The organism is Treponema pallidum subsp. pallidum str. Nichols (genome assembly GCF_000410535.2).
Taxonomy (GTDB): Bacteria; Spirochaetota; Spirochaetia; order Treponematales; family Treponemataceae; genus Treponema; species Treponema pallidum.
This window is the reverse complement of the sequence record NC_021490.2, coordinates 977,218-1,092,560: the sequence shown is the minus strand read 5'-3', so window position 1 is coordinate 1,092,560 and position 115,343 is coordinate 977,218. Positions and strand designations below refer to the sequence as shown.

General features: G+C 53.8%; 101 protein-coding genes, 5 tRNA genes and 2 pseudogenes (1 of these 108 running past the window's edge). 57 read left to right on the top strand and 51 right to left on the bottom strand.

Annotated features, from left to right (window positions below):
* A protein-coding gene (locus TPANIC_RS04945; protein ID WP_014342691.1) for a DUF2259 domain-containing protein crosses the window boundary here: on the top strand, nt 1-311 show its 3' portion. It extends 445 nt beyond the left edge of the window; 311 of the gene's 756 nt are visible here — the last part of the coding sequence; the start codon falls outside the window, past its left edge; the stop codon is at nt 309-311.
* A gap of 13 nt (nt 312-324) precedes the next feature.
* Nucleotides 325-1,506 carry a hypothetical protein gene (locus tag TPANIC_RS04940; protein WP_010882445.1) on the top strand — a complete coding sequence of 394 codons (1,182 nt, stop codon included), beginning with the start codon at nt 325-327 and terminating at the stop codon, nt 1,504-1,506.
* A 139-nt stretch (nt 1,507-1,645) separates the two neighbouring features.
* Here the strand turns inward: TPANIC_RS04940 and TPANIC_RS04935 are convergent, their stop codons facing one another.
* Together TPANIC_RS04935 and TPANIC_RS04930 are read right to left on the bottom strand one after the other, a co-directional pair.
* Entirely contained in the window at nt 1,646-2,317 is a 672-nt protein-coding gene (locus TPANIC_RS04935) for a hypothetical protein (protein ID WP_010882444.1), read from the bottom strand.
* A 177-nt stretch (nt 2,318-2,494) separates the two neighbouring features.
* On the bottom strand, nt 2,495-4,894 hold the full coding sequence (locus TPANIC_RS04930; RefSeq protein ID WP_010882443.1) for a DNA translocase FtsK: 2,400 nt from the start codon (nt 4,892-4,894) through the stop codon (nt 2,495-2,497).
* Nucleotides 4,895-5,079: 185 nt separating this feature from the next.
* Between TPANIC_RS04930 and TPANIC_RS04925 the strand changes: the two genes are divergently transcribed.
* From TPANIC_RS04925 to TPANIC_RS04910, 4 genes are all read left to right on the top strand, one after another.
* Complete coding sequence (locus TPANIC_RS04925) at nt 5,080-6,468, top strand: alanine/glycine:cation symporter family protein (RefSeq protein ID WP_014342854.1); 1,389 nt, start codon at nt 5,080-5,082, stop codon at nt 6,466-6,468.
* 33 nt (nt 6,469-6,501) lie between these two features.
* The gene (gene sppA / locus TPANIC_RS04920) at nt 6,502-8,298 is read left to right on the top strand and encodes a signal peptide peptidase SppA (RefSeq protein ID WP_014505674.1); all 1,797 of its coding nucleotides are present in this window, start codon (nt 6,502-6,504) and stop codon (nt 8,296-8,298) included.
* Between the two features lie 59 nt (nt 8,299-8,357).
* Nucleotides 8,358-8,431: transfer RNA gene (locus TPANIC_RS04915), tRNA-Ala, on the top strand.
* 23 nt (nt 8,432-8,454) lie between these two features.
* Entirely contained in the window at nt 8,455-10,071 is a 1,617-nt protein-coding gene (locus tag TPANIC_RS04910) for a hypothetical protein (RefSeq protein ID WP_010882440.1), read from the top strand.
* A gap of 29 nt (nt 10,072-10,100) precedes the next feature.
* Here the strand turns inward: TPANIC_RS04910 and TPANIC_RS04905 are convergent, their stop codons facing one another.
* Together TPANIC_RS04905 and TPANIC_RS04900 are read right to left on the bottom strand one after the other, a co-directional pair.
* Nucleotides 10,101-11,435 carry a cyclic nucleotide-binding domain-containing protein gene (locus TPANIC_RS04905; protein ID WP_014342687.1) on the bottom strand — a complete coding sequence of 445 codons (1,335 nt, stop codon included), beginning with the start codon at nt 11,433-11,435 and terminating at the stop codon, nt 10,101-10,103.
* An 81-nt stretch (nt 11,436-11,516) separates the two neighbouring features.
* Entirely contained in the window at nt 11,517-12,398 is an 882-nt protein-coding gene (locus TPANIC_RS04900; protein ID WP_235214132.1) for a TatD family hydrolase, read from the bottom strand.
* A gap of 80 nt (nt 12,399-12,478) precedes the next feature.
* On the opposite strand from TPANIC_RS04900, the gene TPANIC_RS04895 reads away from it, so the two are divergent.
* Both TPANIC_RS04895 and TPANIC_RS04890 read left to right on the top strand, forming a co-directional pair.
* A tRNA-Leu gene (locus tag TPANIC_RS04895) sits at nt 12,479-12,564 on the top strand.
* Nucleotides 12,565-12,681: 117 nt separating this feature from the next.
* Nucleotides 12,682-13,707, top strand: coding sequence for a septal ring lytic transglycosylase RlpA family protein (locus TPANIC_RS04890; protein ID WP_014342852.1), 1,026 nt, complete (start codon nt 12,682-12,684; stop codon nt 13,705-13,707).
* Between the two features lie 68 nt (nt 13,708-13,775).
* Here the strand turns inward: TPANIC_RS04890 and TPANIC_RS04885 are convergent, their stop codons facing one another.
* From TPANIC_RS04885 to flcA, 3 genes are all read right to left on the bottom strand, one after another.
* A complete protein-coding gene (locus TPANIC_RS04885) occupies nt 13,776-14,063 on the bottom strand; it encodes a hypothetical protein (protein ID WP_010882436.1) in 288 nt (95 codons plus the stop codon).
* A gap of 32 nt (nt 14,064-14,095) precedes the next feature.
* The gene (locus TPANIC_RS04880) at nt 14,096-14,254 is read right to left on the bottom strand and encodes a rubredoxin (RefSeq protein ID WP_010882435.1); all 159 of its coding nucleotides are present in this window, start codon (nt 14,252-14,254) and stop codon (nt 14,096-14,098) included.
* 63 nt (nt 14,255-14,317) lie between these two features.
* On the bottom strand, nt 14,318-17,419 hold the full coding sequence (flcA, locus tag TPANIC_RS04875) for a periplasmic flagellar collar protein FlcA (protein ID WP_010882434.1): 3,102 nt from the start codon (nt 17,417-17,419) through the stop codon (nt 14,318-14,320).
* A gap of 214 nt (nt 17,420-17,633) precedes the next feature.
* Between flcA and TPANIC_RS04870 the strand changes: the two genes are divergently transcribed.
* Nucleotides 17,634-18,338, top strand: a complete 705-nt coding sequence (locus TPANIC_RS04870; RefSeq protein ID WP_235214055.1) for a glycogen-binding domain-containing protein — start codon at nt 17,634-17,636, stop codon at nt 18,336-18,338.
* Between the two features lie 35 nt (nt 18,339-18,373).
* Here TPANIC_RS04870 and TPANIC_RS04865 read toward each other — a convergent pair whose 3' ends face one another.
* A complete protein-coding gene (locus TPANIC_RS04865) occupies nt 18,374-18,973 on the bottom strand; it encodes a MarC family protein (RefSeq protein ID WP_014342681.1) in 600 nt (199 codons plus the stop codon).
* A 90-nt stretch (nt 18,974-19,063) separates the two neighbouring features.
* On the opposite strand from TPANIC_RS04865, the gene TPANIC_RS04860 reads away from it, so the two are divergent.
* A complete protein-coding gene (locus tag TPANIC_RS04860; RefSeq protein WP_175393422.1) occupies nt 19,064-19,447 on the top strand; it encodes a hypothetical protein in 384 nt (127 codons plus the stop codon).
* 45 nt (nt 19,448-19,492) lie between these two features.
* Here the strand turns inward: TPANIC_RS04860 and TPANIC_RS04855 are convergent, their stop codons facing one another.
* Nucleotides 19,493-20,377, bottom strand: coding sequence for a DMT family transporter (locus tag TPANIC_RS04855; RefSeq protein ID WP_010882430.1), 885 nt, complete (start codon nt 20,375-20,377; stop codon nt 19,493-19,495).
* 55 nt (nt 20,378-20,432) lie between these two features.
* Nucleotides 20,433-22,241 (bottom strand): aspartate--tRNA ligase, encoded by a 1,809-nt coding sequence (aspS, locus tag TPANIC_RS04850; protein ID WP_010882429.1) that lies wholly within the window; start codon nt 22,239-22,241, stop codon nt 20,433-20,435.
* 143 nt (nt 22,242-22,384) lie between these two features.
* Between aspS and htpG the strand changes: the two genes are divergently transcribed.
* Nucleotides 22,385-24,304 carry a molecular chaperone HtpG gene (gene htpG, locus TPANIC_RS04845; protein ID WP_010882428.1) on the top strand — a complete coding sequence of 640 codons (1,920 nt, stop codon included), beginning with the start codon at nt 22,385-22,387 and terminating at the stop codon, nt 24,302-24,304.
* Nucleotides 24,305-24,327: 23 nt separating this feature from the next.
* On the opposite strand, the gene TPANIC_RS05635 is transcribed toward htpG, so the two are convergent.
* The 8 genes from TPANIC_RS05635 to TPANIC_RS04805 all read right to left on the bottom strand — a co-directional run bounded on the left by TPANIC_RS05635 (nt 24,328) and on the right by TPANIC_RS04805 (nt 31,688).
* Nucleotides 24,328-24,606, bottom strand: a complete 279-nt coding sequence (locus TPANIC_RS05635; RefSeq protein WP_235214054.1) for a hypothetical protein — start codon at nt 24,604-24,606, stop codon at nt 24,328-24,330.
* Between the two features lie 427 nt (nt 24,607-25,033).
* Entirely contained in the window at nt 25,034-25,660 is a 627-nt protein-coding gene (locus TPANIC_RS04835) for a rhomboid family intramembrane serine protease (RefSeq protein WP_010882426.1), read from the bottom strand.
* Nucleotides 25,661-25,675: 15 nt separating this feature from the next.
* Nucleotides 25,676-26,719, bottom strand: a complete 1,044-nt coding sequence (gene dgcA / locus TPANIC_RS04830; RefSeq protein ID WP_014505666.1) for a diguanylate cyclase DgcA — start codon at nt 26,717-26,719, stop codon at nt 25,676-25,678.
* 179 nt (nt 26,720-26,898) lie between these two features.
* On the bottom strand, nt 26,899-27,921 hold the full coding sequence (dusB, locus tag TPANIC_RS04825) for a tRNA dihydrouridine synthase DusB (protein ID WP_010882424.1): 1,023 nt from the start codon (nt 27,919-27,921) through the stop codon (nt 26,899-26,901).
* Nucleotides 27,922-27,928: 7 nt separating this feature from the next.
* The gene (locus TPANIC_RS04820) at nt 27,929-28,702 is read right to left on the bottom strand and encodes a TatD family hydrolase (protein ID WP_010882423.1); all 774 of its coding nucleotides are present in this window, start codon (nt 28,700-28,702) and stop codon (nt 27,929-27,931) included.
* Between the two features lie 169 nt (nt 28,703-28,871).
* Nucleotides 28,872-29,465 (bottom strand): signal peptidase II, encoded by a 594-nt coding sequence (gene lspA, locus TPANIC_RS04815; RefSeq protein WP_010882422.1) that lies wholly within the window; start codon nt 29,463-29,465, stop codon nt 28,872-28,874.
* Nucleotides 29,462-30,322, bottom strand: a complete 861-nt coding sequence (locus tag TPANIC_RS04810; protein WP_010882421.1) for a Nif3-like dinuclear metal center hexameric protein — start codon at nt 30,320-30,322, stop codon at nt 29,462-29,464. Before TPANIC_RS04810 ends, lspA begins: the two co-directional genes overlap by 4 nt.
* Nucleotides 30,309-31,688: a hypothetical protein gene (locus TPANIC_RS04805; protein WP_010882420.1), complete on the bottom strand. Its 1,380-nt coding sequence runs from the start codon at nt 31,686-31,688 to the stop codon at nt 30,309-30,311. Before TPANIC_RS04805 ends, TPANIC_RS04810 begins: the two co-directional genes overlap by 14 nt.
* Before the next feature lie 46 nt (nt 31,689-31,734).
* Between TPANIC_RS04805 and rsmI the strand changes: the two genes are divergently transcribed.
* Entirely contained in the window at nt 31,735-32,559 is an 825-nt protein-coding gene (rsmI, locus tag TPANIC_RS04800; protein ID WP_010882419.1) for a 16S rRNA (cytidine(1402)-2'-O)-methyltransferase, read from the top strand.
* A 51-nt stretch (nt 32,560-32,610) separates the two neighbouring features.
* Nucleotides 32,611-32,892 carry a flagellar biosynthesis anti-sigma factor FlgM gene (locus tag TPANIC_RS04795; RefSeq protein ID WP_010882418.1) on the top strand — a complete coding sequence of 94 codons (282 nt, stop codon included), beginning with the start codon at nt 32,611-32,613 and terminating at the stop codon, nt 32,890-32,892.
* A 51-nt stretch (nt 32,893-32,943) separates the two neighbouring features.
* Here the strand turns inward: TPANIC_RS04795 and pheS are convergent, their stop codons facing one another.
* The gene (pheS, locus tag TPANIC_RS04790) at nt 32,944-34,605 is read right to left on the bottom strand and encodes a phenylalanine--tRNA ligase subunit alpha (RefSeq protein ID WP_010882417.1); all 1,662 of its coding nucleotides are present in this window, start codon (nt 34,603-34,605) and stop codon (nt 32,944-32,946) included.
* Between the two features lie 87 nt (nt 34,606-34,692).
* Here pheS and TPANIC_RS04785 point away from each other — a divergent pair, with 87 nt between their 5' ends.
* From TPANIC_RS04785 to TPANIC_RS04725, 13 genes are all read left to right on the top strand, one after another.
* Nucleotides 34,693-36,039 carry an FTR1 family iron permease gene (locus TPANIC_RS04785; protein ID WP_010882416.1) on the top strand — a complete coding sequence of 449 codons (1,347 nt, stop codon included), beginning with the start codon at nt 34,693-34,695 and terminating at the stop codon, nt 36,037-36,039.
* Between the two features lie 155 nt (nt 36,040-36,194).
* Nucleotides 36,195-36,809, top strand: a complete 615-nt coding sequence (locus tag TPANIC_RS04780; protein ID WP_010882415.1) for an iron transporter — start codon at nt 36,195-36,197, stop codon at nt 36,807-36,809.
* A 134-nt stretch (nt 36,810-36,943) separates the two neighbouring features.
* Nucleotides 36,944-38,563 carry a hypothetical protein gene (locus TPANIC_RS04775; protein WP_010882413.1) on the top strand — a complete coding sequence of 540 codons (1,620 nt, stop codon included), beginning with the start codon at nt 36,944-36,946 and terminating at the stop codon, nt 38,561-38,563.
* Nucleotides 38,560-40,182 (top strand): hypothetical protein, encoded by a 1,623-nt coding sequence (locus TPANIC_RS04770; protein ID WP_010882412.1) that lies wholly within the window; start codon nt 38,560-38,562, stop codon nt 40,180-40,182. The genes TPANIC_RS04775 and TPANIC_RS04770 overlap by 4 nt, the downstream gene beginning before the upstream one ends.
* Entirely contained in the window at nt 40,179-41,732 is a 1,554-nt protein-coding gene (locus TPANIC_RS04765; protein ID WP_010882411.1) for a hypothetical protein, read from the top strand. The genes TPANIC_RS04770 and TPANIC_RS04765 overlap by 4 nt, the downstream gene beginning before the upstream one ends.
* A gap of 46 nt (nt 41,733-41,778) precedes the next feature.
* Entirely contained in the window at nt 41,779-43,413 is a 1,635-nt protein-coding gene (locus tag TPANIC_RS04760) for a hypothetical protein (protein WP_010882410.1), read from the top strand.
* A 24-nt stretch (nt 43,414-43,437) separates the two neighbouring features.
* Nucleotides 43,438-44,400, top strand: coding sequence for an efflux RND transporter periplasmic adaptor subunit (locus tag TPANIC_RS04755; RefSeq protein WP_010882409.1), 963 nt, complete (start codon nt 43,438-43,440; stop codon nt 44,398-44,400).
* A complete protein-coding gene (locus tag TPANIC_RS04750) occupies nt 44,400-45,107 on the top strand; it encodes an ABC transporter ATP-binding protein (RefSeq protein WP_010882408.1) in 708 nt (235 codons plus the stop codon). The genes TPANIC_RS04755 and TPANIC_RS04750 overlap by 1 nt, the downstream gene beginning before the upstream one ends.
* Nucleotides 45,097-46,326 carry an ABC transporter permease gene (locus tag TPANIC_RS04745; protein WP_010882407.1) on the top strand — a complete coding sequence of 410 codons (1,230 nt, stop codon included), beginning with the start codon at nt 45,097-45,099 and terminating at the stop codon, nt 46,324-46,326. The genes TPANIC_RS04750 and TPANIC_RS04745 overlap by 11 nt, the downstream gene beginning before the upstream one ends.
* A gap of 110 nt (nt 46,327-46,436) precedes the next feature.
* Nucleotides 46,437-47,669, top strand: a complete 1,233-nt coding sequence (locus TPANIC_RS04740) for an ABC transporter permease (RefSeq protein WP_010882406.1) — start codon at nt 46,437-46,439, stop codon at nt 47,667-47,669.
* Nucleotides 47,670-47,754: 85 nt separating this feature from the next.
* Nucleotides 47,755-48,570, top strand: a complete 816-nt coding sequence (gene flgF / locus TPANIC_RS04735; RefSeq protein ID WP_010882405.1) for a flagellar basal-body rod protein FlgF — start codon at nt 47,755-47,757, stop codon at nt 48,568-48,570.
* 75 nt (nt 48,571-48,645) lie between these two features.
* Nucleotides 48,646-49,440: a flagellar basal-body rod protein FlgG gene (gene flgG, locus TPANIC_RS04730; RefSeq protein WP_010882404.1), complete on the top strand. Its 795-nt coding sequence runs from the start codon at nt 48,646-48,648 to the stop codon at nt 49,438-49,440.
* Nucleotides 49,441-49,451: 11 nt separating this feature from the next.
* Nucleotides 49,452-49,841 carry a rod-binding protein gene (locus tag TPANIC_RS04725; RefSeq protein WP_010882403.1) on the top strand — a complete coding sequence of 130 codons (390 nt, stop codon included), beginning with the start codon at nt 49,452-49,454 and terminating at the stop codon, nt 49,839-49,841.
* Between the two features lie 68 nt (nt 49,842-49,909).
* Here TPANIC_RS04725 and TPANIC_RS04720 read toward each other — a convergent pair whose 3' ends face one another.
* The 4 genes from TPANIC_RS04720 to TPANIC_RS05630 form a co-directional block, all read right to left on the bottom strand.
* Complete coding sequence (locus tag TPANIC_RS04720; RefSeq protein ID WP_010882402.1) at nt 49,910-51,808, bottom strand: TRAP transporter large permease subunit; 1,899 nt, start codon at nt 51,806-51,808, stop codon at nt 49,910-49,912.
* A gap of 31 nt (nt 51,809-51,839) precedes the next feature.
* The gene (dctP, locus tag TPANIC_RS04715) at nt 51,840-52,868 is read right to left on the bottom strand and encodes a TRAP transporter substrate-binding protein DctP (protein ID WP_010882401.1); all 1,029 of its coding nucleotides are present in this window, start codon (nt 52,866-52,868) and stop codon (nt 51,840-51,842) included.
* A gap of 90 nt (nt 52,869-52,958) precedes the next feature.
* Nucleotides 52,959-53,930 carry a TRAP transporter TatT component family protein gene (locus TPANIC_RS04710; RefSeq protein WP_010882400.1) on the bottom strand — a complete coding sequence of 324 codons (972 nt, stop codon included), beginning with the start codon at nt 53,928-53,930 and terminating at the stop codon, nt 52,959-52,961.
* A complete protein-coding gene (locus TPANIC_RS05630; RefSeq protein ID WP_235214131.1) occupies nt 53,927-54,151 on the bottom strand; it encodes a hypothetical protein in 225 nt (74 codons plus the stop codon). The genes TPANIC_RS04710 and TPANIC_RS05630 overlap by 4 nt, the downstream gene beginning before the upstream one ends.
* Here TPANIC_RS05630 and TPANIC_RS05515 point away from each other — a divergent pair.
* From TPANIC_RS05515 to TPANIC_RS04660, 10 genes are all read left to right on the top strand, one after another.
* On the top strand, nt 54,047-54,298 hold the full coding sequence (locus tag TPANIC_RS05515) for a hypothetical protein (protein WP_235214130.1): 252 nt from the start codon (nt 54,047-54,049) through the stop codon (nt 54,296-54,298). The genes TPANIC_RS05630 and TPANIC_RS05515 overlap by 105 nt on opposite strands.
* A gap of 71 nt (nt 54,299-54,369) precedes the next feature.
* Complete coding sequence (locus TPANIC_RS04700; protein ID WP_010882398.1) at nt 54,370-55,806, top strand: tetratricopeptide repeat protein; 1,437 nt, start codon at nt 54,370-54,372, stop codon at nt 55,804-55,806.
* A 98-nt stretch (nt 55,807-55,904) separates the two neighbouring features.
* Nucleotides 55,905-57,083: a TraB/GumN family protein gene (locus tag TPANIC_RS04695; RefSeq protein ID WP_014342849.1), complete on the top strand. Its 1,179-nt coding sequence runs from the start codon at nt 55,905-55,907 to the stop codon at nt 57,081-57,083.
* 81 nt (nt 57,084-57,164) lie between these two features.
* The gene (locus TPANIC_RS04690; protein ID WP_010882396.1) at nt 57,165-58,202 is read left to right on the top strand and encodes a dienelactone hydrolase family protein; all 1,038 of its coding nucleotides are present in this window, start codon (nt 57,165-57,167) and stop codon (nt 58,200-58,202) included.
* Nucleotides 58,203-58,321: 119 nt separating this feature from the next.
* A complete protein-coding gene (rpmH, locus tag TPANIC_RS05380) occupies nt 58,322-58,477 on the top strand; it encodes a 50S ribosomal protein L34 (RefSeq protein ID WP_010882395.1) in 156 nt (51 codons plus the stop codon).
* Nucleotides 58,478-58,482: 5 nt separating this feature from the next.
* Nucleotides 58,483-58,884: a ribonuclease P protein component gene (gene rnpA / locus TPANIC_RS04680; protein WP_014342848.1), complete on the top strand. Its 402-nt coding sequence runs from the start codon at nt 58,483-58,485 to the stop codon at nt 58,882-58,884.
* Between the two features lie 3 nt (nt 58,885-58,887).
* On the top strand, nt 58,888-59,172 hold the full coding sequence (gene yidD, locus TPANIC_RS04675) for a membrane protein insertion efficiency factor YidD (RefSeq protein ID WP_010882393.1): 285 nt from the start codon (nt 58,888-58,890) through the stop codon (nt 59,170-59,172).
* The gene (gene yidC / locus TPANIC_RS04670; RefSeq protein ID WP_014342847.1) at nt 59,172-61,040 is read left to right on the top strand and encodes a membrane protein insertase YidC; all 1,869 of its coding nucleotides are present in this window, start codon (nt 59,172-59,174) and stop codon (nt 61,038-61,040) included. The genes yidD and yidC overlap by 1 nt, the downstream gene beginning before the upstream one ends.
* Nucleotides 61,041-61,055: 15 nt before the next feature.
* Nucleotides 61,056-61,751, top strand: coding sequence for an RNA-binding cell elongation regulator Jag/EloR (gene jag / locus TPANIC_RS04665; RefSeq protein WP_010882391.1), 696 nt, complete (start codon nt 61,056-61,058; stop codon nt 61,749-61,751).
* Nucleotides 61,748-62,395, top strand: coding sequence for a peptidylprolyl isomerase (locus TPANIC_RS04660; RefSeq protein ID WP_010882390.1), 648 nt, complete (start codon nt 61,748-61,750; stop codon nt 62,393-62,395). Before jag ends, TPANIC_RS04660 begins: the two co-directional genes overlap by 4 nt.
* 44 nt (nt 62,396-62,439) lie before the next feature.
* On the opposite strand, the gene rsmG is transcribed toward TPANIC_RS04660, so the two are convergent.
* Nucleotides 62,440-63,108, bottom strand: a complete 669-nt coding sequence (gene rsmG / locus TPANIC_RS04655; protein WP_010882389.1) for a 16S rRNA (guanine(527)-N(7))-methyltransferase RsmG — start codon at nt 63,106-63,108, stop codon at nt 62,440-62,442.
* Nucleotides 63,109-63,259: 151 nt separating this feature from the next.
* Between rsmG and rpe the strand changes: the two genes are divergently transcribed.
* The 9 genes from rpe to TPANIC_RS04610 all read left to right on the top strand — a co-directional run bounded on the left by rpe (nt 63,260) and on the right by TPANIC_RS04610 (nt 73,340).
* Nucleotides 63,260-63,916: a ribulose-phosphate 3-epimerase gene (rpe, locus tag TPANIC_RS04650; RefSeq protein ID WP_010882388.1), complete on the top strand. Its 657-nt coding sequence runs from the start codon at nt 63,260-63,262 to the stop codon at nt 63,914-63,916.
* Between the two features lie 170 nt (nt 63,917-64,086).
* Nucleotides 64,087-65,259, top strand: a complete 1,173-nt coding sequence (locus TPANIC_RS04645) for a hypothetical protein (protein ID WP_010882387.1) — start codon at nt 64,087-64,089, stop codon at nt 65,257-65,259.
* Nucleotides 65,260-65,307: 48 nt separating this feature from the next.
* Nucleotides 65,308-65,754 (top strand): flagellar export chaperone FliS, encoded by a 447-nt coding sequence (gene fliS / locus TPANIC_RS04640; RefSeq protein WP_010882386.1) that lies wholly within the window; start codon nt 65,308-65,310, stop codon nt 65,752-65,754.
* A 5-nt stretch (nt 65,755-65,759) separates the two neighbouring features.
* Nucleotides 65,760-66,224: a hypothetical protein gene (locus TPANIC_RS04635; protein WP_010882385.1), complete on the top strand. Its 465-nt coding sequence runs from the start codon at nt 65,760-65,762 to the stop codon at nt 66,222-66,224.
* 76 nt (nt 66,225-66,300) lie between these two features.
* On the top strand, nt 66,301-66,819 hold the full coding sequence (locus TPANIC_RS04630) for a hypothetical protein (RefSeq protein ID WP_010882384.1): 519 nt from the start codon (nt 66,301-66,303) through the stop codon (nt 66,817-66,819).
* A 194-nt stretch (nt 66,820-67,013) separates the two neighbouring features.
* Complete coding sequence (gene nifJ / locus TPANIC_RS04625) at nt 67,014-70,568, top strand: pyruvate:ferredoxin (flavodoxin) oxidoreductase (RefSeq protein WP_010882382.1); 3,555 nt, start codon at nt 67,014-67,016, stop codon at nt 70,566-70,568.
* 184 nt (nt 70,569-70,752) lie between these two features.
* On the top strand, nt 70,753-71,463 hold the full coding sequence (locus TPANIC_RS04620) for a hypothetical protein (protein WP_014505655.1): 711 nt from the start codon (nt 70,753-70,755) through the stop codon (nt 71,461-71,463).
* Complete coding sequence (locus tag TPANIC_RS04615) at nt 71,460-72,095, top strand: metallophosphoesterase family protein (RefSeq protein WP_010882380.1); 636 nt, start codon at nt 71,460-71,462, stop codon at nt 72,093-72,095. Before TPANIC_RS04620 ends, TPANIC_RS04615 begins: the two co-directional genes overlap by 4 nt.
* Before the next feature lie 171 nt (nt 72,096-72,266).
* Nucleotides 72,267-73,340: a transporter associated domain-containing protein gene (locus TPANIC_RS04610; RefSeq protein ID WP_010882379.1), complete on the top strand. Its 1,074-nt coding sequence runs from the start codon at nt 72,267-72,269 to the stop codon at nt 73,338-73,340.
* Nucleotides 73,341-73,349: 9 nt separating this feature from the next.
* Here TPANIC_RS04610 and TPANIC_RS04605 read toward each other — a convergent pair.
* Nucleotides 73,350-73,423 (bottom strand) — tRNA-Val (locus TPANIC_RS04605).
* Nucleotides 73,424-73,533: 110 nt separating this feature from the next.
* Between TPANIC_RS04605 and TPANIC_RS04600 the strand changes: the two genes are divergently transcribed.
* The gene (locus tag TPANIC_RS04600; protein ID WP_010882378.1) at nt 73,534-74,472 is read left to right on the top strand and encodes an alpha/beta hydrolase; all 939 of its coding nucleotides are present in this window, start codon (nt 73,534-73,536) and stop codon (nt 74,470-74,472) included.
* On the opposite strand, the gene TPANIC_RS04595 is transcribed toward TPANIC_RS04600, so the two are convergent.
* Nucleotides 74,465-75,688, bottom strand: a complete 1,224-nt coding sequence (locus TPANIC_RS04595) for a dicarboxylate/amino acid:cation symporter (RefSeq protein WP_010882377.1) — start codon at nt 75,686-75,688, stop codon at nt 74,465-74,467. The two genes, TPANIC_RS04600 and TPANIC_RS04595, sit on opposite strands and share 8 nt — an antisense overlap.
* A 135-nt stretch (nt 75,689-75,823) precedes the next feature.
* Between TPANIC_RS04595 and TPANIC_RS04590 the strand changes: the two genes are divergently transcribed.
* Nucleotides 75,824-77,446: a UDP-N-acetylmuramoyl-L-alanyl-D-glutamate--2,6-diaminopimelate ligase gene (locus tag TPANIC_RS04590; RefSeq protein WP_010882376.1), complete on the top strand. Its 1,623-nt coding sequence runs from the start codon at nt 75,824-75,826 to the stop codon at nt 77,444-77,446.
* A 111-nt stretch (nt 77,447-77,557) separates the two neighbouring features.
* Nucleotides 77,558-78,988 carry an MGH1-like glycoside hydrolase domain-containing protein gene (locus TPANIC_RS04585; RefSeq protein WP_010882374.1) on the top strand — a complete coding sequence of 477 codons (1,431 nt, stop codon included), beginning with the start codon at nt 77,558-77,560 and terminating at the stop codon, nt 78,986-78,988.
* An 83-nt stretch (nt 78,989-79,071) separates the two neighbouring features.
* Here TPANIC_RS04585 and TPANIC_RS04580 read toward each other — a convergent pair whose 3' ends face one another.
* From TPANIC_RS04580 to TPANIC_RS05620, 3 genes are all read right to left on the bottom strand, one after another.
* Entirely contained in the window at nt 79,072-80,778 is a 1,707-nt protein-coding gene (locus TPANIC_RS04580) for a 6-hydroxymethylpterin diphosphokinase MptE-like protein (protein ID WP_235214048.1), read from the bottom strand.
* A gap of 38 nt (nt 80,779-80,816) precedes the next feature.
* A complete protein-coding gene (locus TPANIC_RS05660) occupies nt 80,817-81,587 on the bottom strand; it encodes a hypothetical protein (RefSeq protein ID WP_010882372.1) in 771 nt (256 codons plus the stop codon).
* Between the two features lie 847 nt (nt 81,588-82,434).
* Complete coding sequence (locus TPANIC_RS05620) at nt 82,435-83,025, bottom strand: hypothetical protein (RefSeq protein ID WP_010882370.1); 591 nt, start codon at nt 83,023-83,025, stop codon at nt 82,435-82,437.
* 92 nt (nt 83,026-83,117) lie between these two features.
* Here TPANIC_RS05620 and lepB point away from each other — a divergent pair, with 92 nt between their 5' ends.
* Nucleotides 83,118-84,656: a signal peptidase I gene (gene lepB, locus TPANIC_RS04565; RefSeq protein ID WP_010882369.1), complete on the top strand. Its 1,539-nt coding sequence runs from the start codon at nt 83,118-83,120 to the stop codon at nt 84,654-84,656.
* 150 nt (nt 84,657-84,806) lie between these two features.
* On the opposite strand, the gene TPANIC_RS04560 is transcribed toward lepB, so the two are convergent.
* Nucleotides 84,807-85,247, bottom strand: a complete 441-nt coding sequence (locus TPANIC_RS04560; protein ID WP_010882368.1) for a flavodoxin — start codon at nt 85,245-85,247, stop codon at nt 84,807-84,809.
* A 192-nt stretch (nt 85,248-85,439) separates the two neighbouring features.
* On the opposite strand from TPANIC_RS04560, the gene TPANIC_RS04555 reads away from it, so the two are divergent.
* Nucleotides 85,440-85,512: transfer RNA gene (locus TPANIC_RS04555), tRNA-Thr, on the top strand.
* Between the two features lie 101 nt (nt 85,513-85,613).
* Here the strand turns inward: TPANIC_RS04555 and TPANIC_RS04550 are convergent.
* Nucleotides 85,614-87,950: a helix-hairpin-helix domain-containing protein gene (locus TPANIC_RS04550; protein WP_010882367.1), complete on the bottom strand. Its 2,337-nt coding sequence runs from the start codon at nt 87,948-87,950 to the stop codon at nt 85,614-85,616.
* Nucleotides 87,951-88,049: 99 nt separating this feature from the next.
* Nucleotides 88,050-88,122 (bottom strand) — tRNA-Ala (locus TPANIC_RS04545).
* Between the two features lie 151 nt (nt 88,123-88,273).
* Between TPANIC_RS04545 and TPANIC_RS04540 the strand changes: the two genes are divergently transcribed.
* Nucleotides 88,274-89,296, top strand: a complete 1,023-nt coding sequence (locus TPANIC_RS04540; RefSeq protein WP_014342645.1) for a PEGA domain-containing protein — start codon at nt 88,274-88,276, stop codon at nt 89,294-89,296.
* On the opposite strand, the gene TPANIC_RS04535 is transcribed toward TPANIC_RS04540, so the two are convergent.
* From TPANIC_RS04535 to TPANIC_RS04525, 3 genes are all read right to left on the bottom strand, one after another.
* On the bottom strand, nt 89,240-90,292 hold the full coding sequence (locus TPANIC_RS04535; RefSeq protein WP_014342644.1) for a nucleotidyltransferase family protein: 1,053 nt from the start codon (nt 90,290-90,292) through the stop codon (nt 89,240-89,242). The genes TPANIC_RS04540 and TPANIC_RS04535 overlap by 57 nt on opposite strands.
* Nucleotides 90,293-90,364: 72 nt before the next feature.
* On the bottom strand, nt 90,365-91,702 hold the full coding sequence (gene nox / locus TPANIC_RS04530; protein WP_010882364.1) for a H2O-forming NADH oxidase: 1,338 nt from the start codon (nt 91,700-91,702) through the stop codon (nt 90,365-90,367).
* 107 nt (nt 91,703-91,809) lie between these two features.
* A complete protein-coding gene (locus tag TPANIC_RS04525; RefSeq protein WP_010882363.1) occupies nt 91,810-94,239 on the bottom strand; it encodes a tetratricopeptide repeat protein in 2,430 nt (809 codons plus the stop codon).
* 222 nt (nt 94,240-94,461) lie between these two features.
* On the opposite strand from TPANIC_RS04525, the gene trxA reads away from it, so the two are divergent.
* Nucleotides 94,462-94,779, top strand: coding sequence for a thioredoxin (gene trxA, locus TPANIC_RS04520; protein ID WP_010882362.1), 318 nt, complete (start codon nt 94,462-94,464; stop codon nt 94,777-94,779).
* Between the two features lie 25 nt (nt 94,780-94,804).
* On the opposite strand, the gene TPANIC_RS04515 is transcribed toward trxA, so the two are convergent.
* From TPANIC_RS04515 to murD, 16 genes and pseudogenes are all read right to left on the bottom strand, one after another.
* Nucleotides 94,805-95,440, bottom strand: coding sequence for a diacylglycerol/polyprenol kinase family protein (locus tag TPANIC_RS04515; RefSeq protein ID WP_014505650.1), 636 nt, complete (start codon nt 95,438-95,440; stop codon nt 94,805-94,807).
* A gap of 152 nt (nt 95,441-95,592) precedes the next feature.
* The gene (gene mgtE / locus TPANIC_RS04510; protein WP_010882360.1) at nt 95,593-96,942 is read right to left on the bottom strand and encodes a magnesium transporter; all 1,350 of its coding nucleotides are present in this window, start codon (nt 96,940-96,942) and stop codon (nt 95,593-95,595) included.
* Between the two features lie 168 nt (nt 96,943-97,110).
* Entirely contained in the window at nt 97,111-98,445 is a 1,335-nt protein-coding gene (locus TPANIC_RS04505; protein ID WP_010882358.1) for a tetratricopeptide repeat protein, read from the bottom strand.
* Between the two features lie 73 nt (nt 98,446-98,518).
* Complete coding sequence (locus TPANIC_RS04500; protein ID WP_010882357.1) at nt 98,519-98,905, bottom strand: hypothetical protein; 387 nt, start codon at nt 98,903-98,905, stop codon at nt 98,519-98,521.
* On the bottom strand, nt 98,898-99,080 hold the full coding sequence (locus TPANIC_RS04495; protein ID WP_013945483.1) for a hypothetical protein: 183 nt from the start codon (nt 99,078-99,080) through the stop codon (nt 98,898-98,900). The genes TPANIC_RS04500 and TPANIC_RS04495 overlap by 8 nt, the downstream gene beginning before the upstream one ends.
* On the bottom strand, nt 99,077-99,457 hold the full coding sequence (locus tag TPANIC_RS04490) for a YraN family protein (RefSeq protein WP_010882356.1): 381 nt from the start codon (nt 99,455-99,457) through the stop codon (nt 99,077-99,079). The genes TPANIC_RS04495 and TPANIC_RS04490 overlap by 4 nt, the downstream gene beginning before the upstream one ends.
* Nucleotides 99,441-100,691, bottom strand: coding sequence for an HD-GYP domain-containing protein (locus TPANIC_RS04485; protein WP_014342841.1), 1,251 nt, complete (start codon nt 100,689-100,691; stop codon nt 99,441-99,443). Before TPANIC_RS04485 ends, TPANIC_RS04490 begins: the two co-directional genes overlap by 17 nt.
* Before the next feature lie 84 nt (nt 100,692-100,775).
* Nucleotides 100,776-101,027: a FlhB-like flagellar biosynthesis protein gene (locus TPANIC_RS04480; RefSeq protein ID WP_010882354.1), complete on the bottom strand. Its 252-nt coding sequence runs from the start codon at nt 101,025-101,027 to the stop codon at nt 100,776-100,778.
* A gap of 21 nt (nt 101,028-101,048) precedes the next feature.
* Complete coding sequence (locus tag TPANIC_RS04475) at nt 101,049-101,969, bottom strand: hypothetical protein (RefSeq protein WP_010882353.1); 921 nt, start codon at nt 101,967-101,969, stop codon at nt 101,049-101,051.
* Nucleotides 101,966-102,337 (bottom strand): 50S ribosomal protein L19, encoded by a 372-nt coding sequence (gene rplS / locus TPANIC_RS04470; protein ID WP_010882352.1) that lies wholly within the window; start codon nt 102,335-102,337, stop codon nt 101,966-101,968. Before rplS ends, TPANIC_RS04475 begins: the two co-directional genes overlap by 4 nt.
* Nucleotides 102,309-103,061, bottom strand: a complete 753-nt coding sequence (gene trmD / locus TPANIC_RS04465; RefSeq protein WP_010882351.1) for a tRNA (guanosine(37)-N1)-methyltransferase TrmD — start codon at nt 103,059-103,061, stop codon at nt 102,309-102,311. Before trmD ends, rplS begins: the two co-directional genes overlap by 29 nt.
* Nucleotides 103,058-103,582: a ribosome maturation factor RimM gene (rimM, locus tag TPANIC_RS04460; RefSeq protein ID WP_010882350.1), complete on the bottom strand. Its 525-nt coding sequence runs from the start codon at nt 103,580-103,582 to the stop codon at nt 103,058-103,060. The genes trmD and rimM overlap by 4 nt, the downstream gene beginning before the upstream one ends.
* A gap of 62 nt (nt 103,583-103,644) precedes the next feature.
* A complete protein-coding gene (locus tag TPANIC_RS04455; protein ID WP_010882349.1) occupies nt 103,645-103,887 on the bottom strand; it encodes a KH domain-containing protein in 243 nt (80 codons plus the stop codon).
* A 146-nt stretch (nt 103,888-104,033) separates the two neighbouring features.
* Nucleotides 104,034-104,267 (bottom strand): annotated as a pseudogene (gene rpsP / locus TPANIC_RS05655) (30S ribosomal protein S16); the annotation flags it as partial.
* Nucleotides 104,230-104,481: a hypothetical protein gene (locus TPANIC_RS05370; RefSeq protein WP_010882347.1), complete on the bottom strand. Its 252-nt coding sequence runs from the start codon at nt 104,479-104,481 to the stop codon at nt 104,230-104,232. The gene TPANIC_RS05370 and the pseudogene rpsP, both read right to left, overlap by 38 nt.
* Nucleotides 104,474-106,072 carry a UDP-N-acetylmuramoyl-L-alanine--D-glutamate ligase gene (gene murD, locus TPANIC_RS04445; RefSeq protein WP_010882346.1) on the bottom strand — a complete coding sequence of 533 codons (1,599 nt, stop codon included), beginning with the start codon at nt 106,070-106,072 and terminating at the stop codon, nt 104,474-104,476. The genes TPANIC_RS05370 and murD overlap by 8 nt, the downstream gene beginning before the upstream one ends.
* 1 nt (nt 106,073) lies before the next feature.
* Here murD and TPANIC_RS04440 point away from each other — a divergent pair, with 1 nt between their 5' ends.
* The 5 genes and pseudogenes from TPANIC_RS04440 to TPANIC_RS05690 form a co-directional block, all read left to right on the top strand.
* On the top strand, nt 106,074-106,955 hold the full coding sequence (locus TPANIC_RS04440; protein WP_010882345.1) for an alpha/beta hydrolase: 882 nt from the start codon (nt 106,074-106,076) through the stop codon (nt 106,953-106,955).
* Nucleotides 106,956-106,995: 40 nt separating this feature from the next.
* A complete protein-coding gene (locus TPANIC_RS04435; RefSeq protein ID WP_010882344.1) occupies nt 106,996-108,408 on the top strand; it encodes an MATE family efflux transporter in 1,413 nt (470 codons plus the stop codon).
* Between the two features lie 38 nt (nt 108,409-108,446).
* Complete coding sequence (locus TPANIC_RS04430) at nt 108,447-111,407, top strand: PD-(D/E)XK nuclease family protein (RefSeq protein WP_014342840.1); 2,961 nt, start codon at nt 108,447-108,449, stop codon at nt 111,405-111,407.
* A complete protein-coding gene (locus TPANIC_RS04425; RefSeq protein WP_010882341.1) occupies nt 111,404-115,123 on the top strand; it encodes a UvrD-helicase domain-containing protein in 3,720 nt (1,239 codons plus the stop codon). Before TPANIC_RS04430 ends, TPANIC_RS04425 begins: the two co-directional genes overlap by 4 nt.
* Nucleotides 115,120-115,343: pseudogene (locus TPANIC_RS05690) on the top strand (hypothetical protein); the annotation flags it as partial. The gene TPANIC_RS04425 and the pseudogene TPANIC_RS05690, both read left to right, overlap by 4 nt.

The window sequence follows — 115,343 nt, the reverse complement described above, 5'->3', positions numbered from 1 at the left end:
TGGGGGAAGAGACGCTACTGTTTCGAGATTTTAAAACGAATGTAGAATATGTGGTGGTTATGCATGTAGAACGGACAACAGAGCTGGGTGTGTCGTTCTATTTGACGGTTGAAATGACAAGACCGAATGGAAGCAAAGTTTCGCGTGTGGTGGGGCAGCGCGGCTATGTGCGACCGGGGGTGAAAAATTACGCCTTAAAAAAAGTACTTATTAATGAGCAGCAGGACGCTTTGATTTTTGTTGTTGAAAAGCACGGATATGCCCCTGATGGAGCATCAGTTCGGTACATGGTAGAGGCGTGTCGTCTGTAACGGTTATGGGTTCTTGCAATCGTACGAGGGTGGGGTATGGCTTACGTGTGATATAATGGGCGTTAGCCTATTTTTGGTGAGGGAGCATGTCGTCATGTGGGATCTGCATCGTGCTTTATGCGCAGGGTTGTTGAGTGTGCTGCTCTACGGCGGCTGTTCTTCTGCGCGGGACTTTGTACACGTTATGAAAACTGCGGGCAATGAAGTGGCGCTTGTGCATTACGCGTTGCAAGGTGATTGCATTGTGTTTGGTTTTCGCGGTGAGGTATCTGATGTAGTTGCGCGCGTATATCGCGCAGAGGGTGTTGTTTCAGAGGAAATGAGCGATGAGCTGTTGCAGTCCTTTACAGACGAAATCCCCTCTGCACTTTCACGCATTGCGGTGCCTGCAGCGTATCAGGAGTCTGTGGATGCAGCCCGTGAGCGCCTTTCGTTTTTCGCAGTGCGCTTTTTACAAAAGCCGCACGTGGGGCAGCAGGTGGTATTGCGTGGTAGTGCGCAGGACGTGGCGCACCAGAAGCATGATTTTGTGCTTCCTTTTGAGGGGATAAATACACAGCCTGCGCGTTTAGAAATCAGCGAAGTCCGTCCCCTTTATGGGAATAAACGCTCGGAATTTGTGGAATTGCTTGTCGTGGAATCCGGTAATTTGCTGGGAATTACTATCACAAATGTAGGTGGCAAGGGGAATCGCTGCGACTATCATTTTCCTGCAGCCCAGGTGCGGGTAGGAGAGCGTGTGGTATTACATTGGCGTAAGCAGGATCCTGCTTCGTGTGATGAACTGTCTGCTGAAACGGTATCGGCAGGTTCGCAGGCCTGTGCGCGTGCACGCGATTTTTGGGGGCAGGAACGCTCAATCCCAGGGCGTAACCCAAACGCAATCGTAGTGAAAGAATCTGCCAACGGAAAGATACAGGATGCGCTGCTATTCTTTAATACCCACGTAAAAAAGGGAAAGGCGCCGACGTTTCGCTGGGCTTTTCCAGAAATTGAAGCTGCCTCGCGGCTTGCATTGGAGCAAGGGGCGTGGCTGAGCACGCACGAGCACTTCCCTCTAAGAGAGAGTCACTTTTTTCAGTGCGATTTGACGCCAGCGAAGAGTATCGCGTTAAAGCGCAAACGGGGCGCAGGCCGATCTGCGGCAGATTGTTTTGTGCTAAAAAAAGCAACGATGGGGTTGCCAAATCAATAGCTCTTCAGGGTGCTGCTAACTTCAGCAAATTGATCGTGTCGGCACCCTGCTTAGGTCTTGGCGCTTGCTCTGAAACCAAAAGCTTGTCGGGTTCTACAGCGGCCGCTTTTGCGTGTCCACATCCCTTCTCCTACGCTGATCATTCGAGTTCCTCAAGAATTCCTGCCATTTCTTGCCCACAGGATACTCCCCATCTGTCCAACACCTCGTTCATCCGTCGCAGATCCTCACTTGAAAGCACGAAGCACCCTGCACTCCACGCATAATTCGTGTCGCGCCCTAACTTTTCTGACCACCGGTCGTGTATTAACCACCGACCGGTCTGATATCCTTCTGTAGATATTTGCATCGCTTCCCGATCAATCCACTCTCCATCCATATCCCATGTGCGTGTGATTGCGTGTATCCGTCCATGAAACGCGCGGGCAGGCACAAAGCAACGCACTACAAATGCCCCCGGCGCAACCGATTCCCCATGTGCCACCCCAGACCCCGGTGCCATCCGCCCGAAACAATAATTCGCCACGGTTTGTACCATCGCGCCATACAGCACCCGTCCCGCTTTATCCTGTAGTTGCATTGTATCACAACTGTTGTTTGCCCAGTTGTTCTCGAAACTATCGCCTTTGAGTGGATCTACGCGGTAATGGAAACTTATCCTTCTTCTCAATACGTGCATCCGTACGTCCTCTCTCATCATTGTCTCTCCCCGCTGTACATCCGCGCGGTGCGCCGCACTGCAGACACCCTTCCTCCTGTGAGGCTGGTAATCGGCGTTGGAATAAAAGGGCAGGGTATCGCCTGCTTGCATTCTGCCGCCCTTCCTGAGAAGAAGGCGCGCATCGCGCAGTCACTGACTACCCTTCCGGCAGCCTCCGGTGCATCGTGCCTCACCTTTTTTACCCGTGGACACATACCCCAATTGCGCAGTTTCAAAAAGTCCGTTGAACAATCGTTCGTCGTTTTCTTACACGCAGATGTGCAACAACTACGAACGCAAAACATCACGTGGCTTGGATCCATTCGGCGGACCGACCACCCCCCTTGCTTCCATTTCTTCGATTAGGCGCGCGGCGCGATTGTAGCCTATCTTCAATTTACGTTGCACATACGATGTGGACGCTTTACCCGCGTATTGCACTACCTGCACTGCCTGCTCGTATAAAGGATCGCTTTCATCCACAAAATTTCCAGATATACTCGCGTCGTCATCGTCAAAGAAAATTTCTTCATCAAGATACTCAGGCGTTCCCCACGCGCGTACATGGGCGATCACGCGCGCTAATTCTCGCTCGGAAACATACGCACCTTGAATCCGCGTAGGAAAAGACTGACTCGGGTTCATGTACAGCATATCCCCTCGTCCCAGCAATTTTTCTGCGCCCATCTCATCCAAAATAATACGGCTATCCATTTTAGATGAAACCATAAAGGCAATTCTGCTTGGAATATTTGCCTTAATAAGGCCGGTGATGACATCGATTGACGGTCGCTGGGTGGCAAGTACCAAATGGATGCCTACTGCACGGCTCATCGCGCACAAACGCGCAACACTCGTTTCTAATTCTTTGCCAGAGGCAACCATTAAGTCTGCAAATTCATCAATGATAATAACGATGAATGGGAGAGGCTGCGTGGCGATGCTTTTTTCCTGTATTTTTTTGTTGTAGGTCTTAATGTCGCGGCATTCTAATTGCTCAAGAAGCGCATAGCGTCGCTCCATTTCGCACAGGATGTACTGTAGTGCTTGGAGTGCTCTTTTGGGCTCAGTGATGACAGGAGTGAGAAGGTGGGCGATATCGTTGTAGAGCTTTAACTCTACGATTTTTGGATCAATGAGCAGAAGTTTGGTTTCGTCAGGACACTTGTGGTACAGGATAGAGAGAATGAGCGCGTTTACGCATACTGATTTACCCGACCCAGTTGCGCCTGCAATGAGCAGGTGAGGTGTTTGGGCAAGGTCGATAACCTGTGGTTCGCCGGTAACGTCTTTGCCAAGGATGACAGGGATGGCCATACGGTTGCTGCCAGCTGTGCGCGTATGGAGCAGTTCTTTGAATGTAACGAGGGATCGTTTTTTGTTAGGGACTTCCACGCCTATGGCGTGTTTTCCAGGAATGGGAGCGACGATGCGCACGCTTGAAGCAGCAAGCTTGAGCGCAACGTTGTCCTGCAGATTTGTAATTTTTGACAGTTTGATGCCGGGTGGAGGGAGAAGCTCGAACATTGTGACTACAGGACCCTTCTTGATACCGGTGATTTCTACTCGAATGTTGAATTCAGAGAATGTTTCCTCAAGCAGGAGTGCAAGATTCTTGGTGAGCTCGTCAATTCCTTCATATGTGTCCTCTGAGTACTGGTCAAGCAAGTCGTACGGTACTTGGTAGCCGCGGCAAGGGTGCCGAAGCGGAGCTGCTGAGGCAGGAATAGGACGCGGTGGTCCCTGTTCATCGTCTTGCGCAGGAATAAGGGTTTCAGCGGGGGCGACTGAGGGAGCAGAGATAGGAGAGAGGGCCATGACACACGGTGCCTGTGCAGGGATGACAGACGGCAAAGACCCGGGTGACGCGGGGGCGTGAACGTCTGAGGGAAGGTTACTCTGAATGAGCCCGGGCGCTGGGAGCAGGGGGAATGGAGCCTGAGAAGGCACCGATGGCGCCAAAGCAGTTGGCGTGGACACACCGCCACACGCTGCCACCTGCGTGGCAGGCTGCACCTCTGCCTCAGAAATCAAAAATTCTCCCCCCTGGAGGGGAACTTCCGTGGAGAATTGCCCCTCTGGGGGCGCGCTTGCTTCGGGCGTCTGCACATCTGCGGTGGCGCAGGAGGGAGCGGGGGGAGGGGAAACGGTGTCAGGATGATCGGCGGTGGAGGGAGGGAAGGAGGGGTCTTGGAATCCATCAGCGATGAAATCGCGAGGGATACGTGCATGAAACCATACGTAACACCTTTCCCCGTAAATGAGTGCAGCATAGAGCTCTGCTCCCAGCAATGCGAGGAGGCAAAGGACGCATACGATGTCTATCCCTCCCCGCGTTGACGGTGAAATTGACCGTGCAGCGAGTGCGCGTCGTAGCGCGTAGAGACCGTGTTCTCCACACACTGCAGTAATGAACAAGAGTGGGAAGGCAACAAGTGCGCTTTCTGCCCGTAACGAACGTCCGCCGACAAACAAGAGGAGCGCTGTGTGCAAGAGTAACAGCGGCACGAGCAAGGAGGAGAAAGCGTACGTTTCGTAAAGGAGAGTGCCAGGTACGAAGAACCAGTGTGATGCTCGGTGCAAGGTAAAAAGGGGAAGAAACGTGGACAGGGTCAGGAGCACTGCACTGACGAATAGCAGTGTGCCGAAGGTAAGAGCGATAATTCTAGGTAAAGGGGATCGTTCCATGCATTGTCCTGAACAGTTAATCTGTTAGCTTGCACGCCCTGCAGGCTACCGACCCCGACAGAAGGAGCCGAGTGAGGGGAGGAAACAGGCGCGACCCAATATCTTGTAACGGTAAGATGCTTTGCGTTACACTGGACGGGCGTGCTTTGCGCCTATTTTACCCATTGAAGTTGGAAGGAATTTCCATGACCGCGTTTCAGGCGCTGCTTATCCGCCTTGTCGATGCTTTGCACTCCTATATCCTCGTCGGGTGGCTTGTCGTCTGCGGTGTCTTTTTTACCATAAAGACTGGCTGTGTTCAACTTAGTCTTCTGAAGCCTGCGTTTGCAGCGCTGGCTGAAAAGAGGGGGAAAGGAGTTTCATCATTTCAAGCGCTTATGATTTCCACTGCGAGCCGTGTGGGGGCTGGGAACATTGTCGGCGTTGCTACGGCTATCGCCTTTGGAGGAAAAGGGGCAGTGTTTTGGATGTGGGTGAGTGCCTTTTTTGGCGCTGCAAGTGCCTTTGTCGAAAGTACGCTCGCCCAAGCATACAAAACGCGTACTGCGTGTGGTTTTCGAGGTGGTCCCGCCTATTACATCGAAATGGGTCTGAAAAGTCGCTCCATGGGGGTGCTTTTTGCGCTGTGTCTTGTCTTTGCATACGCGTACGGGTTCAATGCACTACAGGCTTATAATATTGTCTCTACTCTCTCTTACTACGGAAAGGATTCTTCTCTGTGGGTCCAGATCCTAGCGGTGTTGCTGTCTTTTCTCCTTGCGTTTGTTATCTTTGGGGGGGTCGCGCGCATTAGTGTTGTCAGTTCGGTGATAGTACCAGTGATGGCTGTGGGTTATGTTTTCCTCGGGCTGTGGGTGTTGGCACTCAATGTGTACAGGCTCCCTGCGCTCTTTTTTGAAATTTGCCGGGAAGGACTGAGCCTCACGGCGTTTGCTGGTGGTACGTTCGGTTCGGTGGTGGTCATTGGAATAAAGCGTGGCTTGCTGTCTCACGAGGCAGGAATGGGTTCGGCGCCTAACGCTGCAGCTTCTGCAGAAGTGAGTCACCCGGTTGTGCAGGGCCTGGTGCAGGCACTCTCGGTGTTTATAGACACGATGCTAATTTGTAGTGTGACTGCTTTTGTGTTGCTGCTCTCTGATGTTGCAGGATCAGTGGATGTGAGCGGAATGCAGTTCGTGCAGCAAGCGCTGTCCAAGCAAGTTGGCCCCGTGGGGGTGCACTTGGTGACGCTTGCGATCTTTCTGTTTGCATTCAGTTCACTGATGGGTAACTATTACTACGCGGAGTCAAACGTACGTTTCATTAAGGACCATAAAATGGTTTTGAGTGTTTTCAGAGTTACCTGTGTCAGTGCGGTATTTGTCGGTGCGCATGCGAGTTTTCATTTTGTTTGGGGTGTTGCGGATCTTTTTATGGTATTTATGACGGTCATCAACCTGATTGCTATCGTGACACTGCATCCGGTGGCGTTGTATCTACTGCGTGACTATCGCAAGCAATATCGTGCTGGGAATGTGCCAGTCTTCTTTCAGGAACATTTGGTATTTCCTGAAAAGATGGCCTGCCGGGAGTAGACGAGGCATAACACACATGAGGTGGAGGTTACAATGTACTCATTGAGAGTTCTCTTTAGGAGGCTGCTTCGTGGGTTAAATGCCGTTCGGTTGGTCAGTTTGAACGTCATTTTCTTTCTTTTGTTGTTCTTGTTTTTCAAAGTGCTAGTTGGTGACCGTAGCCGAAGGCCGTCTCAGAAGGTGGTACAATCTGGGACCGTGTTGCTGATGAGACCGGTTGGCGTTGTTACTGAGCAACGGCCGCGTGTTAATTTGGGCACCGTGTTCTTGAACCCAAAGGGATCGGCGATCCTTCTTTCTGATATTACCCAGGCGCTGCGCAACGCAGCCACCGATCGACGCATTGAGTCCGTTTTTTTCGATCTGTCCAATATGAGTGGTTGGACGAGCGGACATTTTGTGGAAATGGAATCCGCTCTGTCTGAGTATAAAAAGTCAAAAAAGCCGCTCTACGTTTTTTCTACCTCTTACAGTTTGGCTGACTATTACATCGCCTCTTTTGCTGATGAAATTATCCTTGATCCGATGGGGTCTGTGGATCTGTCGGGCTTTTACACGGAAACTCTCTTTTACGGAGGTATGGAGGAAAAGATTGGGGTGCGTTGGAACGTCGTGCATGCTGGGGTGTACAAGGGCATGGCTGAGATCTTTTCTAGGAAGGATTTTTCTCCTGAGGTTCGCAGAAATTATCAGTCTGTATTTGCGCGTCTGTGGCAGCAGTATCTCAGTGATGTTTCGCGTAATCGAGCACTAGAGGTGCAGCATCTTGCCCGTTACGCGGATCGTCGCCTTGAGCTCCTGCAGAAGTATAACGGAGACGGTGCGCGCACCGCATTGGCGGAAAAGTTAGTAACGCGCGTATGTTCCTACGATGAAGCTGGCGTTGCGCTCAAATTTTTAAAAGAAGACGACTACGAATCTGCAAAAAATTTCGTTGGTCTAGACGATTATAATCGTGACCGTGCACAGCGGCAGGTGCAGGATCAGGTGGGGATTATTCATCTTGCAGGACCGATTGCTGCACACAGGGATACGGAACTCGGCGGAACGATCAGCGACGAGGTTAGTGCTTTGTTGGATGTCGCGATGAGTGATCCGGATATTAAGGCAGTAGTGTTGCGTATTGATTCCGGTGGGGGAGAGGTGTTTGCTTCTGAACGTATCCGCCGCGCGCTTGCGCGGGCAAAGCGTCGAGGCAAGAAGCCAGTGATAGTATCGATGGGTGCGATTGCTGCGTCTGGTGCGTACTGGGTTGCTTCTGCAGCCGATTACATCTTCGCATCCCCCTATACCATCACTGGTTCCATAGGGGTGCTTTCGGTACTACCGACATTCGAAACGTTTTTAGAGCGATATGCGGGGATCACTGTCGATAGCGTACAGGTGCACGGCGTTCGCCAACCTTCTTTGCTCAGGAGTGGAACGGCTGAAGACACCGCGCGCATGCAGCTTGATGTGATGGCGACGTATCGTACTTTTCTTTCGGTTGTTTCTGCCGGGCGTAACCTTACCCTTGATCGGGTGGCGGCGGTTGCAGAGGGTAGGATTTACGCGGGGGAGGACGCAGTTTCCCTAGGCTTGGTTGATGCGCTAGGCGGACTAGATGAAGCGGTAGCACATGCAGCGAAAGAATCACATTGCAGGCAGTATTCGGTGAGAGTTTTGAAGCGGAGCGCCACGTACGGTGAAGAATTTCTGCAGTCCCTGTGGGATGTCCTGCAGAAACGAAGTCTTGCTTTTGGAGAGCGTGTGATCATTGGAGAGTTACTCCAGCTTGACCTAAGCAAGGGCACCTACGTATATGAGCCGCTGCGCTTGCATTGGCGTTGACGGGCACTGCTACGCTTGATCGAGCGCAGCGTTGTTTGCTACGGTTGGCGCCGGTTTTTGGGGATGTAGCTCAGTTGGTTAGAGCGCTTGCATGGCATGCAAGAGGTCAGGGGTTCGATTCCCCTCATCTCCATCGCCGTGTGTGAGGGAGGGGGTGTGTCTGATTTAGGTTTAGATCCGGATCTGTTAGCTCTGCTGCAAGATACGCCGCAGGGTGTGCCGTCTGAGCATTCTTCTGCAGGGAAGGGTACAGCGATGTCGCCTACCGGGACGCGAGATCCGAGTGACGTTGATCTTTCTGAGCGTAGTTTTCCCTTGGTTACTGAGTTTCAAAGCAAGACCCCGCACCAGTTTTTTGAGTCAGCAGAGTTTTATAAACGTGTCGTTTCGGATGAGTTGGAAGTTGGGCAGCGTGCGCATGCGGCTTTGGCGCGCTATTTGTCCACCACTGACTTAAAGGATCGCTCTGTGTGCCGGCAGCAGCTTATTAGCAGTTACTGGCAATTAATGGCACAGATATCGGGGAAAATCGGCGGTGGGTCGGCGTGCATGGAAAAGCGTTACGCATTGCGCTATGGACTGTTGCTTCCTACCTTGTTGACCGCATCCCAGAAAGATATCTTCGCGCGGATTATTGAGACGAATAGTTTGCAGCAGCCTCTTTATTATCTGGATGAATGGCTGATTGCGATTGGTTCTGGAAAGGTTCGCCCTTCAAGCACCGACGAAGTGCAAGTAAAAAGGAAAGACGATGTCGCACGCGTACGGCAGGCGTATGATAAAGCGTGCGGGCAGTTGCAGAGTTCTGAGCGTCTGTTGCAGGTGAGGTCGGCGGAGCGTGCCCGTGTGGAAGAGGAGGTGAAGAACAGAATTTCGCGTCTTTTCGTGCACGAATCCATTGAAGGTCTCCCTGGGGTGACAGCAGGTTTCAACGAGGCGCAGAAGCAAGGAATCTCGGAGATCCATGAATTGTTAAAAAAGTTGTTGGGTATAGATCGGGAGTTTAATGGGTTATATGCGGGCTACCGCGCTTCACAAGACGCAGTGCATTCCCTGCGAGAGAAACTAGATGCGCCCAATGCGGAGAACAGTTCAGCAGTGAGTACGGAGTACGATACCGTGCGCCAAATGATAAAGATGAGCTGCGGGCGCCAGGGCAACCATTTCCCCCTCTTGTCCAGAGAGTATTTCCGTTCTGCGGAGCATGAGATTGGCACGCGGGAAAATGTATTGAAAATTATGGCTTGGATTGAAGGTCTGGATCCGGAAGCGTATTGCCGTCAGTATAAGCAGCAGGTAAACAGGATTCCGCCATTCGTGGTGCTGTTGCCTTCTTATGGGGACATAGGATTTTGTTGGGAGCCGTTTGATCGTTACAATCGCGTGACAAGCCGTGGACGCGTTGCGGTGCCTATGTATGGAAGGAGCTTGAAGCTTGCAGTTATTACCGCGACGGCGGATTTACGTTGGCAGGTTGCAAAGGAAAAGGCTTCGTATTACTGGATGGAAGAGGGCTTGACGGGGAATTATTATCAGTGGTTTCAACCCCAAAAATTAAGGGGTGATGTAAAGGAGTATTTTATTGCCGATTACACGACCTGGCTCCTGAAGGAAAGCGAGGGCATCCAGAAACTGGACAAAGAGGTCCGCAATGTCTTTTGGCGCTACATCCCCTTTCCCCAAAAAATCAAAGACGAACTCAAGACAAAGTCCTTTGTGTACCAAGAGCTTTGTCAGAAGGACGCCAATCGCCAGGTATCTGACGGCTATTGATAGTTTCTCCTGAATCGGTTGGTGTCCTGTCATGAGGGGATAGCTTGTGCGCCGGTGTCGGGTGTTCGTTGACCGAGAAGGGTCAGGGTGTTTTTAAGCTTCGCGCTCTCGCGCGATTGATGGGCAAGTCTACCTGCAAGCAGGCGTGCGAGGTAGATCCCATAGTGAGGATGATCCTCAATCAGTGAGATGAACTTCATCTTTGATATCTTTACCAGTGTGCCTTCGCCTACTGATACAATCGTTGCAGAGCGCCGGTTGTTGAGCAAGAACGACATTTCCCCGATGAATATGTCTGATGGGGTCAGCATGGACATGAACTTGTTATCCACGTACACTGCGAATTTCCCCGACGAAATGTAGAAAAGGGAACTGGATTCTTCGTTCTGGTAACATACCACCTGGGCATCCCGGAACGTTAGTACCTGTTGGTTTTTCAAAATTGAAGGCACAAGGTTCGCGACGTTTTCCTGGTTGTCAATTTCAAACGTCACCTCGTTGCCCACGTCGTTATAGCTGAGCCTTTTGACAAAAATTTCTGTCATTTTTATGCCCATACCGTGTAGACCAGGTTTGCACGCGCTTGCCATGCGGCTTTTCCAATCAAAGCCTGTGCCTTCGTCACGAATGGTAATGCGTGTACGCTGCAGTGTAATGTCATAGGAAATATAGATTTTTTTCGCGCTAATGCGCGGGTCCTGCTTGCGCAGAGCAATCAAATCAAAGATATCCTTGCGCTGTTCGAGCCACTCTGTTTTTTCGTCGTAGCTAATGCCGCAGTTTCCGTGCTCCAGTGCATTGAGTAACAGTTCCATCATTGCGCCTTCAAACGAAGTGCGTTCAAGCTCATTGATACGGTTGGTATTGTACAGGTACGAACTAATCAAGCTGGCGTAAAAGGTAATCTCAAAGGAATCGGTGTCGCAGATAAAATTTCCCTGCTCGTGTCCATGTGCTTGGTGCACGAGGCTGCGACTAGAAAGAAAGTGTCGGTTTCTGTCCACGATTCGCACAACCTGGGAGGCATGCGCTTCAAATTCCTGCCGCGTGGAAACTGAAAGGAAATTCGGGTCTTTGCGATTTACGATTTTTATTTTTTCTTCCATCGAGTTAGTGATAGCAATCACCCCACCAAATAGAAGCCAAGGATCATCCTTTATAATTTTTAAACACGCTTCGCTGTCGACGTTTGGGTCACCAAAATCAATAATCTTAATCTCAGGCATCTCGAAGCGAAAAACGGATGCTATCTCATTCAGACGAGAGAGCGTCTGAATGTGTATATCCACGCGTTCTCCAGTACACGCACCGTTAATGGCAGATATGGTAGACGTAACCGTACTGATAAGAGGTATTTTGCTCATACTCATAATCCTTTGTTATAGAAATCGAGCCACGGTAATCATCGGTTGACTTATCATTCGAGAATGAGATCTGGCTACGCATTAGGTATATCGTGTGGGGGCATGCGCTTGGGAACATGCTTCTGTCGGTTCTTGCGCTTCAAAAAGGGCACAGCAGTTTGCAAACACGTGCTGTGCTAAAGCCTTCTCACTTATACCAAGGATGTTTGCTACCAACGCGTAGGTATGTCGGACATACTCGGGTCTGTTGTGTGTTCCTCGATGCGGTACTGGAGCGAGGTAGGGAGTGTCCGTTTCTAACAATAGACGATCCAGAGGGATACTCCGAATAAGCGCATCGCGCGCGAGAAGTTCGGATGTCGTCTTTGCGTACGTAAGTGTGCCTGCACAAGAGATGTACAAACCACGTTCTAAAAAAGCGTGTGCCTCAACGACTCCGTACGAGAAACAATGCATCACACCCTTTCTCCACCCCACTGAGTCCAGGCAACGGAGTGTCGGTTCAAAAGCGTCCCGTGAATGAATGATGAGCGGCAGGTTCTGAGCTTTCGCTATAGAGAGCTGTGCCTTAAAAAGATACTCCTCTGCATCAAGATCTGGTGTACCGCGCACACCAGATCCTTTCCGTGCTTTGCACGCTACCTGAGGGCCATTCCAGTGTCGGTCAAGACCGCATTCACCCAAGGCTCGGTAGGGCGCCTGTTCTGCGCACAGGGCACGCACGTCTGACCGAAGCAGTGAAAGGGCTGTCTCAGGATGCGCAATGGGCTCCGGCGCAGGCCGGACCCCTACAGAGAAGTGCAGACAAGAAGGAAGCGAGCGCCCCGCGCAGGCCTGCAGGAGCAGAGCCTTTCTTTCCTGATAATCCCCTGCGCGCGTACCGACCTCCATGAGAAACGGGAAGCGTGCAAGGTCCAGCTGTCTGAAGAGGGATTGAGGATCCTCACTTTGCTTTACAAGCAGCGCAAGGTGGCAGTGCGAATCACTGTATATGTTGACCTCCCGGCTACTTACCCGCTACAGTGGCAGCACGGCCGCACAACGCTGGAGTGATGGAATTGGTAGACATCAGGGACTTAAAATCCCTTGACCGGCAGCGGTCGTACGAGTTCAAGTCTCGTCTCCAGCAACCCACTGCGCCCCTACCTTAAAAGATTTCAACCTTTTTGTCCATATTCCGATAAGCGTCGGGGGTGTCTTGTGAAGCATCGTTTTGCTCGGGTGAAGCCTTTGGAAGGAGTGTTGAATGATGGACAAGCGTGTCGTTGCAGTGGCTGCAGTATTGTGGAACGTGCAGATGCTTTTTGCAGCCGGCGAGGTAATCGTTCCGGAAGGGTATGCTTCCTACTATGCGGAGTCTTTTAACGGAAGACCTACCGCAAGTGGGGAGATTTTTGACATGAACGCGTATACTGCCGCGCACCGCACGCTTCCCTTTGGTACGGTTGTGGAGTTGACGAACTTGGACAACGGCAAAAAGGTAATCGTGCGCATCAATGATCGGGGACCTTACGCTGCAAATAGAGAGATTGACGTGTCAAAGGCTGCAGCTGTTGCGTTAGACATGCTGAACGCGGGGGTGGCGCGCGTCTCCATACACAAGGCAGATCCGAATGCGCACGCTTCACAGCAACGCAACGATAGGCAGACTTCTCCTGGTGTCTTACCTCAAGATTCCTTTGGTGTTCCGCCTACTGCTCCCACGTCCAGTGCGCCTGTCATGTATGCGGATCCTCATAATCCACCGCCAGCTCCTGTCGGAAGGAGGGCTGGAACTCCGGGTGTGCCGGGAGTGGCGAATACAACGGATGTCCCCGCTTCGGAGTATGGTGCGCCGCCTGTCGCGTACGCAGCACCGGGTTCGACTCCCAGTCGGGTTCCCTATGGGACGGCCGTGCCTGGCTCCGCTGCACCTAACTCGCACGCGCAGCCTGTTCCTTCGTCTTCTTCCTATGCGGCTGCTGCGCCTCTTCCCTACGCAGCTGGTGGCGGGAAGGTGTCAGGGATGAAGTCGGTGTATACGCCAACCCATTCGGGGGAAACGCGGGGGGTGCTTTGGCGTATACAGTTGGGAGCCTTTGTTCGTGAGGAGAATGCGCTCCGCTTGGTAGTTAAGCTGCGCGAGGCGGGCTTTGATCCTTCATATGAGCGAACAGAGCACGCGGTGCGCGTGGTGCTGCCGGGGATACGCCCCGCGGACCTAGAGAGGGTAAAGCACGCGCTGAAAAGGGGAAGGTTTCACGATTACGTTATCCGCCAGGAAAGTTGGTAGTGGGAAATCCTGCACCCCCTCAGGCTAAGCCTGAGGGGGTGCAGGATCTTCAGCAAAGGAGGAGGCGGCTAGAGGACAACCGCCTTTTCCCCTGGTTCGGAGGCAATGCCGAAAACTTTTGCGATGTCCTGCGCGCTGTACCTGCTCCCTGAGCGGGCGTTGTAGGCGGAGGCGACGGCCTCCAGTGCTTCTGTCGAGCGTTCCCAAACGGCGCAGGCAGCCGCCTCTCGGAAGGCCCCCGCACTGAGAAGTTCCTGCAGGGAACTCCTGCTGTGCTTCAGCACGCGGGCCCTGTCCACTACTGCCCGTTGACCGTCGTAGCCGATCGTACCGACGAAAGCGTCCTTTTTTTTCACTGGATCGTTCCCCTTTCCTCTAGGCAGAAGAGCTACACTTTCACAAAACTTGTCTTGTCCACCCCACAGAGTGGACACTCCCAGTGGTCCGGTAGGTTCTCAAACGCAGTACCCGCGGGAATGCCCCCGTCTGCATCCCCTACCTCTGGATTGTATCCCCAGCCACACAAATCACACATGTACGTTCCCATCAGTCGCCTCCTCTCAGGGGAGACTACCCTGTTTCGGTCATGCAGGCAAGCGGGCACCGTTGGCTAGTTCTCTTGTTCCTTTTGGATGGGCGGTTCTTCGTGCTCAAGTAGGAGAGGAATGTCGTCGTACAGTTCTGGCTGAAACTCTGTGTAGGGGCGTGTCATGTGATGGACGTTTAGGTATGAAAGACCGGTAGCTTGTGAGCGCACCCTGGTTTCAGGGTGACGGGTGAGTGCGTCCCATGCACGAGAGGATTCTGCAAACAGAGTTAACGCCCGTGCATTTTTCCGCGAATCTCCATGAGTCGTTGCCAAACGGTGCAATACTACGCCCAGGTTATTACACGTGCGCATGTACAAATCAACAAACGCGGCGTCCGCCTTTTCTATGTGGGGGAGCATGACACCGCGTCTTGTACGCTGCGCATCTAACAGTTCAAGTAACTGCTCGTAGTACCCCTGGGAAGCAAAGTAGTCACCACGTTTACACAACAGGGTGCCGAATCCATATAAAAGGTGCTTATCCTGAGGATTGTGCTCGTACGCTGCATTCATTGCCCGAATCGCTTCGGGGTAGTTGTTTTTTTTGTGCTGAATATACCCTATTTTGTATTGAACCTCAGGAGTATCAAGTAACTGCGCCCGCGCATGCTGGTAGTGCTCCAACGCAGAGTCATAGTTTTTGTAGATAAAGTAGTCCATATCTGCATAGTCACGGTACAGTTTTCCAATAGTCCGATGCGGCGGTAGGTCACGCATTACGATATAGCTGCGATAGCGCGTAAGTGCCTGGGTGAATATTTCGCGGGCAGCAGCGTGTCCCTTTTCCTCCAGGAGTAACGTACCGAGCAGGCGCATCGCGTCAATTTCACGCAGTGTACGCCTGACTGTGGAATGTGGCATGTGCGGGTAACGGTTGACAGCTTGCTGAAGGAGTTCCCGCGCGCTGTCCTTGCGGTGATTGTAGACAAAGAATTTTCCAAGGTAATAAGCCGCATCCGCAGACATAGGATCCGCCTTAAAGGCCCGCTCAAGTAATGCGCGCAGATCCTCAATCTTTGACTGCAATGTAAGGGAGTCACTGGGTTGAGATTCATAGCGTTTCTCTAAAAGGTATCCACTGAGTTCTGTCAAATCTTCAGGAGCGATCCTAGCGCGCGTATTGGTAAAGTGTGCCTTAAGAGGAAGTACCTGCGCGAGCTGATCTGTTCTGATAAAATAGCGCATCATGCGTGCAAGATACGCATCGCGCGTGCCGTGGGAAGCGATGAGTGATTGGTATGTTTTTCGAGCCTGCTCGTATTGAGCAGGGTCCTCTTCTGCCCACTCTAGATATACGTCTCCGAGTGCGCTGAGGATATCAGGATCATTTGGATGATGGTCGAGTCCCTGCCGACGCAGTGTCGTTTCTGCCTGTTCGTATTTGCGCAGCTCATTGCAGAGCATGTGCGCATATTCAATGCTCCCCTGTTTGGGATGCCGGAAATCAAAGAGTAACTCGGTGTAAATTTGTTCAGCACGTGTATATTGTTTTTTGTCACGTAAGGCACGCGCATAACGAAAGTACCAGTGTTTTATCTTCCAGTACTGTTTGGCGTGTTCAAAGTTAGTGTGTGCATCTTCGTAGCGGTCCAGTTCTAATGCATGGTACCCTGCGCGGTAGCTCAGGTGCGCATGAAGGGGTTTGTACAGAAAGTGCCAGGAGAGGACTGCAAGCGAAAGGATGAAAATGAGTATGGCCGCTGAGCTGGCCGTCAGGGGAAGCACCGTGTGTTTCGCGATGTAGGGAAGGGAAGACTTCTCGCGTTCGTGTGCGGCAGCTGACTTGCGTTCAAACTTTCTGGGAATATGCAGCGGCTTTTTTAGAATGTGCTCGAGTTGAGTAGCAACCGCTTTTGGCGAGGCGTTGTTTGCAATGCTGCTAATGAGCGCATAACCCTCTTTGTCCGAGGTCTCCTCTGAGGACAGGTATTCTTGAACCGCAATACGTACAGGAAGGGGGAGGGCGTCGAGCCGCTGGAGAAAGCGTTGATATTCCGTTTCGCTTATGGTCTGTGCTTGGTCTGCGTCGGCGGTTGTATCAGGACTGAAATAGGGGCTCTCAGATTCTCTCGCAAATTCTTGGAATTTACCGGGAAGTTCAAAGCCATCAGCGGGGAAAGGAGGTATCTGCACGCTTTCTTCAATGGGGAATTGGGCGACCAAGTTATCCGCAGACCCAGGGGAAAAATTAGGATCAGAGGCACTAGGCCCTAGGGCAGACGCATCAGCGTGCACAGTCTGCGATTGTGGCGAGGTGGTACCCGTTTCCTGCGTCTGCGTGGGGTGCTCAGAGAGCGCTGGGGTGATTTCAATCTCAGTGAGAGCAGAGTTAGAAGAATCAGGGGCGTCTGGTGTAGGAGGCGCTACCTGGTCCAGATCAAACGCAGGGAAGTCATAGGATACAGGTTCCTCTTGCGAGCGTTTCGTCTCTTGGTCTTCTGGATGCAACCCTTCTAGAAGGGATTCAGGTACCTGAGCGGCGAACTCATCTGCATTCTCGGGGACCACGCGTTCGCCATTTGCCGAATCAAGATCAAGAGAGGCGAGCAATGCGTCAAAGTGTTGTTGATTCTCGCTGGTTTGCCCTCCTGTCGCAGGCATCTGGTTAAATCCGGCGTCTTCCTCCTGCACGGCGGACTCCTGGAGACCTTTTTCTCCGGGCACTGGTGTTTCTTCCGGGTCAAGAGGTAGGGGGGGGACAGCATGCTCGGTTTCAAAAAGAGGATCCGGTGGTGCACTCCAGGCAGCAGTCGGCATAGTTTCCGGTGTCCGCTCTTCAGAAAAGAGAGAAATCTCCGCCGCTGGCTCCTGTGCGGAGTCATGCATTCGAGTCTGTGGTGCGTGCGCATCTTCCTGCACGACCTCCTCTCCCGAGGCAACGCTCGATGCTTCTGTGTCAGGCTCAAAGGGGCGCTGCCCATGTGCGGACACAGGGCCAGAAGCTGACGCGGATGCAGGCGCGGACTGCCGCTCAGGCGTGGGCGCAGGCTGTGCCCCGTCGGGGGTAGATTCAGGAGGTGGTAGGTCATCGTACAGAGTACCCCAAGATTTGAGGGTGTCTGGCTCATTCCCAAGAGTCTTGAGCTCGCGAGCAAACTCTGACAGGTGTTGTGCACTCGGCATTGCGCGTTATACTCCCCGCCCTCGTATCGGTTTTTTTTGTGGAGGAGTGAAGTCTGCCAGGAGGACAGGTTTCCCTTTAGCATGCGCATGCATATCCCGAAGCTGTGCGCGGTATGGGTTTCGGGTGTGCCGCGCTTTTGCGAGTTCGCCAGGACCGGTGGTATGGGGGTGTGTTCGTGGTGGTGCGCTTTGCCGGGGAGGATCGAGAAACTCGATGAGAGGATGTGCGCTTGGTGTCATGCTCGTTTTGTCTGGTGCTGTCGGACTCTGCGCGGCTGGACTTGATCCGACGCAGCGCCGCGCGCTTATCGAGTCTATTTCCCGCGTGGAAGCGCCTCGGATTCAGGGGCGCTGCGTCGTGTTTACTGCGTCAGGGGCAGCGCGCCACGTGGGTATCGCGTTTGAGCACGAAGGGTACCGCCCGATATACTCGTTCGTGCGCCTCAGTCAAGAGAGCGCCCAGAATCTCACTGAACGCTCCGTTCTTTTCCATATCGCGCCTATTCCTGAAGGGTGTTCGCGTTTAAGTTACCGGCTTGTGATTGATGGGTTGTGGACTACCGATCCTGAAAATAGCTTCGAAAGCTACGATCACCGCGATGGCATGTCCATTTCTTACCTCGATGTGCCGTCTCACGAATCGTATCAAACCCAGCATACGGCCGCGGGCACTCGGTTTGTGTACCAGGGTGCAGCGGGACAGACTATCCACCTTGCAGGTACGTTTAACAACTGGGATCCATTCATGTACTCTCTGGAAGAGGTGCGTCCCGGCCACTACGAGCTAGAGCTTCCCCTCCCGCCTGGAAGGTGGCTCTATGCCTTCGTCAAAGATGGCACTTCTTCCTTTGACACCCAGAGCAACGCCCGCGCATACCTGGCAGATGGCAGAGTCGCGAACGTTGTCGTCGTCCCCTAAGCCCGCACGTACGCAGCGGGTAGTTTTCCTTCTTGCTAGGAAGTGGCAATAATGCCCCGGGCTCCCTCAACACACATCTGGATGGAAAGAATGAGCAGCAAGATACCTGTGATTCGCTCAAGCGCGGTAATTCCCTTTTCTTTAAGAAGACGGTATAGACACGGTGCGCTTATCATAATAAGACACGCGAGCGTCCACGCAACAAGCAGCGCAGCACAGGTGGCGAGACGGGATGTCCCCTTCGTCTCTCCCATAATTACCAGCGTGGTGAACGCCGAAGGACCTGCGATCATGGGAGTGGCGATGGGAACAATAAACGGTTCCTCTTCTGTGGTGGAGGGGAGCGCGTGTTGATCAGGAAATACCATCTTGATGCCAACGAGAAAGAGAATGACGCTTCCGGCCATTTTCATTACTCCCGTTTCTAGCTGGAACAAAGATAGGAAAACTTTTCCGCAAAAAAGGAAGGAGAGCATGAGCACCAGTCCTAGAAGCAGTTCTCTAAAAATGATCCGGGTATGACGCTCAGCTGGCACGGTGCGCAGCACAGACAGTACCACCGGTATGTTCCCAATCGGATCGATAATAAACAGCAAGGTAAACGCAGTAGACCAGATGTGTGTCCAAGTACTCATACGAGGGGTGAGTATACGAGAAGAACCTCGCGTGCGGCAATCTCCGTTACCTTGTGTGGGTACAGCGCGCGTGCAGCATTTTTTCTGGCTGTGGCGCTTACGGTGGGGGTGTGTGTCGCTGCATGTAAAACCGCGCCGCGCGCAGATACCCATTTCGTGCATATCTTCGTGGCGGATATGTTCCACATCTCGTACGAAGCGCTGCCTTGCACTGTCCATTTCGAGCATGCAGAGCATGAAACGTACCGTACCGACATTAACGGACGCATTACGGTACCGCTTGGTGGTCGTCGTGTTATAGGTGTGAGCTACGATTTTACTCAGTACCAGCGCCCCTCAGGGCGGCTGCTTGCGAGAAAGGATTTTCTCCACGTTGTCGCTGTACGTGACGCGCCGCACGACGGCAAATACGCGGTGGAAGTTCCTGTGCACGTCACGCGCACCTGCCTCATTCTTTTACCGAGAAAAATCTAAGCATGGGGTAGACCATGTGCTTCGCGTACGTGCGTGCCATCGGCTCTAGCGTGTGTGCGACGGCACGGTGGGTTCTTTCCGTTCACGCTCGCGCGCAAACACGTACAGGGCAATGGCGAGAATGATACCGATGCCCGCTACGGTCCAGTGGTCGGGCACCTCTTTAAAGTACAAGAAACCGATGCCCGTCGAAAATAAGATGTGGGTATAGTCAATTGGAATCGACTTTTTTGGCGCGTATCGATACGCAACAGTGAGAAAAAACTGTGCACCTGCTACTGCCACTCCTGCGGCCCACAGCGTAAGCACTTGCGGTGAGCTCATCGGTTGGTACTGCCATATAAATGCAGGGAGCAGCAATAGCAGCGATCCGAAGGAAAAGAAAAAGATAACCAAGAACTTCTCTACGCCACGGGTGGAGAGGTAGCGTACGCACGTGTGCGCAGCTCCCGTCATCATGCCTCCTACTGCGCCAATACACGCGGGAAATACACGGTGAGAAAGGGTGTGACTCGGCTTGACCACGAGCGTGCCTGCAGCAAAGGCACCACAGAGGGCGACGACTTGATACGGCGCAATGCGTTCTCCCAAGAAAAGGCAAGAAAACAGTATGGTAAAGAACGGAGAGAGCTTCGAAAGCAACGACGCGTCTGCCAATGTTAAGCGTTCTACTGCGTAGAAGTTTGCGACGATTGCTAGCGTCCCGCACACGGTACGCAAGGAGAGCATGGGGAGATCCTGCACGTGGACGCGGGTACGCGCACGAAAGAGCATAGATCCCGAGATGAGCGTTGAGACCAGGTTACGCGTAAATGCCTTCTGAATAGAGGGGAGATCCCCTGCAAGACGCACAAAGACGCTCATCACGCTAAAGCAAAAACTCGAGCACATTAGGCACAAAGTACCCTTTTGCTTCTCAGTAAAAGCCATGTACCCCTCCCCCCCCTGGTAGGTATTTTACGCCGACGAGCGAGTAGCGATGCCCCTAGACGTGTACAGTGAGGTGTAACTCGTCAAGCTGACGCTTATCGAGCACGCTAGGACAATTGTCCAGGGGGCTGGCGGCGAGTGTATTTTTAGGAAAAGCAATGACGTCTCTAATTGACTCGCTTCCTGTCATGAGCATCACGAGGCGGTCCAACCCGTGTGCGATGCCGCCGTGCGGCGGCGCGCCGTATTTAAACGCTTCTGTGAGAAACCCGAACTTTTCCCCCGCTTCTTCAGGATCTAATCCCACTATCTTAAAGATGCGTTTTTGCAGCTGTGTGTCGTGGATACGAATTGAGCCTGAAGCCAGCTCATACCCGTTGAGCACCAAATCATAGAGGTCACCTTTTACCGAACCGGGATCTTGCTCGAGCGTCTCAAGATACTGTTCCTGAGGAGCAGAGAACATGTGATGAGCAGGGTCCCACTTGTTTTCCGCTGGGTTCCATTCAAAGAGGGGAAAATCAACGATCCACACGAAAGAAAACAACTCCTTCTCTGGGAACGACTCGTCCCTGATAAGAGCGCTGCGCACTGCGCCGAGTGCGACGCAGCACACGCGGTGCCGGCAATCGGCGACAAAGAGCAACAAGTCTTCATCCTGAGCAGAAAGTCGCCGGCGTACTTCGGACTCTACCCCTGCAAAAAACCTTGCGATACCCCCCTCGAGGCCTCCACCGGTTGCCTTAAGCCAAAAAAGGTGGTGCGCCTCATGTGCTCGAGCGATAGACTCCAACGCTTCGATTTGCCTACGGCTGTAGCAACGTGCCTTGCCCGGAAGAACGAGTGCTCTGATGCTGCCACCCTGTGCGACGACTTCTTCAAACGGGGTGAACGTGCCAAGCATTCCCATAAAGTCTGCATTCTGCAGGACCGGTTTGAAGCGCATGTCTGGCTTATCTGTTCCATATTGGTCTAGCGCCTGCGCGTAGGTAAGCCGAGGAAAAAAGGTAGGCAGTTCGACACCGATGCTGGTTCTAAACACGTACCGAAGCATATCCTCGTTCACCCGCATAACATCGTCTCGAGAAACGAAGCTCATCTCAAGGTCTATCTGGGTAAATTCTGGCTGACGATCGCCTCGTGCATCCTCGTCTCGGTAGCAACGGGCAAGTTGGAAATAGCGGTCAAACCCTGCCACCATCAGAAGCTGCTTGTACAGCTGGGGGGACTGTGGCAGGGCATAGAAACGCCCGGGGCACACTCGGGAAGGGACAACAAAGTCACGTGCCCCCTCGGGGGTAGAGCAGATGAAGGTGGGAGTTTCGATCTCGATGAAACCTTTCATACTTAAAAACTGCCGTATGGCCAGGGCAACGCGTGAGCGCAGTGCAATGCGCTCCTGCATGCGCTGAGAGCGCAGGTCGAGGTAGCGATATTTTAAGCGTATATCTTCGTGCGCATGCACAACATCATCAACGCGGAACGGAAGCACAGCATTCTCCGAGAGAACGTACAGCGTGCGAGCGTGCACCTCCACCTCCCCGGTATGCAGGGCGCGATTTATCATTGAAGGAGGTCGCTCTCGCACCACGCCTTCGACTGCAAGACAGCATTCCAACCGTATGCGGTTTACCGTGGACCACAGGCTAGCGTTTTCCTCCTGGCTCACTATAACCTGCACTATTCCGGACCTATCGCGCATGTTAAAGAAACTAACGGTTCCGTGCGACCGCTTTCGGTGGACCCATCCATTGAGCACAACTACCGTTCCGACGTGGCACCTGCGCAGCTCGCCACAAGCTATAGTCCTTCTCGGATAATCCATGACCTGCCCATCATACCATGGGGTGTGAGCGCTATACAATCACGGGTTCTTTTGTCTGGTGTTCATCGGGCAGCGTGTACCACCTGTTCCGGTTGGTTTACTGTGCTGCATAGTCTGTGCTACACTTCGCGCGCGGTCTGTGCGCGGCGTAATGGAATCTTTTTTAACCTCTGGGAGGATACATGGCTCAGTACGAGTTTCAAACTGAAGTGAGTCAGCTGCTAACGTTGATTATCCATTCTCTCTATTCCCATAAAGAGATTTTTCTCCGGGAACTTATCTCTAATGCGTCGGATGCGTTAGATAAGTTGAAGTATGAGGCACTTGTTGATGGTACGTACAAGCAGTTGCATTGCGAAGCGCGTATAGACATCGCGTTTGAAGAAGATGCTCAACGGCTTGTTGTGCGTGATACGGGTATTGGCATGAACGCAGAAGATCTGAGGGCCAATCTAGGTACCATTGCGCGATCCGGTACAAAGGCGTTTCTCAGTACGCTGACGCGTGATCAAAAACAGGATTCCAATCTGATAGGCCAGTTTGGCGTAGGGTTTTACTCTGCCTTCATGGTCGCTTCCAAAGTAGAAGTAATCACCAAGAAAGCTGCAGAGAACACCGTGTGGAAGTGGACGTCTGAAGGGCAAAATGCCTATACCTTGGATGAGGTTGATGCGGCTGCCTTCCCAGTACTTGAAGGGGTTGCTGAGGGTAGTGCCGGTACCTGCGTTGTGTTGCACCTGAGCCAGGAAAATTCCGAGTTTGCAACGCGCTGGCGTCTTGAAGAGGTAATTAAGAAGTATTCTGATCATATCGCGTTTCCCATCTATCTGCATTACCTGCAGAAGGAGTACGACAAGGATGGAGCGGTAACGGATACTCAGAAGAAAGTAGATCAAGTCAATGACGCGGGTGCGTTGTGGAAAAGGCCGAAGTCAGAATTGAAGGAGGAGGATTATCATCGTTTCTATCAAACGCTGACTCGCGACAGTACTCCGCCTCTCTTGTACGTACACACGAAGGCAGAGGGTACACAGGAGTACGTCACGCTCTTTTATGTGCCGGCAAAAGCGCCCTTTGACCTTTTTCACGCAGATTATAAGCCGGGGGTAAAGCTCTTCGTTAAGCGCGTTTTCATCACTGATGACGAGAAGGAACTGTTGCCAGTGTATCTGCGTTTTGTCCGCGGTGTAATAGACAGCGAAGATCTGCCCCTGAATGTAAGCCGTGAGATTCTGCAACAAAATAGAGTCCTTGCAGCAATCAAGTCGGCTTCGGTGAAAAAGTTGCTCGGGGAATTTAAGAGACTCGCGGAGTGTGACGGGAAAAAGTACGATGAGTTTATCACGCAGTATAATCGTCCCTTGAAGGAGGGTTTATACAGCGACTACGAGCACCGTGAGCAGCTGCTGGAACTTGTTCGTTTCAGGACTCTAAGTGAGTCTGTTCCAGAAGACGGATGGACGAGCTTCGCCGAATACGTTTCTCGCATGAAACCGGATCAAAAGGCGATATACTACATTGCGGGAAACGACGATCGTGTGCTGCGTCAGTCTCCCCATGCAGAGTCTTATCGTTTGCAGGGTTTTGAAGTGCTCGTTATGTCAGACGACATAGATGGTATCGTGATGCCCTCTGTTTCGAAATACAAGGAGTGGGAGTTAAGGGCAATTAATCGTTTAGGTTCAGAGGAGGAGTTGCGTCCCAACGAAGAAACAGACGCCGCCGCGCAGAGGGAACAGGGTTTTAAGCCGCTACTAGAAAGGTTGACGCACATACTGTCTGATTCGGTGAAGGAAGTTCGTCTTTCAAAACGGCTTTCTGACTCGGTGTCTTGCATTGTTATCGATGAGAATGATCCCACGGTGCAGATGGAGCGCTTGATGCGCGCCACGGGACAAACGCATAAATCAAAGATAAAGCCAATTTTAGAAATTAACGCAAGTCATACGCTGGTACAAAAACTAAAAGAAAGTACGGATGAGGCGTTTGTGGAAGATCTTGCGTTTGTTCTTCTGGATCAAGCCTTGCTCATTGAAGGCATGGACGTAGGTTCGTCGGTTGATTTTGTGAAGCGGGTGAACCGTCTGCTCGCACGCGGGTAGCGGTCAGGACTCGGTGCGTGCTACTAGTATACGCTATAGGGCGTTATCTTTGTGAAGTGGACACTGAGTGAGAGCTCTGCGACAAATTCCCCCGCCTCTACAAAGAGGCGGGGATTGTCTTTAACGTATAGCATTCCTTCTACTTCTTTTGGCTTGTTTTTCTGTGTCTTTCTAACCGTTTTCCGTAGTGCGTCTACAATCGCGCGGTGATATGCATGATATACTCCCTTTAGTTCCTCTTTCCGTTCTCCTCTTCCTCTGCCCTGCGCACGTTGGTACGTTAGGTTTCTGCTCTGTCTCATGTGTGTCGCGTGCCTGGCGTCTAATGAGTACTCTGCACGGCAGTGGATGTAGGGGTACGGCGTCCGTACGTGACGCAGACTTATCTGAGGACTATCGGGCGGTAGGGGGAAAATGGGAGTGAGGGTAAAGTGCTCCATGACGGCGCGCTTCTTTTCTTTTGGCGTATAAGAGAACCGCCACCCATACACAGCACCGCCTAATACGAACGCCCCTAATTCTCGCAAGGTCTGGCGAGGCGGAGTCCTCGGGGACTCCGCCTGCTGGGTCATGACACCCGGCTGGGGCTCGACAAAAGCCCATATGGGAATAGAAATCGTGACATGTCCCGATGTGCTGGGGTCCGTATAAACCTCAGCGTGCACGGCGCGCGTATAACCAAATACGCAGGCTAGCACGACGAAGACATATCTCCCACTGCCTCGACTGTTACGGGACAATGCTCCACACTTTCAATGGTTTGATGCCAAACCGGATACGGATATATCCCCACGCAAAAAGGACACCGAGCAAGTGGGTAAGATGAGAAACATTATCACGAGAGAAAAATAGATCAAAAATTTCAAACAAAATGTATCCTACAATGAGCAGAGGAGCGGGGATAGGAATAACACCCCATAGATAAATGAGCGCAGTGGGGAACATAACCGAAAATAAAAAAAGTATTGCGAAGATGGAGCCCGACGCCCCCAACAGCAGTACGTTCAACCGACCGACACACAGATATGCCGCGCACGCACCCGCACCACAGAGTGTACCGACAAGCAAATAAAACAACAGCATTTCAGAAGATCCCATCTTCTTTTCTATCGTCTGCCCGAAAAACACTAGTCCTAGCATGTTAAAAAGCAAGTGCCACACGCCGCTGTGTACGAACTGATAGGTGAATATTTGCCAATACATACGGTGGTAACGTACGAGTCCTGGCACGAGCGCCAGATATATACCCAGTGATTCAACCAACGACGTGATCACAAACACCGCCCCATTCGCGAGCACAAGGGAAAGGGTCACATTGGTGTACGAGTACCTGAAGGGCTTCCTGATCACACTCATGCCGCCAGTATCGGTTTATTCCTGAGATGAGCACATGTTTTTCTCTGAGATGACGACTTTGTTTCTGCCATTTTGTTTGGCTTGATACAGCGCACTGTCTGCACGCTTTATCAGTGTTTCGGCGGATTCTTGGTTAGGAAGGTATTCTGCGACGCCTGCAGAAACAGTGACTCGAATTGATACCTCATGGTAGGGGATGGTCAATTGCTCGGTTGCCACGCGAATGCGTTCTGCAACGTGCGCAGCTTCCCGAGACGAGTTGTTGGATAGCATGAGCATAAATTCTTCTCCCCCATAGCGAGAGGCGATGTCGCATGGACGGGTGCAGGATCGAATAATTTCTGCCACATGTTGGAGAACTAGATCGCCACACAGATGACCGTGCGTGTCGTTGATCTGTTTGAAAAAGTCGATATCAAGCATGAGAACAGATACGGTCTCTTGTGTACTGAGTGTATCGAGCTTCGCGGTGAGCATGGCAAAGAAGTAGTGTTTGAGCTTCATCTGGGTCATCATGTCAGTGGTAGCTTGCTCAAGCAGTAACGCATTGTTGATGGCAATAGCAGCAAGCTGTGCAATATCCATGATGATGCTCTGATCGTAGGGAGTGTAGGCTTCGTGTACGTTGATTTTCTTGCCTAAAAGGATAAGACCAACAAGGTGGTCCTTTGCTCTTAGTGGAACAAAGAGCGAAGGTTGCAAGTCAAGGAGCGAACGTACGCTCTTTGAGGGGGCGAGCGCGCTCTGTACCTCTTCGGGAGAAAGACAACAGGCCTTTTCGTCCAGAAGTCTGAGAATAGGGTCCTCTTCCGAGATTATCAGCTGTGCATGGTGGGAAACGTCAAAGCCGCACACATTGCGGCTCAAAGACAATTTTTTCATACCGGCGTTTTTCTTGGTGAAAAGCGCTGCCCCCAGCGTCTTGGTCTGGGCCATCGCGACGTAGAGGATGGCTTCTACCAGGTGAGTAAACTCAAGGAGAGAATTCAAACTCTTAGAAATCTCTAGGAGCTGCTTGAGGTCATAGATTCGCTTTTCTTTAGAAACACATTCTTTCACCAGGATTCCCTGCCACCGCGGATGCACGATTCTGGCACAGGAACCGGCTTTGTACAAGTTGCACGCAGGACAGATATAGTCACGCTTTCTATCGAGGGAGCTGCGCGTCCTGTAGGACAAAGTAAGTTGGGGTACGCCGGAAGCGTACGTTTTTCACGCGGTTTGAAAAGCCGTGCAACTTATAAACCAATACATGGACACGCGTCACGAATGACTGCTGCAAAGTCTGCGAAGGAAGACGCATGCACCGCGCGCTGACACCATTGCGTTTTACCCCGCTCACCCTTTGCATACGAAACAAAACGCTTGCGCATCTGCTTGCAGGCTGAGCTTTCTCCCACGTCTTGTGCCAGAAGGTGAAGCTCGCGCCAGGCTGCGCGTAGCTTTTGCTCAAACGTCACGGGCGTGTAGTATCCTTCAGTTAAAAGCTGACGGGTTTGTCTGAAAATAAACGGGTTGCCCATAGCACCGCGGGCAAACATAACCCCCGCGCATGCGGTGTGTTCTAACATTGCCCGTGCGTCTTCAGGCGCATGCAGATCCCCTGAGCCGAACACGGGAACCTCTCCCCACCCACGCGCGCACTGCACGAGGTCTGCGATTATGTCCCAGTTTGCCTCTCCCGCGTAACACTGCGCGCAGGTGCGCGGGTGCAACGCAAGCGCTTGTGCTCCTGCGTCTACTGCCGCACGCGCAGCTTCCTTCCATGTCAGGTGTGCCTCTTCCCACCCAGCACGAATTTTTACTGTCACTGGGATACGCGCGTCTTGCGCGTACACAGCATCGGCGACCGCCTTTACCACTTCATAGAGGCGCGTCGGTTCTCGGGTGAGTGCGGCTCCGGCTCCTGTTTTAGTGATTTTAGGCATAGGACATCCCGCGTTGATGTCGATACAGGACGGCTGCGCGCTATCGACGATTAGTTTTGCCGTCTCTGCCATTACTGCAGGATTAGAACCAAAAATCTGGATAGCGTAATGCGTCTCATTTGACGCGCGCCGAATCAAACGTTTGGTATTGAGTGAATCGCGCACCATCGCCTCAGACGAAACCATTTCGGTGTAGGTGAAGCTTGCTTCCCATTCAATGGCAATTGAACGAAACGCACTGTCAGAATAGCCTGCAACGGGAGCAAAAAACACATTCCCCTTGAGAGACAACGGGCCAATAGAAACCGGATGATATAAGGCGTGTTGTTGCATCTGCTGCTCACTCAGGAAGGTGAAAACACGCACAGCTGTTTTTCCACAGCTGGTCGGCAAGCTCAAGCATGTCCATATCAAGGAGCTCAGCCATGAACTCCACGGTTTCAACTGTGTGCGCCGGTCGGTTGCGCTTGTTGCGGTACGTGGCGGGGGACATAAACGGGCTTTCGGATTCCACTAGAATTCGGTCAAGCGGGAGGGCCAATACAGTCTCATGGAGATTTCGTGCATTCCGGTAAGTTAAATTCCCCGCGAAAGAAAAGTACACAGGTAAATCCAGCGCCATACGTGCGTACTCTGCGTCCTCAGAATAACAGTGGAACACACCGCCTTGGTCGGGAATGCGCTCGCTGAGGATGTCCAGGATATCCTGGCCCGCACCACGGTTGTGGATGATAACTGGTTTTTTTGCCTTTGAAGCAATATCCAATTGAGTGATAAAAAGCCCAATCTGGGAGCGTTTATCACCGTACTTTTTACAGTAGTCCAATCCGGTCTCGCCTAAGGCAACTACCTGAGGGAGTTGTAGGCTTTTTTGAATAGTATCTATCCAATCCTTCCCCGGGGCCATGACCTCAGAAGGGGAGACACCTACGGCGTGATAGACAGAGGGTGAGAACTGGAGCGTCTCGTATACGGCGGCAAAGTCATGAAGGCTGTTGCAAATACTCATGATGCGGGTGACAGAAGCTCGTCGTGCCTCTTGTACTACCCGCAGCCGCTCTACGGGATCTGGGTGAATAAGACCGATGTGGGCGTGAGTATCGAAGATCTGCATGGGCTAATATCCTGAGTGCTGTGAGGCGCTCGCGCGTACCGCCCTGGTACGCCGGAAGCGCAACGCGCGGCACACACGCGCGGTATTTGCGGAGAACAAAGCAACCATTGCGGGCACAGGGGCACGCGAACTAGAACGGCCGACGCGGACATGCGCGCACGGCCCAGCTCTACGTGCGAAAAACGCCCCCCGTCTCATTGCAGGAGGGTTGGGAGCTGATCTCTTTTTCTTGTTTTATGAACGAAATGATCAAGAGCAAACCACAGGTCATGATGACCGCATCTGCAATGTTAAAAGCGGGCCAGCGCTCAAAGCCAAAGATGCCAAAGAACTTTACGTCGATAAAGTCGAGCACCCCGTTTGGCCTCAGGAAGCGATCGATTAAGTTCCCTATCCCTCCCCCGATAATCCCTGACACGGCCCAGCGCTGAACAGGACAGAAGGCGTCAGTGCGAAAATAGGAGAAAACAATAAGGAACATAATGATTAGCGGCACGATACCGAGCACGAGCGTACGCAGAACCTGATTTAGCTGATGGCCAATGCTGAAAGCGGCGCCAACATTGTACACGTGAACAATTCTCACGAAATCACCGAGCACGCGAACGCCCGAGGTGTTTGTAGGCACATAAGCACCCACCAACAATTTAGCGCACTGATCCAGAACAACAACTAATCCAGCGGCAAAAAGCGGGATCCACTTTTCTTTCTGTATCCGTGTGAGTTTCATTGTATCCACCCTTAACGGGCGCGAGCGTATCACATCCCCGTGGGAATGTCTAGAAAAAGCGTTTCTATGCCTGTATCCCGTTGCAGCTTGCGCGCCACCAGCTGCAACCCTACGGTTTCTGTTTGGTAGTGTCCCCCTGCGATTACCGAGATAGAGTGCTCGCGCGCGGTGTGATAGCAAGAATGTTCAATCTCCCCGGTAATAAACAGGTCCAGATCTAACGCGATAGCCTCCGCAAGGTACGTGCCTGCTTTGCCCGACAGTATACCCACGCGCTCGATACGCTGTTTCCCAAACGGTAACAGGCGCACGGGTTGCTCTTCTGCGGGGAAGAGGCGATGTACTACTTGTTGGAGAGATAGCCCGGCACTCGGCGATATTGCATTCGCATGCGTCACGCGGTGGGTATCGGGTGCTGTGCACGCTGCATGCTGCTGCATTGCCTCCTGAGAGGGGGTGGTGTTTTCTGCCACCGTCCCCCAGAGTCCTACGGCAGTTCCACGGATAAAACCGAAAGGACCACCTTGCCTAAGACCGACTCGCGCAGCAAGGCCCGCATTGTTACCGTACTGCGGGTGTGCATCGAGTGGTAGGTGCACTGCGTACAGCGCTATGTCGTGCGTCAGGAGCGCCTGTACGCGTCGGTATTGCATACCGGTAAGCGGCTCTATGCGTCCCCAAAAAAGACCGTGATGGACAAAGAGCATGCGTGCACCGGCGCGGGCGGCTGCGTCGATAGACTGTGCACACGCATCCACTGCAAAGGCAACCTTGTGCACGGGGGCACCGCTATTTGCTACCTGCAGGCCGTTGAGAGCGACATCACAGGAGACGAACGGTCCAAAGTTCAAAAAACTACGAAAGTACGCATCTAACTCACGTGCGGTCATAGGTCCCTCCCGCATGGACAGTGTGATGAGATAGCGCTTGCGCGTGCGGAAGGACAGGTTCTGATAGATGCAGCTGGGCGCGTATCCACTGGTCTACCTGCGTAGCACGTGCCTGAAGGCGCGTTCTGTGGCGGTCCCGAGGGAGCCCTGCAAGGTAAGCGGCCAGTATATCGGTGGATGCGAGCTCTGCCCACGCTGCCTCTGCTGCGTGAACATACTGTCGATACACAGCTGGTAGTGTCCGGCTGGCGCCACGGACAGCAGACGCAACGCCCGCTGTGTCGACGGGGGGAGGTGCGCCCTGCACGGCAGGAGCATGGTGTGGTCCGCGCGCTGCAGAGTCAGGAAGGACAAAAAAGACACCGGCGCATGCATGTGGCTGTTGTTGCAGAAAACGGCTGAGCATCACCTCATGGGCACTTTCTGCGTACACGAATGTGGGCGCGTGCCTGCAAAGCGCAAAGAGCGCGGGAAATAATGCAGGTACATGAGCGTCTTCAAAGGTGGCAGCGTCGATAGTGTTCGCCCGACGGGAAACGTATGGGGTCGGTACATCGAATGGTACCCCGCGCAGTGCACTAGAGAGCAACACAACGCCCGGGGAAGTGCGCATAGGAGCAGCAAGAGAAGCGGCGCTGTACGAAGGGGAGTACGCATCCTGGTAAGGAACAAATACGGTATAGCCACGTTCGGCAAGCATCAGTTCCAGCGTTTCAGGGTGTGCCCGGTGCGCAGACTGCGGGGTATTTTTTAGAACAACCACGTTCACGCCGACTGGGTTTTGTTTCGGGTGCGCGCGCGACTGCGGGTTTTCGGAAGGGTGTGGCGCAGACGGGTTATCCAGATGAGATGTTTCGTAGGGATTGGCCAGGGAGAGCAGGAGCCCTGCGTTCACCTTCGTGTTACCTAGCCGAAGGGAAAAGGAACTGCGCACTACGCTACGGCTGGGCCGATAACCGGGCTCCGGGGCACAGAGGCAGACAATCACAAGCGTGAAAACACCTGCAACGAGGAGCAGGACCCGCGCAATACGTGCTCCTGCACTGTACAGGTCATTGGGAATTCCCTGGCTGAAGGCGACAAGGCGCGGCAACTCCGTGAGACACACCACTGAACTTGAGACTAGACTCAAGGTAAGGTCCAACGTCAGACCCTGTCCGAGGACTGTCAGTGCACCGACACTCAGTGCAAGCACTGGCAGCAGGGGGATAGCGCTTATCTTTCTGCTTTGTCGGCTGAAGGGGCGAAGAAGCGCCGGCAGACTCAAACCGAGGATGAGTAGCTCGCTGACAAGCAAATCTGACACGGCCTCCGTCTCGGTTGACTCGGTTGTACGCTTTACCAAGTTTTTCTGAGTGAGCACCACCTGTTTCCTTGTTGCGCAAGGGAACAGGTGGTGGTAGGTTTGCGCGGTGGGTACCTTGTACGTGGTAGCAACGCCGATTGGAAACTTGGCAGACATCACCCTCCGTGCCTTAGATGTATTGCGAACGGTGGATGTAGTTGCCTGTGAAGACACGCGTAGGACGCGTGCGCTCCTGTCTCATTTTGGGATCCATAAGCGTCTTGTTTCCTGTCGTGCACACAATGAGGCGCAGGCGGCGCGTCGACTCATCCATTTTTTGAGCACCCCTATTTCTGCTTTTCTCTCTCCAGAGAAGGGGAGGGGCAGGCAGAGCGCGCGGCGCACGCGTGCACGTCCGGGTGAGACGGTAGGGACAGCTGCGCTGCAGCTCGCTGCAGAAGCAACGGGGGAACAGGAAGTGTGTGGATCGCCGCACGCACAGGTAGCCTATGTTAGCGATGCAGGTACGCCGGGGGTCAGTGATCCGGGAGCGGTTTTAGTGCGCGCGGTGCGGGATGCTGGGCACACGGTGGTACCGATTCCCGGTGCTTCTGCACTGACTACTTTGCTGAGTGTTGCAGGCGTGCGAGACAAGACCGTGCTATTCGAGGGGTTCCTTTCACCTCACCCGGGTCGTAGGCGTGCGCGCCTGGTGCAATTGTGCGCGCAGCGTGTAGCTTTTGTTCTGTACGAGAGTCCCTACCGGGTTCAAAAGCTTCTAGAGGATCTGGTGGCGGTGGCGCCGGAGTCGCAGGTGGTGCTGGGTCGGGAATTGACCAAGGTGCATGAGGAGCTCTGTGTGGGGACTGCCTTGCGCGTCATGGAGAGCTTCTGTGCGCGGACGCGCGTGCGGGGGGAATGCGTGTTGCTGGTTTCTGCAGAAAAATTTTAGATCTTTATTTTTCTTACAAATTTCCGATAATGGGGCGGGGGTGGGGCTCTTGTGATGATCGATAAGCTAAGTGGACTTGATCCGGTTCAGAACCTTCGCGCCTCTTGTGCGTCTGAGCATGTGGCGCGTGCTCCAGCCGGCGATGAGATTACTGTCTCTGCGGAAGCCCAGAAAAAGGCTGAGTTGTACTTGGCCCTGGAGGCGGTACGTTCTGCGCCTGATGTGCGTGAATACAAAATAGCAGCTGCGGAGCAGAAGCTTGCAGACCCTGCGTATCTGGAGCGGGCGCTGTCCCACGTGGTGGAGCGCTTCCTGGAGGAGCAGAATTTATAAGCCTGTAGGCAGGCTTTTTAGGTCCGGGTGAGGGCGTACGGGCTGTTGTGTTTATACCCTCAGGCGGACGCTCTCGATGTCTGGGCTGAACAGTTCTCGCACGTCTGAGATACCGAGCGCCAGGAGCGCCATGCGGTCTACTCCTAGTCCCCAGGCCATGACGGGGACGTGCACGCCGAGCGGGTCGGTCACTTCTGGGCGCAGGAGACCTGCTCCTCCCAGTTCGAACCAGCCGAGTGCGGGGTGGAGTGCGTGTAGCTCGATAGAGGGCTCCGTGAACGGAAAGTACCCGCCCACGTAGCGTACCTCCTGTGCACCGGCGATTTCTGTTGCGAGGATTTTGAGCATGCCTAGAAGGGTACAGACGTTCACATCCGTACCCAGTACGATTCCTTCTGTTTGGTAGAAATCTGCAAGGTGCGTCGCATCCACTTGGTCGTGACGGAAGCAGCGTGCGATCCCAAAATACTTACCCGGTATGTGGGCGGTTGGCAGGTGGCGCGCTGAAAGTGCTGTTCCTTGGCTGCGTAATAGCAGTCGGCGGGTAAAATCCCGATCGAACGAGTAGCGCCAGCCGAGGCTCCCGCTATCTGCTCCGCGTTCATGCGTCGCCGCAACGCGGGAGAGGAACGGCTCTGGGATTGTAGGTGCGTGCGTTGGGTGTTTGAGGTAATACACATCATGAATGTCCCGTGCAGGATGGAACTGTGGCATGAACAGCGCGTCCGCGTTCCAGAAGTCTGTTTCCACCAGTGGCCCGTCAAATTCCTGAAAGCCAAGTGCCACCAGACGATCTTTGATGTGTTCGAGGAAATCTGCGTAGGCATTAGATCGGCCGGGGATGATGCGGGCAGGGGGAATGTGAACGTTGTAGCGGCGTAGATGTTGTGTCTTCCACGCGCCACTTTTTAGGCACTCGACGGTGAGTGCACCTATCTCGTTTCCGGTAAGCCCTGCGGTATGCAGCGCCTCCTGCACGGCACGGGCGGTGGGGGTAAAGGTGAACGTTACCCTCTCGCGTACACTGACTTTGAAGAGGCTGTCGCTTGCGCCCCGCTTTTTTGCTATGCGTTCCATTACACGTCGCTCATCATCAGAGAGCTCAGATTCAAAGAGGGTGCCTGGAGGAGTGTCCGAGGCCTCTGACGGGGAAGCGACGCGTGCAGCGGCGCGCTGAAGCAAGGTGCGCGTGAGGGACATGCGATCACTTACGTGCGGTGAAACGATGTGTATGCGTTTTTCACCGTCCATACGGAGGATACCCTCCTGCGCTAGGATACCGAACGCTGAACCTACATCCTTTGGTGCGAGCGTGAGCGCATGGGCAAGCTCAGGGAGACTGAGCCCGTTGCAAAGTGGGGGGCGAGGGTGTAGGTGCTCGGCTGCATCTGCAATAGCGGTAAGGGAAGGGGGGGAAGACAAGAAGGTGAGCATACGCTCCTCTGCAGTACCGTCGCTAGCGGCAGCATAGCCGCAGGGGGTGAGTTCAAAGGACCGCATCTGTTCCCGCTGGTGCTCTTCGATGATTCGCTTTGCCCGAAGCCAGGAAAACGCTTGGTTTGCGTGTCCTTCCTTAAAGCCTAGCCGGGAGATGAGCAACGAAGTCGAAAGGATCTCATCCATTGCGCAGTTCTTGAGGACTTTGATCTCAAGGGGATGCAGCTTGTGCACAAGCGTGTTCAGATCGGCTTTACCTGTCATGCGCGGCATCATAACGTATTTTCGCGCCGTTTAGATGTAGGCTGTTTCTCAATTTTTCGTTCTGCATCAGGGTACATCTGCCGTAGTGTGGAGAAATAGATGGAACGATCCTGGGAGGGTATTGACAGAGGTGTGCCCGTCTATGGTATGGGTTGCACCATGGTTGCTCCTGGGATGCCCGCAGCTTTTGCTCGCTCGGTGGTTCGCGCGTCTGCGTGGGTGGGTGTGGCGCTTATGTGCGTTGCGTGGTCGGTCTCCGCCGCGGAGGGCACGCGGTCGGGTGGGCAGGCTCAGGAACGCTTAAGTTCCTGGCGCCAGGTTGTGCAGCGCATGGAGGTACATCTACGTGCGGCGTACACCTTTTTTGAGAGTGGGGATAGTGATCGCGCCTATGAGCAGATAGATAAGGCGTACTTTCGCTACTATGAGGCGAAGGGCATGGAGAAGATCACCATGGGGTATCTGTCCGGTGCGCGTAAGGCGGCGGTGGAGAACGCGTTTTTCGCGTATCGGCGTTCGGTGCGGGGTGCGCGTGATTTGGCGGGCGTTGCCTTCTGCAGGGACAAGCTGGTTACCATGTTGTATGAGGACGCGCGTGCGCTGGATGGGGTTGCGCGTGGTCGGGCGGGCTTTGCGGCGCATATCGCCACGTTTGTTGCCTCGTGCGTGTTGGTGCTGCGCGAGGGAATTGAGGCAATTTTGGTTATCGCAGCGATTGTTGCGTATCTGGTGAAGACTGGTAAGGAGCGGTGCTGCGCTGCGGTGTATGCGGGAGCGGGCGCGGGTGTTCTGTTCAGTGTCGTGCTTGCGGTGATGATAGTCCGGGTGTTGGGTTCGGAAGGTGGTGCGGCGCAGGAGATTATCGAGGGTGTTGGTATGTTCTTCGCAGCGGCGATGCTCTTTTACGTGAGTAACTGGATGTTGTCCAAGGCGAGGGCATGTGCTTGGGATCGCTATATCCGTCAGAAAGTTGAGCGGTCGGTGTCTCGGGGTAATCAGTGGGCGCTCGTGGCCACTGCCTTCCTCGCAGTGGCGCGGGAAGGGGCGGAGCTTATTCTTTTCTTTCGAGGCATCCCAGTTGCGGGGCCATATGGGCGGCTGGCTGTGTGGGCAGCGGTTACTGTTTCTGCCTTGGTTCTGGTGGGTGTGTTCGTGGCGATCCGTTTTCTGTCAGTGCGACTTCCGTTGAGGCCTTTTTTTGTTGCCACGGGCGCGGTGATGTACTTGCTATGTTTCTCTTTCGTGGGTAAGGGTGTCAGCGAGCTGCAGGAGGCAGGTGTGGTCAGTCGAAGTACGGCACCGTGGATGCATGGGTGGAGTTTTGATTTTCTGGGCATCTACCCGACCTATGAGGGTCTGGCCCCTCAAGCGTTTGTGGTGGCGTTGGTGGTGCTTTCGGCGGTATGGTGGTGTGGTGGTCTCTGCCGTGGCGCATCCAGCACGTAGGCTTGGGACGGCTGTGTCGCGTCCTACTGGGGCCGGGTGTGTGCTGCGCCGTGGAGATTTCCATTTGTTTTTCTATAATGGTGAGGAAAAGAAGCGCTGGACGGGAGAAGGCGTTTTGAAAAGGAGGGGCGCGTGACGCCCCAGGGGAGTGAAGAATGAAGAGGGTGAGTTTGCTCGGGAGCGCAGCCATTTTTGCGTTGGTTTTTTCCGCGTGCGGGGGCGGTGGAGAGCATCAGCACGGTGAGGAGATGATGGCCGCCGTTCCTGCTCCAGATGCAGAGGGGGCGGCCGGTTTTGATGAGTTTCCTATAGGCGAGGATCGGGATGTGGGGCCCTTGCATGTGGGAGGGGTGTATTTTCAGCCGGTTGAGATGCATCCGGCTCCAGGAGCACAGCCGTCGAAGGAAGAGGCGGACTGTCACATAGAAGCGGATATCCACGCAAATGAGGCGGGTAAAGATTTAGGGTATGGAGTCGGGGATTTTGTGCCGTATCTCCGAGTTGTTGCTTTCCTCCAGAAGCATGGCTCTGAGAAGGTGCAAAAGGTGATGTTTGCGCCCATGAACGCAGGGGACGGTCCGCATTATGGGGCGAACGTGAAGTTTGAAGAGGGGCTTGGTACGTACAAGGTACGTTTCGAGATCGCTGCACCCTCGCATGATGAGTACTCGCTACATATTGATGAGCAAACTGGGGTTTCCGGAAGGTTCTGGAGCGAGCCATTAGTTGCAGAGTGGGATGATTTTGAATGGAAGGGGCCTCAGTGGTAGGGACGTTCAGAAGGTCCGAGGGTGCGCGCGCATAAGGGCGTTCTTTGTTCAGTAAGACAGGCGGGTAGTGCAGTGCGTGGCGCTGCTCGCCGGGTCCGTTTTGAGGGTGTGGGTTTTGACACGCAGTTATTTTTTTGAAAGTTCTCCTGCGCGTTCTTCTGTCTCCGTGGGGTTGTGCGGTGTACAGAACGGGGGGGGGTGTCGTGAGTGCGGGTATGAAAGTCTTGGTGTACGCGGTGGCGCTGGGGTTCGGGTGCGGGGGTGTGGTGCACATGCGGGAGGGGGACACCTACCAACAACTCCTCGAGCACCGCATTGCAAATGGTCGGGAGTTTTCGCGGGTGTTTGCGCAGGCACAGGTTGACGAAGCTGAGCACAATGAAGTTCGGACAAAGACGGCGGGAAGTGTGCAAATTGGCACGGGAGACGTGCTCTTCAACAAGAAGAATGGCAATGGTGCTAACGGCTACAAGGTGGAGATGGCGCCGCATTTGAGTATTGCGTCCCCCTTTATAGGAAATTCTCGGCTGAATCTTGTTGCCCCCCGCAAGCTTGACGGTGTCACAAGTACCTCCACCGTGTCGGTGGATTACACTACCGATTTTTACTCCTCCGTTCGTCCAACATACCTGAACTCCCTCAAGGAAAAGACATATCAGAAGGAGAAGAGCGGTTCGGCGCTGCGTGATGGGCGCAGGCTAGTGGAACGGGAGTTTTTGCAGGAAGTACAGCGTCTGTACGGTAGTTACGCGGACCAGGTGCGCGCAAGTTTGGAGTTGGTGCGCGCGCGGTTGCGTTTTGAGTCAGTAAAGAGACAGGGATATCAAGAGGATTCGGCGTATTTTCAGAGCGCACAGCTTGCACAGGTGCGGGCGGAACGCGCCCGGGCACAGGCCAGGCAGCGCTTTGACCTTGAGTACACGCGGTTTGCAGCGCGCAACGGGGTGGCCTACGAGGACGATGAGCGCGACGGTTTTTTACACGATTTGGCGGTTGCAGTGCCGCTTGAGCCGGCGATGGCGGTGACTCAGTGCGCAGGGGAGCGGGGGCGCGAGTATTGTGATGCGCAGGACCGCTGCGAGCGCGTCATTGCCCAGCGAGGTACAGATTACTCCCCCTTTCGCACAAGCGCGCGCGTGTACTTTACCGATGGGGAAGAAAACAAGCAATTAACTAACGGCATGGCGCCAGCTGCTCCTAGCACTACGAGCACGTATGGGGGCACGTTCAACATGGCGTTTCCCGGCGGGGATTCCAGTTTTACCGTGCAGAATAGTAAAGGGCTGGCGGGGATCCTAGCGAATTTTGAGTGGAGCCCGATACGCACGCGCTATCGCTCGCTGGACTACACGGCAGAGCGCGCAGAGCGTGTCTTTGACGAAGTTGAGCTTCAGGCAAAGGGTGATCGGTCGAATAAGTTGTTCGGTGCTATAGACGCGCAGGGGGACTCAGTGCTGGTGCTGCGCGGGGTGGATTTGCAGACACTGGATAACGCGCGCAAGAAGGCACGGTTGCAGAAAGAACGCTTGGAACGTGGTATCATCGGAAGGCTGGAGTACGAGGCAGCGCGTTCGGAGTATCTTCTGGCGCTTGCTTCTGTGGCAGAGGCAAAGGCGCGGGCGATTATTTTTAACACCGACCTTGCGTGTGCCTACGGGGTGGGTGCGGACGCCGCCGCCGCTCAGTTGACCCAAGAGGAAATGGTGGTCTCTGAGAAAAAGGATGCTGAAGAAAAGAAAGAGAGGTCTTCGTGAGCGTAAGTTATCGTGGCCCGAGGTGGTCTTCGTTCGTCCACGTGTCGCAGCATTCGTGTAGGTTCGTAGCTCCTACGTGCGCTGAGGGTGCTCAGGGGTGCTCTGAGTTTGGGGCGTTCCCTGTTTTTGAGGAAAGGGGAATGTGCGCGGCGCGGCGTATGCGCAGGGCGGCAATTGCCGCGTGCTGTGTGTTCGCGCGCGGTGCGGCGGCCAATCCGTACCAGCAGCTATTGCGCCACCGCCTGGAAGCGTTGCGGCCGGGTGCCCGCGCGCAAATAGAGTTTGATGTGGCGCACTGTGGGTATGAGAAGGCGCGCTTGCGCTCAGCAGGTACGTACGTGTTGGGCAGTGAGCTTGAAATCAGAGGACACTCGGCGGGGGATTTTGGGCTCCCTCGCTTTGGAATAAAGCCCATTATCGGCGTGAGAAGTCCGCGCTACAATAACCTGGTCGTGTCCATCGACACCGCAAGGGTAACTAGCATAGGGAATATATCCCGGATAAACGCGGATATAGGGGTGGATTTGTATTCTAACGTGCGGGGGCGCGAGCTCATTCGTATGCGTCGTGCAGAGCACGAAGAAAAGGCGGCGCAGAACGGTGAACGAATTAAATCGCCGTCGGTGGAGCTAGCGCTCATCGATGAGCTGGAAGTGCTTTTTACCCGCGCGCAGTCGCTCGTGCGGCGAGAGTTTCATATGGGGGATGCGCGTTTGGTGCACCTGCGCACGCGTGCGGCAGGTTTTTCTGAGCACTCTGAAAAGGCCCGGCGCGTCCGTTTGGCGTACGACCGCACACAGCGTGAGTTTGAACAAGAAGAGCGCCTGTTTGCGCAGGTGTGTGATCCCTTCGCTGCCGTCTGCGCAGTGGGCGGAGGGGATGAAGCGCGGAGAGACTTTTTGCTGCAGCTTGCAGAGGCGGTGCCGCGCGAGGTACCGCTCTCGCTCGTTTCCTTGCATGCTACAGATGCGCACAGCCTTGCGGCGGCGCAGGAGATGGCACTGCTTGAACGCGCCGCGCAGCGATCGGAGCGTGATTTGTACGCTGTGCGGGTGGGCGCTGTTGTGAGCATGGGTACACGGAAGACTTTCATTCTGTTTAAGGGAGACGGAACCGAGTCGCTTGAAGGTTCCGGGACGGTGGCGCTGCATATGCCCAGCGTGAACGCGCAGGTAGAGGTAAAGGTGCCCTACGCGGAGAGGGGTAAGCATTCCCGTGACAAGGTGGGAGTGTACGGGAAGTCGCAGTGGAATCCGCTTGAAATTGCCTATAAGGTGTTCGAAAGACGGGAGGAGCGGGCGCAAGAGCAAGAACAGGAGCAGTATTGTGAAGATTCCCTGGCGCGTGAAACGCGGAAGATGGAGGGGTTAGAGGTGCAGGGCAAACAGCTTTTTGCAGCACAAGAAACCGCCTTGCGCACGCGCGAGGCGCTGCGTTTAGATCTTGCCAAGGTGGAGCGCGCCGCGGCGCGCGGGGTAGTGGGAGGAAATCGCCTCGCGCGTGCGCGGTGTGAGTATGCCGTGGCGCAGCTGCGTGCGGCGTGCGCGAAGTTGCATATGTTGCGTTTTAATCTGGGAGTGGTACGCGCATTTGGCCTGGTGCCACAGGTGGCGCCGTGAGCGGTCCGCGGGGTGGTTCGTATGGCAAGCGCCGGGCGGCCGTGCGTGTGTTCGCCGGAAGCGTGCTGTGGCATCATGCAGTGTTGGGTGGGATGGGCGGCGCTGCGCTCACCGCCAGCGAGTTAACGCCCGGCGCACCGCCGGCGGCAAGCGCCCGGGCGGCCGCGCAAGAAACGGGAACCGACCTCTACCAGCGCGTGGTGCGCTATCGGCTGCAGCGCAGTACGGCGGCGGCGCAGGCTGTCCGACGGCAGACGATAACACAGAGCCAGTACGATAAGCAGCGGCTTGATTCCTTGGTGCGCCTTTCTATCGCAGCCGGGGACATTGCGTGGAACGCCGATGGGGTAAAGTTTCGCATTACGCCCAAGGCGTCGGTGGCATTCCCTTCTTTTTATAACCTGACCACCCATTTTGGTATGACGGTAACGCAGCCGAACGGTGCCGCCGGGGGAGGAGGGGGAGGAGGGGGAGGAGGCGACTGGCAAAAGACGCTCGACGCGGGGGCAGGCATTGATTTGTACTCGTCGGTGCGTCGCAGCCATGTGTTTGCGGTGAACACCAAGTACGAGGCACTGCGTGATGCGCAAGAAGCGCTCGCCTGTGAGCCGCACGTAAGTGAGAAGCAGGTGCTCGAGGACATGCGCCGGATGTTGGATTCCTACGTGCAGCTGTTGCACGCGCAGGAGTCGTTTGCGCAAAAGCAGAACGCAGAGCGATCAGTGCAGGTGGCTGGATACACGGACCGCTCCATTGTGTACCGCGCAGCAGCGCTCGAGCGGGAGCGGGCACAGGACGCGCTCAAGGTGGCGCAAGACGCGTTTGACGGAGAGTACCGGGATTTTATCATCTCTGCTGGTCAGGAATTTTTAGAAAAACGTGCGGATCAGGAGCGCTTTCTGCTCGCGCTGGCTGAAAGCGTTCCTGAAATGCCGCTGGTGTCCACCGAGCACTGCGAGGCAGATACGTCCCGCCCTCTGCGCAACGCGCGTGAGGCAGCAGATAACGAGCGCGAGGAACGGGCGGTACAGAACTTTCCCGTGGCGCTTCGTCTTGACACCCGCTTTACCCTAGATGAAGGAACCGGGGAGCTTTCCGTTGCGTTTCCAAGCGTCAAAATAACCAGCGCCCTGGCCATAGGTTACACCGGTACGCTCAAAAGCATTGGCGGGTCTCTGGACTGGCATCCGTTTGAAATCCGGTACGCGCATTTGCGAGGAAAAAATCAGCGCCTGCACGATGCGTTAGGGGCACGGGAGTATGCACAGAAAAAGGAGCAGCAGGAGAAAGTAATCGCAGACCTCCCACAGCGTGCAGAGGATATCCTCTGGGAGCGTGAAACTGCACGCGCAGAGCGGGACACGTACGCAGAAAGCGCCCGCGCGCACAGGAAAGGACTTGATCGGGGAGTTATCGGCGCGCGTGGCTACGCGGCAGTACATTTGGACTACGTACGGGCGGTTATCAATTTGGCGAAGGCGAATGTAGACGCGCTCATTTTTAACATCGACGCGCGCGTAGATTTTCTTTCTTCTGGAACCCAAACATGAACATGGGGAGTCTGGTATCTTATGCTGCAATCCAACGGGGGGTAAGGTGATCGCACGCAGGATGCTTTGCGCGCGCCCGTGGGGGCCGTCGTGCGTGGTGTGCGCTCTGTGTGGGGCGCTTGCCGCCTTGGTGCCAGCAGTCGGTGCGCAGGAACAGGCAGTGCCTGCGCCGGGGACGCCGGCTCCTCCCGCACACACGGCTTCAGAAGCGGTGCCTCCTGCGCCAGAGCCCCGTGCGGAAGGGGAGCAGCCGTCTCCTCTTGTCCCCACGGCTCTGCCGGTCCCTGGAGGGGCAGTGGCTGCACGCGCAGCGCCCGGCACAGTCGGTCCGCGGCTGTGGGAGCAGCTGCTGCAGTGGCGCGTGCAGCACGGTGACGAACACCAGGCGCCGCAAATGGCCTACGAAATTGCCGCGAACAATTACGACATTGCGTTGGTAAAGTCCATCGTGGATCTGAGGATGGGGACTGGACACATACACCACAACCTGAATGGGAACGGGGCCGGGGGTATGGCAAACGGTACGCCGACGCTTTCTCCCTACGTGCATCTTTTTTTTCCGACCTATCAGAATTTGAGTTTAAAAGCGGATATTGCGATCAAGACCAACACCCCTTCGGCAGACGTGACCGCGCTCTTTGGTATGGATCTGTACTCCAAGGTGCGGCGGCAGCATCAGCTGCAGGTGCGGCGTGCGCGCAATAGCATGCTTGACGCGTTTGCGGCGCACCTGCGGGGGCAGCACGCTGCGCGGGAAGCGTTCCTGGCTGAGCTCGATGAGCTGCTAAGCGCATACAGCACGCTGCTTGAAGCACAGGTAACCGAGCAGGAGTGCACGCGCCTAGTGCGCACGATGCGCATACAGCGCTACCAAGCGCATTCGGTAAAGTTGCGCTCCGCAACGCTCAAGCACGCACGCGCAGAGAGAGTTGCCCGTCGTGCGCGCAAGACGTTCACCGCCCTGTATCAGGATTTTGTGCGCAAGTGCGGGGCCTTTGAAGGAAATGATCCGGAAACATTCATGCTCCATCTTGCGCAGGTAGTTCCGCAGGAGCCCGTATCTTCTACCGCACTGCTTTCAGTGGAAAATGACTGGGAGTTTCTTAAGAACAGGGAAGATTTGGAAACTCAGGCTGAAGCGCGTGCAGTGGATGCTATCTCGTACGGGTTTAATGTGGAGTCTGGGGTGGGGTCTGAGGGTAAGTCATTGAAGAGAATATTGGCAAATGTCAGAATGGACTTTCCCGGCGGTGGCTTTTGGCTTGGATTGAACTTACCGTACCCGCAGTGGTCCCGTGTGGAGGTAAAATTTCGGCTCACGTGGGACCCGCTTTCCATTAAGTATCAGGAGCTTTCACGGCAGACACTGCAGCTTCATGAGCGGCTCAGTGCGCTTAAGCTTCAAGACGCGTACGAAGCTTCTGAGCGTAAGGTGCTTGGCCTGCGCCACACCGCCGAGTCGCTCGGCTGGGAACAAGAGGCGGCACTCACCGAACTGAATATTCTCAGGCGGAGTGCGCAAACGCACCAGAAGTGGCTGGAAAGAGGAGCTATCGGCGCGCATCAGCACGCCCGGGCCCAGCACGCGTACCTACAGGCGCTCATCACGTTGGCCAAGATCAACATTAAAATACTAAAGTTTAACCTTGAAACTGCGTCTTCGTTCAGACCAGTACTCTAAAGAATACCCCAAGAAGGAAGTTGTATGACCACAGCACAGAAACTCCTACACAGAAAATCGACCATCGCCATGGTGGTCGGAATTCTCGCCTTCTTATTTGTTCTTCCCCGCTTGGTGCGGGCGCTGCGTCGGGTTCCGCCGCCTACCCTCAGTGTGAGTAAGGAGGTGGTGCTCAATAGGATTGAGATTTCGGGGTACATCGAAGCGGCTCAGCACCAAAAGCTTGAGTCCCCTGGTGAGGGAATCGTGCGCACCGTACGGGTGCAAGAGGGAGATACGGTGAAGAAGGGGCAACTCCTCTTTTCGCTTGAAAACTCTCACCAGCAGCTTGACCTTGCCGAGCATGAGTTTGCAATCGAACAAGAAGAAATTAACGGTGTTTCTAAAAAAATGGAGATCATGAAGCTAAAGAGAAATATGCTCCAAAAAAGACTGAGGGAACGCTACGTCACTGCCCAGTTTGATGGCGTTGTTGCCGCTTTTAAGCTCTCTCCCGGACAGTACGCGAAACCTCAAGATTACTTTGGCACTCTCATCGATCGCTCTTACTTCAAGGCAAATGTCGAGATTCCTGAGGTGGACGCTTCGCGCCTCAAGGTAGGGCAGCGCGTTGAAATTTCTTTTCCCGCAGAACCAAGCGTGAAAGCGGTGGGGAGTGTCACTTCCTATCCGTCCATCGCGCGCGTTACCAGTGTCGGGCGCACCGTGGTTGACGCCTCCATCAGGATCGATGAATTGCCAGAAATACTGCCGGGTTATTCCTTCAGCGGGGCAATTGTTGCCGGGGAGCAGGAGGAAATTTTAGTCCTGAAGCAAGACGGCCTCCGGTACGAGAAGGGTGCTCCGTTCGTGGACCGAGTGCTCCCCAGCGGTAAGATAAAGTCTGTGCCGGTTACGGTGGAGCCGTATGTTCCTGGCTTTGTCAAAATAATTTCTGGGCTGGGGGCGGGGGACCGCGTCAAAGACCAAAGTGCAGCGAGGAAATAGTGACTCCCGTTGTTCGCGTCTGTAACGTAAGTAAGGTGTTCCCCATGGGGGATGCGGTTGTCCATGCGTTACGCGGCGTTTCCTTTGAAATTGCCCCGGCGGAGTTTGTTTCTATCCTTGGTCCTTCGGGTTCTGGCAAAAGTACCTGCATGCACATGATAGGGTGCCTCGATCGTCCCTCATCAGGCAGCGTGTTCATTGCAGGGGAAAACACCGCCTGCATGAGCGAACGTGCACTTGCACACCTGCGCAATAGGACGGTGGGTTTTGTCTTTCAGCAATATTTTTTGCTCCCAACGCTTACCGTCTTAGAGAATGTGATGCTCCCGCTTCGCTACCAGGGAGTTGAGTATTTTGCGCGTAGGCGTCGCGCTGAAGACGAGCTCGCCAAGGTTGGCCTGAGCGATCGGCTCGCTCATCGGCCCAGCGAGCTATCAGGAGGGCAAAAGCAGCGCGTTGCGATCGCGCGCGCGCTGGTCACGCGGCCGAAAATTATCGTTGCAGACGAACCTACCGGTGCCCTTGATTCAGAAACAGGTCGCTCTGTGCTCGACTTGTTTATCGAAATTAATAAAAAAGGTACCGCGGTTATCATTGTCACGCATGATCAGGGAGTAGGAGCTCTGGCTTCTCGCTCTCTCACGCTTAAAGATGGCAAGATAGTAGGAGATCACGTGCGGGGTCACGGGGGAGCCGATGGTGGGTGAGGATTTTTTGTATGCACTCCACACCTTTAATGCGCGCAGGGGACGTACTGTTCTTTCGCTTCTCGGTATTGTAGTCGGTATCACTTCTGTGGTGGTTGTGGCAACGTTGGGGAGCTCGCTGGGAGCGAGCGTGGAAAAGTTGTTCGAGGAAGACAATAACAACATAATATCTGTTGCGCCCGTAGCCGCGCACGACGATGGGGTGCCGCGCGGGCAGCTTGTGCTCACCGAGCACGTCCGCCACCATCTTAAAGAGCGCGTGGCAGGAGTGCAGGGGTTTTTTTATCTGAATTATTTGCAGGCTTCTGCGAGTCGGCGGAGCTTGCACGCGGGAGCCGTCAGTGTGTTGGGGGTGGAACACGGTTGGCTTGCCGCCTCCGGTCTTACGGTTTCCTATGGCTCTGACGTAAGCGTTATTGGTTACGCTGTGGGCACGCACAGCGTTATTCTTGGTAAACAAACGGCGGAGGGGCTTTTCCCTGAGGGGAATGCGGTGGGAAAGACCATAACGCTCTACGTGCCTATTGGCCGAAACAAGGTCTTGCCGATGGTCGTGCGCGTTGCTGCAGTGCTCAAAGAAAAGGATGATTTTAGTTTCTCCTCCGCAGCGCAGGTGCTTATTCCACGGAGTGTGCTGACAAGAGAGTTCTCTCGGCGTATTGCCGATGCAATGGATTTGAAAGTATACGATTCTGGATCGATCGCGCATGTTGAGGACAAAGTTAAGTCAGTGCTAACCAATCTGACCGGTAACGAGAAGGCCTTTGAAGTTTCTTCCCTCCATCTTATCGTTGAACAGATGCGGAGTTTTCTCCGGGCAATGAATATGGTCTTGACGGGCATCGCAGCTATTTCACTGATTGTCGGTGGCATCGGTATTATGAACATCATGCTGGTGACGGTCGCCGAACGACGCCAGGAGATTGGGTTGCGGAAGGCACTGGGTGCTTCGCGCATGCACGTGCTTCATCAGTTTTTGGTAGAATCGGCCACGTTAACGTTCGTAGGTGGTTTGTGCGGCGTTGTGCTTGGCCTTTTACTGAGCGTGATTGTTATCGCCGGATTGAATGCGTTTGATTTTCAAATGACGTTTTCTCCTAGCGTAGTCGGCATGTTTATTGCCTTTGCAGGGTCAGTAGTTATTGGGGTGTGTTTTGGGTCGTATCCAGCATTCCAAGCCGCGGGTCTTGACCCAATCCAGTCTTTGGAAGACCGCTAGGCGATGTGTGTGCGCGTGCCTGTCCTGTGGCGTTGCCATGTGCGTGAAGTCAGGTTTCTGTAGGAGGGGAGAGGCGCGCGCGTAGAGCGCACGGCTCTGCAAAGAGGGATATGCTTGAAGATATCGTGAACACCCTGTTGTATTTCAGGCAGCGTGTGCTGCGGACGACCCTTTCGTTCCTCGGTATTGCGGTAGGGGTTGCGTCGGTAGTGGTAATTACCTCGATCGGCGAGTCTCTCTACGCGAGTCTTGCCCAGAGTGTTGGCGAGGGCGAGCGCCGACTCATTCGAGTCAGGCCAGAGTGGGATTATGTGAAGAACGAAATCATGTTTCAGCCGACTGAGTCGTATCGGACGCGACTTGTACAAAGTAGCGAGGATATAGAGGGAGTGTTTTACAATTCTTCCCTCAAGGCACTTATTTCTTCTCCTCACACAGGGGGAAAGGAACGGAACATTACGGGAGTAGAGCCGCGGTGGCTGGAGTTAAAAGATTTTAAGCTTGAGTATGGGACGTTCTTTTCTCCAGCGGACTTTAAGACCCATCGTCACTGTGCGGTGATTGGCGGTTTGCTTGCGCAAGAATTATTTCCTGAAGGGAATGCATTGGGTAAACGTATGACTGTGACCATACTTTCCCGGGCGTCGGGTGCAGAACGTGCACTGTCTTTCCCATTTGAAATCGTAGGCGTCTTGCAGGAAAAGGGGAGTTTGATTAGTGGCATTCCTTCGTATCGGGTTTTTGTCCCCCGTGAGTTTATTTCTCTAGAAATGGGTGCAGGTCGTGTGGCAGACGCGGTGGAGGTGTGCGTACGCGATGTGCAGGTTATTGCCGCAGCGGAAAAACGTATCCGGGAGTTTTCGGACTTTTTCTCTAACAAATCGGGTTCTGTGAGCCTTTGGTCCGGTGCGGGGGAAATAAAAAGTTTTCGCAGCGTTCTGAGTATGGTGAGTGTAGTGCTGTCGGTTGTGGCTGCAGTCTCGCTGATTGTCGGTGGCATAAATATCATGAACATTATGGTAGTAACCGTAACCGAGCGTCGCAGAGAAATCGGTCTCCGCAAGGCCGTCGGTGCGACGTGCGCAACAATAGTTCAGCAGTTTTTGCTCGAGGCGGTGCTTTTAACCCTGGCGGGGTGCGTGTGTGGCCTTATTCTTGGGATGGTGCTCAGTTATGGGCTCTTTTCCGTGTTTTCTCCAGAGGGGATAACAGTTGTTTTCAGTCTGAGCACTGCGGGTATGCGTACAGCCTTCTTTATGTCATTGGGAGCGGGGATTTTCTTTGGATTAAAACCAGCGCTGCAGGCCTCAAGACTCGATCCTATTATTGCACTTGCTCAGTGAATATCAAAAAAGTAGTCACACTGACAAAAGAATTTTCTTGATTCCCCTTTTCTATCTCCCGATACCAGGGGGAGCGGAGGGGCGTATGATCCGAGGGTGGTATACCGCAGCCAGTGGCATGAGCGCGCAGCAGCGCAGGCTGGATGCTATTGCGCAAAACCTAGCGAATGTAGACACAACAAGCTACAAGCGAGATGTAGCAGTTCACAAGAGTTTTCCAGAGCTCCTATTGCGTCGTGTAAACGACGATGGTGTGGTGAAGAACCCTTTCGGTTCTTCGGACGTTTCTCCTATAGTTGGAAAGTTAGGCCTCGGTGTTGAGGTGAATGAACTGTTCACTGAATTTGAGCAGGGTTCGCTTAAACAAACGCAAAGTCCTTCGGATATTGCGCTTGAGGGGATGGGTTTTTTTGTGATTAGGACTCCACAGGGAGAAGAGTACACCCGGAATGGGAATTTCCTAGTCGGTGTAGAAGGTTACCTTATGACTAAAAATGGGTATCCAGTACTGGGAGAAAATGGTCCACTTTTTCTGCAGGAGCGATACTATACGATCAATCAAAACGGGGAGATTTATGTACGTCCCATAGATAGGCCAGACGTTGACGGTTTTTTTTTAGATCGGCTGAAAATTGTCACGTTTGAAAATGTTCGTTACCTGCAAAAGAAGGGTGCTGATACGTATATGCAAACTCCTGTTTCAGGGGCCCCTATTGCTGCGGAAGGTCCTGAACGTCCGGCTGCAGTGCAGGGTTTTGTTGAGGCGTCGAATGTAAACGTGGTCAATGAAATGGTTCGTATGATTGAGGTGAATCGCGCGTATGAGGCGAACCAAAAAACTATTCAAGCAGAAGATGGAATGATGGGCAGATTGTGGAACGAAGTGGTGCGTGCAAAGTAGTTGTCCGCATGTTTTATAGAATGTAAAGAAGATATAGACGAGCATAGCGTGTAGCGGAGTGAGAGGGAGGTGTGAATGGTACGAAGTTTGTGGACCGCTGCTACGGGGATGAACGGCCAGCAGGCAAACATCGATACGGTAGCGAATAATCTAGCGAATGTGAATACGTCTGGTTTTAAAAGACAGCGTGCGGAGTTCGAGGACCTGTTGTATCAGACCATACGCACCGCGGGTACGCCTGCAACTGAGGACACACTTACCCCTGTTGGGGTACGGATGGGGCACGGGGTGAAACTCGCTGCAACGCAGCGCCTCTTCGAACAAGGTTCGCTCCAGCACACGGGTGTGAGCGGAGATGTGGCTATTGCGGGTGAGGGGTTTTTTCGCGTACTGCAATATGACGGAACCTATGCTTATACCCGCGACGGTTCGTTCAAGGTGGATGCGGAGCGGCAATTGGTGACCTCAAACGGGTTGCGTCTCGTTCCAGAGATTATTTTTCCCGAAAACTACGTAGAACACAGTATCGCTATTAGCAAGGATGGGCGCGTTACGGTGCGAGTCGGGGAACAGGGAGATCCGGTTGAGGTAGGACAGCTTGAGCTGTATCGCTTCGCGAACAATGCGGGGCTTGCAGCAGAGGGGGGGAATGTGTTTACCCAAACACCTGCGTCCGGCCAGCCAATTCCCGGAAGGCCGGGTTTTGAAGGATTCGGAAAGGTTGAGCATAAGTTTTTGGAAATGTCAAACGTGTCTACAGTAAGTGAAATGGTGAACATGATTGTCGCCCAGCGTGCGTATGAGTTTAATTCAAAAGCAATTCAAACGAGTGACAACATGCTCGGCACAGCAGTGGCGCTCAAGCGTTAGGAGACTGAAAGGTGAACGTGCACCGTGTATTGTCATTGGGGATGCAGTCTGTTCCTTCCGTTACCCTGTCTAAGACAGGGAAAATGGAAGGTAGTGGTTCTTTCGCGGCACGCTTGTCCGCTGCGCAGCAAGGTGCTGCCTGTTCTGCAGAAAAGAATGATGCGCTGTACACTCAAGCTCGGGAGCTTGAAACGCTGTTTGTGAGAGTGATGGTGCAGTCTATGCGCGAGACGTTGAGCGGGCAGACGCTTGCAGGTGAACGGAGTTTTTCAGGAAGGTTATACGAAGACGCCCTCTATGAGCATTTTAGTGCGCAGCTAGCCGCGCAGGGTGGATTCGGCCTGGCGGAAAAGGTATACAGACAATTGAATCCCCGCAGGGAGGCTGCACCCGGCGCATAAAACGGGGATCGCAGCATGCCTGCGGCGTTTCTTTTCAACTTTTTCAGACTTGTGGCCGGAACGCGGTGCTACAGGAATGCAGTGCTGAGCCATGGTATGTAAGTTGTAAGAAGAAGCACTCCCAGTTGTGCTAGCAAGAAGGGTGCAATAGCGCGCGTGAGATACACAATCGGTTTTTCGAATGCAAAACTCGCGATGAACAAGTTCATTCCAATCGGCGGGGTCAGCGCACCTAGCTCAAGGTTCATCAGGAAAACGACGCTCGCGTGCACCGGATGTACCCCAAAATGCACTGCAAGGGGTAACACTAGGGGAGAAATTACCAGGATCGCCGAATACAGATCCATGATACACCCGACACCCAGCAACAGTACATTCAAAAGGAGCAAAAACGCATACTTTGATGAAATTGCATGCTGCAGAAACGCGATGAGGGTGTCCGGTACGTTTGCATCCACCAGGTAGAAGGACAGCCCCTTCGCTGCTGCGACAATGATTAAAATGCCACCGACGATAGGCAGACTCTCAAGGGCGGTTGCGCAAGCTTCCTTCACGGTGAAATCCCTGCGCACCCACGTACCTAATACAAAAGCCAGGAGAGTTGTCAGCGACGCGCACTGCAGCAGGTTGAGCGTACCGGAAAAATAGCCCAGGCTAATACACACTGGCAGGGCAAGGTCAAATACGCTTCCTCTTACGGCATGGACAAGCAACTGCCAGGAGAAGGATGGACGGACCTGTGTGCGATCTTTTGCCACCCCTAAGCACATGGCAGAAAGCACAAGTAATGTCCCGGGAAGCAATGCACCTTTGAACAAATCCACAATATGTACGGTAAGAATGTTAGTTGCGCCAAAAATGATAATCGCTGCACTGGGTGGAAATAGGAGTCCGATGGCGCCAGAGGAGGTAATGAGCGCTTCTGCATCGTGCTCGGGGTATTTGTTACCCGTGAGAATCAGCTTGAATAAGCTTCCTAGGGCCAAGATTGTCACCCCCGATACACCGGTTAATGACGTAAACAGCGCCGCTACTGCCACGCAGGCAACTGCTGCTCCTCCACGAAGCCAGCCCACCGCTTCTTTTACCAAGCGAAGCAGACGCGTTCCAGTACTGCCGCGTGCAAGCAGCAGACTTGCAGTGGCAAAAAGCGGAACCGCTACGATTCCTCCCGTATCCGTGAGGATCTTGTACCCCTCGAGAGGAAGGGTATCCACGTATCCTCCATCGACGCTCAGCGCCAGATACGCGATGGCAAGCAGCGTAATAAAAAGCGGGAGACCCTGTGCAGCGAGCAGAAGAAGGAGAAGCACGAACGGCCAAAAGAGTCGTGTACCCACTGCTACCCAGCCGTGAAAGACACTATCCAGCAGGGGTACGGTCAGGTCAAAGAGATGGAAAAGCACAGAGGCGATGGATCCTGTGCTTATCAGCACGCCAACTAAAAGTCCAACGATGACGCACGTACGACACTTGACTTCTCGTGCGTAGTGAAAAAGAAGCGCGCCGTACATGCATGGCAGCGCGGTAAAAATCCAGCGTAACGGCACTCCCCACACAGCTTCTTCTTTGCGAAAAACTGCGACGATATTCGGTCCAGACGCAAAAAAGCAAGCGCTGAGCACTGCCACCGTACAGATCGCAGAGAGGAAGGAAAGAACGCGGTGCATCGGTCTGTCCACGTCGCACGAGAACAGGGTGACACTCAAGTGTTTACGTTCACGCGCAGCGTAAATGCCTGCAACACAGGAAAACACGAAGGCTAACTGTGCAACCGCGGCGTCAGAGGAGGAGAAAAAAAGGAAAATGAAGTCCTCGTGCGCGGAGAACACCTCGGAACCTACGCCCCGCGTAAGAAAACCGAATATCCGTTCAATTAAAAAAAGCACTAACGGCAGCAGCATGAGCGTCCCAATGAGCAGAAGCGCTATGCTGCGCAAAACCAGTTGTCCCCGTGTACCCTTCATGACATCGCCTTCCCTCTTATACCGGCTAAGCTCAGCGCTGTGCGCTGTACAAGAGGTGTTTGATCTTCTCGTACAAAGTCATGTTCAACATGCCAGGTAAGCGCGCCTGGATGCGCTTGACGTCTGCAGCGAACTCGGTACGCCATTCCTGTATTTCCTGCGGGGTAAGATGGACGATGGAGACCCCGGCTTTCTGTATATTGTTGCTGCATTCGCGATCAAGTGTCTCAAGGTTATTAGCTAGGCGCTGTCTTACGCGTGTAGCTGCCTGGAGCATAGCGTCGTGGTAGCGCGATGGGATTCGCGCCCATGACCCGTCTGAGATGAGCATACCGATTACCGCAGGACAAATCTTAGTGTCGAGCGCGTACGAAATGTACCGGTAAAAACCGGTTGCCCAGGTGAACAAATGCACTGAAAGAAAACCGTCGATGCTACCTGCTTTCAGTAACGGTGCAAGGCGCGCGTTCGGTGCATCTTTGATGTCAAAACCGCATATTCTAAAACAGGTACCGAGGACCGAGCTGTCTAGGCTGGAAAGGGCGATAGTCTGTTTTTTTAATTGTCCTAACGATGCGTACGGCGCGCGTGTGTAAAAAGAAAGCCAACCGGCGTTCGTCCACGTGATGACGCGAAAACCTGCTGCGCGGAAGGGTCTGTCTAAATCTTCGCGCAGCTCATGCAGAACTCGTTCTAAATCTTTCTCATTTTGAATGAGAAAGGGGACCGAGAGCGTATAGATACCGGAATCTGGCGCGAGTTCGCTCAGACCTAAACAACTGAAAACAGCTCCATCAAGAGGAGCTGCCTGACCAGGACGACTGGATTTTAATTTTCTAATTCCCTCTCGTTCTCCTCCGAGCGAACTCATGTCATAAAACTTCATGGACACCAGACCGCCAGTAATTTCACTCCATTCTGCTGAAAGCTTTTTCAGCTCTGTTTCCCAGATGGAGCGTGCAGGGGCAATGGAAGCGATCTTCAACACCACTTTTTCTTTTGCATAGAGGCCAAAACAGGTGAGTACCGAGCAGACACTCATGAAAAAGTACGTTCGCATACAGATATTCCTTTTGCAAAAAGTAATTTTTTACACAAGAACGCGCGTCCTGTGCAGGGAGACTACCTGCACCACGAATTCTGCTTATTCTCAATCCAAGAAAAAATCCTGCACGTGCGCCTTTAACCAACGTGCACGCTTTTGAGAAAGGATCACCAGTAGTTTATTATGCGGCACCGACTCAGGGTCAATGGCAAGAGCGCGATCGAGTGCCTCGTCAAAACCTGCACGATTGTTAAGGGGTATGCACAGCGCATCAGCGTATGTGATGTGGTGATCAGGGTCGTGCGCGCTGCAGTACCGCGTAAGGTGTTCGAACGCGGTATGTGCCTTCTCCATCCCCCCACCGAAAGACTCTGGTGCTGCGGCGTAAAACTTGGTCAGTACGTTCCAGACTGCTCCTTCCTGATACGAAGGCCACAGATCGCAGGCTCTCTCAAGCATCATCACCGCCGCATGCACGGTGTCTGGGAGCGCGCTTCCCAGAGGGGTAAGGGCGAACGCCGCCACGTACCCCGTACCTACCCAGTAAAGGGTGCCCACATCCACACGCGTACAGCGAGAAAGTACCTTGTGCAACCGTTGCTCATCCCCGGAGAATACCTCACGGGTGAAGCCCGGATATGCGGTTTCTAGCGAGGAGAGCGCATAGCGCGCGCCACGCAAATACAGTTTCCTCGCGCGCGAATAGGCTTCGTTCTGCGCCTCAAACTCGTCTTCTGGCAAATACTGAGCAGGGGTCTGGACAAAAGCATTAGCGTACATGATATAGAGCCTGCCGACAGCGAGGGATAGTCCTCTGTGCGCGGGATTCTGCAGATGCAGCGCTTCGTACACCTTGAGCACCAGTGGGAGGGACTGGGCGACTAAATCAAGATCATCTTCCTCGGTGAAAACGCGCGTAAAATCGGCGTCCGAAAGGTGCGCGTCCAGTTCCCCCTCAGGAAAGGGAGCGAGCGTGTGGGAGAGAGAGGAAAAGGCGAGCCTTTTCAGTGAACAGCCTGCACAAAGAAGACAGGATGCGAACGCAAAGCAGCATACGCGCACCGAGGGGTGTTTCATTTCTTTTCCATGCTCAGGGGCGAGGCAGTGCTCAGCTGGCGTCTCCACTCGCACAGAAACTGCTCGTACGCGGCTATGGTAGCGTCCAGACCGATTTGACGGGGGTTCCCACGCCCATCCTGATTATTCCCATCCATGAGATAAAGAGTTTCCAGAACCGCCTCGATATCCGAGACGCTGCACGTTGGATCGCGCTGGCGACGGTGCTCGAGCGCGCTCAATTCTTCCTCAAAAACTTCACGATATTTGAGCTCTTCCCAGGACTCCCCGCACGCCATCGGCGGAAGCATAAGCTGATTTTCCCTCTCAGGTCAAGGGCATGGCTCTTGTGGGGGAGCTCCAGGAAAGTTCCTCTGCGATTTAAATAAAAAGGTAAAAGAAAGACGCCGAGAATTCAGCGACGCGCGGGTGTCGGCAGCGTGCGGTACAGGGGGTCGGTGTGCGGTATGGCACTCTTTTTAAGGTGAGTGTGCTCTTAGGTGCGCTCTTTGTATCTTGTGTTAGTACTGGATCGAACAGCGCTCGGGAGAGCGAGCGGGCACAGCTTTTAAAAAGCGAAAATCCTAATATCCGTTTTGCAGCTCAGCTCAGTGGGTTGTTGGAAAAGCAGCGGTGGGAAGAGGCGTTGCAGCTGTTCGATACGTTGAGCCCTGAGCATCGTGCCGAAAAGCGCATCCAATACCTGTATCTTTCTACGCTCATTTCCGCAGGGAAATTGACGCACGCGCAGGAGCTTGCAGAAAAGCTTGGGCAGGACGGTCCTACGGCTTCTGAAACGGTGCAACTGTGGTACGCACACGCAATGATAGCGCAAGCGAAACGAGATGTGCGCAAGAAGAAACAGTATGTAGAAAAGATTCTTGCGCAGGATCCGCACGATCTGTGGGCACTGACTGAACGCGGTTACGATTTTTTAAGTGTTAATGATTATGCCCAGGCGGTGCAGGCTTTCTCGCGCGCGCTGCGCGTGGAGCCGCGTGCGCAGGACGCGCGGGTAGGTTTGGGGAAGGTGTACTATCTGCAGGGAAAGATGCAAGAGGCAGAGGCACAGTACCGACAGGTACTGCAGGATACGCCTGAACATGAGCGCGCGCTTGCAGAATGTGCGCGGGTGAAAGCGGAAACGAACCGAGTGCTCGAAGCTATTAGGGATCTGGAACGTGTGGTGCAGCTTGATCCGCATGATCCTGCATATTGGACAGATCTCGGCACGTATTTGTCCCAGGCGGGAAAAAAGGAGCGTGCGGCAGCGGCGTTCGAGCGCGCAGTGGCGCTTTCTGCTGATGCGTATTTTGCCCACATTTATCTGGGGGGAATTTACGACGAGCTCGGGCGAGCGGAGAAAGCGATTGAGCACTATCAGCGCGCGGTGCAGCTGTATCCGAAATACCATTTTTCTTTCGAAAGCTTAGGAGTGCTATTTTGGGAGCAGCAGCGGTGGGAAGAGGCGCGTGAGGCTTTTGCAACTGCGCTTACCTACGCCCCAACGAATATCTCGTATGCGCTCATGACGGCGCTGTGTTTGTGTCAGATGGGCCAGGCACACAAGGCGCAGCACTTTATGCGGACGTTTATTCGGACCGTAGATAGAACGCGACGGGAAGTGGAGTATTTTTTGTGTCGCTTGTTTGTCGATTTGAGTGGGGAACAGGATATGGCTTCCCGTATATCTAAAATTAAGTCAGTGCCCCAGCGTATAAGATACTCGTTTTACCTTGCCTTTTTTTACGAACTCGGGGGGCGGCATCTGCTTGCCGAGAAACATTACGGTGAAGTAGAATCGGCGCGTGCTCCTTCTTCCTTTGAGCACCGACTTGCGGTGAGTGCTCTTGGGCGTTTACGAGGGAGGTCATCGTCGCTGCGTACGAATCCCTAGGCCGTCTTGGGCGCCACCGTGTGTGGGAGGGACAGTCGGCAAGGTGCGACTGGTTGATGGCGTGAGTCTCGGGTAAAGGTTACCCTTTGAAAGTGGTTATGGATCACCAGCTGACGTGTCTTGAGTTCGGGTCTCGCCGTGTGGTGCTTATGGGGGTAGCCTGTACTTCTCAGGAAGCCATTGAGTGCGTGCGTCGCACGATTCGTGCGAGGCGTCCGCAGTGTGTGTGTGTGGAAGTGGACGATGCGCGTGCGCAGGACCTCTTGGGGATGCGCCAGTGGCAGGAATATGACCTTGCGCGGGTTTTGCGTGAAGGGAAAGGCTTCTTTCTCCTCAGTACTCTAGCCCTGTCTGCGTTTCAGAAACGTCTGAGTTCCGGTACTGGCGTAAGACTTGGGGATGAAGTGAAAGCGGCAATTGAGGTGGCAGCGGAGCTTTCTGCCCAGGTAGCGTATATCGATCGGTCTATTGAGGTGACGCTCAGACGTGCCTGGCGCGTGTTAAATCCCTGGGGCCGAGCAAAGCTGCTGGCAGTGTTGCTGAGTGTGGCGTTTACTGGGGAACAGTTGAGCGAGCAGCGCGTTGCGGTACTGTGTGCGCACGGCGCGATGGATGGGTTAATGCAAGAGATTATCTCGTTCCTACCGGCGGTAAAGGGGGTATTGGTGGACGAGCGGAACCAATATCTGGCTTCCAAAATTTGGGCGGTGGACAGCCAAGTGGTAATGGCAGTAGTCAGCGCAGGGAGCGTGGCGGGTGTGCAACGGTGTTTGTACGAGTTTGCGTGCGGAGCACGCACGGCTGAAGTGACGAATCTAGAAACGGTGGGTAGTTCTCCGCATGCGGGGCAGCTGTTAGGTTGGCTGTTTCCGTTGCTGCTGATGGGGGTAGTGGTGACATGCTTTTTTGCTGGCGGCGTAGGCGCATCGCGCGATGCACTGATGCAGTGGCTATGGTGGAGCGGGAGTATGACAGCACTGGGGGTGTTGTGTGCACTCGGACATCCGCTCAGCATAGTGGTGGGTTTTGTGGGGGCGCCAATTGCAGTACTCACGCCGATAATCGGGGTGGGTTTGTTTACGGGTTTTGCGCAGGCGTGGGTGTGCCGGCCGCAAGTGGCGGATATGGAGCGCCTGGCGGACGATATTGTTACGTTCCGTGGCTGGTATCGTAATAAGTTTGCGCATGTACTGTTAGTGGTGGTGCTTTCAAGCATAGGGGCAATGATTGGCAGTTTAATTTCAGTGCCGATGCTGCTGATGAATCTGTTTCGCTAAGTGACGGTAAGGACGTGCTGCAGCACGTGTAAAGTGATGGAGCAGTCACGGGCAAACGGAGCGGGCGTGTAAGCGGCGGCGTTGCTATGCTTGTTTCTGTGCGGGTGTGTGATGAAAAAATGGTGTGGGTTGGCATTTAGTATTTTCTTCTCGTTTTTCTTGCGTGCGCAGGATCTTACTTTCCAAGAAGTCTTCGAAGTGGCGGCGTGTAACGATGATGTCTCCCTTCTGAATAAAATGCACAAGCGTACTGTGCGTGATAATCAGTTTGATGAGCAACTCACTGACCGAGTGCACCTGCGTTATCCTGCCTCGGTGTATTATCCAGCGCATCAGGGTACGTATCCGCTTATCATGCTTTCGCGCGGATGGAATAGCACGCAAGATTATCAGCGTGCGTTAGCGCGCTTTCTGGCTGCACAGGGATTTGTCACGGTGGTGTTTACGTCGCGAGCTCAGCGGCGGCCACCCGATTTTTTGAGTACGTTTGATAGTGTCTATGCACTTATGCAGCGCGTAAATGAGCAGGAGGGCTCTCCTCTGTATCGAAAGGTTGATTTTACGCGTGTAGGGGTGTTGGGACACTCGATGGGTGGTACAGCTGCCCTGCACTATGCAAATCGGTACCCTGAGCGTATTCGAACGGTAGTTGCGTTGCATCCCTTTAACGGGGGCGCTGATATGGTGAACATGGTTGGGGGAAAAAACGAGCAACTGGGAACTGATTTGCGCTCGGTACGTGCTGCGGTGCTGATTCTGACGGGAACAAAGGATATGTTGGCATATCCTGAACGGTCGTATGAGTTCTTTCAGAGTTTACCACAGGATGTGCCTGCGTGCTTTTTGTCGCTAAAAGGTATGGGACATGGGGCGGGGACGGATAAATATTTTGAAGTGTGGGGATTTACGTACAACAAAACGCTGAGTGTGGAATCGTTCGCGTTGTACCGTCGCCTGATATCAGCCTGGTTTCGCCTTTTTTTGCGGGAAGAAGAGGAATATCGCGCCTTATTTAATGAACATGGGAGACCGTTCCGGAATTTAAAGCCTCACTTATCGCAAGAAACAGGGCGCGCACACTCCTATCCCTTTTTCTGTGAGCAAAACATTTCGAATTAAAGGTGCTGACGCGGCTCCTCCCGAGGAGCCGGTTCCCCCTACAAGAGGGGATCTTGACGCCTCCGGTACCTTTGGTACAGAGTGGACCCTCGTGTTCTTAGCAGGGGGAGGAGAAATCGGTGAAGCGGACCTATCAACCAAGCAGGCGGAAACGCGTGCGGAAATTTGGCTTTCGCGCGCGCATGGCAACGCGTGGTGGGCGCGCGATACTCCGGCGTCGTCGTGCGAAGGGACGACGCAAGCTCACCGTTTCTGACGAGAAAAAACCTTACTAGGCCTTGTGGCTGCCTCACGCGTTTCTTCGCGTTGTTTCACCGTCCGCGTTACGTTTGATGCCTGCGAACGGTTGCGCGGTTCCTGCCGGGTGCGTGCAGTGTTCAAACAGGGACGTAGGTTTTGCTACGGGCGCGCGTGTCTTTTTGTGTTGCCAAACGGGTGTGCGTATAGTCGGTTCCTTGCTACTTTTCGGCGCGGCTATGGAAAAGCCGTCGCGCGCAATCGCGCACGACGGCTTTCAAAAGAGGCGTATCGTGCACTCAAAAGTTCTCTCGTTCCAGGTTTTGATTTGGTCCTCTTGGTTTCCGTTGTGGAAGACAGCCTTGCGGCGTATCAGCGGCTGCTGTGCGTGTTGTGTGATCGCGCGCGTCTGTTCTCTGAATTTACCGCTGAAAGGCAGGAATAGGCCGTGAGTGTGCGTCGCTTGTGTGCATGGGTATTTAGTGGATTGTTGCTCGCGCTGATCCGTTTTTACCAGCGCGCTCTTTCCCCTCATCTTTTGCCTTCGTGCCGTTATTATCCGAGTTGCTCGCAGTATGCCTATGAGAGCGTGCGAGTACATGGATGTGTATGGGGTCTTTTTCTTACTGTAAAGAGAGTTGTACGTTGTCATCCTTTTGCTCGAGGTGGTTACGACCCAGTACCAACAAAGGACGTACTCCCATTGCAAACAGACGCGCAGGAGTGTTCGTGATGAAAAAAAATATGTTTATTGCAGTCGTATTGTCGGTGTTAGTGCTTGTGGGAGCTTCGTTCCTTCAGGAACTTTTGTATCCGTCTGCATCCTCCTCGCACTCTGCTGCGGAACACACCCTGTCGGCCGTACCTGAGGAGACGCGCACTCAAAGTGCTCACGGGGGTGCAGCAGATACGCAAGAGACCACGCAGCCTGCTGCGCATCCTTCCGGCCAGGTGCTGGTGTTTCCCGAATCAGAAACTGAAGAGCGTGTAGAGCGCACGTATGTGGTACGCACCCCGCTAGTGCAAGTGACGTTTACCAATCGTGGTGGAGATATTCTTTCGTATCAGTTGCGTGAGCACTATGCGGCGCAACGACGTGAGTACGTAGAAATGGTGGAACAGGCACGTCCAGACCATCGAGCTTTCTCGCTCGCGCTGGGGGACGAGTATGCTCCGAATGTGAATGCACTTTTCCAAGTAAAGCAGGAGATAGGCGCGCGTGGCGTGCATTCCATAGGTTTTTACCGCAGTGTTGCCACGCAGCATGCTGACGGTACACGGACTCCTTTCGTGCTGGCGAAGCGATACGTATTCTATCCTGATAATTATATGTTTGAGTTGCACGTTTCCCTGAGTGCAGACGTTCTAGAGGAGCGGGAAGACAGCCGGCAAGGGGCGAAGGTGCGCGCGGTGGCGGAGACGAATGCTGGCCCAGCGACTACTGTTCTTGCGCGGGCGAATGGCTTTGACTTTGGGACAGCAAGTTATACCCTGCGCACACCGCCTGAGATCGGGCCTGAGCGGAATGCGGCGGACAAGTATGAGTTTCGCACCTTCATGGTAGGTGCAGGTGGCAAGGCGAAAACGTATGCTCTGAAAGGAGATGGACGTGAACAGGTAGATACGCCTGTCTCTTGGGCGAGTGTCTCGGGTAAGTACTTTGCGCTCATCGTTTTGCCCAATGATGCGGACAGTCTGAAAAGACTAGTGCTATCGGCTCCCCAAGCTGAAACAGCTGTGCAGCATCACATCGCGTTTGTGCGCCGCGCTGTTGCGCAGCCTGCGGTTGCAGATGTTTATCGTGTGTACATCGGCCCGTGCGCAGAGCAGTATTTGAGTGCGTACAACGTTGCCTCTCGAAATCCCTATGGGCTTGAGCGCACGTATATCGATGCGGTGGCAGTAAGCGGTGGTATTCTCTATCCGCTTGAGGTGCTCCTTAAGTGGCTCCTGCGTTTGTTTTACACCCTCATTCCTAATTGGGGCGTGGCAATTATTTTGGTGACGATTGCAATAAAGGTGCTCTTTTTCCCGCTGACGAAAAGGAGCTTTATCGCTATGCAAAAGATGCAAGAACTGCAGCCACACATGCAGCGTATCCAAGAGCGGTACAAAGGGAATACGCAGAAGATACATGAGGAAATGGCGAAACTCTACCGGGAAGCGCAGTACAATCCGCTTTCAGGCTGTCTCCCAACGCTTGTACAGATGCCTATTATTTTTGCGATGTATCGGTTATTCAATAACTACTTCGAGTTCCGTGGTGCGATGTTTATCCCGTATTGGATTCCTGATCTTTCGTTGGCAGACAGCGTGTGGACACTGCCGTTCGCATTGCCGGTGACACAGTGGACTCAAATGCGTATGCTGCCGGTTTTGTATGTAGTCTCTCAAATTATGTTTAGTAAGTTGACGCAGGTACCGCACACAGAGCAGCAAAAAACATCCATGACGATTATGACCTATGTGATGCCGTTGTTCTTTTTCTTTTTCTTTTATGATGCGCCCTCGGGTCTTCTAGTGTATTGGACGGCAATGAACGGAGTGACGCTTGTACAGCAGTTGGTGATGAAGCGTACGGCTAACAAGAATAAAACCTGATGCAGGAGTCGGTGTATGGTGTATGAGTTTGAAGGCAAGACAGAACAGGACGCCATTGCGCGTGCCGCTGCAGAGCTGGGATTGGGAGTAGATCAGTTTGATGTGGAGATACTGGAGATACAAAAATCCTCTCTTTTCAAGAAGGGTTTTGCGCGTATTCGTGTGCATGTAGCGGCGGTCACCGCCTCGCCGGGTCATGCGGCGCATGCGCAGTACGATCCGGTTTCTGTGTTGAGTGAGCAGCAGTTTGCAGATCTTGGGGCGCAGCTGCGTGCTTTTTTATCTCATGTATTCCACGCAATGGGCTACGCGGTGACAATCGATGCCTTCGTACGGGAGTCAGATCGGGTGGTGGTTAGATTGCACTCAAGCCATTCTGCAATTTTGATTGGAAAGAAGGGGAAGAACCTCGATGCGTTGCAACTATTAGCGAATGTATTTTTTACCAAAATTGGTGCTAAAGGGGTGAAGGTTGTGCTTGACTGTGAGAATTACCGCATCCGACGGGAAGAAATGCTCATCCGCATGGCATATGCTACTGCAGATCAGGTAAGTGCGAGCAAGCGATCGGTGTTGCTGGAGCCAATGAATCCCTATGAGCGGAGGCTTATTCATACAACGCTGCATGGGATCAGTGGGGTAGAGACCAGAAGTGAGGGGGAAGGGCTTTACAAGCAGGTGCGGGTGTGTCACACCGGGGGTGCGATATGAATACGCAGGTGTGGCGCGTCTGTGTGGGGGTGATGTTGTTCTGCTTCGTTGGCAGGATCGGGTGTGCGGAGGAAAAAATGGTACGCGAGGAAGGGTTGGCGGTCGCTGACGGTATATATGCGGTAATGGAAACAAATCGGGGAACGATTGTTCTCTCGCTTTTTTTTGAAAAGGCGCCGCTTACGGTGTGTAATTTTGTGGGGTTAGCAGAGGGAACGTTGGCGGTGTGCAAGGGTCGTCCTTTTTATCAGGGGTTAACGTTTCACCGTGTTATCAAAGATTTTATGATCCAGGGGGGAGACCCGCAGGGAAATGGGACGGGAGGTCCTGGCTATCAATTCCCCGATGAATGTGATCCTGCGTTGCGACACGACAGCCCAGGAGTGTTGTCAATGGCGAATGCAGGACCAGGAACGAACGGTTCGCAGTTTTTTATTACCCACGTGGCTACGCCGTGGTTGGATGGAAAGCATACCGTGTTTGGCAAAGTCGTTGAGGGTATGGAAGTGGTGCATGCAATTATAGCGGGAGATACGATTCGCTCACTCAAAATAGTGCGCCGTGGTGCGGCAGCGAAGCGTTTTGTCTGCGATCAGGCGCAGTTCGACCAGCTGCGAAAACGGGTATCCGCAGCGTCCAAATAATGGGCATGCCGTTTGTATGTTCTCCTCTCTGCTGTGCTCCTGTGTCACTGGGGAGGCGCTGCGCAGGGTGTGTGTATGGCAACGAGGTGCCGTGCTTCGTGGAGGAAGGGAACATGGAGGGGGAAGACAGAGCAAGACTGTGGGAGGAAATCACGCGTTTCCTGTTCGATGAGTTTTCTCTTCCCTTTGTACGCGAGTATTACGCCGCCAGGGCGCAGTTTGTTCAGGAGCATATATACCGTTGGGTGGTTGAGGGGACACAGAGCGCGAAAGGTGATTGCGTCATACGTGTAGGGAGTGAGGTCGTGCGCGTCCGCATGCACGATACGAAGGTGGGGGAGCGCCAGACGCGCGCAGGCATTTTCAAGGAATGCTATGCGTTTCTCACGCCGCTCGATGAGCGTCAGTTCTGTTTCTGGTGCATACAACGCGAGTGCGCAGGCAAGCGGGATCCCTGGCAAGCCCGCGCCAGATCCGATGTCGGCGATAGCGCGCGCGTTGGTGAAATGTGGCCAGGCGCTGAGGCTGTCTAATAGGTGGTGTGTGATAAGTTCCTCTGTGTGTGTTACATGCACCAGGTGTGCGCGCGTGTTAAAGAGAATAAGTTCTTCCAAATACTGTTTCAGGAGAGCGCAAAGAGCAGGTGCGGTGCGCGCGTCCGTTAGGTGTGCTACGCCTTCTGCAAGGAGCGCGTGTTGGCTCGGAGTCACCATGACGGGGTCAGCCTACCCGCGGGAAGGATATTTTTCTATCGGTTTAGGCGCAAATAAAACAGGATAAGCAGGACACTGTCTTGAATGTTTGGGGTTGTTCACGCCAGTATCCATATTTACAGGTGCTCGATTTGTTTGCTAGCATGGACCTATGGAGCGGTCTTTTACATTGGCACCTTCACTATTAAGTGCAGATTTCTCTGCGCTCGATAGGGCGCTGGTGTATTTGGAAGCGCACGGCGCACAGTGGGTGCACCTGGATGTTATGGATGGGCACTTTGTGCCAAACCTGACGTTTGGTGCTCCGGTGCTGCGTTGTTTGCGTAGCAAAACGCACCTGCCGTTTGATGTTCACCTGATGGTCAGTAGGCCTGCCGACCTCATTGAGGATTTTGTGCAGGCGGGCGCGGACTTCTTAACTTTTCACATAGAGGCGGAGGTGCATGCACACCGGCTTATCCATGCCATTCGTGGTCGGGGAGTGAAGGTGGGTATTAGCCTCGTGCCGTCTACTCCTGTTGCTGCGCTCAGTGAAGTGCTGCCCTTCGTGGACCTAGTGCTGGTAATGACGGTTAATCCTGGTTTTAGCGGACAGCAGATGATTGCCCATTGCCTTTCTAAAGTGTCAGCACTTGTGCAGATGCGCACCGAACGGGGGTATTCGTACATGATCTCGGTTGATGGGGGCATCGACTGTCGCACGTTGCCGCAGGCGCTTGACGCTGGTGCGGATGTGATAGTGTCAGGCTCTGCTTTTTTTTCCGGTACCTTGAGGTCTCTTCTCTGCAAGGACAGCTCAGGGGCGTAAGGTGTTCAGGTGTAAGGAGACCCTGTCGCTCATAGGGTACTAGAGCGCTTGTTTTTCTGCGGGGATACTGCTTCTTGCTATGCATAGGGGTTAGTTTTTGCTGCGTGGTGCTTGCACGCGACAGTGGTTGTTCGTGCAAGTTATGGTAATGTTTGTAAAGCAGAGCACTTATGGCGTTGTCAGTACTGGATCGAGCGAAGAGGAAGTTTGCGCAGGAAAAGTATGGCGAGGTGATCAAACTGCTTGAGCCTTGCGTGTTGGATTATCACGAATCCTTTGTCTTTCATTTATACCTGGGGCTTGCGTGTTTGCATGAGGGAATAGTAACCGGTGCGGTTTCGTATTTGGGTCGCGCGCGGCAGATTAAGATGTCGCATCCGACGCTGTTGTGTGCGGAGGCAGCGCTGGCACTCAAGCGGCGTGATACGAACCGTGCGGTTGAACGTTATATCGCGGTGCTCGATGCGGATCCCAAACATCGGCTTGCTCAGAAGGGTCTGAACGCGCTGAAAGCGCACCATACGCCTGAGTCGCTTGCTGGTTTTATTCAAAGTGGAAAGGTTAAGGCTTTGTATCCACGCCCTGGGGTTGCCGAATATCGGCGCCGATCTGTAGTGTGCGCGGTAGGGGTGGGATGCCTGTGTACCCTGTTAGTCGGCGCGTTGGGTATAGCAGGATTGCGTGTGTGGCACTCAGGTTTGTGGAGGGGGACTGCGCGGACTTCGCGTGCAGACGTATCGTTTTTAACGCTCACGAAGGAGGAGTACGCACGGCCGCTTGAAGGCAGCGGTTCATACCGGTATACGCTGAGTAAGCAGGATGTTTTGCAGTCGTACGCCAACGCGCAAAAATACTTTCAGACGTTCAAGGACAATGCAGCACAGGTGGAAATAAATAAGCTGCTTGCTTCCAATGCGTCGCATTCGATTAAACGCCGGGCACGTATGCTCATGGACTATTTTGCGCTTCCGACCTTTGATACGTTTCCCGACGAAGATAATTATCCATATGTGCAGGTGCGTGAGCAAAAGGGGCTATACCTGGATTGCTGGGTGGTGTGGCAAGGGATGGCGGCGAACGTCAAACGGACGGAGCGGAGTGTGAGTTTTAATCTGCTTGTTGGGTATGACCGACTGACAAAGCTTGAGGGGATTGTGCCGGTATTTTGTAATTTTGTGGTTTCCGTAGACCCGCAAAAACCAATTCGGGTGCTGGGGAAGGTGCAGATGCGGGGGGATATCCTGTATTTAAAGGCGCGGAGTGTTTTTCAGAGTGTACACTCCCAGTCTGGCACGGTATCAGGGGATAGGCAGGGGGCTGCGGCGGTACTTAAGGCGGGTTAGTGTTGTGGTCGATATTGGCGCTATTGTTTTGCTACGATGGAGGCTGCTATGGCGTATGAGGATCCCGCGCTGAGTGCGTATCGACAGGTGGATGTGAAGACGGCGAGTCAGGGTGAGCTTATTTTGCTGTTGTACGACGAAGGGATTAAGCAGTTGGGGTGTGCGATTGAGCTTATGGACGTGCAAAAGATTCCCGCCTCTGATATTGAGCGGGTGCACCGTCATATTTTGAAAGCGCAAGAGATAATTACGGAGCTTTCCGTGTCGTTGGACATGGAAGCAGGGGAGAAGATAGCGCAGAACTTGCTTTCTATTTACGCGTATTTCAACCAGCAGCTGTTTCACGCGAATATCCAGAAGCGGGCTGATGAATTGGTGACCGTGCGCGATATGATGAGGCAGTTGCGCGAGGCGTGGTTTCAAATTGTCAGGAGTCCTGCATCCTCCGTTACTTCTGCGTCGCCTGCTTCATATAACGTGAACCTTGCGGGGTAGGGTGCATGGACGGTGCGCGGGTATCAGACGAAGAGGTAGCGCGTCGGGTTGCGACTCTCAAGCGCTTGAAGGCACTGCTGCAGGAGCAGCGGGAAAAGTTTGCGCAGTATTTGGTGGTGTTGCAGCAGCAACAGGTAGCCATTGAGGCGCAGGACGCAGAGACGGTGTTGCGTCATGTGGAACTTGAAGAAGCGTTGCTTGGAGATGTTCAGCGTGTGCAAAAGGCGTTGGCTCCGATGGAACAGCTGTGTCTGCAGCAGGCGTCTGGTGTGCAGGAGCTTGCGCAGTTACGGTGTGATCTGTCTCGAGTACAGGAGCAGGTATATGCGCAGAATGAAAAAAACCGAGCCCTCCTCCGTGCGCAGGTCAGCGATTTGCGCCAGCAGCTCGATGAATTTCGTGCGGCGCGTGGGCTGGTGAGCTATGAGGACGGGGAGGACTCAGGGACGGTAATTGATCTGAGTTTATAAGCGCTTTTGCCAGACCATCTCAGGGGAGGAGGTGCGGCAAGCTGGATTTTTCCAGTCGGTTGTGTGACAATGCGCTGTGGAACCCGCTGTTATTTTGCGTCCCCTTTTGGAAAAAGGTGAGTTAAAGCAGAGTGTGGAGCGTGCGCAACGCGCGCGGTATGTGCTCTATGAGGTACAGGATCAGGGGTTGAACTTTGTTACTGCTTCTGTCCTTGCAGATGTGTCTGCGGTTGAAAAGATGGGGCTTATCCGGAGAACCGGTAAGCTTTTTTCGGATCAGGAGTACTGTGATCTCTTGAACCAAAAGGTATTCACCGTGCATCCGGACATGCGTGGGTCACTAAAAGAGCAAGGGGTGGCTTTTGCGTCTGTAGAAGCGCGCGCGTATGGTCACTGGTATGGCATTTTTGAGGTGGCATTTCCGTGGTTGCCGCTTTCGGTTTTTGAAGATTTCGTCCTCTATCTGCGGGATACAAAAAGTCTGAGCTTGGATGAACAGACGGCAGCGGCGGTGAAGGAGAGTTTTCTTGCGTGTCGTCGCTATTCAGAGCGAGAACTTGATGTGCTTTTTGAACGTGTGCTGTCAGGGGAGTAAGCGCGTGTTCTTTTTTTCTGAACAGGGAGAAGTGATGCTTGTTTTTTGAAAAAAAGCGTGAGTCCCGCGTGCAGCCGATGCACATTCAGGCGGGGTGTGCTACTATAGCCGGGACACGGGGAGATCGAGGCGGATATGGAGCGTGTTTCCCTGCACCCGGTTGCCCTGATACTTTATAGAGAGAGGACGGTCGTATGTCTGAGAAGAACCTCGTCATGATGGATGGTAACACCGCAGTGGGGCACGTTGCTCACGCGCTTAGTGAGGTCATTGCTATCTTCCCTATCACTCCCTCCAGTCCTATGGGAGAAATCGCAGACGAATATTCCGCACGGGGGCGCACAAATATCTGGGGTACCGTTCCCACCGTTGTAGAACTTCAGTCTGAGGCAGGCGCTTCGGGAGCTGTTCATGGCGCACTGACGACGGGGGCGCTCTCTTCTACTTTTACTGCTTCTCAGGGATTGCTGCTTATGATCCCGAATATGTATAAGATCGCAGGGGAGCTTACGAGCGCTGTTTTTCACGTTGCTGCACGCGCTGTCGCCACAAGTTCTCTTTCTATCTTTGGTGATCATCAAGACGTGATGGCGTGCCGCCAGACAGGTTGGGCGCTCCTTGCTTCCAACAGTGTTCAGGAGGCCATGGACACCGCAGTTATTGCTCATGCTGCGACGCTCGAGGCGCGCGTGCCTTTTGTTCATTTTTTTGACGGTTTTAGGACTTCTCATGAGATTCAGAAAATTGAAGAAGTCTCTTATGACGTCATGCGTGCTATGATCGACGACGAACTTGTCCATGCGCACCGCATGCGTGGACTGACTCCCGAAAAGCCAGTGGTCCGCGGCACAGCACAGAATCCTGATGTGTATTTTCAGGTCCGCGAATCAGTGAATAGGTACTATGCGGTTGCGCCCTCCATTGTCCAAAAAGCTATGGACCGCTACGCGGCGCTTACCGGACGCCAGTACCGTCTTTTCGATTACTACGGTGCACCCGATGCAGAGAAGGTGATTGTCATGATTGGCTCCGGCTCTGAGGCCGTTGAAGAGACAGTTGATGTGCTCAATGCTCAGGGAGGAAAGTGTGGTCTAGTCAAGGTGCGCTTGTATCGCCCGTTCAGCGCAGAGTGTTTTGTCAATGCATTGCCCAAAACGGTGCAGGCGATTGCAGTGCTCGATCGAACGAAAGAGCCAGGTTCTCTGGGCGAACCTCTCTATGAGGATGTGCGCACCGCTATCGGCCAGATGCAGAGCCAGAAGAAGTGTCCGTTTACGCATTACCCTCTCGTGCTCGGTGGTCGCTATGGCCTGGGTTCTAAGGAGTTTACGCCCGCGATGGCCAAAGGAGTGTTTGATAACCTCAGTGGGAAGAAGATCCCGAACTTCTCGGTCGGTATAGAGGATGATGTTACGTTCAGCAGCGTAGACTTTGATCCGAACTTTCAGCTTGATGATCAAGATGTGTGTCAGGCGGTGTTCTATGGTCTGGGCTCGGACGGTACAGTAGGCGCGAATAAAAATTCAATTAAGATTATTGGTGAGGCGACGGATAATAACGCGCAGGCTTACTTTGCCTACGATAGCAAGAAGTCTGGTGGTTTTACTATTTCTCATTTGCGTTTTGGAAAGCAGAAGATCCGTAAGCCCTACCTCATTACGCAGGCGGATTTTGTAGCGTGTCATAAGTTTACGTACCTTGAAACCTTTGACATGCTCAAAACGCTCAAGCGTGGAGGGACCTTTTTGCTGAATGCGCCGTACAGTGAGCATGAGGTGTGGCATCACATACCCATAGAAGTCCAGCGTCAGATCATTGAAAAGGAGGTGAAGTTTTACGTCATCGATGCGATTTCTATCGCTCAGAAGGCGGGGATGGGCACACGTATCAATGTGGTGATGCAAACGGCTTTTTTCAAAATTTTTGGTATCTTGCCGGAAGCTGAGGCGATTGACCTGATTAAGAAATTTATACAGAAGGCCTACGGCAAAAAGGGTGGGGAGGTTGTACAGAGGAACATCACCACTATCGATATGGCGCTCGCTGGGGTGGGATTGGTGGAGTATCCGGGAGTTGCCGGTAGTTTGGTGACGCGTCGTCCTGCGATGAGTTCCGATGCTCCGGAGTTTGTGCAAAGCGTGTTAGGTACTATTGCGCTCAATCAGGGGGATAGTCTTGGGGTGAGCGCACTACCAGAGGATGGTACCTATCCTACTGGTACCACGCAGTACGAGAAGCGCTGTATAGCCGAGACTATACCCATTTGGGATCCGTCTGTTTGTATCCAGTGTGGTCAGTGCGCTATGGTGTGTCCTCACGCAGTTATCCGCATGAAAGCGTACGATGGTAAGGAGCTCGAGCATGCGCCTTCTAAGTTTGCTTCCTGTGACTACAAAGGCAAGGAATTTGGGGAGGCGAAGTTTACGATTCAGGTTTCCCCAGAGGACTGCACAGGTTGTGGCCTGTGCGTGCAGCAATGTCCGGCAAAAAATAAGGCTGATCCTACGCGTAAGGCTATCAACATGGAAAGTTTTTCCAAGCACCGTGCGGTGGAGTCTGAGAACTGGGCCTTCTTTGTTAAACTGCCCGATCCTGAGGCGAAGAAGCTCAATTTGAGTCTGCCAAAAGGGGCGTCCATGAAAAGACCTCTTTTTGAGTTCTCTGGTGCCTGCCCAGGCTGCGGGGAGACCCCCTACATCCGCTTGATGACGCAGATTGTTGGGGATCGCGCCATTATCGCGAATGCAACCGGATGTTCTTCGATATATGGGGGAAATTTGCCTACAACCCCCTATACGACGCGTCCTGATGGTCGCGGCCCCGCTTGGTCAAATTCTCTTTTCGAAGACGCAGCAGAGTTTGGCTTCGGAATGCGCGTGACTAGTGACAAACTTGCAGAGTATGCCCGCGAGGTTGGACGCAAGTTGCAGGAAAAAGGGGTGGCGGCTGATCTGTTTGCGAGTATTTTTTCTAACCAGCAGGCGGACGATGTTGCAGTGGAAGAGCAGCGTGCCTACGTTAATCAGCTTAAGAAAGTGCTCAGTGAGAGTACTGAACCCCTTGCAAAGGAAATGCTTTCTCTCGTTGACCACCTTATCAAACGCTCGGTGTGGATTTTTGGGGGAGACGGCTGGGCCTATGATATTGGCTACGGTGGTCTAGATCACGTGTTGGCCTCTGGGCGCAATATTACCGTCCTTGTTATGGATACGGAGGTGTATTCCAACACCGGTGGTCAGATGTCGAAGGCCACGCCTATCGGGGCCGTCGCAAAGTTTGCCGCGGCGGGGAAGGAGATCAGTAAAAAGGATATTGGTTTGATGGCCATGAGCTATGGGTATGTGTACGTGGCACGTGTCGCGATGGGAGCGAACATGAGTCAAGTGGTCAAGGCGTTTAGAGAGGCTGAAAGTTATGATGGTCCATCGCTTATTGTCGCCTACAGCCACTGTATTAGCCACGGGATTGATATGTCCAAGGGCATGATTAATCAGAAAGAGGCCGTCGCGTGTGGTTTGTGGCCGTTGTACCGCTACGATCCCCGTCGCATTGCGGAAGGAAAAAATCCATTTCAGCTTGACAGTAAGGAACCTGATTTTAAGCTTGCGGATTTCATGTACAAAGAAGTTCGGTTCAAGACGCTTAAGAATGCAAATCCCGAGCGAGCTGAAATGCTGCTCAAGCGCGCAGAAGAGAAGGCGCGGAGACAGTGGCAAGAGTACAAGTACCTTGCGGACCGTCCGTTCTAGGGACCGGGCGCGCACGGTGTCTTTCGTGGGCGAGGAGAGCGCTCAGCGTCTCCCCGTGTGCTGAATGAAGTTCTGCAGGGGTTGGAGGGGCGCCCGTGCAGGACAGTTCGCGCGTCTCTTGTGCGTGTGTTGGTGTTCTCTCGGGGCGTGTTCGTGCGTTCGGGAGAGTACGGAGAGGTCTGGAGTGGTACCGATCTCTCCTTCCTCTCAGCAGAAGGTCCTGTTCGTTTTTGGAAAAAAGTACTCAGGTCACGTTTATCTTGTCGATTGCGTCGAGCGGGTGTGCGAGGCCTGGCGCATGCGCGCGCGAGTGGTGGAGTACGGGGATTTGACGCGCCTCTCGGCCTTGCCGCGCATGAAGGTTGTGCTCGAGGCCGTGCATGAAATGCGGCCTGATGCGGTTGTCAGTTTGGGATTGCCTGTAGGAGGTGGTAAGTACTTGCTCGCGGTAAAACGCGAGCGTGCGCAAACGCTTATCGTTTCTCTTTTGCCTGAGGAAGAGGTGCTTCCTATGCAGGCAGGTAGCGATATTCTCGTGGATTTCCAGGTAAAAGAAGATTCTCTAGAAGGAGTGGCGGAGGTTTCAAATACAGAAGCGGAGCTCCAGTCGCTCCTGCGTGCAGCATGTGAAATCGTGCGCAGAAGGGGTGTCGCGCGTCGAGCACATGCAAGTCCTCTGCAGGAGTTCAGAGGGGCATTTGCGAATGTCACTGATTCCCTTCGGGAACAGGGTGTTTTTTCCTCCGACTATGCTATGGAATGCTACGTAGACCCGGAGACGGGTGTGCGTGCCTACAATCATGTGTTGCTGTCAAAACGGGTAGAAACGTTCAGATTTGTGCGTTCGTATGGTGGCAGTCCGGGAAGGAGCGTACACGAAAGGGATAGAATGTGAATACGCTTGAGATGACTGCACCGGGAGTGATAGGGGGTCGGGAGTCGATTGCCTCATTGCATATGCTGTCTTGTGCGCGTTTGTTGCTGGTTTCCGATACGCACGGCAGCGCGGAGGCCTTGACCGCGGTGGTAGATCAGTTTGGTTCTTGTGCAGATGCCCTTCTTTTTGCAGGGGACGGGATTGGGGATGTGTTGTATCTCTGCCAAAGGGGACGACGTAATCGTGTGCTGAGGGAGCGTATTCCAGGTGTTATTTTTATGGTTGCAGGAAATTGTGATCGTGCTTCGCACATACCCTTATGTGGACGTATCCAGGTGGCAGATGTTACGCTCTTTCTAGCGCACGGTCACACCCATTCGGTGAATGTGAGCGATAGTGTGCTCGTTTCCCAAGCACTGCAGGCGTGTTGTAGTATTGCGGTGCATGGACATACCCACGTGCAAAGGGCGTGTGTAAGTAGCCGCGTGCTTATAATCAATCCGGGTAGTCTCGAGCATGCGCGAGGAAGCTCGCACGCAGGATTTGCTCTGTTGCACGTAATGAATAGCGCACACACACGCACGGTGTTCTACCGGACGCGGCGGCAGGGGCATAGATATCTTTTTGAGGAAACGGTGCCACGCGTGTAAACTGTAGGTAGTTCTTGAAAATAACGAAGAGTTGGTTGCATATGTCTTACCCGGCAGTGCGTTGCATGCGAGGTTCACACGGGTATCCAAAACGCGTGGTCGGCTGCTTTGTGCTCGCTGCACTCTCCTTTTGAAAGGCAGCGCGCCTTTTAAAATAGCGTTTGGTGCGAGGTGGAGAAGTGTGAGTCGCAGCCGTATGAAATTTTTATTACAATTGGGTTTGTGGGCCAGCGTATGAAGTGGGATTGGGCAGCGAATATTTTTTCTTTGCTTATGGGGAAAAGCTGGCAGCGGCAACGCGCACGCGCCTCTATGCTGCAGATGTCGTACGCTGATTGTGCTGTGTGTTTCGATCAGGGAATTGGAAGCTACATGGTGCACCGTACCGATATTGTATGGGTCGAGGCGCGCGCACTCCCTTCTCATATTTTCTCGATGATCTCGCAGCATGACGATTACAACTATTTTCCTGTGTGTGCTCGTACGATTGACGCAGTCGTGGGCTATTTTTCTGTGCAACGGTATGTGCGCGTATGTCTTGAAATGGAACGGAGCGCGGGAGCCTCTCGTGAGCAGGATGAGCAAGAGTCTGTTGCAAGCGCATTGCATGTTCACATGGAGGGTCGGCGGCACGCTCATGCAAAAGGACAGGGGGTGTGGATCGCAGATCCGGTGATAGCGCGTATAGTGCAGCAGCCGATTTTTGTACCTGAGGTAATAAGTGTGCGTAAGCTGTTGCATCTTTTTCAACAGATGCAGGCTCAGATGGCGTTTGTAATTGACGAGTACGGAGGGATTGAGGGAATGGTAACGCGTGATGAGTTGATTATGCGTTGCGTTCAGGAGTATGCGCGTGCCGACGGGATCAATAGTGAGGATTGTTTTCAGAACCCTGACGGTAGCTGGATCGTTAGCGGATGGATGAATTTAAACGAAATGTATCGTCTCGGGGTTCTGGCGCGGACGACGCGGCCACACACGGGTGTGCACACGATCGCCGGTTATGTGCTGAGCATACGCAATCGAATCCCGCGTGTAAAAGAACAGTTAAATGCGAACGGATGCCGATTTACTATCTTGAAAATGGACGGTAGGCGCATCGATCGGCTCCTGGTTGAGCGAGAGCACCCCGTCCCCTCTACGAGCGGGGAGGTCCCCTCAAAGGGAGGGGGAAAAGAGACGGGCGACCCGCTATCGTCCCCCCGCTTTGCCAAAAACAGAAAAAATGGGCCAGGTCTGAAATAGAGGAGCTCCTGGGCAATACTGGGATCGAACCAGTGACCCCAAGCGTGTCATGCTTGTACTCTAACCAGCTGAGCTAATTGCCCTAACGAAACCGGGGCCGAGCGTAACGGGAATGCGCCGGACGTGTCAAGCGCTCTTATGGGCGTGAAGCGGTTGCCTGACAGAACCAGTTTCTTTGTGTTACGATAAACGCATGGGACCTTCGCGCGCTCACGTGCACCGAATGGCGAAAAAACTGTTTAAGAAGATGCGCTTTACCCCGCGTACATCGGTTTCTGCCTTGCGTGCGGGGTATGATGACTTTTTTTATATGCCGTATGTGCCCAATGGGGTGGATGTTTCCTGTGAGGTATTGGCTAATATCGAAACAGATGTGTTGAGCCCGCGGTTCCTAATGGTTGGCCATGCAGTGTTGTACGCACATGGTGGATTTTTTATAAGTGGTTCTCCTATGGCTTCTCGTGCGCTCTGTGCATCTTTAGCGGATGAAGTCGGCGCGAAGTTTTATATTCCTGCATATCAGCTTGCGCCCGAGCATCCTTTTCCTGCTGCACTAGAAAATATGTATGATGCGTATGTAGCACTTATTGATCAGAAGAAATTTCGTCCTGAAGATATTATCTTCAGTGGGGATGGAGCAGGTGCAGGGTTGATGCTTGCACTGACGCACTATTTAAAACAGAAGGGGCTGGTGTGTCCGCGCGCTTTGGCGCTTATTTCTCCTTGGGTTGATTTAACTGAGGATCGGTTTGCAGGGGAGGGAGTTAAGAAGAAAGAACTCCTGTTGACGCGCGATATGTTCCGCTACTGTGCGTTGCAGTACACGTACGCGGATAATTTTCGCAATTCACTGGTTTCCCCCCTTTTTGGGAATTTTGGAGATTTCCCTCCGGTGTTTGTGCAATGTGGGGAGCAAGAGTTGTTCCACACAGACGCATGTGCGCTTGCGCAGATACTTGAAGGGGCGGGGGTACAAGTGACCCTAGACGTGTGGCCGGGGATGTGGCACCTGTTTCAGTCGATGGAAAGTGTGTCGCCGTGTGCGCACATAGCGGTTGCGCGTATGGGGGCGTGGGCGCATCGAATGCTGGAGTCTCCTGCTATTGCAGTGCAATCACTAGAGCTCAGATAAAGAAACGCACCGCGCGGTGGCGCACAGTTCCAATTCGTTCTGCGCTTATTGCGGTGCAGATGAGGGCGTTTAGGGTATCCAGCGTTGTGGCGATGCTTCCAACAAAAAATGCAGCAGGGCGGATGACAAGGTATCCGCTTCCAAAACCTCGTCCGTACCACGCGCATATTGACGCAAGCGCAATAAGGACCCCTCCTGTGGGAAAGCGTCCTAAGAAAATGGAGAGAAATGATGCAGCAGTTATAATCCACAGCGCATCGAAGAAGCCGATTCCCAAATGGGAATATGACTTTAATATTAGGGCAAAGCTCATCGTGATTGCGCACGCTGACCCGGCCCTGCCAAAGATCGAAAAGATAGAGAGCAGCACCGTTGCAGTTGTGCGTTGCACCCCTATACTTTCCTCTGCGTGATAGAGCAAGACAGGGAGCGTCGCGTGCACGTTTTGCGAAAAGAACGCCGTGCTCATTGGTGCCAATGCTGCATACAGTACTCGATACGGATTGACTTCAGGGCACATAATTTTAATAAGGGCAGGATAGAGCACGCTGCAGATAAAAATTGCTGTCAGTGTCAGTAGGATTACAAGGTCAGTGAACACCCCAGTAGAAAGGAGTGGTCGAAACCTAAACAGCCAGTGCGCAGAAAGTGCAATAAATCCAATAGACAGCATGTCTACGAAGAAGACCATCACGGTGTGTGCGACGCGCGTTAGTGACTCAAAAAGCGCGAGTACGGGTTTTGCCGCGACATGATCGACTGCGCAGCCGGCGCCGACGAAACTGGCAAATACGCAGAGAGGGAGAAGATAATCACCATTTGTGAATACTTCAAAACTACTTGCAGGGAACAATTGCAAAAAAAAGGTGCGGATTTGAAACCCTGGATTCTGCGGCGTGCCGGTGGCAAAAATGGGAATACGCGCAGGTCGGTACACGAGTACCGAGAATAGTCCTACCAAAGAAAGGCTAAATGCGGTGGCAACACATGCACCTATGCTGATAAGGGTAGTACGCAGGAGTAGGCGTTCTCGACGCATCTCAAAAATACTGACACTGAATCCAAAAAAAATAACTGGATAAAGCATGTAACTCCCAGCGGATACAACCAATTCTGAAATGGTCTGCATGAGCGGCGCGCTGAGCGTTTCTGGGATAGTGTAGGCTACCAGTGCACCAATGCAACTGCCGACAAAAAATTTGAGCCAAATTTTCATGCGGCGGAGTGTAAGTTAATCACTAAAAGGCTGTCAACGAGATGGCCTTTCCCCACCGTTTGCGATCTTCTTTGAAAAAGCATTGACAATAGATTGTTCCCCGAGGGCGTGCAATCAGATACAATCAGACCCGCGATGCTGTACCGTAAACCCATTACTGTCTGTCTTGCCTCCTGTTCTGTGCAAGAAACGCACGGTAGTGCGTGCGACGTTTCTTCCATAGCGTATGATTCACGCGCAGTGCGTGAGGGTTCGGTTTTTTTTGCGTTGCGTGGTACGCATGCGCACGGCGCGCAGTACATCCACGCAGCAATTGATGCCGGCGCCTGCGCAATTGTGCATGATTGTCCATTAGATACGTATGTCGTCGGCGTGTACTATGCTCGTGTACCAGATGCACGGTGTGCGCTTTCTAGTGCTGCTGCAGCTTTCTACGATTTTCCTACGCGTGCTTTGACAGTTATCGGGGTCACTGGCACGGAGGGTAAAAGCAGCACGGTTAGTTTCATTGCGCAGCTTTTGCGTTTATGTGGTAAACGAGTTGGTTTTATCTCTACTGTGGAGTATTCGTTAGGAGATGATATTCTCCCGAACGCAGAGCATCAAACCACACCGGAGTCGCTAACAGTACAGCGGCTCCTCGCTGAGATGCGGGAGCACAGCTGTGAATTTGCAGTAATTGAAGCGTCGTCCCACGGGCTTTCCACACGTACGGCACGTTTGCAGGATGTTGCATTTGATGTGGCAGTATGTATGAACGTACGCCATGAACATTTAGAATTTCATGGTTCGTTTGAACAATATCGCTTTGATAAAGCAAATGTATTTCGTGCGCTAGATGCGCATGATCACATAAAAGACGGACGGCGCGTTCCTTCTTTTGGAGTACTCTGGGCGGAAGACGCATCGGCTGTGTATTTTCGCGAAGCGACGCACAAACCCTGTTTTTTCTTTAAGAGAGGAACCGGCGCTGAGCAAAGGACAGCAGCCTGCCTGGAAAGGATGCCGTGTACCCTGCTATGGGTGCAAACACTTCCTCAGATATCTCAGGCCTTGCGATTAAGGTTTGTGTTGTCAACTGTTCAGGAACCTGCACAACCAGCACAGGACGGAGCACATGATGTATCGGTGCCGCTTGAAGGAGCTTTCAATGCCTGTAATATAGCAGCGTCTTTTCTTGTACTGCATGGATTGCTTGGTACGTCGCTTGCGGCTTTTGCACAGCACGTGCAGTACGTCCAGCCAATCCAGGGGAGAATGCAGCGTGTGGATATGGGACAGGATTTTGAGGTGCTCATTGACTATGCGCATACACCCTCTTCCTTCGAGGAGATTTTGCCACCGCTTGCAGCGCGTGTGCGCGCGCGTAAGAGGCGCATGTTGGTATTGTTCGGCTCGGCCGGGGAGCGGGACACGCAAAAGCGTGCAATGCAAGGCGCAATTGCCTCTCGTTATGCGCACGTAATTGTGCTCACAGATGAGGATCCGAGAGGAGAGGATCCAATGGGTATTCTGTGCATGATTGCGGCAGGTTGTGAGCACAAGAAATTGGGTAAAACCCTGTTTCTGATTCCGGATCGTGTCGCTGCTCTGCGGCACATATTCTCTCTTGCGCGTGCGCAGGACCTTGTGCTGCTGCTGGGTAAGGGGCATGAGCATTCAATTATTTATGCGCACACCGTGCAACCGTATGATGAAGAACGTACGGCGCGTGAATTATTACGTGCCAGCTTATCCTCTGACACCTTACTATCCTAGTTCGTCTGGATGCCGGTGTGCACATCGCGTAGCTTACAGGGTGGAAAGGTAGATACTCACTTTCCCCTGCATGTGCTACACTCCGTCGCCTGTGATGTGTGAGGAGATGCGGTGAATAAGCGAGACTTTCCCAGGATTCATTTTTATGATCAGGATTTTGTTGACATCTATGATCGCACGTGGGCTTGGATAAAGGAGTATTGGCTGTCTGCTTCGGGGGAGAAAAACACAAGCGAATCGTTTTTTGTGTTTCCAGAAAAAGACGGATTAATTATCAGTCAGCATGAAATCATATTTGCGTCCTTTTTCTTCGTGTATTCGAACCGGAACTATGACATCACGCAGTGTCTTGATTTTTTCTATGCAATGCAGGAGGAGTCCGGCGCTATTCGTTGGAAGTATCATCTTGCAAGCAAAGAGCCAGTTTTGCCTCGCGCCAATCCTGAGGGTATTGGCATGCCTCTTTTTGCCTGGGCAGAGTTTAATCTCTTTCATAAAACTGCAAATAAAAAACGAATTAAAGAGATCATGCCCGTGATGGTGCGCTATATGAAGTGGATTGAAACACAGTTTAGAAGGAGTAACGGACTCTATAGGGTTCCTCTTGCTGCTACGGAGATGGGAAACTCTCCACGTAAAAAAGCTGCCTATCTGGTAGATTTTAACTCTGCCTTGGCCGTGAGCGCTTTTTATCTTTCTGCACTCGGCGATATTATCAACGATAAGGAGCTGAGCTTTCAGTATAAGCGGGTATATTTTACCCTAAAGACACGTATTAATAATTTTATGTGGAACGCGAGTACTGGCTTTTACCACGACCTCGACGCTTCCGGGCAGCAGCTTCCGCATAAGACTATTGCTGGCTTCTGGCCTATGCTTGGGGAGATACCGAATGAAGACAAGGCAGAGCGCTTGGCAGAGCATCTGGTGAATCCTCACACGTTTGGGCTGGACCATCCGATTCCGAGTTTGTCTGCAGATGAAGCAGAGTTTGATGAGCGGGGGATGGGGTACCGCGGGAGCGTATTCCCTCCCTTGAACTTTGTGGTGATTAAGGGGTTGGAGCGATATCAACGCTGGGATCTTGCGCGGGAGTGTTCTATCCGTCATCTCTATTATGTGTTGGATGCTTTGCAATTGAACGATCAAACAAAGCGTGGGGTTCTGTGGGAAGCGTATCTGCCTACGCGTGAAGGTCCTGCACAATGGCCAGGGAAAGAAGGATTTCCGCGCAGGCAATATCTTGCGTACGCTGCGCTTTCTACTATCACGCTTATGATAGAAAACGTTATCGGTCTTTCCATCAGTTTGCCGCGCAAAACAGTGCACTGGATTATCCCTAACCTGGAGGTGATGGGCATTGAGAATTTGAGCTTGAAACGGAATCTCATTACGATTCTCTCTTCAAAAAGTGTGCGGGGGTGGGAAGTCTATATGGAAAGCGAGAAACTTTACTATTTTACCCTCAACATCCTTGGACAGAAAAAGAAGACGCTCCCAATCCCCTCGGGGAAATGCTCAATGCTCGTCGATAAGTTATAGTGCGATAAGAAATGTTTTACGGCGCGTGGGTGCTGCGCGACGTACTGCGTTTTCTCCAGTGGCGGAGAAAGTTCTGCTAGCCCTTAGTCCAGAGAAGATGGGATGCGGCTGAGGAGCTTAAGAAAGAAATCAAGTTCTGCACGTACACGGCAGAGGAAATTATATTCTAAATATTCTGCGCGCTCTCCATCGGGAAAATGCAAGTAGAGGTAGTCGCTTCTCCGTATGAGCGCGCGGATAACGTCTTGGTTAGAAGGTGTAGCCGTGGTGAGCATGTGCTTGAGCTGGAGCAACGCTGCGCGCTCTGTGGTCAATAGTTCTTTTACGCGTAGACAAAAGTCCTCTGCAGGTTTTTGAGAAAACGCAAAGGATATCTGTGCGTCTTGTGTGTGCAAAATGGGTACATGCGTTCTATGTCTGCGCGTACAGCAGTGGGTGATGATCTCACACGCCTGTGCGTGCGAGACTGTGTGTGATGTGGTAAGAGCAAGACCTTCTTGGTCTAGATCGTAAAGGTGCGGGTGCTCAGCGCAGAGGGTACGATAAGCGTGTGCATAGTGCACAAGGTTGGGGATACTTTGTACCGCGTATCTTTTCCCCTTAAGGGAGCGTATCCCTTCTGGGAACAGCGCACAGTCCGGATATAGGCTATGGAGGCGCGTTGTGCTGTGGTACAGTCTTTGTACTGGAGCACTTCCCCTCGCATGGGTAAATCCCTTGTTCCATGAAAAATTTAAACCGGTGTGAAAAATAGGAACTCCCTTTTTTCTCAATCGGAGTGCAAGTTGCAACGCGGCGAGTCCTACTGATCCACTAGGATGAATGGAAAGCGGCACGACGCCCGCATTCTGCGCACGTTTGATAAATGCGGCATGAGTGTACGGGGTGAAAAAGAAGTGTGTAGGCACGTTCGCTGCACGCACCGCACGGGGAAATGCGCTTAGATCCGCAAAGAGCGCAACGGTGCGCGGGAGTGTACCTATGAATGCTTGTTCAATCCAGAACTGTGATTCTAATAAGACAACTGCATCTGGAACAATGTCAGGTAACAGTGCGTTGCACGCCACATCTACGGCAAGTAAAAAGATGGTGTCCTTCATGCGGGCACAAAAAGAACGGCAGGCATCCAGCGCAGGACCGGCACCTACGATAAGGAGTGGTTTGTCTATACTCTGGGGAACAAGGTGGTGTATGTGCGAGGGATTTTGTAATTGCGTAATATAATTTGAGAATATATTGCGCGCATAATTCCTTCCTGAATGGATGAGTGTAATCTTATTGATCCAAAAGGTGTCGATGAGAGTGCGTATGTTTTGCTCGCTTTCGTCATAAAAATTCCGGTACTGCGCATATGCGCCGGATCCCGCAATTTTCAGTATCTGTTTGAAAGGGAAGCGGGTGAGACGCTCCACGGTATGCAGCACTTGGGTGATGTGTGTGGTGTATAACACGTACACATTCTGTGCGGTGATAAGCTGGCGCGGAGCGTGCTGCATAAAAAGGTGCATAAGCTGCAGGTCACATTCAAGACAGAGGAGAAATGAGGAAGGAGGCATACGAGTAAGAAGCGCACATAGGCCGTGGCCAAGCACTGGCGCGCAACAAAGTACAAGGGTATGCGGCTTGACCGCTAAGCGCGCCACGGCGCGCTCATGCGCATCCTGTGCGCGATACTTTGAGTAAAGGTAGGTGTTGCGGTAAAGAACGGTGAAGCCGTTTTGTGTCTTGATAAGACGCGGCGGGAGCGAGGGAACGTCGCCACGCACGCCAGCGACGTCAGATGTACCCATAGAAGGGAAACGCACTCACAGCCGCGCCACGCACAGGGCTAGCGCCGAAAGATATTGTCAAATGTATCCTTAAATGAGGGATGAGCCAGGATAGTATCTACGACCGATTCCTGTGCCCATGGCATCTTTGCCGTGTTTAGCAGCGCAAGCGGGTAGCCCGGGTACCAAGTGCGCACATGGTGTGCATAGCTGTCTCCGGTAGTAGCGAGCACTGATTCGTCCACTGACTTTTCCTCGTGTAACTGGAGCAGTACTACGGAACTATCAAGAATAAGTGGGTCAGACACCTGCCCGGGGAGAAGGGCGAACGCGGTGGAAAAAAATTTCTCGTCATATGCAATCCGCGCTAACGGGGGGTCGGACTGGCGCGGAAGGGCAGGGAGCACGTCGACATTTCCGAAATTAATGGGAAAGGAACGACTCGTATGCACGTCTAAGTTAAGGCTCTGTGCGGCGGCGGTGAATCCACCCTGTTTCGCCCGGGTGGAAAAGGTATGTGCTTCCTCCTCAAGGAAACGTTCGATGGTGCCCCGCTCCACACGAGCCATGTGTGCGAACACGCGCTCCCGCGTTGCTGCGTCACTAAAGTCCGGAGCGCTAGGTTCAGCGTCGGTGCGCACGATGGCAAAACCGCGCTCTATCTTCACTACAGGACTCAAGGCTCCCACCGCCGTGCGGAGCACCGTGTCCAAGTCCTGCGCGTCGGGAAAGAATTCGTTCACATCACTCCGATAGGAGTGGGTCATTTTTCCGGTAGCATCGGTACCAACTTTGGTGGAGCCAGTAGCGACAGCGTCTTCAAAAGACAATTCCCGTTTCTCTAGAGCGCGTGCCGTGCGGCGCGCGTCCTCTTCCGAGGAGTAGGTGAGCAAGGAAAGGTGATGCAGGGTAAAAAGGTGGGCATGCTCTTTCCCGTACGCGCTGACGCGTTCAGCGGGAAACCGCTCTTCGCCCAAAACGACGTAACGGAAGCTACGTTCCTTCTTCGCCATGTCCTGAACAAAGCGCAGTTCTCGGCTATTGAGCTTAAGGCCCCCGCGTCCTGTCTCTTTTCCAAAGAGGTGGTAAAGGTACTGATCGGAAAGGAGCGAGTCGCGCATCTTTTTGCGCTGAGAAAGCCGGACATGTTCAGGGGTGCCCTGATAGCGCTGCGGCGAGTAAGTACCGTCAGCGTCAGCGTAAAAGGAGAGCACCTCCCGATCTAGCAGCTCCTCGCTGAGGGTAAAGCCGCTTTGCTTTGTTTGCTCGGTTCCCGCAAGCTGGACAACCGCGGCGCGAAAGGCAGCACGTAAGACACGACGATCCATCCCCTCGCGTTCCTGAGCGTCCTTGGGGTACAAGTTATAGCGCTCCGCAGTCTGTGCAAGCGCAGAGTACTGCTGGGAAAAAAGACTATCAGGGGCATTGGTGAGCGCGACCCCTCCCCAGGAACCGAGTCGTACGTGGCCGTGCCCTCCCCCGCTGAGGGCAGGGAGAAACACGAACATGAGCGCCGCCACCGCCAACACCACGCAGCCGCCCGTCGAGGCAAGCGCCCCCCTGCCGAAGTAGAACGATTTCATGGACTGCGCAACTGTGGCACAGCGGAACTGCCCCTGTCAACACCCGCGCAGCGAGTGCCTCGGCTCAGATCCAGTAATCCGTATCACACGAGGATCAAGCAACTGCGTCGGTGTTCTGACGTACCGCGGTGATAAAGCCTGTGCGCCTGCAGAGATCGAAAAGGGATTGGTGAATGTGCACTTCGTGCACTTTTTTGTACCCGTCTCGGTCACGGCAAATGCGGATGATATACCCATCCTCTGTTTGACTTACGATGGAGCAATGTGAAGTCTCTCCCGGATCGCTTTTGATGCTGTACTGCTGCATAAATCCCCCGTCCCGATCTCGGCAGACTGTGGTATTTCGGTAAGAAATTTTATGCTTTTGTGTGTTCGCTTGCACTGTATTCCGGGAAAATGAGAACGCGCTGTCTTGCCTCCCTGATACCGGATATAATGTTTCCCTCGCGTGGCTTGGACGCGTGGAGGAGGATGTAGGGTATGTCAATCGTGCTGCAGGGAGTTGCCGCAGGTTCTGTGCTTTTTTCCCTTCTGTGCCCGGTACAGCAACTGAGCGTTCCTGCGCTGCTTGCTGCTCTTGCAGGAGCGGCATTCTCGTGTGTGCTGTGCGTCGCAACGTATGTGCTAACGGTGCGCCAGCGTGCTGGCGCTTTTGGCGTCGTGCGTAAATGCATTGAATACACACCCTTTGTGCTGATGGCGTGCTTTGTCCTCTCCCGCGCGTATGCGCCTACGGTGGCGATGCCGTGGTTAGATTCCCTTTTGGGGATGAGTTGGATGGTGCTGACTCTGTGTGTCTGTGCGCTGTTGTTTTGCCTGAGGAGGAAGTACGTACATCTCTTTTTTCCTCGTGGGGTTTCGGTGCACACGCCCCCTGCGTCTTCGGACGTGCGGAGTGTGTTGCCGGATATGCCAGTGAGAAGGAGGCGAGGAATCTTTGTCGTACTCGAATGGGTTGACGCGCTCACCCAGGCTGCGTGTTTCATGCTTTTGGTGAATTTGTTCGCGTTCCAGTTGTACGTTATCCCGAGCGAATCGATGGTCCCCAGCTTTATGGTCGGCGATAGACTCCTCGTGTTCAAGACCGCCTCAGGGCCTGTATTCCCGCTTTCTTCGTTTCGTTTGCCACGCTGGCGTACCTACAAGCGCGGAGACATCGTCGTTTTTTCCAATCCTCATTACCCTGACACTCCGCAGGATAAGCTCCGCGCCTTTTTAGCCCAATTAGTGTACATGCTCACCTTTACGCGCAAGAACATTAATGTGGATCCTGTCACCGGTGCGCCGAAAGCTGATCCTCTCGTCAAACGCATTGTTGCTCTGCCAGGGGAAAAAGTTATGCTCGTTGACGGTGTGCTCTATACGAAGACCAGGCATGATGCGCACTTCAAGCCTGTCGCACAAGACCGTACGTACGCCACGTGGGATTTGAATGCGTTGCCCGCACGCGATTTGGCGCGTGTTCAACGGGTCATATTTAATGCTGAGGAGCTCGCCGCCATCCATCTGGTAGAGCGCCTGCGCGCCCAGGTGGATTTTCGCGATTTAGCAGAGAAAACGCGCGCGTTGGTTGCCCAAGCGCACGCGTACGCGGGGGCGGCGTCACGCACCCGACAGGGCATTGGCGTGGCGCAACCGATAACGCACACATCTGACATTCCTGCTTTACCTCTGTTTGAAAAAGAAATGCGCGGGGCGCGGGAGATCACACAGCTCTTCGCCACCGTTGCAGACGTTGCCACGCATATCCGCGACACCTCCCAGGGGTTCGCCCACTTCGCTCACTTTGTGCAAAGCTGGATCCCATTTTGGGGGCAAGGAACGTATGGCTTGGACACGGGACAGGAAGGTCCGTCCCTGCACCGCGCAGGCCTCTCGCTCTACCAGATAAGATTTGCGCAGCTGAACGCGTTGGTGAAGTACACGTTCGCCCAGCTAGTGGTAAAAGGCCTCCAGGTGACAGCACACCGAACGTCGGAGGCTGGGCAGGACGAAACGCTCACTACACTTTTGCAGGACGCGGCCCGGTACATCTTTTTCCTGGGTGCGGCGCGTGGATTCAACATGGACGAATTCCCCGCTGGCGCCGAGCAGTACCTTCCAGAACACAACTACTTCATGATGGGAGACAACCGATTGAACTCTACTGATATGCGCCACGCGTACACCGAACACCTCGAGGCAATCGACGCGCACGACCCGTTCCCTATTTTCTTTAGCTCCAATGTTGCGCCCAAGTACATTCCCGATAGCCACATCCTCGGTGTGGCGTCGTTCCGATTCTGGCCGCCCTCCCGCATAGGCACCCCACAATAGGCTTAGGGGGAGCGGAGAGAAAGCTAAGAAAGGCGGAACCCGCCCAGGCGCGCAGCAGGCAGAAAGCCCGTACCCTCAGACAGGTCCCGTTACACAACAAGCGGGATAGGGAAGAGCCCTCGCTTACAAGGGCTCAGGAAAGACATCCCCTTATCGTGCGAAGCGCTCGCCGAATGCTTTACAGCTTGCCTGGGCTTCTTCACTGGGATCGTCGTACGCGATCTCCCCCTTCCCCTCGAAGACATCAGCGCCAGCCGCCTTACAACGCTCGACCCAGTTGACCATCCATTCGCCGCCTTCCCCTTCTCCAGCCCACTCATAGGATCCGAAAAGCGCAACTTTTTTCCCCGATAACCTTCCCTCAATAGAGGTAAAGAAGGGTTCAAACTCGCTTGACTCTAGCTCCTCAGAACCAGCTGCAGAGCAGCCAAAGGCGAAGCGGTCATAGGAATCAAAAGTACCAACGTCGAAGTCCATGACGCTAAAAAGGTCAGCTTTTGCACCACCGACATTCAAACCCTCTACGATGCAGCGAGCCATCGTTTCAGTGTGCCCAGTGCCACTCCAAAAAATGACAGCAACTTTTGCCACAAACTCCTCCTCGGGAACGTCACGCAGTGGGTGCACTCGCAAAATAGTGCAGCCACGACACGCGCACCCTGCCCGCGCAAGGGTAGGGGAAAGCTCTGTTGCTGTCAACCGCAGCCACAGCAGGATCCGGTGCCACCCTGGACACCGGTAGACTTGACGGGCCGACATTTTCCGGTACACTGGGGCCTGCGCGCCAACTTAGCTCACCTGGCAGAGCAGCACCCTCGTAACGTGCAGGTACCCGGTTCGAGCCCGGGAGTTGGCTTTCTGTTTGGCGTAGTTCCGCGCTGTGGGCCGGTAGGTGAGTCTTGGAAGAGGTGGGGGGGGGCGGGAACGGCGTGCTGTCCTGTTCCTACGCGTTTTTCCTCACTTCGGGTGGGGTGTTTTCCCTTTGAAGAACTGGGCAAACGGCTGGTATCGCGCGAAATCCTGTCCCGGCGCGGGGGATGTGCCCCGTGTCTTTGCGCGCTCAGGGGAGGTTTTCCCTTCAGGAGCCCGGGGACGGGGTGCTCTCCGTGAAGGTGTCGCCGTGTGATCCGCAGGTGCACGCTGCTCCTGCCTGAGACTGAGGGAAATACGTCTCCTTGCCTCGTCAAGCCCGATGATGGTGCAGGTGTACACGTCACCTACCTTCACTTTTTTGAGGGGGTTGGAAACAAAGTGGTCGCTCATCTGCGACACGTGCAGAAGCGCCGTTTCCTTTATTCCAATGTCCACAAAGGCCCCAAAGTCCACCACGTTTTTTACCTTTCCCTGTACGGTTGCCCCCACTTTTAAATCTGCAAAGGATATCAGACCTTGGCGCAGCACCGGTTTTGGATAATCCTCGCGCGGGTCACGATTAGGTTTTTGCAGCTCTGTAATGATATCTTCGACGGTTCGATCACTGACTGCGCATTGCGACTGCACCTGTGCCTTTTGCGCTGCGCTCACTGTACCGCCTGCGCGCAGTATATCAAAAATTATCTTTCCCGTTGCATAGTTTTCTGGGTGCACCCACGAGTTGTCCAGCGGGTTTGTGCTTTCGGGGATTTTTAAAAATCCTGCACATTGCTCAAAGGTTTTTTGTCCCATACCACTGACTGTTTTCAGTTGTTCGCGGCTAGTGAATATGCCGTAGGTGGCACGATGGTGCACGATCCTTTTTGCCAACGCGCTATTAACGCCAGATACGTGCTTTAAGAGAGATACGCTAGCCGTATTGAGATTAACTCCTACGCTATTGACTACAGCATCTACTACCGCGTGGAGCTCCTCAGATAGCTTTTTTTGATTAACATCGTGCTGATAGAGTCCCACCCCAATGGATTTCGGATCAATTTTTACCAGCTCTGCTAGAGGGTCTTGCAGCCTGCGTCCAATGGAGATTGCACCACGGATGGTCAGATCTAAGTCAGGGAACTCCTCTCGCGCAATATCTCCTGCTGAGTATACGGAAGCTCCGTCTTCCTCTACCACGGTGAATGCAACGGCAGAGTGTGTTTCGCTAATTATGGAGGCGATAAGCTCCTGCACTGCATGGGAGCCGGTGCCGTTCCCAACGGCTACGAGCTGAATGCGGTAGCGATCAAGCGCCTGCGTCAAAGCGGCGCGTGCATGGTCCGTGTTGTGCGGATATATGACAAAGGAGCCGAGATATTGGCCCGTTTCATCCAGTGCCGCACACTTAGTCCCTGTGCGGATGCCAGGGTCTATGCCGAGCACGCGCGTGCCCTTGACCGGCTGGGTCATGAGCAGATTCGTAAGATTTTCACTAAAAACGTTGATACCGTGTTGCTCTGCCGAAGCGGTAAGGTCTGCGCGTATCTCCCGCAGGACGGCAGGACTGAGCAGGCGCACCACGCCATCTGTAATGGCATCGCGATGATACCTGTTGTTGGGGTGCACCGCCTCTTGAACCTGCTCGACAGCGGCGTCTAAATCGACGGTGATTTTTACGTCAAGGATTCCCTCACGCTCCCCCCGATTGATGGCTAACACGCGGTGCGCCTTGATGTCGCGCACTGCCTCTGCGTAATCCCAATACATTTGGTAGACGGACGTGTGCGCAGCGTGCGCGTCCCCGATTCCGGTAGCCGTAACGACGCCTGCAGAAAGGTAAAAGGACTTCAGTGCGGCACGATTGGCGTTGCAGTGTGCGGTCTCCTCTGCGAGGATATCGCAGGCGCCTGCGATGGCGTCTTGAGCGCTGGAGACGGCACGATCAGAATCTGCAGCAGGAGCGACGAGCGCTGCGGCAGCGCGCTCGATTTCTGCCTGCGTGGCGCACTGCGTTTCTATCAAACGCGCAAGCGGCTCGAGTCCTTTTTCGATCGCCTGCATGCCGCGTGTCTTTTTCTTTTTTTTGAACGGAGCCCAGAGGTCCTCGAGTGCTGCAAGGGTAGGAGCGCTCCTGAGGTGCTCGTAGAGCGTGGGGGTGAGCATGCCTTCTTTGAAGACGGCGCGTATAATCTCGAGTCTGCGTGTTTCGCGTGCAAGGTGGGTGTGGAAGAGGCGTTCGCAGTCGCGGATGAGCACCTCATCGAGGCAGTGATGCGCTTCCTTCCGGTAGCGCGCAATGAAAGGAACCGTGCAGCCTTCTTTGAGGAGGGAACGCACGGCAGTAACCTGCGCGGTGCGGATGTGCAGTTCGCGCGCTACGCGTTCTGCGAGCTCGTCCTCTTGCACGCTGAGTGCGTCCACAAAGTCCTGGTCTAAAGTCATGAGGGGGAGTGTAACGCGTTTGGCTCTTTTTAGAGAAGCGCCGGCCTGCAACCGGCTCCGGCGCGGACCCTGGCGTGGCACCGGCCAGAGAAGGGCGAGTGGAGAATAGGGGAGTCGAACCCCTGACCTCTTGATTGCGAACCAAACGCTCTACCAGCTGAGCTAATTCCCCAGGACTGCTGGCTCCAGCTATACACCAAATATGCGCGTCCTGCAAGGGTGTTTCCTGCGGGTGTGATGCCCCTCGTGCACCCTGTTCCCTGGCGCACTGCGGCGCGGTGTAGCGCTCTAGGCGCGTCGGGGGGTGTTGTAGAATAGGCCGCATGAGCTATTCGTGGAAAGTGCGCGCGCTGTGCTGCGCAGGACTGTGTGTAGGTGCGGGGCTTCGTGCCCAGGAGGGCAGCGGAATTCGCGTGCGCGGTATGCCGGAACACGCGCAGGTGACCGTAAACGGATATCTGTGCGCAACACCAGAGGAAATGGTGCTCACCCCTGGTGAGTGTGAGGTAACCGTCTGTGCCTTTGGATATACCAAAAAGACGCTCCAGGTAGTGGTTGAGGAAGGCTCGTTCACGGTGGTGGATGGCCGTCTGGATACGGCGCGTTTGGAGCTCACGGATGTGACTGCGCAGAGGGCGCACTTTAATCCGCGGGATCCGGCGGGACTGAACACGGAGTACGTCACGTTCCGGGTGACAAAATCTGCAAAGTGTACGGTAACGGTAAAGGATGCCGAAGGAAAGGTGGTGTGCGAGGAGCCGGTGGAGTTAGTTGAGCTGGGGTTGAACGTGGGGGGAATATTCGGGGGCAGTAATAAGAACAGCGAGGATGTTAGCGTTAGCGCAAAGGTAGCGTTCGAAGGGAACGTTACGAGCGACCCGGCTATGGGCCAGCTCTATGCCTCAGCGCTGTGTTTGTACCGCATCGTGCACAACAACGATAGCAGCGGCGCAAACAAGTGCTTCATGCGGAAGGGTTTGACGTTTGCGACCACCTGTGCGTACGGCATTAAGGGATTCACCGTCGCGCTCTCCGGAGAACTGGGTGCCAGTTCAGAGACGGGGATAAAAAAGCCGGACTTCTCAACCGATGTCGGCCTGTCGCTCAAGTACCAAAACAAAATATGCTCCATTGCCACGTACAGCAAGTGCGGAACCACCACGGGGAGCAATAGTGACGGAGCGAACAGTGTGGCGGGTGTGTCGGTGCACTGCGTGCTGCCTGCAAGTCTCGTGATGGGCTTGGAGAACAACTACGCCTTCAAAGGTACCTCTTACGAGGGCTGGGAGCTACGCGCTTCCATTGGGTACGTTATCAACACGAAGCTGAGAGTCGGGCGACCATAGCGGGGCAGGGTACCAGCCTGCTGCGATCGCGCGGGCAAGTGCCGCCGTCACGCGTGCGCGGTCCTGCGGGTACGTCATACCAAACCAGCGCGCGCTGCTGGGGTAGCAGCGCACCGTTCCTTTTCCCTGTGCAATGAGGCTGTTTACCGCCGCGGGCAAAAGGTATTCCCGCTCGTGCTGCGGCGCGCGGCGCGCTTCTTGCACGAATGTCTGCCAGCACGCTGCGAGGTGTTCGAACACGCGCGGAGTGAAGCCAAAAAAGTTCATAGACGCTACTTCCTGCCCGGTGAGTGTGCAGGGCGCGCGTGCCGCGTGTGGCGGGCAGTCTTCCGCGCGCTGTGCGGTAATGACCCGTCTGCCGCCGTGCGCGTGCCAGCCGATGTGCGTGTGTTCGTGTATGGCACGCACCAGGCGTCCTGCGGCGGGGACTGCGGGGGTGGGGGGAGAGACTGCGGCGTCAGCGTCCGCAAAGGTGCAGATACCGCGCGAAACGCCACCGGTTTCGCTGAGCGTGTGCACAAGGGGGTAGCCGACCATGGCGTGGCGTGTCGAGTCCAGCCCCTGCGCGGCAAGGTGCGCGGCAAGCGTTTTGTACGCGTCGCGTCCGTAGTAGTCATCAGCGTTGATAACCGCAAACGGTGCAGTCAGCTGTGTGCGTGCGCACAGCAACGCGTGCGCCGTCCCCCACGGCGTGCGCCGCGCAGGATGCGGCAGAGCGGCGCCGTGTGCCCCTGCTTCCTGTGCAGAGAGGGACTGAAACACGTACTGCGCATCGCAGTGCTGCGCGAGGTGGTCAAACAGGCGCGTGCGAAAGTCGCGCTCTATATCATGCCGAATAATACACAACACGCGGGAAAACCCGGCGCGCAGCGCATCGTACACGGCGTAGTCCACCAGCGTTTCGCCGTGCGGACCGACTGCGGCAATCTGCTTGACACTTCCGTAGCGGCTGCCGAGACCTGCAGCCAGAATAACTAGCGTGAGCGTTTCGCTCATAGAAGTCTTCTAGCAAAACGGAGCACGCCCCCGGCGCCATCCCCGGGAAAGCGTAAGAGACGCACGGTGCACTTATGAGCGCGCACGCAAGGCCGCCATCGTAACGTAGTTGTACGGCTTGTTAAAATGCGGCAGAAAGAACATGTCCAGCAGTTTTAACTTATCAATGGTCACCCGCTCCTGGATTGCAAGAGAGAACAGGTGAATACCCATCGACATGTCGTGCCGTGACGCCATTTGAGCGCCCACAATCACCCGCGTTTTTTTATCAAACACAATCCGGATTTTCACCGGGTGATTGTCCACTTCCATAAAGGCGGGTAACTGTGAGTCTTCAAAATCCGTTACCTCCACCTCAAGTCCCATGCGCGCGGCGCGCTCCTGCGTCACTCCTGTGGACACCATTTTTAAGTCGTATATGTTGATACCGTTGGAGCCCTGCACCCCAATGCCTTCAAGTGGGAATCCTGCAGCGTTGTGCGCCGCAACGATACCGCTGCGCATCGCATTGGTTGCAAGCGCAATGTAAGAAGTTTGTCCGAGCGAATTGTCAAACACCGTTGCACAATCGCCAATTGCGTACACGTCTTTCACACTTGTTTCTTGTTTTAAATCTACCGCATACGCGCCATTGGCAAAGGTTCGCACCTCGTTCTTTCCCAGTGCAGTATTGGGGCTAAAGCCAATGCACACCATAACCATGTCTGCGGGGTACTCACCCTTATCTGTCACCACTGCCACTACCTTTCCATTGCTGCCACGGAGTTTTTGCACTTTCTGGCCAAACGCAAGGGTGATGTGATGGCTGCGCAAGTTCTCATCCATGAGTGCACGGAAGGATGCGTCGTAATAATTGGAAAGACTAGAGTCCATCGCATCGATGAGCGTTACCTTTTTTTGGTGGCGCTCAAACGCCTCTGCAAGCTCCACGCCAATGTACCCGGCACCGATAACGGCAATATTCTTAATGGAAGGCTGCTCGAGTTTTTTAATCACCGCTTCAGCATCCTGAAATAGCTTAATGCGCTGAACATTCTCCAAATCCATGCCGTCGATTTTAGGAATGATAGGCAGAGAACCGGTTGCAATAATAAGCTTGTCGTAGGACTCTGCGATTGCAGAACCGTCTCGTGCAGTCCCGTACACCTTTTTTGAGGCAAAATCGATACGGGTGATATCGCTTTCCATGGAAACGCGTGCACCCTTTTTTTCCAATTGTTCTTTATTTGCGTAGAATAGACCCTCCGATCCACGGATTTGTCCGCCAATCCAAAGAGCCATGCCGCAACCAAGGAAGCTAATATTATTGTTACGGTCAAAGACTACCACTTCATTCGTGGTGGTAAGGTCTGTGAGGCAATTGACACAGGCGGTTCCTGCGTGGTTCGCTCCGATAATGACGATCTTCACGGCGTCCTCCTTACGTTTGGCATTGTAGTTCAGGGAAAAGATTTTTGTACAGGCGCCTGAAAACAGCCGCGGTTGTTTTGTTCCCAAACGCGATAACTGGGAGAATGTTATTCCTGCGGTGCAGGTGGTTTTTCTTCAAAAATGAGCGCGTGGAGCGCGCGAACCCGGTCTGAGTCTTCTTTTTGCACGAGGATATTCCACTGCGTTGCCGCTTGCTGTCTATCCTGCATGGTTAGATACAGATGAATCAACTCAATGCGCACCTCAGTACATTGGGGCCACAGGGTGCACGCCTCTTGGAGCGTAAGCTCTGCACGGGGAAAATCACCAAGTTGAGCAGCAACGAGTGCAATCAGCGTATACACATGCGCAGTAAGTTGTATATCTAACGCCTTCACCAGTAAGGCGTCCGCTTCATGGAGTAAATGCAGTTTGATGCTGTTTTCTGCTTTGTGCACGAGCATCTGCACGTTCTGCGGCTCCTCCCGGAGCGCTTTGTCGTACCACGGCGCTGCGTGTTCATAGCATCCGTCGGCGTAAAAGGCGTTGGCAAGAAGATGAAAAGCCTGACCACGTTGCGCAATCACCGCCGCGTCTGCGCGCTGCGTTTCCACTTCAAACAGGGGAACACAGCACGCTAGCGCACCGCGCTGGCGCTGTAGTTCTATATAATTTTCCAACACTACGAGTTCGTGCGGTAACAGCGCACGCGCGCGTTGTAAAGACTGCGCTGCAGCGTCGAAGTTTTGCTCGCGCAGAGCCTTTTGCGCACACAGGTTATGCAGCCAGCCGTTATCCGGATCGAGTGCCAGGGCGCGCGCAAGAGGCTCGTCACAATCTTTTTCGCTTAAAAAAAGAGATTCAGCGTATTTAAAGTGGTAGAGCGCACAGTCCGGCGCAAGTGCACAGGCTCTTTGAAATGCATCACGTGCGCGCTGTTCGCACGCTGCTGCAGCAGGAGCGTCGTGTTCGTGCGTGCCCTGCGCTTCTCTCAAAAGCAGGCCATATAAGTACCAGACGGTAGCATCAGCGCTCCCTGCGCGGCAGAGTGCGTCAAACTGCGTGTGTGCCTGACGGTGCCGTCCTGTTGCATAATACAATTTGCCTGCGATACTGCGAACTTCTGTACGCTCAGGATCAAGACGGCGAAGTGCGAGTACCACGCGTTCTAAATCAGCGTAGGATTCCTGTGCTAAAAAAAGCCGCGCCGCATGTAAATACGCCTGAATTGCTTGCTCCTTTTCCCCCAGTAGGGAAAGCTCCTGCGCCGCATGCAGCGCAAAGAGTCCCTGGTGAGGGTCCAAACGAAATGCACGCTGATACGCAGCAGCAGCGTCCTCGTGTCTATTTTGTGCAAGTGCAAGGTGACCGCATAGATTGGAAAGAAATGCATCGCGCTCGGCTACGACACGGTGTGTGGCAAGGAGGTGCGCGAGTTTCTCGTATGCGTTTTGTTGGTACAGCGCACCTCCTAAGGCGAGAAGTGCCCGCATACAGTGAGGGTCTTGCACAAGCGCTGCGTTAAACGCTTCTTCTGCCTCATCATAGAGGTGCTGGGCACACGCGATGTCTCCTGCAAGAAGATACTCGCGTAAACCAAAGGTACATTTGGCTTTTAGTTTTTTCATCTCTGCACGAGCGCACGCTGCGCGTCCCATAGCGTACAGGGATTCTGCGAGACGCAGGTGCGCGCTTGCAGGGATACGCGCAGGTTCGTTGGCGCGCAAGCATGCAGTTTCAACCATGAAAGGTTGCGATTCCAGACTGAATGCTGAAAGTTCAAAAGAACGATGCGCATGGACACCCCAGTTCTGGGCAGCAAAACAAACTTTCCCTGCCGCTTGTATCGTGTCATCTTCAATTTGCGCAATCCACTGATCATCTACACAAAGAGTAAAGCTTGTGCCAACTGCAATGAGGCTCAACACGCGCACTTCATCGCTGGCGCCAGTGTCAGTCCATCCGAGCAGGGGGAGGGGGGTGTTGTTGACTACCGCGTCCAGACGCAGCCATCCACCGTCTGAAACAAGAAGCGCGTAAAAGGTGCTCTCATTCAGATAACGAAACAAGAGCCCTGCGGCGCAGGTACCTGCTCGCTCGGGCACCGCCTCGCCCATTGCGCTCGGGTCGACGGCAACTGCCTCCGGAAGACAGGCAGGCCGAGAGGTCGAATCAAGAGAAGCAGGTACTTCTGGCTGTTCTGAATTAGGCAGCGCACGCGCCTCGCCTGGAGGGTGAGTACCCGGGAGAAAGCGGATGCGCGCAGTAAGCACGCAGTCCTTATAACGAAAGACGGGGTTAGCACTCCACGCATAGAGGAACTTACGTCTGAGGTGGAGCGTTAACCCATGCGCGCCACGTGCAGTCTCATAGCCGTCCCCTGCCTCCGCGTGCCAGCGTGCATGTTCCGTAGAAGAAAAGTCAGCGCGCCAAAACTCAGACACAATTTCTTCATAATCTACAGGAGGTGTTACACGCCTTTTCAAGAACTTTGCTTTGAAATATTGAAAATACAGGCGCGCACGTCCCACGCCCAAACTCTACGCTAATTTTCCCCAAAGTAAAAGGGGAAGGGTGAGTCACAAGACAGCACACAGGTGATCACAGGGAGTGCGCGTCTCCGGTTAGGGAAATAAGAAATGTGGTATGCTCCGCCTGTACGTTTGGACTATGGTGCAGAGGATAGGAAAAGATGCAACTGTACACTCCTGCGCCTATCTGGTACCCTCTGGCATAGTTTTTACCTAAGGAGCATTTCAATGGCATTACTTGACATAAGTAGCGGGAACGTCCGCAAGACTATCGAGACCAACCCTCTGGTCATTGTGGACTTCTGGGCTCCCTGGTGCGGTTCGTGCAAAATGCTCGGTCCTGTTCTGGAGGAGGTAGAAAGCGAAGTCGGCAGCGGTGTTGTTATTGGAAAACTGAATGTCGATGACGACCAAGATCTCGCCGTTGAGTTCAATGTGGCGAGCATCCCCACGCTTATTGTTTTTAAAGACGGGAAAGAAGTCGATCGTTCCATAGGCTTCGTTGATAAGTCAAAAATTCTCACGCTCATCCAGAAGAACGCCTAAGGATATTTCTTTCGTACGGAGTGTGCTACCAGCTCATCAGCAAAGCGATGCAGCCGGTGCCTAGGGGAACAGTTATATTGTCGTAGTCTTTGCAGGGGAGCAGTTCGATGAGCGCCGCGCAGACTCCGAGCCCCCAGCTGCGCGCGCCGGAGGCTCCCAGCGCGTGCACACTCAGTGCCGTTGCTATGCAGCACACGGCACTGCCTACGGGTGTTTTCCCCTGCACGGAAAAGAGCGTCGTGGTCCTTCCCCTTCTGCGTCCGGGGGAATCAGCGGAATTTTTGAAGCGCAAGAAAGTGTATACAGTACCGGCGAGGCTTGCGCATCCGTCTCCGAAAGCGAGGGCGCAAATGGCGGCTGCTGCGATAGGTGGGGGAAAGAGAAGGATCGCGCTTGAAACACCGATTGCAAGGGTGAGTGGCCCTCGCACAAGAGAACGTTCGTGTTTGTCCCGGTCTCGGGCCGCCGCTCGGGTGAGGAGTGAGACAAGTGGCAATGTTTTTCCACGCAGTCTCCACCGCTCGGCAACATAATAGCCAACGCCGAGCGTGCCAATGGCGCCGAGCGTAAGGGGTTTGCTCCATGCCGCAAGCACAATGCTCAGTGCTGACGACAGGTGTATGCCCTTTCTGAGGCATTCGCTTGCAAGGCGTGCGTGCATGCTTTCTACGTGAGCGGCGCGGCGAGTACGTGCGGCTGGGTTAGCGCCGGCCTGTACGGCCCCGATCCTGGCTGGATGCTCGCCCCGCCGGCAGGGGGCGGCTGTCTGCAAGGTGTTGTTCTGGTCCTCAGCGTCCACCGGCTTCCGTCTTTTCACAGGGGCCAGCGCAGTACTACGCGCGCTACATTGAAAAATACGAAGAGACTGGTAGTATCTACGATTGTGGTGATCAGCGGTCCTGCCATGATGGCGGGGTCTAAGCAGAGCTTTTTAGCAAGAATAGGAAGGAGCCCTCCGGTCAGCTTTGCCGCTACTACGGTAATCATCAGTGTTATTCCCACGCTCCCACATAGGGCAAGCGGCTTGCCATTTATGAAGTACGTTTTCGCCAGGCTTGTTGTGCCTAGAATGCCGCCAACTGCCAGCGCAACTCGCAGCTCTTTGTACAGCACCCGGAGCCAATCGTGTAGCTGAATCTCACCCGTTGCAAGGCCTCGGATAATAAGCGTAGAAGACTGACTGCCTGAATTCCCCCCGGTGTCCATGAGCATAGGGATAAACGTGGTAAGCGCGGTGGCAGTCACCAACAAATCCTCGTATCCGGCGATGAGATTTCCCGTGAACGTTTCAGACACCATAAGAAGTAGTAGCCAGCCGATACGGTGTTTCACTAGGGTGAAGACCTCAGTTTCCAGGTATGCTTCATCTGAAGGCTGCATGGCCGCCATGATCTGGAAATCCTCGGTAACTTCCTGCTGCATCACGTCCATGATGTCATCGACGGTGATAATGCCAATGAGCCGTCTTTCAGTATCCACCACAGGGAGTGCAAGGAAGCCATATTTTTTAAACACCGCCGCGACTGCTTCTTGATCATCATGGGTGTGTACAAAGATGCAGTCACGTTCACACAGATTCTCAATCAACAGATCTCCCTGACTAAGCACGAGCTTTTTTAAAGAAATGACACCGTGCAAAAACCGGTTTTGGTCAATGACATAGCACGTGTACACGGTTTCTTTTTTTAATCCGGTTTCCCTAATGCAGCAGAGGGCATCGTGCACGGTCATCTGCTTCTCTAAGTCTACATATTCAGTTGTCATGAGGCTTCCTGCAGAATCCTCTGGATATTTTAAAAGTTGATTGATAACTTGACGTTCTGTTTCACCCGTTTGTGCGAGAATGCGTTTCACAGCATTTGCAGGCATTTCTTCTACCAAATCGACTATATCATCCATGGCGAGTTCTGCAAGAATAGGTGCAAGCTCTCTGTCTGTAATGGTGGCGAGAAAAGCAGATTGTTTGCTGCTTGAAAGCTGCGCAAACACATTTGCAGCGAGGTTCTTGGGCAGCATTCTAAATAGCAACAACGCCTGTGCAGGTGATTGCATGTCCAAGACATGCGCGACGTCCACCTCGTTCATCTCGTTTAGATTTGCAATAAGTGGTACGTAACGCTTGTGCTCGAGAAGCGTCTGGATTTTTTCAAAGTTCTCGTTCATAGCCAATTCCCACGCGGAGCTTCCGGAGTATACGTGAGTTCACCTCTGTTCTTCCATAGGTGCACGTCCCGCACGAAAGTGACTGCTCCTGCTCCCAAAGGCCTGGCGCCACCTAGGCAAAACGCACAAAAGCAGAGAGGGAGCGAGAGACGCGTTCGTTCAGGCAGATCAATCGATGGAGTTCAAAATTCGAGTGAGCCTGTTTTTATCGTATAGATCCATAGGTCTGCCCTCTGCAAAACGGCGCGCCTCATCAGTAAAAGCACCGGCGGTCATGCAAATGCCCTTGCCAGCTTTTAGCTCTCTGATACGTCCATGCAGATCGCGCAAAACGAGTTCCCCTACTGACCCCTGAGAGCGAAAAAAACGGAACAATACGAGGTCGGCCCACTTTGGCGTGTCAATTTCAGAAACTATATCTGTGTGAGTATTCAGAACCGATATGTCCAAAATCTTTACCCGCGCGTGCGGAAAGTACTTTGATACCACCTTTCTGCATAATCCAATGAACTCACTCTGAGCCGCTATCATGTACAGGTGTAAGTTTCTATTCTGATTTAATTCCTGATAGTACGTAATGAGCGCCGTGACATCCCGGTACTCAGGGTTAAGCTGGTGAATCTCTCTAAGCATAACCAGGGCTCTTCCCAGGTTCTGGGTTTTTATCAGTGTCTGCGCGAGACGATAACGCAGCTCGTTTGCAACGTCTGAGGGTATATTGTCATGCTTCAACCCAATTTCAAAATCCTCTGCAGCGTCCTCCAGCTGGTTCAGCTTTGTCTTAATGGTCCCTGCATACAACGCAGCCCGCGGCCCAACGAGAGGATCAACCCTCAGATGATTGAAGATTTTCAATGCACGGTCGTGTGCATTCGCCTCATAGAAGCACTCTCCCATTACGAACAATGTTTCTTTGTCTTCAGGTTGGAGGTCCAGCGCCTTCTTCAGATAGGGAAGGGCTTCCTGATACTTTTGCAGTTTTTGAAACGTGTAACCGAGCAGCTGCGCTGCAGGTGCACTATCCGGTTGCGATGTTAGCGCTCTTCTCAAAAGAGGAACGACCTGCTCATACTGCCGGTCGAGGTAATAGACCCTTCCCAGGTTGTAGTTTACTTCAAAATGGTGGGAGTCGATGCCTTGCGCAAGGAGCAGTCCCTTCTTTGCCTCCGCGTACTTTTCTGTTTTTACGCCGCAAATCCCGTACCGGAGTAGGATCTCAAACTGCTCCATCTGTGAGCTCGAGCTGCTGCGCTCCACGAGTGTCGCGTACATCGCGAAGGCTTTTTCCCACTCCTGATCCTGGTAGTGTATGTCCCCCAGTACCGAAAGACCCCGAATGTCATACGGGTCCTGCGCAAGCCGTCTAGATGCTTCCCTCATGAGAGACTCTTTGTCTTTTCTTCTGCTTGAACGCGTCCCCACCTTGCTCGCTACCGTGGCAACAAGCATGATACTCGAGAGCGCAAGCATAACGACAAAGAAGACGATAACGGCAGAACTCACTCGGCGCAGTGTGCTAACAAATCATTCAGCTGTCAATAGACTCTGCAATGTGCCGGTAGGCTGGAAACAGAACTTAAGAAACCTGACTGCATATCTTTGCAACACCTGCGCGCCACTCCAGCAGTGTATTTTTTGTTTCCCACTCAATGAGCCGAACAATACTAAAGCAGGTGGTACTCGCTGGGTTGGGAAAAACAATAACTGCAAATTTCCCTTGGCCAACATACACGACATGTTCGTGCGCAGCCAAACACTCAGACTCCCTTAAAAAACTGAGCACACAGTCAAAATGAACTGGTCGACCGGAATCCTTGTCACCAAGAGCTACGGGAAGATCTTTGATAACCTCTTTGCAACGCGGACACACATACTCGCAAAACTCCAGCTTTGGCGAAAAAACATCACGCCTCGGCGTGCGCTTCCTTTTTCTTCTACGGCCGCTTGACTGAACGTCAGTCACACTCTATTCCTCTCATTGACAATAACCGCTTACTGAGAATGAGCGCGAGCCTTTGAATAGCCCCCTCAATATAGGACTGATCTTGAATCTTCTTTTCCAGTTCGTGAATTGTTTCAGAGCAAAACACCCTGCGGGAACTTCGTCTTCCTCGAGAAGGAAAAACGGAACCTTTCATACCAAATCCTCAAAGGCATGTGGCAAGTGCACGATGTCCACATCCTGCCTTCGAAAAGGATCGGACCGCAGCACGATGACGTCAAAGCGCGCACACATGTGGTTGTATTCTCGAGCGCTGGCAAGAAAATGTTTAGCGGTTTCACAGATCCTTTTCTGCTTGCGCTTTCCAACAATAATTGCTAAGTCGGCGTAACTGGTACACCGTAGCGTCTTCACTTCTACGAATACTATTGTGTCATCCTGCTGCGCAATAATATCAATTTCACCTGTTGCTCTGCGCCAGTTTCGTGTGATGATAATATATCCGCGCGTCGCTAGCCAGCGCGCCGCATACGCCTCTCCAAATGCACCGAGTAACTTATTGTGCTTTGGCATAACTCCACGGACTCACTTCTCCTACAATGTAATTCGTTTTATTGACCGCTAAATCAATGAACTCACCGCTGTCGTCAGGATGGGTTACGTCGTGCTCGTCGATAACTATTCTTAAACACGGACGCAACGGCGCCGTGGCCGTGGTCTTTACCACGCGCGCAACTGCTGAGTTATTCAGGAGCACCAACGACCCAATGGGGTAAATACCGACGCTTTGAATCATTGCCTTGATTACGTCTGGATCAAAGCGACGTGCGTTGTCAGCAAGTAAGCTTTTCATTGCTTGATAGCCACTGAACGGTTTGCGATACGACTTTGGCGCAAGCATTGCAGCAAAGTTATCAGTAACTGCAAGAATCCTCGCACCGATGGTAATTTTGTTTCCAGAAAGAGACTGGGGATACCCTTTTCCATTCCAGTGTTCATGGTGCTGGAGTACACTCAGTCCAACCGAGTTCGGGTATTTGAGCGTGTTTACGATGTAGGAATGTGCGTAAATGGTGTGCGCGTCAACTGCCTGCTGTTCTTGAAAATGCAATCTCCCCGACTTCTTCAAGATGTCGGCAGGAACATGCTGCATACCGATATCGTGCAGGAGTGAGGCAACGACCAAATCAAATATATCTTTTTCAGAAAAACCCAAATGCTGCGCAACGATAATGGAAAAGATAGCCGTATCTACTGCAGGTTTTGCAAATCGAAATCCTTCGATTTTGTATGACAGCACTAAACTGACAAACCCGAGTGTATTTGCTCGAACTAATTCTGAAAGGCGCTTTGCAAGCATGTCCGCAGGGCGCGCAGGAAGTGTCGTGTGCGCATTCATCTTGGCAAAAAGCATGTTCAATTCCTGAATAAAGCCAACGTATTCTTCATGATAGTGGGGATTGATACACACCTTAGGAAGGAGTTCACAAATATCCTTCAGGATATCTTGAGTACGGAGTTCTCCGGTGGAAACGATATCGTCTTCAGGATCAAGCAGTTCTTCTGCTGCAAGCTCTTCAAATTCTGCTAATTCCTCCACGGTAGAAGAGGGAACTGACTCCCCTTCAGCCAGCACCCTACCTGCGGTCACAACGTAGGGAATATTCCAATCCTGGAGCACCGTCAGCTCTCGAGTGCTTACCGGCTCCCCTTCCCTGAGGAGGAGGTTTTCTCCGTCGTCGAAGAACACGGGCTCGGAAAAACACATTCCTTCTTGCAGTTCAGATACATCGATTTTTTGTGACATGGACCTGTACCTCTTTACCCGCCTTATCTTCGGCATCGGTGCGCACGGGTTAATACCACGTCTTATGCACACACAGCGGTAACGTTACTGTTGTGTGTACAAAAAGGCAAAGATTGCAGAGACAACCTGATAGGTTTCCGGTGGGATACACGCACCTATCCTGTGCTCAGACAGAACACGCGCCAGAAGTTCGTCTTGCACCAAGGCGATATCAAACTTTTTTGCAATTTCAACAATTTTTTCTGCAATGGCGCCCGTGCCCGAAGCGACAATAATGGGCGCCTTATCTCCCGTTGCATAGGAGAGCGCAACCGAGCACGCACGCTTTCTTTTCATGGTGGCGGTAGTGTGCGTCTGCTATACAGAAACGTCAATCCCTTTGAAGGGGACCGCATCGTTTGCCGAGTCTGCATGCGCACCATACCGTACGGATAAAAAATCAATGCCGCGTTCGCGAAGGAGGGCACACAGGCGTGCAACTGTTTTTTTCTGCGCTGTGCGCGACAGTTCCCGTGCCGCGTGTCTTTGCACCGTGAGTACGTTATTCTGCACGCAGAAGACCCATTCTCCTGCAGTGTTACACGCACGTACGCGCAGCTGGGTGCATGTTTTTTTGTGGAGGTGTAATAACAGCGAGAGAGTGCCGCGCCACACGGTGTGCGCGCCGCGCCGCTCAAAGGGTACAAGAAGCCAGTGGAGTGCTGAGTGATATGTGTGGTTAACGAGCGCAAAGAGATCTCGCTCCGTGTCAGAGTCTGTGTATGCGCCTGATTCCCCAAGAAAGGTGCTCAGCATACGGCGGAGCATCGCTGCATCAACGGGAATGTTTCGGTCGCCTAAGATACTCGCAAGGAACGCGGCGTGTGCTCTTTTTTGCTCAGGAAACTTTTTTAGCAAAAGCGCAAAGCGCTCAATGAGCTGCGGCTGCAGCGGCACACACAGGGATGTATGCGCGTGGATAAGCGCTGCAGCTTCAGGAGAGAAAGAAACACCCCAGCGCTGCAAAAAATGCGCCGACATATCCTCAGCAGATGGAGGAGTGCTCGTGCACTGCGGGTGCAGGAACACCGTACCCGCGCGGATAGACGCGCGCAGAAACAGGACTGCGCCTTTGTGCATAGGCTGCGGTACACGCGCGCGCACCCGTTCACCGTTAATGGCGACAAGCGCACGGCCGGCGTGCGTGCTGCTGAGAATGCGGACGCACACGAGCGCCCCTTCAGTAAGGGAAACCGTGCGCGGCACTTCGGTGAGTACTACCCGAACAGCTCCGTTCACGCGCTGGGCGACGGCTTTTTAACAATACGTGCTTTGATACGGGCGGCCTTTCCTATTTTTTCTCGGATGTAATAGAGCTTCGCGCGTCGCACCTTTCCTGCACGTACTACGTCGACCCGCTCGATACGGGGGGAGTGGAGCGGGAATATACGCTCCACTCCAACGCCATAGGAATTTTTGCGCACCGTAAAGGTGCGCCTGACGCCGCTATTTTTAAAACACAGAACGAGCCCTTCGTAAGCTTGGATGCGCTCTGTTTTTCCCTCCACTATTTTGAAATGCACACGTACGGTGTCCCCGACGCGGAACGTTTCAGCTGGTTCCTTTCGCTGCTGGTTTTCAATTTGTTGGATGAGGTGGCAACTCATAGTCTAACTCCTTAAGAAGGGACTCAGCCTCTTGAGTCCAGGCTGCAGACGCACGCGCAGCGCTGAGGAGGTCAGGTCTATTCCTTCGTGTTTTTTCGATCTGGCGCGCAAGCCGCCACGTGCGGATATGCGCGTGGTGACCGGAGAGAAGTACAGGGGGAACGTCCCGGTTGTGAAAACAGCGCGGCCTGGTGTACTGCGGGTACTCCACGAGACTGTTTACAAAACTTTCCTCCTCGAGAGATTCATGGCGGATGACACCGCTAACACAGCGGCTCACCGCATCGATGAGCACGAGCGCGGCGATCTCTCCTGAGGAGAGAACGTAGTTCCCGATGCAAACTTCGTCGTCGACATACTCGTCTATGATACGTTGGTCAATTCCCTCGTATCTGCCGCAGATGAGCACGAGGGCACGTTCCTGTGCGAGTGAGCGCGCATAGCCTTGCTCAAAGAGCTTTCCAGAGGGAGTGACGTACACGACGCGCTTTTTGGGAGCGTCTACTGAATCCAGGGCCTTCCCTAACGGTTCTGAGCGCATGAGCATGCCAGGTCCGCCCCCGTAGGGCGGGGCGTCACAGTGTTTGTGTTTGTCGTGCGCAAAGTCACGGATGTTGACAATATTGTAGTGAATGATCCCGTCGCTCACGGCGCGCGCCATTATTGAGGTGGAGAAATAAACCCGCGGGATGGCGGGAAAGAGAGTCAGTACGTCAATGTTCATTCGAGAATCCACCGCTGCAACAACTCGATTTTTTTTCGACCAACGTCCACGTCCCCAATGAAGGTCCGGTGAAAAGGCACATAGCAAACGCCACCATGTGTCCTTTGAACCTCTAAAAGGGAGCTACCGCCCCCTTCGACAACGCTCAAGACAACACCCACCGCCGAGCCCTCGAAAACGAGTTCACAACGACACAGATCGGCCAGGTAAAACTCCCCAGCGCTAAGCGGACAAGCCTCGGCACGCGGTACCCGCAGCTCTGCTCCTACAAACGTCCGAGCGCACTCTACCGTATCTACGCGGTGGAGCTTGAGCAGCGCGTCCTGCGCACGTAGGAGAACGTGCTCTACCATGTGGACGGCCTCACGCGGGAGAGCACAAGCGAGGGTGCCTGAGGATCTGCTCCGTGGAGGAGCAAGACAAACCTGCTTTAGTGTGGCAAGATGTGCATACTCACCCGAGAAGCTCTTGAGCCTGAGTAAACCCGCAACCCCAAAGGTGCTCACGATGCGTGCAGTCACAATTCTATCCATAACCCACCACACACCGCCTGCAACAAGGCCGCAAGACGGAAAAGGAGCCGCTAGTCGATGATCTCTAAAGCGTAACGCGTCTGAGAAGCGTGCGCAGACGCAGAAAGGAGCGTGCGCAGAGCGCGCGCAATTCTGCCGTGCTTGCCAATGACCTTCCCTACATCTTCAGAGGCAACACGTAACTGAAGGATCTCCAATCCCTCCCCTGGAGACTTGGTGACGGTAACCTCCCCAGGACGATCCACAAGCGCCCGCGCAATATAGGCGATTAGCTCTTCTTCCATCGTGACCATCCCCTTGCCTAGACGCCCTGCCCCCCTGGGGAAGAAGGGATTGGAGCGGCGCAGGAAACGGACTCTACGTGCGCCAGATCGGCAGCCTGCTGTGAAGAAGCAACACGGCGCTCATCTGAGGCAACTGCGTTTAGGACAGAACCACGCCTGGACTGCAAGAGCCTGCGGACCGTATCCGAGGGCTGCGCGCCGCGCTCAAGCCAGAAGCGCGCACGGTCAAGGCGGAAAGACACCTCGGTACCCTTTGGGGCTATGGGCTGGTAAATACCCAGTTCTTCGATTGCCCTGCCATCTCTCGGCTCGCGCGCGTCCTGAACTACGATTCGGTAGTACGGACGCTTCTTACTCCCCAATTTTTTCAGTCGGATCCGTAAACTCACTCTGTCTCCTCCGCCTGAGACACACGCAGGCTGCGCTCATCCTTTCTAAAATTATCTGTGCTGTCAAGTGTCTGAGCACGTAACGGGACATGGAGAATAGATTACAGAGGAGCGGCACGTGACGCGTCATTTCTGCGCTGTAACGGTTGTATTGGGGGAGAAGGAAAACCTGCAGTGCAGCGGGTGTGCCTTTGTCTTGGGTGTTCTTATTCAAAAATGATACGCACCTGGGATTTAAAGGTAGTACCTCGCTCAAACTCGTGGGCGAAAAGTTCAAAACTCGCTGCCCCAGGAGAGAACACGATCACGCCTGGGCTTTTCTGCCGCGCCCGGAGATCCTGCAGGAGTACCTCAAGGGAAGTAAACGGTCCGTAAAAAGGTACCTGTGCTGCATGAAGAAGTGGTTGCAACCGTGCCGTAGCACTTCCTGCAAGCAAGTACAATGCGTGCGCCTTGGCTGCTGCCTGTGCCAAGGGTTGGTAGTCTGCATTCTTATCAGTGCCGCCAACGATAAGAACCACGCTTTCATCAAAGGCTTCCAGCGCTGCAATTGTTGCCTCAGGTACAGTGGATGCAGAATCGTTATAAAAACGCAGTCCCCCCTTTTCGTAAAAAAACTCTAGTCGGTGTTCGATGCCCGTGTAGGACTCCAGCGCTTGTGCAAGACGCCGGGTGTGCTCTTGGAAGGGACTGTGAGCGGACGGACAAGCGTAGTCTGGGGGGGACGCGTGATTCGCGTACGCGGGGGAATGGGAGTGTGCGCAAAAACACGGGGGGCAGGAGGAAGGAGGTAGAGAATGCCGCTGCGCGAACAGGAGCGCTGCAAGCGCTGCACTCGCCACTTGCGTTTGGAGGACACGGCCCGGTACGTGCAGCTGCGGTGGGATGAGCATGCAGGCGCGGTCACCTTCTGCAAAACGTGCCCAGTAGGTTCCGTCCGTCGCTCTCCATAGAGCTCTCTCCATGAGGCGCGGGGTGCACGCGCGGCAAGCGGTCTCAGGCGACTGGGCCGTATACCAAAAGACGCGCACTCCGTTTTTCTGCGCTTCGCAGGCAAAGCGGGGTCCCCACCCGTCATCTGCGTTACACAGCAGTGTATCGTGCGTTCCCTGGTGTGCGTATAGCACCTGTTTGTCTGCCACGTAGCTTTCCATATCCGCATACCAGTTTTGATGGTCAGCCATAATGGGAGTCATGATGGCAATCTCCGGGCGCAGCAGACCGGCGTGGTGTACAGTGTGGTCCTGTGCATCGACTGCGCGTAGGTCTGCAAGCTGCCAGCTCGACAGTTCCAGAACCACTGGTGTTGCAGGCGTTGTGTGACGCACAAATTCCAGCGGGCTGACTGTGCTATTCCCCCCTAGAAAGGCGGGGAAACCCAGCGCACGCAAGCTGTAGCACAGGGCGCTGGCAGTGGAGGATTTTCCCTTGCTGCCGCTTACTGCTAGCAGCGGGGCGGGAGAAAGGCGTAGGAAAAGGGAGATATCCGTTTCGATGCGCGCGCCGGCGCGTTGAGCAGCGGAAAGGTAGATGTTGTGTGCACCCTTCACGATGGGATTTTTGATGACAACATGCGCGTTTTCAAAATCTTCCAGCCGGTGTTCACCGAGCGTAAAGCGGATGGACGGGTACGCACGAAGTCTTTTCAGGGAAGGGGTAAGCGCATCAGCATTTCGCAGGTCGGTAACCGTAAGGCGCGCTCCCGCTTCTGCACAAAAGCAGGCTGCCGCGCAGCCCCCGCCGTGCACGCCGAGGCCCATGATGGTTACCGTTTTGCCTTGAAGAAGTGCGCGCGCCTGCTCCACGATGCGGCCGATTGTAGCCGCGCAACGCGTGACAATACAAGAGACGCGTGCGGTGCTCGCGGCACGGTTTCTCTTTACTTTTTGTTGCTTTTTTACTACCCTCGCGCGCTATCTGCTTATGGCTGAACATACTTCCTGTACGAGCATTCATCCTCTTGTGCGCAGCGCGTTTTACGCCGGGGGTGCGCATGCAGTACTGCTTATTCATGGGTACATGGGCACCCCGCGCGAGATGCAGTTTTTAGGTCGTGCGCTCCACCGGGACGGCTTTACGGTCTCTATTCCCCGTTTACCTGGTCACGGTACGAATAGAGAGGATTTTCTTGAGACCGGGTGGAGGGATTGGCTGCGGCGCGTGTGTGATGAGTACCGTGACCTTTCCGCTGCGTACCCTTCGGTATCTGTGGGGGGGCTGTCCATGGGAGGTGTGCTGACTGCACTCGTGGCGGCGCGTTTTTGTCCCCAGAAAGCTTTCTTTTGTGCACCGGGTTTTGCAGTTTCTGATTGGAGGATAAAGCTGTCTCCTCTAGTCAGGTGGTTTGTGCGTGAGTTTGCTGCGGACGCGGCTCCCTTCTACCCCGAGCAAGACTTTAATGACGCCACAAAGGATTACCGGAGTGCGCACTACATTGCCCAGGTGGCGCAGTTTTACGCACTGCAAAGACGTGCGATCCGTTCGCTGGCGTGCATTCGGAGTACGTTGTTAACGATCCTGTCTCGGCAGGACCCATTGGTGCCGTGTGCAGCGGTGCAAAAATTACTCGATGCGCGTGTGCGCAGCGCACACCAGTACGTAGTGCTCGAGCACAGTGGTCACGTGATCACTGATGACGTGGAGCGGGAGCAGGTTGCCTCTTGTGTCAGTGCTTTTTTACGCACGTAGTGTTACGTGATGTCTACCCAAAAGGGAGTGCGGTGCACGGGTGCTCCACATTTCTAGTTGCTGTAGGGGGAAGAGACTGAGTCGCTGTTTCGGACCGCGTGCGTTTTATGTGCGCGCGCTGTGCATCGCGCTCCCCGTGATGCTGCACTCCTTCATCCAGACGGGTATTTCTTTTTTAGACAACGTTATGGTCTCCCGTTTGGGGGATGTGAAGATGGGTGCAGTGAATGTGGTCAACTCGCTGCTCTTTCTGTATGTCACCGCGTTAATGACCGTGTCGAATGCAGGCAGCGTGTTTATGACGCAGTACTCAGGAGCCCGTCACGTAGTGGGCATGCGGCAAAGCTACCGATTTAAACAGTACGCCATGGGGTCTCTGGCGCTGGGTGCTATGGCCGCTGCGCTGTGCTGTCCTCAGTATCTCCTTTCGTGTTTGTTGGGAAAAAATGCGCAGGCTGCTCAGATTATAGCGGAAGGTGAGCGTTACCTTTCGATAATTGTGTACACTCTTGTGCCGCTGTCATTTTCTTTGGTCCTCACCTCTACATTGCGAGAAACAGGGAAGGTGCTTGTACCGCTTGCAGTGTACGGGTGCAGTGCCGTATTGAACGCAGTGGGTAATTATATGTTGATTTATGGAAACTGGGGGGCTCCGCGATTAGAAGTGCAAGGTGCAGCATGTGCAACGCTTATAGCGCGGGTGGTAGAAAGTCTTATGCTCCTGGTGTATGTGCGGGTTAAAAAACCGGACTTTTATGTGCGGCTTTTTTGTCGCTGTGCGATACCCCTGTCACTGTGTACGGTGATGCTGAGAAAATCGCTGTGGATTTTCGTAGGAGACATGGCATGGTCGGTAACGGAGATGGCCGTGGCTGCCTTGTATCACAGCCGTGGTGGGGCTGAGGTTGTGGCAGGGATGTCGGCGGGGTGGACACTCGCGCAATTATTTTTTCTATCATTCCCTGCAAGTAGCGTGGCAATTACCATTTTGGTCGGGGATGTGTTAGGGAAAAGCGAGCTAAAGCAGGCGCAGGATTATGCACGGTGGTTGATGAACGGAGCGTTCTTTTTAGGGTTAGGTTTGGGTGTGATTGTGTGTGTAGCGCGTGCAGGGATTCCGTGGGCTTTTGGAGATTTGTCGCATGCTTCGCAACGTATAGCACAGCAGTTGGTGCTCGTGACGGCGCTGTATATGCCGATTTGGATGTATTTAAATGCGCAGTATGCGGTGGCACGTGCAGGAGGTGAAGTGATGGTCACCGCGTGGACAGAAACGTTGGTAGATACCCTGTTGTTTTTGCCGTTGATGTATGTGTTGGCGCGCTTCACTCAGCTTGGTGCGCCGCTTATGTATGGAATAGTAAAGAGTACAAGTGTAGTAAAAATGGTGGTGCTTGCACGTCACTTAAAAACACGTCGTTGGGTGCGTAATCTCGTGGCGAATTTATCGTGATACGTGTTACGTCCTTCGGGTAAGGCACGGAGCATGGAGTGACGGAAATCGAAGCATGTATAAAAACTGTCCGCACGCCCTATAGGCGTCTTTTTGTTTTCCCTTCGCGTATTGTTGCCCAGGGGTGGCTGCGGCAAAGTCTTTCTCTGCTTGGTGTGCGTACGGTTCCGGGGCGGTTGTGTCTTTCTTGGGACGAGTTTAAAAAACGATGTTTTCAATGTGCGCCGTGTGCGCACCGTACACCTATTTCCGAACCGCTTCGTCTTTTATTTGCACACTCTGTGGTGCAGCGCAATGCGCGGCAGGCTGCAGAGGGGCGCGCACTTTTTTGCAACCTTATTCCTCCGGCATATGCGCAAGACGGTGCAGTGTTTGTGCAGTGGCTTGCCCGTATACTCCCTCAACTTGGATCGTGGCAACGGCGCGTTGAATCGCACTGCATGCCTCCAAAAGATGCGGTATCGCGTAATACGTTTGATGGCCGCGACGCGCGCGCGTATGCGCAGAGTGCGGAGGCGCAAGATTTACAAACGCTGAAAGCGCACTATGAGCAATTTCTCCGCGCGCATGCACTCTTTGAACCTTCCTGGGATACGCCGCAGTTTTGTGCGCAGGGGAACACGTATGTCATTGTATACCCGCAGCTGATGCAAGACTTTGCAGAGTATGCACCGGTATTGCAAGAAGCGGCGCGCGCCACTGCGGGAGTACTCACCTTTCTTCCGGTTCCTCCCTTTCGGCAGGATACGCCGTTGTGTTGTTTTTCGAATGTACGTGAGGAAATTACTGCCGTTGCGCTCCAGGTAGAGAGGTTGTTGCGCACGGGAACGCCTGTGTCGCAGATAGCAGTTTCGGTGGCAAATTTAGAAGAACTGCAGCCATATGTGGAGCGTGAGTTTCGTCTGCGTGACATTGAGCCTGAGGTGCGGGCAGGTTTTTGTCTTGGTGCTCATCCGGCAGGGAGGATGTTTTCCCAGCTTCGAGAGTTTGTGCGCAGTCATGGCACGCTCAAAAGCGTGCGGGCGCTGCTTTTGAATCCGCATATTCGCTGGGCGGACCCCCAAGGGGCACAGGCTGTGGTGCAGTACGGATTGCAGCAGGCGTGCATTCGTTCATGGAAGCAGAGCGGCACGTATTGCAACGTGTGGCTCCAGGCATTTGCGCTCCACTGTGAGCGCACAGAACAGGAGCGACAGCACCAGCAGTGTGCGCAGCGATTTTTTCTGACGCTGTTACGTTTTGCGCGCGCGTTGGTTGAGGCGCGTAGTTTCGTACGGATGCAAAAGGCCTACGGTGCGTTTCGTGCCGCTTGTTTGCTCCCCGCGTCAGCGCACACGTCTGGTGCAGAAGAGGAGATAGCATCGTCTGCGTTTGCGTCTTGCAGTGCTGGGGAAGACGATGCGGTGATGGCGCGGTGCGTCTGTGTTTTGCAGGAGTTAGCGGCGCTTGAGCGGCGCTTTGCACACGTGGTGCCACCGGATCCATATAGTTTTTTTGTACAGCAATTGGCACAGCAGATGTATGTACCGGTGCGTGCAGGGGTAGGACTGGCGATTTTTCCCTATCGGGTTGCGGCGGCTGCGCCCTTTTTGCATCACTTTGTGATAAACGTGTCGCACGAAGCGAGTAGCGTGCGGTATCAGCGAGGTACCTTTTTGCGCGCGGATGTGCGTGCGGCATTTGGTTTTGAAGATGAAGACGTAACAGAGGCTTTCTTATCTGCGTACGCGACGGCACAGACGGTGTATTTTTCCTGTTCTGTGCAGGCGTTTTCAGGGGTGCAGCGCCCGAATCGTTTTTTTTCAAATGTGCATCCGCCTGTGTCCTCCACCCTGACGGGGAGGGCAAGTCAAACACCGTCCCCAGCGGGCATTGCATCTGAAACTGGTGGCGCGGTGCCTCAGTATCCTGCGGTGCGCTACGAGGAAGACGCGCTGCAGGCAGAGCAGGACCTGTACGCACAGGGCGCACCGGTGCCTTCGTCATTGTACAGAACACAACAGGAGCGTTTACGGAAAGCGGCGTCTCTTATCCCTGCAGCGGGGCGTTCGTACATACGTGACTCCTTTGCGCAGGCGCTCCCACCGCTGACTGCAGTACTCCATGCGCGTCATTTTCATCATGCGGCGGTCAAGGTGAGTCAAACCGATCTTAATCTTTTTTTTCGGTGTCCGGCTGCTTGGTTTCTTGAGCGTGTGTTGGACGTGGCGCCGCTTTCTCGAAGGCCGCGTTTAGTGGATCCGCGCGTGTTGGGGGTTTTTAGTCATGTAGTACTCGAGCGGCTGTACAATAGGATTGCGTGCGAGGACGAGTGTTTTTTTTCTGCGCACATGGAACGCTACCGTTTATGGACGCAAGAAGCGATTGAGCAAGTCTTTTCTGAGCGTGCGGTGCGTGCCGGTCCGCTTGTGTGGGCGTTGCGCGCGGCGCTGAGCGCGCGCATCCGGCACATGGTGGAGTTTGTATTGCAGTTTGATGCGCAGCGGCTTGACGGCTGGCGCGTGGTACGTACTGAGAAAGCGTTTGAGTTTACCGATACGCAGTGTTTCTACACGGGGTTGGTGGATCGCATTTCGTGCAGTCCGGACGCGCGGTCGCTTGCAGTGTTAGATTACAAGACCGGGGCGCTCCCTGCGCTTTCTGATTACACAGATTGTGAAAAGAAAGGTCGGTTGTCTGATTTTCAAATACCTATGTATGTGTATCTGTTGGAGCAGGCGGGGTATACCGTGACGCACGCTTTTTTTTTAGACGTGAGAAAGAGAGATTTTAAGGTTATTGTTTCGAACGGGCGGGTGGATATGGGTGCAAAGCGTGGGGTAGATACCGTACAATTTCAGGCGGTTATGCAGCGCTTTGAGCAGTCAGTGGCAGTTTTTTCGAAGGCGGTGCGCCAGGAATGCTTTGCCAAAGCGCCGTATGTCACCTGGCTTGAATGTGCCTCGTGTCGTTTTGCGCCGGTGTGTCGTACCTCGTATGTGGTGCGTGGGGCGTCGTGACTGATTTTCTTTTTTCTTTTTTTCAAAGTTTGAATGCAGAGCAGCGGCGTGCAGTTTTTTCTTCGCATAATGCAGTTGTTACCGCAGGTGCAGGTTCGGGTAAGACGAAGGTTATTAGCGCGCGGTATATACACCTGGTTGTGGAGCGGGCAATTCCGGTTGAACGGATTGTGGTGCTCACCTTTACCAGAAAGGCGGCCATGGAAATGGCGCGCAGAATTTATGAGGACCTCCGTCTGTGTGTACAGAGTGCGTCTGCGCAGCCGGAGCCGGGGCACGAAGCGTATCTGCTGCGTGCGCGTGAGGCGCTTGCGCGGTTTGGGGAAGCGCGCATTATGACGTTAGATGCCTTTTCGCACGAAATTGCGCGGGTAGGCGCGCGCTTTTTCGGTATCGCGCCTGATTTTTCTCTCAGTGAGGAAGAGAACCGCGCGCTGGCACACGAGTGTGCAGAAGATTTTTTTCTTGAGCATCGGGAACATCCAGTGGTACTGCATTTTTTGCAGCAGGAGCACGCCGAAGACTGCGTGCGAGAACTTTTTTTTATTCCCTTGCAGGATCACGGCATACTTACACATCCCTGTGACTTTCGTGCAGGGCTTGCGCATCAAATTGCTACAGCGCGTGGGTTATTAAAAACGGTGCTCTGCGATATACACGCAGCATTGCACGCCATTCGGCACCATATGCAAGAGGCAGATGCGCAGAATGCGCTCATTGCGCGCTGCGTTGCGCTGTTTGCGGCACAGGATACTGCCTTTTCCTACACGCCGGCTGCAGAAGCAGATGCGATTGCCGACGCGTTTTTGGCACGTGGGTACGAGGAATATGCAGCTAAACCTGATGAGTTTTCTGTGTCTGACCCTGATGAGGGAGCGCGGCGCGCTGCACACGATTGCCTGCGGTATTGTGCGGCGGTAAAAACGCTTTTTTGTCTGAAGGGTAATTTAGGGGGGCGCGCGGGTGCAGCACAGGCGATAAAAGCACAGGTAAAGCAGCTGCGTCTTCAACTTGTACCGCAAATGGAACGGCTGCACGCGTTTTTTGCGCAGGTACCGTTCCTTGTGGCACTCAGCTCGTTGCTCGAGCTTCTGCAGGCGCGTTTTATCCGGCAAAAACGGGAACGGAATTGTCTCAGTCACGCCGATGTGGCGCATCTTGCGGTGCAGGTGTTACGTCAGTATCCGGAAATACGCGTTTCTTACAAGCGGGGTATCGATGCGTTCATGATTGACGAGTTTCAAGATAACAATGCCCTCCAGAAGGAACTTCTTTTTTTTCTTGCCGAGCACGAAGCGCGCACCGCGCACTTCCTCCCTCCTGCACATGCGTTGTGCGCACACAAGTTGTTTTTTGTGGGAGATGAAAAGCAGTCGATTTATGCGTTCCGGGGTGCGGATGTGCGGGTATTTCGGTCTCTGGCAGGCGTACTCACCCCGCAGGTCAGTGGCGCGTCCCAGCAGGAGCTTCCTCTTTCCGCTGCTGCGGAGCTGCAGCCCACACTTCAGACGTTGCGTATCAATTACCGAACAGAAGCGGCGCTCCTTGAGCGCCTCAACATACTGTTTTCACATATTTTGCGTGGGCCGTCTGAGTCTGCCGAGAACGGGTACGAGGTTGGGTTTCAGTATATGCAGCCGGCCCGGTGTACTGCCGGTATTGAGCCGCAGTTTCGGGTGATTGGAGTGGATCGTCACCGTTTCTCCAGACCGGAGCACGAAGCGCAGCACTCAGCGGCGCGCCCAACTCCTCAAGCAGGGAGGACAGGCGCGTCTGAGGACTCGGAGGATTCTCTATCGGCGCAGGAGACAGAAGCGTGGGCGCTTGCGCGTGCTATCCGTGCCATGGTGGACGGCGGCACCCTGGTGCGCCACAAGGGGGAGGCGCCGCGCGCGTGCACGTGGGCGGACGTAGTGATTCTGTTGCGTTCTGCAGACAAGCAGGCGCGGTACGAGCGCGCGCTGCGTCTGTGGGGTATTCCGTACACGTCGCTTCAAACGCGGGGTATGTTTTGCGATGCGCCGCTGTCTGATCTCCTTGCCCCGCTGCGTTTAGTGCTCGAGCCTGCCGATCGGCATGTGTACGCGCAAGTGCTCCGCGGTCCGTTTGTACGGGTCGATGACGACACGCTTTCTCTGTTGCTGCTCCCACCCGCACCCCCCGACGCCCCTTTTTCGTATATCCCCGCGGAGTTATCGGCGCCTGCGGCGCGGTGTGTACGTGCAGGCGCGGACTTTTTTGCGCGCGTGCAGCAGCAGGTGCGGCGCCTGGCGACGAATACCGAGCTGCTGACCTATCTGTGGTACACCGAGGCGTATGGAACGCTGCTTGCGCAAGACCCCCTGGCGCGTCCGTACCATGTGATATACGACTATGCGTTTGAGCTTGCGCGGCGGGCAGATCGGCAGGGAAAGGGGATAGGAGAATTTTTAGATTTTGTAGATGCGTGTCTGTCTGCCCAGGAGCGGGTAGAGGAGCTGGAGCTGCCTTGCACGGACCGCGCGTGTGGGGCAGTGCAGATTATGAGCGTGCACAAAAGCAAGGGGCTTGAGTTTCCAATTGTGTGTGTGCCGGACGCGGGGAGTTCTGGACCGCGAGTGATGGCGCGCGTAGGCGCGGTACACTCCCCGTACGGATACATTCCCCGATTTTTGCCTCACCCTGAGGGGGTGCATCCGATCTTTGTGCAGGAACAAGACACGCGCGCCCGGGCGTACCGCGCGGAGCTGCGACGCGTGCTCTATGTGGCTTTCACGCGGGCTGAGTGCCACGTGATTGTCAGCGGGGTACTGCCTATTTCTGACGGACATCCTGCTCCTGCCGTTTCTCGGTCGTTGGCGGACATCTGCTCTCTGCTCCCCTCTGGTGACGGGAGTGAGCCTCCTTCCTCCCTCTCTTTCTTTTCAGAGCTGCTCCCTGCGCTTATGCATGCAGCCCCCCTTCCTCCCCATCCTTCTCCCTCTGTGGTGCCCGCACCGGTGTCGTTTGATGAGTGTCTGCCGCTGGCGCGCCCTCAGGCGTATCAGCGCGCCCTCACCGGGTCAGCTCGCCAAAGCGTGCCGCAAGCATCCGCCCCTCGGGATTGGTACGCTGCAGTGCCTGTTCGCGCACCCCATTATTATCCCCGTCTTGTTCAGCCGGTGACGTCCCTGGTTTCTCCGGCTCCGGGGCAAAACTCGGCTTCCGCTTCTCCTTCGCCCTTGACCCCGCAGTCCCCCCGTGGCGTGGAGTTTGGCACGCACGTGCATGAGCTTTTGGCGCAGGTTTTCCAGTCCCCGGCGCCGACCGTTGCACTCCATAGCGTACAACGTGTTGATTCCCCTGCGGCACGCCTTGTGGCCTGCTTTCTTCACTCCCCCTTGGGCTGCCGTGCATGTGCAGCCCCCGCTCACCAGCGTTTTGCGGAGTTTTCCTTTCTCACCCGCGCTCCAGGTAATACGAAACCCCCACATGGAGCGGAGTACCAAGCCGGCACCATTGATCTCCTCTTCCTTTCCAATGGGGTGTGGCACCTTGTGGACTACAAAACCGATTACGAAGAGCACCCGGCGCGTTATCTCCCCCAGTTGCAGCACTATGCACGGGCGGTGCAGGATCTCTTCTCGGACCACCCGGTGACGGCCTTTCTGTATTACCTCCGAACCGGGCATGAATTTTCTTTGGAAGCGTTAGAATCTCATTTTCTGAAAAAAAACGCAGTTCCGGATTCTGAATGATTGACCCATCTGCCACTTCCCGGTATGGTTCCCCACGTTTAGTTAGTAATGGTTTTCGGCATCGGAGAAAAGTGGTGTATCAGCGGGTAGGGCACAGGCGATTTTCTCTCATTTTCTTTTTCGTTGTGGTTCTGGGGCGGTCCCCGCGGCTGTGGGCTCAGGTTTCGTTCACCCCGGATATTGAAGGCTATGCGGAGCTGGCCTGGGGCATTGCATCCGA

Bases quoted from the DNA above. Each gene is read 5' to 3' on its own strand.
- TPANIC_RS05635 (WP_235214054.1), bottom strand. From the start codon at position 24,606: ATGAGACAGAGCAGAAACCTAACGTACCAACGTGCGCAGGGCAGAGGA.
- TPANIC_RS04835 (WP_010882426.1), bottom strand. From the start codon at position 25,660: ATGAGTGTGATCAGGAAGCCCTTCAGGTACTCGTACACCAATGTGACC.
- trmD (WP_010882351.1), bottom strand. From the start codon at position 103,061: ATGAACATTGACGTACTGACTCTCTTTCCCGCCATCCCGCGGGTTTAT.
- rpe (WP_010882388.1), top strand. From the start codon at position 63,260: ATGGAGCGGTCTTTTACATTGGCACCTTCACTATTAAGTGCAGATTTC.
- TPANIC_RS04595 (WP_010882377.1), bottom strand. From the start codon at position 75,688: ATGAAAATTTGGCTCAAATTTTTTGTCGGCAGTTGCATTGGTGCACTG.
- lepB (WP_010882369.1), top strand. From the start codon at position 83,118: ATGGTGCTGACTCTGTGTGTCTGTGCGCTGTTGTTTTGCCTGAGGAGG.
- TPANIC_RS04495 (WP_013945483.1), bottom strand. From the start codon at position 99,080: ATGAAAGGTTCCGTTTTTCCTTCTCGAGGAAGACGAAGTTCCCGCAGG.
- fliS (WP_010882386.1), top strand. From the start codon at position 65,308: ATGGCGTATGAGGATCCCGCGCTGAGTGCGTATCGACAGGTGGATGTG.
- dctP (WP_010882401.1), bottom strand. From the start codon at position 52,868: ATGCGAACGTACTTTTTCATGAGTGTCTGCTCGGTACTCACCTGTTTT.
- flcA (WP_010882434.1), bottom strand. From the start codon at position 17,419: ATGCCGAGTGCACAACACCTGTCAGAGTTTGCTCGCGAGCTCAAGACT.
- TPANIC_RS04870 (WP_235214055.1), top strand. From the start codon at position 17,634: ATGAGAGGATGTGCGCTTGGTGTCATGCTCGTTTTGTCTGGTGCTGTC.
- TPANIC_RS04740 (WP_010882406.1), top strand. From the start codon at position 46,437: ATGCTTGAAGATATCGTGAACACCCTGTTGTATTTCAGGCAGCGTGTG.
- TPANIC_RS04865 (WP_014342681.1), bottom strand. From the start codon at position 18,973: ATGAGTACTTGGACACACATCTGGTCTACTGCGTTTACCTTGCTGTTT.
- TPANIC_RS04755 (WP_010882409.1), top strand. From the start codon at position 43,438: ATGACCACAGCACAGAAACTCCTACACAGAAAATCGACCATCGCCATG.
- TPANIC_RS04580 (WP_235214048.1), bottom strand. From the start codon at position 80,778: ATGGGTACATCTGACGTCGCTGGCGTGCGTGGCGACGTTCCCTCGCTC.
- jag (WP_010882391.1), top strand. From the start codon at position 61,056: ATGGTGTATGAGTTTGAAGGCAAGACAGAACAGGACGCCATTGCGCGT.
- TPANIC_RS04540 (WP_014342645.1), top strand. From the start codon at position 88,274: ATGAGCTATTCGTGGAAAGTGCGCGCGCTGTGCTGCGCAGGACTGTGT.
- TPANIC_RS04440 (WP_010882345.1), top strand. From the start codon at position 106,074: ATGCGGCCGATTGTAGCCGCGCAACGCGTGACAATACAAGAGACGCGT.
- TPANIC_RS04745 (WP_010882407.1), top strand. From the start codon at position 45,097: ATGGTGGGTGAGGATTTTTTGTATGCACTCCACACCTTTAATGCGCGC.
- TPANIC_RS04905 (WP_014342687.1), bottom strand. From the start codon at position 11,435: ATGAGCAAAATACCTCTTATCAGTACGGTTACGTCTACCATATCTGCC.
- TPANIC_RS04490 (WP_010882356.1), bottom strand. From the start codon at position 99,457: ATGCCAAAGCACAATAAGTTACTCGGTGCATTTGGAGAGGCGTATGCG.
- TPANIC_RS04635 (WP_010882385.1), top strand. From the start codon at position 65,760: ATGGACGGTGCGCGGGTATCAGACGAAGAGGTAGCGCGTCGGGTTGCG.
- TPANIC_RS04515 (WP_014505650.1), bottom strand. From the start codon at position 95,440: ATGCACGCACGCCTTGCAAGCGAATGCCTCAGAAAGGGCATACACCTG.
- rsmG (WP_010882389.1), bottom strand. From the start codon at position 63,108: ATGGTGACTCCGAGCCAACACGCGCTCCTTGCAGAAGGCGTAGCACAC.
- TPANIC_RS04645 (WP_010882387.1), top strand. From the start codon at position 64,087: ATGGCGTTGTCAGTACTGGATCGAGCGAAGAGGAAGTTTGCGCAGGAA.
- TPANIC_RS04925 (WP_014342854.1), top strand. From the start codon at position 5,080: ATGACCGCGTTTCAGGCGCTGCTTATCCGCCTTGTCGATGCTTTGCAC.
- yidC (WP_014342847.1), top strand. From the start codon at position 59,172: ATGAAAAAAAATATGTTTATTGCAGTCGTATTGTCGGTGTTAGTGCTT.
- mgtE (WP_010882360.1), bottom strand. From the start codon at position 96,942: ATGAACGAGAACTTTGAAAAAATCCAGACGCTTCTCGAGCACAAGCGT.
- nifJ (WP_010882382.1), top strand. From the start codon at position 67,014: ATGTCTGAGAAGAACCTCGTCATGATGGATGGTAACACCGCAGTGGGG.
- rplS (WP_010882352.1), bottom strand. From the start codon at position 102,337: ATGAGTTGCCACCTCATCCAACAAATTGAAAACCAGCAGCGAAAGGAA.
- TPANIC_RS04455 (WP_010882349.1), bottom strand. From the start codon at position 103,887: ATGGTCACGATGGAAGAAGAGCTAATCGCCTATATTGCGCGGGCGCTT.
- TPANIC_RS04535 (WP_014342644.1), bottom strand. From the start codon at position 90,292: ATGAGCGAAACGCTCACGCTAGTTATTCTGGCTGCAGGTCTCGGCAGC.
- TPANIC_RS04480 (WP_010882354.1), bottom strand. From the start codon at position 101,027: ATGAAAAGAAAGCGTGCGTGCTCGGTTGCGCTCTCCTATGCAACGGGA.
- flgG (WP_010882404.1), top strand. From the start codon at position 48,646: ATGGTACGAAGTTTGTGGACCGCTGCTACGGGGATGAACGGCCAGCAG.
- TPANIC_RS04710 (WP_010882400.1), bottom strand. From the start codon at position 53,930: ATGAAACACCCCTCGGTGCGCGTATGCTGCTTTGCGTTCGCATCCTGT.
- TPANIC_RS04930 (WP_010882443.1), bottom strand. From the start codon at position 4,894: ATGGAACGATCCCCTTTACCTAGAATTATCGCTCTTACCTTCGGCACA.
- TPANIC_RS04935 (WP_010882444.1), bottom strand. From the start codon at position 2,317: ATGCAAGCAGGCGATACCCTGCCCTTTTATTCCAACGCCGATTACCAG.
- TPANIC_RS04600 (WP_010882378.1), top strand. From the start codon at position 73,534: ATGGGACCTTCGCGCGCTCACGTGCACCGAATGGCGAAAAAACTGTTT.
- TPANIC_RS04780 (WP_010882415.1), top strand. From the start codon at position 36,195: ATGAAGAGGGTGAGTTTGCTCGGGAGCGCAGCCATTTTTGCGTTGGTT.
- trxA (WP_010882362.1), top strand. From the start codon at position 94,462: ATGGCATTACTTGACATAAGTAGCGGGAACGTCCGCAAGACTATCGAG.
- htpG (WP_010882428.1), top strand. From the start codon at position 22,385: ATGGCTCAGTACGAGTTTCAAACTGAAGTGAGTCAGCTGCTAACGTTG.
- TPANIC_RS04785 (WP_010882416.1), top strand. From the start codon at position 34,693: ATGGAACGATCCTGGGAGGGTATTGACAGAGGTGTGCCCGTCTATGGT.
- dusB (WP_010882424.1), bottom strand. From the start codon at position 27,921: ATGCAACAACACGCCTTATATCATCCGGTTTCTATTGGCCCGTTGTCT.
- TPANIC_RS04810 (WP_010882421.1), bottom strand. From the start codon at position 30,322: ATGACCGCACGTGAGTTAGATGCGTACTTTCGTAGTTTTTTGAACTTT.
- TPANIC_RS04550 (WP_010882367.1), bottom strand. From the start codon at position 87,950: ATGACTTTAGACCAGGACTTTGTGGACGCACTCAGCGTGCAAGAGGAC.
- sppA (WP_014505674.1), top strand. From the start codon at position 6,502: ATGTACTCATTGAGAGTTCTCTTTAGGAGGCTGCTTCGTGGGTTAAAT.
- pheS (WP_010882417.1), bottom strand. From the start codon at position 34,605: ATGATGCCGCGCATGACAGGTAAAGCCGATCTGAACACGCTTGTGCAC.
- TPANIC_RS04720 (WP_010882402.1), bottom strand. From the start codon at position 51,808: ATGAAGGGTACACGGGGACAACTGGTTTTGCGCAGCATAGCGCTTCTG.
- TPANIC_RS04695 (WP_014342849.1), top strand. From the start codon at position 55,905: ATGGATCACCAGCTGACGTGTCTTGAGTTCGGGTCTCGCCGTGTGGTG.
- TPANIC_RS04890 (WP_014342852.1), top strand. From the start codon at position 12,682: ATGATGGACAAGCGTGTCGTTGCAGTGGCTGCAGTATTGTGGAACGTG.
- TPANIC_RS04880 (WP_010882435.1), bottom strand. From the start codon at position 14,254: ATGGGAACGTACATGTGTGATTTGTGTGGCTGGGGATACAATCCAGAG.
- TPANIC_RS04660 (WP_010882390.1), top strand. From the start codon at position 61,748: ATGAATACGCAGGTGTGGCGCGTCTGTGTGGGGGTGATGTTGTTCTGC.
- TPANIC_RS04485 (WP_014342841.1), bottom strand. From the start codon at position 100,691: ATGTCACAAAAAATCGATGTATCTGAACTGCAAGAAGGAATGTGTTTT.
- flgF (WP_010882405.1), top strand. From the start codon at position 47,755: ATGATCCGAGGGTGGTATACCGCAGCCAGTGGCATGAGCGCGCAGCAG.
- TPANIC_RS04855 (WP_010882430.1), bottom strand. From the start codon at position 20,377: ATGGCTTTTACTGAGAAGCAAAAGGGTACTTTGTGCCTAATGTGCTCG.
- TPANIC_RS04820 (WP_010882423.1), bottom strand. From the start codon at position 28,702: ATGCAGATCTTCGATACTCACGCCCACATCGGTCTTATTCACCCAGAT.
- TPANIC_RS04590 (WP_010882376.1), top strand. From the start codon at position 75,824: ATGCTGTACCGTAAACCCATTACTGTCTGTCTTGCCTCCTGTTCTGTG.